At 73.5% G+C, this 115,343-nt stretch carries 82 protein-coding genes, 2 pseudogenes and 1 riboswitch (1 of these 85 running past the window's edge); of the genes and pseudogenes, 55 read left to right on the top strand and 29 right to left on the bottom strand.

The window, feature by feature from the left end; genetic code table 11:
- The 5 genes and pseudogenes from ACH4OA_RS02525 to ACH4OA_RS02505 all read left to right on the top strand — a co-directional run.
- On the top strand, nt 1-772 hold the 3' portion of the coding sequence (locus ACH4OA_RS02525) for a vWA domain-containing protein (protein ID WP_397967261.1). It extends 101 nt beyond the left edge of the window; the window shows 772 of its 873 coding nt (coding positions 102-873); its start codon lies off the left edge, out of view; it ends in the stop codon at nt 770-772.
- A complete protein-coding gene (locus ACH4OA_RS02520) occupies nt 769-1,617 on the top strand; it encodes a hypothetical protein (RefSeq protein ID WP_397967258.1) in 849 nt (282 codons plus the stop codon). Before ACH4OA_RS02525 ends, ACH4OA_RS02520 begins: the two co-directional genes overlap by 4 nt.
- Before the next feature lie 2 nt (nt 1,618-1,619).
- Entirely contained in the window at nt 1,620-3,806 is a 2,187-nt protein-coding gene (locus tag ACH4OA_RS02515; RefSeq protein ID WP_397967257.1) for a hypothetical protein, read from the top strand.
- Between the two features lie 166 nt (nt 3,807-3,972).
- Nucleotides 3,973-4,374, top strand: coding sequence for a hypothetical protein (locus tag ACH4OA_RS02510; RefSeq protein ID WP_397935349.1), 402 nt, complete (start codon nt 3,973-3,975; stop codon nt 4,372-4,374).
- Nucleotides 4,375-4,600: 226 nt separating this feature from the next.
- Nucleotides 4,601-4,867: pseudogene (locus ACH4OA_RS02505) on the top strand (S8 family serine peptidase); the annotation flags it as partial.
- Between the two features lie 169 nt (nt 4,868-5,036).
- On the opposite strand, the gene ACH4OA_RS02500 reads toward ACH4OA_RS02505, so the two are convergent.
- Nucleotides 5,037-5,867, bottom strand: coding sequence for an SDR family NAD(P)-dependent oxidoreductase (locus tag ACH4OA_RS02500; protein ID WP_397967254.1), 831 nt, complete (start codon nt 5,865-5,867; stop codon nt 5,037-5,039).
- A gap of 173 nt (nt 5,868-6,040) precedes the next feature.
- Between ACH4OA_RS02500 and ACH4OA_RS02495 the strand changes: the two genes are divergently transcribed.
- Nucleotides 6,041-6,778: a TetR/AcrR family transcriptional regulator gene (locus tag ACH4OA_RS02495; protein ID WP_397967251.1), complete on the top strand. Its 738-nt coding sequence runs from the start codon at nt 6,041-6,043 to the stop codon at nt 6,776-6,778.
- A gap of 246 nt (nt 6,779-7,024) precedes the next feature.
- On the opposite strand, the gene ACH4OA_RS02490 is transcribed toward ACH4OA_RS02495, so the two are convergent.
- The 3 genes from ACH4OA_RS02490 to ACH4OA_RS02480 form a co-directional block, all read right to left on the bottom strand.
- Nucleotides 7,025-7,909, bottom strand: a complete 885-nt coding sequence (locus ACH4OA_RS02490) for a universal stress protein (protein WP_397967249.1) — start codon at nt 7,907-7,909, stop codon at nt 7,025-7,027.
- Between the two features lie 81 nt (nt 7,910-7,990).
- The gene (locus tag ACH4OA_RS02485) at nt 7,991-9,976 is read right to left on the bottom strand and encodes an APC family permease (protein ID WP_397967378.1); all 1,986 of its coding nucleotides are present in this window, start codon (nt 9,974-9,976) and stop codon (nt 7,991-7,993) included.
- A gap of 152 nt (nt 9,977-10,128) precedes the next feature.
- Nucleotides 10,129-10,956 carry an alpha/beta fold hydrolase gene (locus tag ACH4OA_RS02480; protein WP_397967247.1) on the bottom strand — a complete coding sequence of 276 codons (828 nt, stop codon included), beginning with the start codon at nt 10,954-10,956 and terminating at the stop codon, nt 10,129-10,131.
- Nucleotides 10,957-11,021: 65 nt separating this feature from the next.
- Between ACH4OA_RS02480 and ACH4OA_RS02475 the strand changes: the two genes are divergently transcribed.
- Complete coding sequence (locus ACH4OA_RS02475) at nt 11,022-11,474, top strand: MarR family winged helix-turn-helix transcriptional regulator (RefSeq protein WP_397967245.1); 453 nt, start codon at nt 11,022-11,024, stop codon at nt 11,472-11,474.
- A 324-nt stretch (nt 11,475-11,798) separates the two neighbouring features.
- Nucleotides 11,799-12,350 (top strand): MerR family transcriptional regulator, encoded by a 552-nt coding sequence (locus ACH4OA_RS02470; protein ID WP_397967243.1) that lies wholly within the window; start codon nt 11,799-11,801, stop codon nt 12,348-12,350.
- 130 nt (nt 12,351-12,480) lie between these two features.
- On the opposite strand, the gene ACH4OA_RS02465 is transcribed toward ACH4OA_RS02470, so the two are convergent.
- The 4 genes from ACH4OA_RS02465 to ACH4OA_RS02450 form a co-directional block, all read right to left on the bottom strand.
- Entirely contained in the window at nt 12,481-13,719 is a 1,239-nt protein-coding gene (locus tag ACH4OA_RS02465; protein WP_397967242.1) for an MFS transporter, read from the bottom strand.
- Nucleotides 13,720-13,900: 181 nt separating this feature from the next.
- A complete protein-coding gene (locus tag ACH4OA_RS02460; RefSeq protein ID WP_397967240.1) occupies nt 13,901-15,031 on the bottom strand; it encodes a hypothetical protein in 1,131 nt (376 codons plus the stop codon).
- Nucleotides 15,032-15,290: 259 nt separating this feature from the next.
- Nucleotides 15,291-16,010 carry a cysteine hydrolase family protein gene (locus ACH4OA_RS02455; protein WP_397967239.1) on the bottom strand — a complete coding sequence of 240 codons (720 nt, stop codon included), beginning with the start codon at nt 16,008-16,010 and terminating at the stop codon, nt 15,291-15,293.
- On the bottom strand, nt 16,010-16,600 hold the full coding sequence (locus ACH4OA_RS02450; RefSeq protein ID WP_365875948.1) for a cysteine hydrolase family protein: 591 nt from the start codon (nt 16,598-16,600) through the stop codon (nt 16,010-16,012). The genes ACH4OA_RS02455 and ACH4OA_RS02450 overlap by 1 nt, the downstream gene beginning before the upstream one ends.
- Nucleotides 16,601-16,745: 145 nt before the next feature.
- On the opposite strand from ACH4OA_RS02450, the gene ACH4OA_RS02445 reads away from it, so the two are divergent.
- The 4 genes from ACH4OA_RS02445 (at nt 16,746) to ACH4OA_RS02430 (ending at nt 21,379) form a co-directional block, all read left to right on the top strand.
- Nucleotides 16,746-17,738: a GlxA family transcriptional regulator gene (locus ACH4OA_RS02445; RefSeq protein ID WP_397935330.1), complete on the top strand. Its 993-nt coding sequence runs from the start codon at nt 16,746-16,748 to the stop codon at nt 17,736-17,738.
- Nucleotides 17,739-17,903: 165 nt separating this feature from the next.
- The gene (locus ACH4OA_RS02440) at nt 17,904-18,299 is read left to right on the top strand and encodes a hypothetical protein (protein ID WP_397967238.1); all 396 of its coding nucleotides are present in this window, start codon (nt 17,904-17,906) and stop codon (nt 18,297-18,299) included.
- A 46-nt stretch (nt 18,300-18,345) separates the two neighbouring features.
- Nucleotides 18,346-20,094, top strand: coding sequence for a cation acetate symporter (locus tag ACH4OA_RS02435; protein ID WP_397967236.1), 1,749 nt, complete (start codon nt 18,346-18,348; stop codon nt 20,092-20,094).
- Nucleotides 20,095-20,128: 34 nt separating this feature from the next.
- A complete protein-coding gene (locus tag ACH4OA_RS02430) occupies nt 20,129-21,379 on the top strand; it encodes a sensor histidine kinase (protein ID WP_397967235.1) in 1,251 nt (416 codons plus the stop codon).
- Here the strand turns inward: ACH4OA_RS02430 and ACH4OA_RS02425 are convergent.
- Together ACH4OA_RS02425 and ACH4OA_RS02420 are read right to left on the bottom strand one after the other, a co-directional pair.
- Nucleotides 21,359-22,774: an amino acid permease gene (locus ACH4OA_RS02425; protein ID WP_397967232.1), complete on the bottom strand. Its 1,416-nt coding sequence runs from the start codon at nt 22,772-22,774 to the stop codon at nt 21,359-21,361. The two genes, ACH4OA_RS02430 and ACH4OA_RS02425, sit on opposite strands and share 21 nt — an antisense overlap.
- A gap of 198 nt (nt 22,775-22,972) precedes the next feature.
- Nucleotides 22,973-23,224 (bottom strand): annotated as a pseudogene (locus ACH4OA_RS02420) (GntR family transcriptional regulator); the annotation flags it as partial.
- A 150-nt stretch (nt 23,225-23,374) separates the two neighbouring features.
- Between ACH4OA_RS02420 and ACH4OA_RS02415 the strand changes: the two are divergent.
- From ACH4OA_RS02415 to ACH4OA_RS02365, 11 genes are all read left to right on the top strand, one after another.
- Complete coding sequence (locus ACH4OA_RS02415) at nt 23,375-23,497, top strand: putative leader peptide (protein ID WP_365875973.1); 123 nt, start codon at nt 23,375-23,377, stop codon at nt 23,495-23,497.
- Nucleotides 23,498-23,598: 101 nt separating this feature from the next.
- Complete coding sequence (locus tag ACH4OA_RS02410) at nt 23,599-24,486, top strand: glutathione S-transferase C-terminal domain-containing protein (RefSeq protein WP_397967230.1); 888 nt, start codon at nt 23,599-23,601, stop codon at nt 24,484-24,486.
- A 77-nt stretch (nt 24,487-24,563) separates the two neighbouring features.
- A riboswitch (SAM riboswitch) is annotated at nt 24,564-24,674 on the top strand.
- Nucleotides 24,675-25,024: 350 nt separating this feature from the next.
- The gene (locus tag ACH4OA_RS02405; RefSeq protein WP_397935322.1) at nt 25,025-26,005 is read left to right on the top strand and encodes an amino acid ABC transporter permease; all 981 of its coding nucleotides are present in this window, start codon (nt 25,025-25,027) and stop codon (nt 26,003-26,005) included.
- Nucleotides 26,002-26,802 (top strand): amino acid ABC transporter ATP-binding protein, encoded by an 801-nt coding sequence (locus ACH4OA_RS02400; protein WP_397967229.1) that lies wholly within the window; start codon nt 26,002-26,004, stop codon nt 26,800-26,802. The genes ACH4OA_RS02405 and ACH4OA_RS02400 overlap by 4 nt, the downstream gene beginning before the upstream one ends.
- 144 nt (nt 26,803-26,946) lie before the next feature.
- Nucleotides 26,947-27,966 carry a transporter substrate-binding domain-containing protein gene (locus tag ACH4OA_RS02395; RefSeq protein ID WP_397935320.1) on the top strand — a complete coding sequence of 340 codons (1,020 nt, stop codon included), beginning with the start codon at nt 26,947-26,949 and terminating at the stop codon, nt 27,964-27,966.
- Between the two features lie 118 nt (nt 27,967-28,084).
- Complete coding sequence (locus ACH4OA_RS02390) at nt 28,085-28,207, top strand: putative leader peptide (protein ID WP_365875983.1); 123 nt, start codon at nt 28,085-28,087, stop codon at nt 28,205-28,207.
- A gap of 166 nt (nt 28,208-28,373) precedes the next feature.
- The gene (locus tag ACH4OA_RS02385; RefSeq protein ID WP_397967227.1) at nt 28,374-29,582 is read left to right on the top strand and encodes an LLM class flavin-dependent oxidoreductase; all 1,209 of its coding nucleotides are present in this window, start codon (nt 28,374-28,376) and stop codon (nt 29,580-29,582) included.
- Nucleotides 29,583-29,602: 20 nt separating this feature from the next.
- On the top strand, nt 29,603-30,985 hold the full coding sequence (locus ACH4OA_RS02380) for an NtaA/DmoA family FMN-dependent monooxygenase (protein WP_397967224.1): 1,383 nt from the start codon (nt 29,603-29,605) through the stop codon (nt 30,983-30,985).
- Nucleotides 30,982-32,154: an LLM class flavin-dependent oxidoreductase gene (locus ACH4OA_RS02375; RefSeq protein WP_397967222.1), complete on the top strand. Its 1,173-nt coding sequence runs from the start codon at nt 30,982-30,984 to the stop codon at nt 32,152-32,154. The genes ACH4OA_RS02380 and ACH4OA_RS02375 overlap by 4 nt, the downstream gene beginning before the upstream one ends.
- Before the next feature lie 10 nt (nt 32,155-32,164).
- Nucleotides 32,165-33,328, top strand: a complete 1,164-nt coding sequence (locus tag ACH4OA_RS02370; protein ID WP_397935315.1) for an LLM class flavin-dependent oxidoreductase — start codon at nt 32,165-32,167, stop codon at nt 33,326-33,328.
- A gap of 265 nt (nt 33,329-33,593) precedes the next feature.
- On the top strand, nt 33,594-34,418 hold the full coding sequence (locus ACH4OA_RS02365; RefSeq protein ID WP_365875993.1) for a TauD/TfdA family dioxygenase: 825 nt from the start codon (nt 33,594-33,596) through the stop codon (nt 34,416-34,418).
- A gap of 22 nt (nt 34,419-34,440) precedes the next feature.
- On the opposite strand, the gene ACH4OA_RS02360 is transcribed toward ACH4OA_RS02365, so the two are convergent.
- Nucleotides 34,441-35,910, bottom strand: a complete 1,470-nt coding sequence (locus ACH4OA_RS02360; protein ID WP_397967221.1) for an MFS transporter — start codon at nt 35,908-35,910, stop codon at nt 34,441-34,443.
- Nucleotides 35,911-36,178: 268 nt separating this feature from the next.
- Nucleotides 36,179-37,264: a M12 family metallopeptidase gene (locus tag ACH4OA_RS02355; RefSeq protein WP_365883947.1), complete on the bottom strand. Its 1,086-nt coding sequence runs from the start codon at nt 37,262-37,264 to the stop codon at nt 36,179-36,181.
- A gap of 95 nt (nt 37,265-37,359) precedes the next feature.
- Between ACH4OA_RS02355 and ACH4OA_RS02350 the strand changes: the two genes are divergently transcribed.
- Nucleotides 37,360-39,102 carry a LuxR C-terminal-related transcriptional regulator gene (locus tag ACH4OA_RS02350; protein ID WP_397967217.1) on the top strand — a complete coding sequence of 581 codons (1,743 nt, stop codon included), beginning with the start codon at nt 37,360-37,362 and terminating at the stop codon, nt 39,100-39,102.
- Between the two features lie 142 nt (nt 39,103-39,244).
- On the opposite strand, the gene ACH4OA_RS02345 is transcribed toward ACH4OA_RS02350, so the two are convergent.
- Entirely contained in the window at nt 39,245-41,848 is a 2,604-nt protein-coding gene (locus tag ACH4OA_RS02345; RefSeq protein ID WP_397935307.1) for a CHAT domain-containing protein, read from the bottom strand.
- Nucleotides 41,849-41,933: 85 nt separating this feature from the next.
- Here ACH4OA_RS02345 and ACH4OA_RS02340 point away from each other — a divergent pair, with 85 nt between their 5' ends.
- The 3 genes from ACH4OA_RS02340 to ACH4OA_RS02330 are packed head-to-tail and all read left to right on the top strand — an operon-like array spanning nt 41,934 to nt 44,487.
- Nucleotides 41,934-43,358 carry a S8/S53 family peptidase gene (locus tag ACH4OA_RS02340; protein WP_397935305.1) on the top strand — a complete coding sequence of 475 codons (1,425 nt, stop codon included), beginning with the start codon at nt 41,934-41,936 and terminating at the stop codon, nt 43,356-43,358.
- The gene (locus ACH4OA_RS02335; RefSeq protein WP_365882015.1) at nt 43,355-43,993 is read left to right on the top strand and encodes a sigma-70 family RNA polymerase sigma factor; all 639 of its coding nucleotides are present in this window, start codon (nt 43,355-43,357) and stop codon (nt 43,991-43,993) included. Before ACH4OA_RS02340 ends, ACH4OA_RS02335 begins: the two co-directional genes overlap by 4 nt.
- Entirely contained in the window at nt 43,990-44,487 is a 498-nt protein-coding gene (locus ACH4OA_RS02330; RefSeq protein ID WP_397967215.1) for a hypothetical protein, read from the top strand. The genes ACH4OA_RS02335 and ACH4OA_RS02330 overlap by 4 nt, the downstream gene beginning before the upstream one ends.
- Before the next feature lie 82 nt (nt 44,488-44,569).
- Here the strand turns inward: ACH4OA_RS02330 and ACH4OA_RS02325 are convergent, their stop codons facing one another.
- The 6 genes from ACH4OA_RS02325 to ACH4OA_RS02300 all read right to left on the bottom strand — a co-directional run bounded on the left by ACH4OA_RS02325 (nt 44,570) and on the right by ACH4OA_RS02300 (nt 52,262).
- Nucleotides 44,570-45,364, bottom strand: a complete 795-nt coding sequence (locus tag ACH4OA_RS02325) for an N-formylglutamate amidohydrolase (RefSeq protein ID WP_397967212.1) — start codon at nt 45,362-45,364, stop codon at nt 44,570-44,572.
- 121 nt (nt 45,365-45,485) lie between these two features.
- A complete protein-coding gene (locus tag ACH4OA_RS02320) occupies nt 45,486-47,705 on the bottom strand; it encodes an NADP-dependent isocitrate dehydrogenase (protein WP_397967211.1) in 2,220 nt (739 codons plus the stop codon).
- Between the two features lie 37 nt (nt 47,706-47,742).
- Entirely contained in the window at nt 47,743-48,174 is a 432-nt protein-coding gene (locus ACH4OA_RS02315; RefSeq protein ID WP_397935299.1) for a DUF4186 domain-containing protein, read from the bottom strand.
- Between the two features lie 72 nt (nt 48,175-48,246).
- Nucleotides 48,247-49,347 carry a mechanosensitive ion channel family protein gene (locus tag ACH4OA_RS02310; protein WP_397935297.1) on the bottom strand — a complete coding sequence of 367 codons (1,101 nt, stop codon included), beginning with the start codon at nt 49,345-49,347 and terminating at the stop codon, nt 48,247-48,249.
- A 187-nt stretch (nt 49,348-49,534) separates the two neighbouring features.
- Nucleotides 49,535-51,076 (bottom strand): amino acid permease, encoded by a 1,542-nt coding sequence (locus ACH4OA_RS02305; RefSeq protein ID WP_397935295.1) that lies wholly within the window; start codon nt 51,074-51,076, stop codon nt 49,535-49,537.
- A gap of 199 nt (nt 51,077-51,275) precedes the next feature.
- Nucleotides 51,276-52,262: a hypothetical protein gene (locus tag ACH4OA_RS02300; protein ID WP_365883485.1), complete on the bottom strand. Its 987-nt coding sequence runs from the start codon at nt 52,260-52,262 to the stop codon at nt 51,276-51,278.
- Nucleotides 52,263-52,521: 259 nt separating this feature from the next.
- On the opposite strand from ACH4OA_RS02300, the gene ACH4OA_RS02295 reads away from it, so the two are divergent.
- Genes ACH4OA_RS02295 through ACH4OA_RS02285 form a run of 3 tightly spaced genes read left to right on the top strand, consistent with a single transcriptional unit; the run spans nt 52,522 to nt 56,590 of the window.
- On the top strand, nt 52,522-53,952 hold the full coding sequence (locus ACH4OA_RS02295; RefSeq protein WP_397967208.1) for an FGGY family carbohydrate kinase: 1,431 nt from the start codon (nt 52,522-52,524) through the stop codon (nt 53,950-53,952).
- Nucleotides 53,949-55,349 carry an FAD-dependent oxidoreductase gene (locus tag ACH4OA_RS02290; protein ID WP_397967205.1) on the top strand — a complete coding sequence of 467 codons (1,401 nt, stop codon included), beginning with the start codon at nt 53,949-53,951 and terminating at the stop codon, nt 55,347-55,349. The genes ACH4OA_RS02295 and ACH4OA_RS02290 overlap by 4 nt, the downstream gene beginning before the upstream one ends.
- Nucleotides 55,350-55,363: 14 nt before the next feature.
- Complete coding sequence (locus tag ACH4OA_RS02285; protein ID WP_397967204.1) at nt 55,364-56,590, top strand: NAD(P)/FAD-dependent oxidoreductase; 1,227 nt, start codon at nt 55,364-55,366, stop codon at nt 56,588-56,590.
- A 74-nt stretch (nt 56,591-56,664) separates the two neighbouring features.
- Here ACH4OA_RS02285 and ACH4OA_RS02280 read toward each other — a convergent pair whose 3' ends face one another.
- Nucleotides 56,665-57,429 (bottom strand): crotonase/enoyl-CoA hydratase family protein, encoded by a 765-nt coding sequence (locus ACH4OA_RS02280; RefSeq protein ID WP_397967201.1) that lies wholly within the window; start codon nt 57,427-57,429, stop codon nt 56,665-56,667.
- Between the two features lie 165 nt (nt 57,430-57,594).
- Here ACH4OA_RS02280 and ACH4OA_RS02275 point away from each other — a divergent pair, with 165 nt between their 5' ends.
- From ACH4OA_RS02275 to ACH4OA_RS02225, 11 genes are all read left to right on the top strand, one after another.
- Nucleotides 57,595-59,511 (top strand): ABC transporter ATP-binding protein, encoded by a 1,917-nt coding sequence (locus tag ACH4OA_RS02275; protein ID WP_397967376.1) that lies wholly within the window; start codon nt 57,595-57,597, stop codon nt 59,509-59,511.
- Between the two features lie 108 nt (nt 59,512-59,619).
- On the top strand, nt 59,620-60,159 hold the full coding sequence (locus ACH4OA_RS02270; RefSeq protein ID WP_365881436.1) for a 2Fe-2S iron-sulfur cluster-binding protein: 540 nt from the start codon (nt 59,620-59,622) through the stop codon (nt 60,157-60,159).
- Nucleotides 60,156-61,151: an FAD binding domain-containing protein gene (locus tag ACH4OA_RS02265; protein ID WP_397945624.1), complete on the top strand. Its 996-nt coding sequence runs from the start codon at nt 60,156-60,158 to the stop codon at nt 61,149-61,151. The genes ACH4OA_RS02270 and ACH4OA_RS02265 overlap by 4 nt, the downstream gene beginning before the upstream one ends.
- Nucleotides 61,152-61,171: 20 nt before the next feature.
- Complete coding sequence (locus ACH4OA_RS02260; protein WP_397967199.1) at nt 61,172-63,277, top strand: xanthine dehydrogenase family protein molybdopterin-binding subunit; 2,106 nt, start codon at nt 61,172-61,174, stop codon at nt 63,275-63,277.
- A gap of 1 nt (nt 63,278) precedes the next feature.
- Nucleotides 63,279-65,648 carry a glycoside hydrolase family 65 protein gene (locus ACH4OA_RS02255; RefSeq protein ID WP_397967196.1) on the top strand — a complete coding sequence of 790 codons (2,370 nt, stop codon included), beginning with the start codon at nt 63,279-63,281 and terminating at the stop codon, nt 65,646-65,648.
- A gap of 90 nt (nt 65,649-65,738) precedes the next feature.
- A complete protein-coding gene (locus tag ACH4OA_RS02250) occupies nt 65,739-66,761 on the top strand; it encodes a GNAT family N-acetyltransferase (protein WP_397935287.1) in 1,023 nt (340 codons plus the stop codon).
- The gene (locus ACH4OA_RS02245) at nt 66,758-68,089 is read left to right on the top strand and encodes an ABC transporter substrate-binding protein (protein WP_397935286.1); all 1,332 of its coding nucleotides are present in this window, start codon (nt 66,758-66,760) and stop codon (nt 68,087-68,089) included. The genes ACH4OA_RS02250 and ACH4OA_RS02245 overlap by 4 nt, the downstream gene beginning before the upstream one ends.
- A complete protein-coding gene (locus tag ACH4OA_RS02240) occupies nt 68,083-69,042 on the top strand; it encodes a carbohydrate ABC transporter permease (protein ID WP_397935285.1) in 960 nt (319 codons plus the stop codon). Before ACH4OA_RS02245 ends, ACH4OA_RS02240 begins: the two co-directional genes overlap by 7 nt.
- Nucleotides 69,039-69,908 carry a carbohydrate ABC transporter permease gene (locus ACH4OA_RS02235; protein ID WP_397935284.1) on the top strand — a complete coding sequence of 290 codons (870 nt, stop codon included), beginning with the start codon at nt 69,039-69,041 and terminating at the stop codon, nt 69,906-69,908. The genes ACH4OA_RS02240 and ACH4OA_RS02235 overlap by 4 nt, the downstream gene beginning before the upstream one ends.
- A 133-nt stretch (nt 69,909-70,041) precedes the next feature.
- A complete protein-coding gene (locus ACH4OA_RS02230) occupies nt 70,042-70,848 on the top strand; it encodes a LytR/AlgR family response regulator transcription factor (RefSeq protein ID WP_397935283.1) in 807 nt (268 codons plus the stop codon).
- 45 nt (nt 70,849-70,893) lie between these two features.
- Nucleotides 70,894-71,448 carry an SRPBCC domain-containing protein gene (locus tag ACH4OA_RS02225; protein WP_397935282.1) on the top strand — a complete coding sequence of 185 codons (555 nt, stop codon included), beginning with the start codon at nt 70,894-70,896 and terminating at the stop codon, nt 71,446-71,448.
- 45 nt (nt 71,449-71,493) lie between these two features.
- Here ACH4OA_RS02225 and ACH4OA_RS02220 read toward each other — a convergent pair whose 3' ends face one another.
- The 3 genes from ACH4OA_RS02220 to ACH4OA_RS02210 all read right to left on the bottom strand — a co-directional run bounded on the left by ACH4OA_RS02220 (nt 71,494) and on the right by ACH4OA_RS02210 (nt 74,026).
- Entirely contained in the window at nt 71,494-72,540 is a 1,047-nt protein-coding gene (locus tag ACH4OA_RS02220) for an amidohydrolase family protein (protein WP_397935280.1), read from the bottom strand.
- Between the two features lie 71 nt (nt 72,541-72,611).
- Nucleotides 72,612-73,397: a 2-keto-4-pentenoate hydratase gene (locus ACH4OA_RS02215; RefSeq protein ID WP_397967195.1), complete on the bottom strand. Its 786-nt coding sequence runs from the start codon at nt 73,395-73,397 to the stop codon at nt 72,612-72,614.
- Nucleotides 73,397-74,026, bottom strand: coding sequence for a TetR family transcriptional regulator (locus ACH4OA_RS02210; RefSeq protein ID WP_397935277.1), 630 nt, complete (start codon nt 74,024-74,026; stop codon nt 73,397-73,399). The genes ACH4OA_RS02215 and ACH4OA_RS02210 overlap by 1 nt, the downstream gene beginning before the upstream one ends.
- Before the next feature lie 258 nt (nt 74,027-74,284).
- Here ACH4OA_RS02210 and ACH4OA_RS02205 point away from each other — a divergent pair, with 258 nt between their 5' ends.
- On the top strand, nt 74,285-74,938 hold the full coding sequence (locus tag ACH4OA_RS02205) for an NADPH-dependent F420 reductase (protein WP_397967193.1): 654 nt from the start codon (nt 74,285-74,287) through the stop codon (nt 74,936-74,938).
- A gap of 61 nt (nt 74,939-74,999) precedes the next feature.
- Here the strand turns inward: ACH4OA_RS02205 and ACH4OA_RS02200 are convergent, their stop codons facing one another.
- Both ACH4OA_RS02200 and ACH4OA_RS02195 read right to left on the bottom strand, forming a co-directional pair.
- Nucleotides 75,000-76,151, bottom strand: a complete 1,152-nt coding sequence (locus ACH4OA_RS02200; protein ID WP_397967374.1) for a homoserine O-acetyltransferase — start codon at nt 76,149-76,151, stop codon at nt 75,000-75,002.
- Nucleotides 76,148-77,509 (bottom strand): bifunctional o-acetylhomoserine/o-acetylserine sulfhydrylase, encoded by a 1,362-nt coding sequence (locus ACH4OA_RS02195; RefSeq protein ID WP_397935276.1) that lies wholly within the window; start codon nt 77,507-77,509, stop codon nt 76,148-76,150. The genes ACH4OA_RS02200 and ACH4OA_RS02195 overlap by 4 nt, the downstream gene beginning before the upstream one ends.
- A gap of 629 nt (nt 77,510-78,138) precedes the next feature.
- Here ACH4OA_RS02195 and ACH4OA_RS02190 point away from each other — a divergent pair.
- The 5 genes from ACH4OA_RS02190 (at nt 78,139) to ACH4OA_RS02170 (ending at nt 90,450) form a co-directional block, all read left to right on the top strand.
- Nucleotides 78,139-79,410, top strand: coding sequence for a sulfite oxidase (locus ACH4OA_RS02190; RefSeq protein ID WP_397945616.1), 1,272 nt, complete (start codon nt 78,139-78,141; stop codon nt 79,408-79,410).
- A 1,626-nt stretch (nt 79,411-81,036) separates the two neighbouring features.
- Complete coding sequence (locus ACH4OA_RS02185; RefSeq protein WP_397967191.1) at nt 81,037-86,682, top strand: amino acid adenylation domain-containing protein; 5,646 nt, start codon at nt 81,037-81,039, stop codon at nt 86,680-86,682.
- Nucleotides 86,679-87,890 carry an FAD-dependent monooxygenase gene (locus tag ACH4OA_RS02180; protein ID WP_397935270.1) on the top strand — a complete coding sequence of 404 codons (1,212 nt, stop codon included), beginning with the start codon at nt 86,679-86,681 and terminating at the stop codon, nt 87,888-87,890. Before ACH4OA_RS02185 ends, ACH4OA_RS02180 begins: the two co-directional genes overlap by 4 nt.
- A 35-nt stretch (nt 87,891-87,925) precedes the next feature.
- On the top strand, nt 87,926-89,740 hold the full coding sequence (locus tag ACH4OA_RS02175) for an amino acid adenylation domain-containing protein (RefSeq protein ID WP_397967189.1): 1,815 nt from the start codon (nt 87,926-87,928) through the stop codon (nt 89,738-89,740).
- Nucleotides 89,737-90,450, top strand: a complete 714-nt coding sequence (locus tag ACH4OA_RS02170) for a thioesterase II family protein (RefSeq protein WP_397945612.1) — start codon at nt 89,737-89,739, stop codon at nt 90,448-90,450. Before ACH4OA_RS02175 ends, ACH4OA_RS02170 begins: the two co-directional genes overlap by 4 nt.
- Nucleotides 90,451-90,526: 76 nt before the next feature.
- On the opposite strand, the gene ACH4OA_RS02165 is transcribed toward ACH4OA_RS02170, so the two are convergent.
- Both ACH4OA_RS02165 and ACH4OA_RS02160 read right to left on the bottom strand, forming a co-directional pair.
- A complete protein-coding gene (locus ACH4OA_RS02165) occupies nt 90,527-93,895 on the bottom strand; it encodes a LamG-like jellyroll fold domain-containing protein (RefSeq protein WP_397967186.1) in 3,369 nt (1,122 codons plus the stop codon).
- 161 nt (nt 93,896-94,056) lie between these two features.
- The gene (locus ACH4OA_RS02160) at nt 94,057-96,030 is read right to left on the bottom strand and encodes a tachylectin-related carbohydrate-binding protein (protein WP_397935264.1); all 1,974 of its coding nucleotides are present in this window, start codon (nt 96,028-96,030) and stop codon (nt 94,057-94,059) included.
- 300 nt (nt 96,031-96,330) lie between these two features.
- On the opposite strand from ACH4OA_RS02160, the gene ACH4OA_RS02155 reads away from it, so the two are divergent.
- From ACH4OA_RS02155 to ACH4OA_RS02130, 6 genes are all read left to right on the top strand, one after another.
- Complete coding sequence (locus tag ACH4OA_RS02155; protein ID WP_397967183.1) at nt 96,331-106,011, top strand: polymorphic toxin-type HINT domain-containing protein; 9,681 nt, start codon at nt 96,331-96,333, stop codon at nt 106,009-106,011.
- A gap of 3 nt (nt 106,012-106,014) precedes the next feature.
- Nucleotides 106,015-106,431 carry a hypothetical protein gene (locus tag ACH4OA_RS02150; protein ID WP_397935261.1) on the top strand — a complete coding sequence of 139 codons (417 nt, stop codon included), beginning with the start codon at nt 106,015-106,017 and terminating at the stop codon, nt 106,429-106,431.
- A gap of 357 nt (nt 106,432-106,788) precedes the next feature.
- A complete protein-coding gene (locus ACH4OA_RS02145; RefSeq protein ID WP_397935260.1) occupies nt 106,789-108,189 on the top strand; it encodes a DEAD/DEAH box helicase in 1,401 nt (466 codons plus the stop codon).
- Between the two features lie 70 nt (nt 108,190-108,259).
- On the top strand, nt 108,260-108,502 hold the full coding sequence (locus ACH4OA_RS02140; protein ID WP_397935259.1) for a DUF5302 domain-containing protein: 243 nt from the start codon (nt 108,260-108,262) through the stop codon (nt 108,500-108,502).
- A 174-nt stretch (nt 108,503-108,676) separates the two neighbouring features.
- Complete coding sequence (locus ACH4OA_RS02135) at nt 108,677-109,468, top strand: phytanoyl-CoA dioxygenase family protein (protein WP_397967181.1); 792 nt, start codon at nt 108,677-108,679, stop codon at nt 109,466-109,468.
- A gap of 127 nt (nt 109,469-109,595) precedes the next feature.
- Nucleotides 109,596-110,462: a GyrI-like domain-containing protein gene (locus ACH4OA_RS02130; RefSeq protein ID WP_397967179.1), complete on the top strand. Its 867-nt coding sequence runs from the start codon at nt 109,596-109,598 to the stop codon at nt 110,460-110,462.
- Between the two features lie 37 nt (nt 110,463-110,499).
- Here the strand turns inward: ACH4OA_RS02130 and ACH4OA_RS02125 are convergent, their stop codons facing one another.
- Both ACH4OA_RS02125 and ACH4OA_RS02120 read right to left on the bottom strand, forming a co-directional pair.
- Entirely contained in the window at nt 110,500-111,564 is a 1,065-nt protein-coding gene (locus tag ACH4OA_RS02125; protein WP_397935255.1) for a sodium:calcium antiporter, read from the bottom strand.
- Between the two features lie 128 nt (nt 111,565-111,692).
- Nucleotides 111,693-112,310 carry a TetR/AcrR family transcriptional regulator C-terminal domain-containing protein gene (locus tag ACH4OA_RS02120; protein ID WP_397945605.1) on the bottom strand — a complete coding sequence of 206 codons (618 nt, stop codon included), beginning with the start codon at nt 112,308-112,310 and terminating at the stop codon, nt 111,693-111,695.
- A gap of 66 nt (nt 112,311-112,376) precedes the next feature.
- Here ACH4OA_RS02120 and ACH4OA_RS02115 point away from each other — a divergent pair, with 66 nt between their 5' ends.
- Together ACH4OA_RS02115 and ACH4OA_RS02110 are read left to right on the top strand one after the other, a co-directional pair.
- Nucleotides 112,377-113,636: a beta-ketoacyl-[acyl-carrier-protein] synthase family protein gene (locus ACH4OA_RS02115; RefSeq protein WP_397967176.1), complete on the top strand. Its 1,260-nt coding sequence runs from the start codon at nt 112,377-112,379 to the stop codon at nt 113,634-113,636.
- A 344-nt stretch (nt 113,637-113,980) separates the two neighbouring features.
- Nucleotides 113,981-114,835 (top strand): family 16 glycosylhydrolase, encoded by an 855-nt coding sequence (locus ACH4OA_RS02110; RefSeq protein ID WP_397935249.1) that lies wholly within the window; start codon nt 113,981-113,983, stop codon nt 114,833-114,835.
- The last annotated feature ends 508 nt before the right edge of the window (nt 114,836-115,343 follow it).

Raw genomic sequence — 115,343 nt, 5'->3', positions numbered from 1 at the left:
GACCTCCATGAGCGACCCCATCGGCGGTGAGATCCCTCAGCAGAAGGCGGACGTCGTCGCCGACGCCATCAACCGCCTCCTCACGGAACTCTCGGTCAAGTGCGCGAAGGAGGAAGGGGTACGCGACTACTTCCACGTCGCGGTCATCGGATACGGCGCCACGGTGGGCTCGGCGTTCGCGGGCTCCCTCGCCGGCCGTGACATCGTCCCGCTCAGCGAGGTGGCGGACAGTCCGGCCCGCGTCGACGAACGGACCAAGAAGGTGCCCGACGGCGCCGGCGGCCTGGTGGAGACCGTGGTCAACTTCCCGCTCTGGATGGACCCGGTGGCCCATGGCGGTACCCCGATGAACCGGGCCCTCCAGTACGCCGAGAACCTCGTCGCCGGCTGGACGGAGCGCTACCCTGCCGGTTTCCCGCCCATCGTCATCAACCTGACGGACGGCGAGTCGACCGATGGCGACCCCACCGCGGCCGCCGCGGCCATCACCTCGCACGCCACCGCCGACGGCGCGGCACTGCTGTTCAACCTGCATGTCTCCGCCGCCGGGGGAACGCCCACGGCCTTCCCCGACACCGCCGACGGCCTTCCCGACAGCTACGCCCGCACCCTCTTCTCCATGTCGAGTGCGCTGCCCGGTCACATGCGCTCGTACGCCGCCTCCCAAGGGCAGCGAGTCAGCGAGACGACCCGCGGCTTCGTCTACAACGCCGACATCACCACGGTCGTGCAGTTCCTCGACATCGGCACCCGAGCCACTGAACTGCGGTGACGACTCCGCTCTCCTGCGTGTACGTCACGCACCTCGTAGCCCCGAAGCAGGGGAGCAGCGAGGACGAATGCGAGGACGCCGTCGCCGTGCTTCCCCGTCGCTCGCACGACGACATGCTGCTCGAACCCGTCACCGCGGGCGTCTGCGACGGCGCGACAGAGAGTGCCCTGGCCAAGGACTGGGCCCGGCTGCTGTCCCGCGCGGCGGCCGAAAGCGCTCTGGAGCGACCGGAACTCCTGGCAGGCGGCTCCTCGTTCGAGGAGTTCGCTTCGTCGGTGGTGGCTCAGTGGGATCCCTGGCTGGTGCGGTACACGCAGGCGCGCACCGCGGAAGGGCGGCCGTTGAAGTGGTACGAACACACCAAGCTGGCCGAAGGCGCCTACGCGACGCTGCTCACGGTGCGCGTCGATCCGGCCCCCTGTCTCCAGGACGAAGCAGCCGAACCGGCGTGGCGGTGGCGGGCTGCCGCCCTGGGGGACAGCTGCCTGTTCCACCTGCGCGACGACAGGCTGGTACAGGCGTTCCCGGTAGAGGCCGCCGAGGAGTTCGGCACCACTCCTGACCTCTTCGGCAGCCGCAACCACGACGCGGCACTGCTGGCCTGCCGCACGCGGTTCACCGAAGGCAGGTGCGGGCCCGGCGACCGGCTGCTCCTCATGACCGACGCCCTGGCTGCTTGGTTCCTGTCGGCCCGGGACCAGTACGGCGCGCTGCGCCAACTGCTGGAGTTCACCGCACCGGACGACCTGGACGCCTTCAACGCGTGGCTGAACGGTCTGCGGGGCGGCGGACACCTGCGCAACGACGACGTGGCGGTCGTACGGATCGACTTCGAAGGGCGGTGAACGTGGGCTCGGCCACCGGTCAGCAGAGACAGTTCCCCAGCGGCGGCGAGTACGCGGAGGCGCTGCAGCACACGCACCTGTGCTTCCGGCACCCCGAACTCAAAGGAGCGCAGCCGGAACTGACCAGGCTCGGTCTACCCCGTGCCATCTCCGGAGCCTTCGCCAGCGTGTTCTCGCTGACCTCTCCCACGTCGGGTCAGCGGTACGCGGTCAAATGCTTCACGCGTCACGTTCCGGACCAGGAACGCCGTTACCAGGCCATCAGCTCCCGGCTTGCCCGGCTCGACCCGGCCGGGCTCTCCCAGCCATGGGCTCTCGGCTTCGAGTACCTTCCCGATGCGATCAGCGTCGGCCAGGAGCACTATCCGGTGCTCAAGATGGAGTGGTGCGAGGCCGTCACCCTGTCCTCGTGGCTCGACGACCACCACGCCGACCGGTTCGCCGTCGACCGGCTGGCCGACCGGTTCGAGGCTTTGACACGAGACCTGGCGGAGAACCAGATAGCCCACGGCGACCTCCAACACGGCAACCTGCTCGTCGCGAGTGACGACACCCTGCGCCTGGTCGACTACGACGGCATGTACGTGCCCGCACTGGACGGTCTGGCCGGTACCGAGCGGGGGCACCGCAACTATCAGTCGCCCCTGCGGGGGAATGACGACTTCGGGGCGGACCTGGACCGCTTCTCCGCGTGGGTCATCTTCCTGTCGCTCAAGGCGGTAGCCGCCGACCCCGCGCTCTGGAACCGGCTGCACGAGCCGAAGGGCGAGTTCCTGCTGCTGACCGAGGACGACTTCAAGAGTCCGAACGGGTCCACGGGACTGCAGACGCTGTTGGCCCACCCCGACCGGACGGTGAACGGACTCGCCGACCAGGTGAGGTCGCTGGCCTTTCAGCCGCTGGACGTGCTCCCTCCGCTCCCGGGGGCGCTTCCCGGGCAGCGCACCACCGCGACGGGGGCCCCGCGAACGACGGCTTCCGGCATGGGTTCTTCCGCCACCCCTGCCGCGGGCGGACTGCCCGGCTGGATGGCAGGACACGTGCCCCAGCAGGCACCGGCGTCATCGGCCGGGCGTTCCGGCACCTCGCCGGACAGCTTCCGCGTCCGGACGCCGCTGGACGTGATCACGGCCGTGCTCTGGCCTGTGATGCTGGCCGTGACCGCCTTGATCGTCGTCGCAGGATTCTCGGCACCGCTGATCGGGCCGGGTGTGCCCGTCGTCGCTGCCCTCGCGTTCACCGCGTTCGCCCGGAGCCGACGAGTGGAGCGGGCGCAGTCCCGGGCCGCCGTGACCGAGCTGACGAACGAGCTGGCCCAGATCGAGGACCCGTCCAAGGCAGCCGAGAAGCTGCGCAAGGACCGGGCGAAGTTGGACGCAGCCGAGGCGAAGCGGACCGCCGACCACCCACGAGCCCAGGACAAGCTCACGGCTCAGTACCACGCCGCGTTGAAGGAGGCCGAGAAGCGCAAGGCCCGCAAGCAGCGCGACATCGACCAGAAGATCGACGGCCTCGCGGAGGAACTGCGCAGGGCCCTGGGCAAGGCGCTCGCCGACAAGCAATCCGCGTACGTGCGGGACCAGCTCAGCCGCCGGCTGATCGCCCAGTCCCCGCCGCACGGCATCGGGCCGACGCTTGCCGTTCGTCTCGCGGCAGCGGGCATCCGGACGGCAGCCGACTTCAAGGGCTACCGGTCCGTACAGAACAGGAACTACAACAGCACCGGTGCCGTACTCGTGCTGGACAACGGCAGGGTGGTCGATGTCCACGGCATCGGCGAGGCCAAGGCCATCGCTCTCGACGTCTGGCGAAAACGCCTGGTCGCTTCCGCCGAAGCCCGGCAGCCGACCCAGCTCAGCGTGCCGGAGCGGCAGTCGATCGAGCAGGGCGTCACCCACCGCCGAACCCAGCTCACCGCCCAGCGAAAGGCTGTGGAGGCCGAGACCGACGACCTGCGTGGGAAAGCGCGGAAGCAGTGGGAGGACGGTCGGGAACGACTCAACCAGGAGAACACCCTTGCGAGCGACCGGGCCCGGCAGCAGCGACAGGAGTTCAGCCGGCGCGCGGTCGAACTCCGACTGAACAGCGCGCTCCATGGAACGCTGAGTGACTCCCTCGAGGCTGCCAGGCTCACGCAGCGTCGGCTGTCGTACGCGCGTTACCTGCGCTTCCTTTACCTTGGTCACTGAGGTCCCGTTCCACGTGGTGCCAAATTGCGGCCCTCCGCAGGCTGCGACACCCTGGAAGGTGAGGCTGGCTGGAGCGGGCCCGTGCCGCCCGCGGGTGGCGCCGCCCCCTCTCGTACCGGGCCGTGACCGACCAGTGCGTTCCAGCGTGCCGTGAGGAGGCCGCATCATGTCCACCGTCTCGGTCAGCCCGCTGACATCCAACGTGACCGTGCAGTCTGTCACCGGCACCGATTCCACGGGTCTCGGCAGCTCCTTCAACGTCGGGAGCCTGGCACCGGTGACGGATACGGCGCTCGCCAGTCCCGGTGTGGCGCTCACCGTCGATATCAAGGCCGAGAACACCAAAGGTGAGGCCAACTCGCTGAAGGCCACCGTGACAGACCCTTCCGGGAGCAGCGGTTTCTTCGGGGAGGGCACGATCACGTGGGACGAGGGGGATGACGGCGTCGCCTGGATCGAGTTCACCGGCTTCCCGCTCCAGGACGACCAGGTGACACCGACCGGCGAATGCGAGCTCGCCCTCCAGACCTCCGGCGCGGATGTCTCCGTACGCCTGTTCACCGTGTAACGGTTGACGATGGTCGTTGCCACCTGACCCGACGGACGCGCCGGAAACCGTGCCGCCGTGTCCGTCGCAACCGGAGGGGTTGCCGCATCGAGGTGTCCTCTCCTCGGTGAAGCCCTGCCCCCGTGGGCTGGTGCCCCCGGCGGTCACGGGCAGAACCGGCCGTCGGGTTCGACGAGGCAGCTCACCTGCCAGTCGGTCCACGTACCGTTGGGGTAGCGGACCCGGAACCAGTTACGGTTCCGTAGTGGACGTCTTCGCCCCGGGCTCCTCCATCACGGCCGGCTGGAACACCGGCGACAGCGCGACCAACACGATCTCCGGCACCTCCATGGCGACCCCGCACGTCGCCGGAGCCGCCGCGGTCTACCTGGCCGGCCACCCCTCCGCCACGCCGGCCCAGGTCGCCACGGCCCTGGTGGACGGAGCGACGACGGGCAAGGTCACCGGCGCCGGCTCGGGCTCGCCCAACCGCCTGCTGAAGCTGGTCCCGTGACCGCTTCGCCGACGGTCCGCCCGTCATGAGCGCCGTGCCTCGGAGGCCGTCCCTGCCTCCGAGGCACGGTGCTGCCGTCCTACGGCACACCGTCCCGGGCGGAACGTCACATCGCCGCCGCGCCCAGGGCCCGTCGCTTCAGGTCCGCGCCGGTTTCCCGGACGGGACGTCAGCTCCGTAGCACAAGTCGCTTGGTGAGGGCTTCCAGGCGGCCGGCCGCCACGCGGTCGAAGTCCTGGGTGTCGACCCGGAGCCGCTGCCCTTCGACGAAGGCGCTCAACGGGTCGTCGGGGGGATCGTCCAGGGCGGCGACGATCGGTGGCAGTGCGGCGGAGACGGGTTTCGCGTTCCGCTGCATCGACCGGATGTGTGCGAGTGTCCCGGCGTCGTACACACCGGAGAAGCCGGTCGCGGTGACCCCGGGGTGGATGAGGACGTAGCGGACGCCGGTGGCGACGCCGTACCGCTCGGCGAACGACACGCCCAGCAGGTCGTTGAGCTTTCCGCCCTGGCCGAGGGCGGCGCCCCCGTGGTACCCGTGCCGCAGTTGAAGGTCGTCCCAGCGGACCACGCCGAGACCGGCTCCGGGGCCCGCGATGTTCACCACCACTGGGTGTTCCGCCTTGCGCAAGGACTCCACCAGGCCGTGGCCGAGGAGGTAGCGGCTCAGGTAGAAGAGGGCGAAGTTCTCCTCGTAGCCCTCCGCGGTGACGGTGCGGCGGTACTGGTAGTGCCGGGCGCAGAGGACCAGCGCGTCCACGGACGGCGTCTCGCGGGTGATCTCGTCGACGGCCGCGGAGGTCTGGGCCAGCAGGCTCAGGTCCGCGGTCACGAACCGCGCCCGGTCCGCGGCGCCGTGCCGCGCGGCCCGCTCCAGGAAGGCGCGGCCCTTGGCCGGGTTCCGCCCGATGACGAAGACCTTGTCGCCCCGGGCCAGTTGCCGTTCGGCCAGGGCCTTGCCGATGCCGTCCGTGCCTCCCGCGATGACCAGGATCCTCACGTCGTCTCTCCTCGTGTCGTCGCGGCGGGCCGGGCGGATCGAGGCGTCCGTCCGGTCACGGGCCCCCCTCCGACGGCTGCACTGTAGGGGCCGGTGGACTGTGATTGCAATGGCTGGCCTAGTTCATTGCACTGGCTAGTGCAGTCTCTGGCACGGATGGGTACGATGATCCGGTGACGGGAGCGAGTGCAGCGGGGAAGACGGGCAAGGCGGCGCCGCGGGCGGCGTCCCGCGGACGGATCGACAAGCGGGAGGCGATCCTGCGTGCCGCGTTCACGGTGTTCTCCCACCGCGGCTACGCCCGCGCGTGCATGGAGGAGATCGCGGAGGTGGCGGGGGTGGCGAAGCACACCGTGTACAACCACCTCGGCGACAAGGAGAACGTGTTCCGCAGTGCGCTGGAAACGGCCGCCGACGCCGTGATGGCCGAGAACCTTGCCGTGGTCGAGCTGCTGACCGTCGACGGACACGGACACGGACACGGACACGGACACGGACACGGACACGGACACGGACACGGAGCCGAGGCCGGCGACGAGGAGGTGCAGGCGGTGTTCGAGGACGTGGCACACCGCCTGCTGCTCCAGTGCTGTGACGACCGGTCATGGGCGTTGCGGCGGCTGCTCTACGCGGAGGTGGCCCGGTTCCCCGAGCTGCTGGAGATCGTCTGGGGCCGCGGTGCGAGCCGCCTCCAGCAGTCCCTGGCCGACCGGCTCGCCCGTCTGTCGCTGGCCGGGCGGCTGCGCGCGTGCGATCCCGCGGAGGCCGCGGAGCAGTTCCTCGCACTGCTCACCGGCCCGATGGAGCGACGCTCCCGCCTCGGCACCCAGGCGGTGGCCAAGGAGGAACTGCGCGCCGTCGCGGGCTCGGCTGTGCGCACGTTCCTGCTGGCCTACCGGCCGGCGGCCTGACTCTGCCTGCTGGCCTACCGGCCCGCGGCCTGACCCTCCCTGTGACGCCCCGCAGGGCTCGCGGAGCCTCGTCCGCTCTGCGGGGCGTGCCGGGTCGTCAGGGGCTCTGCCGCAACGCGGCGGCCAGTGCGCGGACGCCGGCGTCGATGTCCCGGGTCGTGTGGCGTGCGGTGACGTTGCCCCGTACGTCAGGAGCCGCGCAGTCGCCCGGCCGGTCCGACGACGAGGCACCCCGGGGCCGCGGAGCTAGTTTCCGGCCTTCGTGGGGGACCTGGGGACGACGCCTACCAGGGCGACGGGGCAGGGCGAGTGGCGCAGTGCGGCGTGGTGGGCGGGTCTGAGTTCGCGGTGGACCATGCCGTGCCGGTGCCGGACTCCCAGGACGAGGAGGTCGGCGTGTTGCGCGGCGTGGGACAGGGCATGGGGTGCGGGGCCGTCGACGACCTGTCTGTGCACGGTGACGCCGCTTTCGAGGACTGCCCGCGCCGGGACCGCCGCGCTGAGGAGCGCGTCGGCTGCCGCCGAGCCGTTATCCGGTGGTTCTTGCCGTGTTTCCTGCCGGCTCCGGGCGTGCACCGCGACCAGGTCGCCGCCACGGGCCTGTGCCTCGCGGAGGGCGAAGGCGACATGGGCGGCGCCGGCGTCGGTTGCCTCCCCGACACCGAGGACGACCCGCCGGTCTCCTGTGGGCCGCTCTGGGGCGGGGCCGCCGACGAGGATGACGGGGCACCACGCGCGTTCCGCCACACGAGGCCCGACGGAACCGAGGGACAGGCGGCGTGCGAGGGCACCGTGGTCACGATGGCCGACGACCAGCGCGAAGGCGCCTTCTCCCGCGTGGACCAGGACGTCGACGGGTTCCCCGGGCAGCACTTCGGCATGGACCCTCACCTCGGGGCGGCGCCGGCGGACCCGGGCTTCGGCGTCGGTGATGATCTCCTCCAGTGCGGCGGCTTCAGCCCGGCCTTCGGGAGAGTCCTCCGCAGGGGTGGCGTCTTCGAAGCGTTCCCATACGGAGGCGTGCACGATGCGAAGGGGCCGGCCGTGCAGAGCGGCCTCGTCGGCGGCCCAGTCCAGCGCCCTCATGCTGGAGGGGGAGCCGTCCACGCCCACAGTCACTGGTTCGTCCACCGGCCACGCTCCCTCTCGTCACCAGTGAAACGACGGTCCGCGGTGCCCGCAAGCCGCGCGGGGCGTCCGGATGGCTCCCGGTCAGCGTGACGGTTCGCCGCGGCGGACGGAGCCCGGGGCACGCGGACCGTGGTGGTCGGCCCCTGCGGAGGAGAGGAGCTGCCAGGGCACGCTGATCACCATGACGCCGGGAATGAAGCGCAGGCGTGCCTTGATCCGCAGCGCGGACTGGTTGTGCAGCAGGTTCTCCCACCAGCGGCCGACGACGTACTCGGGGATGTGGACGCCGACCATGTCGCGGGGACCTTCACGGCTGAGGGAGCGCACATAGTCGACGACTGGCCTGGTGACCTCACGGTAGGGAGAGTCCAGGACCTTGAGGGGGACATCGATGCCGAGTCGCTGCCACTCGTCTTCCAGCGCCCGTGCCTCGTCGTGGTCGACGGCGACGGTGAGCGCCTCCAGCCGGTCGGGGTGGAGAGCGCGGGCATAGGCCAGCGCCCGCAGGGTCGGTTTGTGGACGTTGGAGACCAGCACGATCGCCAGGACACGGGAGGGGGAGGTGAGGTCGGCGTGCGGGTCGGTGCTCGTCAGCTCGGCGGTGGTGCGGTCGTAGTGCCCGCGGATCGCGCGCATCAGCAGCCACAGCACCCCGGCGGCGAGCACGGCCAGCCAGGCGCCTTCGAGGAACTTCGTGAGCAGGACCACCACCAGGACCAGACCCGTGGTCACCGCGCCGGCCGCGTTGACGGCCCTGGCGAGGTGCCGGCGGCGCCGCAGCGCGGGGTCGCTCCCGGTGGACATGGCCCGGTTCCAGTGCCGGACCATGCCGGTCTGCGACAGCGTGAAGGAGGTGAAGACGCCCAGGATGTAGAGGTGGATCAGGGCCGTGACGCTGGCCTCGAACCCCCACAGCAGCAGACCGGCGGTGACGGCCAGCGCCACGATGCCGTTGGAGAAGGCGAGTCTGTCGCCGCGGCTGTGCAACTGGCGGGGCAGGTAGCGGCGCTGCGCCAGGATCGACGAGAGCAGCGGGAAACCGTTGAACGCGGTGTTCGCGGCGAGGACCAGGACGAGCGCGGTGGCGGCCTGGATGAAGTAGAAGCCGGGACTCCTCTCCCCGCCGAAGACCGCGGCGGCGATCTGGGCGATGACCGTGCGCTGCTGGTACGAGGAGCAGTCCTCGCCCAGTCCGGTGAGCCGGCAGGTGTCGTCGGCGATATGGACCTTGGAGACGAGCGCGAGAGCGGTGACACCGACGAACATGGTGACCGCGATGAGGCCCATCGCGGCCAGGGTCGTCGCCGCGTTGTGCGACTTCGGCTTCCGGAAGGCGGGAACCCCGTTGGAAATGGCCTCCACGCCGGTCAACGCGGTGCAGCCGTTGGAGAACGCCCGCAGGACCAGCAGCACCAGCGCCACACCGGCCAGCCGCCAGTCGCCCGCCTCCGGCCGGATGCCGTACGAGGCGCTCTCGGCGACCGGCGCGTCCCCGGCCAGATACCGGAAGAGCCCGGTGACGATCATGATGAGCACACCGCCGACGAACAGGTACGTCGGCGCCGCGAAAGCCCGCCCGGACTCGCGCACCCCCCGCAGATTCACCACCGCGAGCACCACCACGAAACCCAGCGCCATCGGCACCCGCTGTGCGTGCACCTGCGGAACGGCGGAGATGACGTTGTCCACGCCCGAAGCCACCGACACCGCCACCGTCATCACGTAGTCGACCAGCAGGGCGGCCCCCACCACCAGACCGGTGTTCTCACCCAGGTTCGCCGACACGACCTCGTACGAGCCGCCACCGCTCGGGTAGGCGCGCACGACCTGCTGGTACGACAGCACCACCACCGTCATCAGCGCGACGACCGCCGCCGCGATCCACGGCGTGACACGCACATAGGCCAGCCCGCCCAGCGTGAGCACCAGCAAGATCTCCTGCGTCGCGTAGGCAACCGACGACAAGGGGTCCGAGGCGAAGATCGGCAAGGCCAGACGCCTGGGCAGCAACGCCTCGCCCAACTCGCTGCTGCGCAGGGCACGGCCGACCATGAGCCGCTTCGCCATCCCGGAGATCCTGATCACAGGAGCGAAGGTAGAGCGCCGGCCTGCCGATCAGAAGGACCATCGCCCCGACTCGGACTCCGGCATGCACCGGATGGCAGGAGGCCGTCCGGCCACATCCGGCCTTCCACCCGCGGTTTCAGGTCGACGGAGGCTCAGCCCAGGAAAGCCGTCAGCCGGTCGTCCAGTTGCTTCGGCGAGGTGAGCGGCAGGGAGTGGTGGGTGGCTCCGGGGAGTACGGCCACCTCGCCCCGCGCAAGCGCCCGGCGGGCCCGGTCCGCGACCTTGGCGGTGGAGTGGGCGCGGCTGTGTTCCGCGAGCAGGACCAGGACCGGCATGGGGAGGCCGGCCGGCCGAGGCCGGGCGCCGGTGACCAGCTTGCGGCCGGGAACGGTGGTGGCCAGCGCGTAGAGGCGCTGCCAGGTCTCGTCCGGGTGGGTGCCCGCCGTCTCCCAGGCCAGGAAGGCGCGGGCGCGGGCCTCGCTCGGACGGATCAGGGCGGGCAGCGCGCGCAGCAGATAGCCGAGGCGGAACCCGGCGAAGACCTGGGTGGGGTCGACCAGGGCGAGACGGTCCACCCGGCGCGGTGCGTGCAGGGCGTACCTGACGGCCAGCCAGGCGCCGTACGAGTGACCGCACAGGTGGGTGCGGGCGAGCCCGAGGCCGTCCAGCAGCGCGTCCAGCCACGCCGTCAGATCATCGGCGTTCCTCAGCGGTGCGCCCCGGCGTTCGGTGCGGCCGGCGTCGCCCAGCAGATCCACGGCATGCACCCGGTACCGCTCTCCGAGGGCCGGCGCGTTGGCGAACCAGGACAGGCCGGTGGCCGAGCCGCCGGGCAGCAGCACCAGCGGGCTGCCGTCCGCCGGGCCGTACACATGGACCCGGGTGCGGCCGTACGGCGTGCCGACATCGCGCTCCTCGGTGGACTCGGGCCAGCGGGCGCGGAGCTGGTCGTAGGCAAGGTCGAAGGCGGACGGGGACACGGGATTCCTCTCGCCAGGCGATAATCTCGCTGAGCGAGATATTACGCCGAGGCCGAGGAGTGCGCATGGACGAACGGGAACCGGCGATGCGACTGGTCCACTTGCTGCGCGCGGTCACCGTGGAGTTCGACCTGCTCGGTGCCGAGTTCGCCGCGCGCCACGGACTGCATCCCACCGACGTACGCGCGCTGATCCACCTTCTGGACGCGGCACGGGCCGGGACGCGGGCCACGCCCGGGTGGCTCGGCGAGCAGCTCCGGCTGAACTCCGCGGGAACCACCGCCCTGGTGGACCGGCTGGAGCGGCTGGGACTGGTCCGGCGCAGCAGGGACACGGCAGACCGGCGACGCGTCCTGCTGCACGTGGAAGAGAAGGCCACGGAACTCGGGTGGACCTTCTTCGGGCCGGTGATCGGCGAGGTGATGGCGGCCGCGGAAGGCTTTGACGCGGGCGAGCTGGAGACGGTGCGCCGCTTCCTGACCGCGGTACTGGAGTCCACCGGACGGACCCGCCCGTGAGCCGCCGGTTCCACGGGACCTTCCCGCTCACCGACGGGACGCGACTGCCCCGGCCCTCGACGCCTTCTCGCGGAGCTGTGTCTCCGCCACGCACGGCCGGGGGAGACGGGCCGTCCCGACGCGGTGGTGCGGGACGGACATCCGTGTTCATGACCTCGCGCTCCCGGAATACGGATGAGCCGACGGGTGTTCGCGCGTTGCGTGGCACCGCCCCGCCCGTCGCGTCAGGTCGGTGACCGCGGCATGCCAGTGGAGCGACCTGGAGGAGAGAACCGCTATGCCGAGGCTTTTATGCCGGCCGCAGCCGGCCGAACGGAGCGCCTGATGAACACATCGGTGGGCACACTCGATCGACTGACGGAGCCGGGTGCACCCGGCCCGGTGGAGGTGCCGGGACCGCCGGCCTCCCCGTACCGGATGTCCCCCGAACCCGCGGTGGACGAGGAGACGCTGCGTATGGGGGAGATGGCCGAGACGACGGGGGTGAGCGAACGACTGCTGCGCTACTACGAGAGCCGTGGTCTGCTCACCCCGGGACGCACGGCGCGCGGTCACCGCTTCTACACGAGCGCGGACGTCGCCCGGGTGCGGCTGGTCAAGTTCCTGATCGACGGGGGGATGAGCACGAAGGACATCCGCTTCCTGCTGGAGTGCGTCCACGAGGGCGTGGACGTGTCCCGGGTGTGCGAGGAACTCGACACCGTGCTGACGCGTGAGTACGTCCGCATCAGCAAGGAGATCCAGTCCCTCGAACTCACCCGCAGGTACCTCGCCGTCCTGACGGGCCGTCCCCCCGGCGGAGAGCGTCGGCGAGGTGCGGGTCGGAGGGGGCCGGCAGGTGGTGGTGGACGAGGCCTTCGTACGACACCTGCCTGACGGCGTCCACGGTCCATCGGCCCTGCGGACGGCGGGTCAGCGCATGTTTGTACTGCGGGGCGGAGGCGGTCATGGAAGGCAAGGGGTCTGCATCGATCGGTTCGCCGGAATCGGTCGCGGGGATGCGATGTCAGGCGGTCGTGGGAGTGCCCGCGTGGGGTTCGTCCGCCGGGCGCGCGGTCCCGGAGCCGGGAGCCGAGCGCCGGCGGCGCACCAGGACCCAGGCGAGGGCGGCGGCCAGGGCGGCGGGCGGCAGGGCGATGAGCGGCAGGTTCCCGGCCGGCCGGCCGGAGTTCAGCCAGGCCGAGCCGGTCCAGCCAGCCAGCGCGATCCCGATGTTGAAGGCGGAGCTGTTGAGGGCCAGGGCCAGGTTGGGCGACAGCCCCTCGGCGTTGGAGGCCACCCAGGTGTTCAGAGCCGGGAACGTGGCGAAGTAGGCGAGGCCGACCAGGACGGTGACGATCACGGTCGGTACCGCGCTGCCGGACACCAGCAGGAGCACGGCGAGCACGGCGAGGGTGGCGGTGACGGTGCCGGCCATCGCCTGGAGCACCCGGCCGTCGGCGATCCGCCCGCCCAGGGTGTTGCCGACGACGCAGCCGGCGCCGTACGCGAGCATGATCCACACGATCGCACCGGAACCGACCCCGGAGCCCTGGGTCAGGAACGGGGCCACGTACGTCACCACCGTGAGGGCCGCCATGCCGGTCAGCGCGGTGACGCAGATGCCGAGGAGCAGTTCGGGGCGGCCCAGCCCGCGCAGGCCGGCCCGCGGCGCGGGCGCGCCGGCCGGCTCGTCGGCCGGGAAGACGGCGAGGACCACCAGCAGGCTGACCGCGGCCAGCACGGCGACCAGCCCGAACGCCGCCTGCCAGGCCAGGTGCTGGCCGAGGAGGACACCGATCGGAACACCGAGCACGGTGGCCACGGAGAGGCCGAGGGTGATGTTGGCGGCGGCCGACGCCTCCTTGCCGGGCTCGGCCACGCGCATGGCCGCCGTCATGAACACCACCATGATCGTGGTGTGCACCAGGCCGGTGATCACCCGCCCCGCGACCACCGCGGGGAAGGAACCGGCCGCGGCGGCCAGTACGGAGCCCGCGGCGTACAGCGCGATCGATCCGGTCACCAGTTTCCTGGGCCCCACCCGGTCGAAGAAAAGGGTCACGATCGGGCCGGCCACGGTCACCGTTCCGGCGTACGCGGTCACGAGCAAGCCTGCGGATCCCTCGCTCACCCGCAGTCCGCGGGCGATCTCGGGCAGGATGCCCGCGACCACGTTCTCGCTGGTGCCCAGGGCGAACGCACCGATCACGAACCCCACGAACAGGAGCCTTCGGGCCGTCTCACGAGTTCTTGGCTGGGTCATGGGACAGGACGGTATGACCTGACATCGTGGGAGGCGGAAACCCGTACGGAGGTGACCTTGACCACACAGCGTGAGCGGCGTGAACTTTCGGCCACACCCCGGCGGACGCCCCCCCCGGCGCCCCGACCCACAGCGCCCCCCGTCCTCCAGGAGTCGGGGGACAGGGGGCGGCGTCGTGGGATCAGACGCTTGCGGTGTGGCCCGTGATCGGGCAGGTTGCCGCTGCCGCGGCGGTGGTGAAGGCCGCGGTGTTGGCGGTGGCCGCCGTACCGCCGATCTGCTGGAGGATCTCGTCCGACAGCAGGTCCTCCTTGCCCTTGAGGGCGTCGGCGACCTTGAGGTCGGTGTTGAAGACCATCTCCGCGGCGACGTTGTCCTGGACGATCCGGGCCAGGTTGTCCAGGGCCACGGCGATCGGGTCCGACGGAGTCTCCACGGTGGGCAGGTCGATCAGGTGGGTGTTCACCTTCGCCTGGTTCATGGTGCGGCGGATGATGATGGACGCCTGGTTCAGCTCGGCCGTCGTCCAGATCGACAGCACCGTGACGTACAGGTTGCTCCACGCCTCCTCGCCGATCAGCGTGCGCCACCGCTTCATCAGCGCCTCGATGCCGGTGATCTGCGCGGTCGCGGCGAACGTCATGTTGACGCGGATGGACGGGTAGACGGTCGCGGCGAACCGGTTGAACGCCACCATGTCGAAGGAGCCCGCCTTGACGATGGTGTCGATGAACTTGACGGCCTCCGACAGGATCTTGGTGCAGGAGGCGTCGAGGTCGGTGGGGAGGTTCGCGGTCGGCAGCATCGTGAGCGCCGAACTCAGCGTCGTGCGGAAGCTGTTCAGCGGAGTGACCCAGCCCTTGTCGCCCGGTGTCTTGAAGGCGACCATGTCCAGGTCGTGCGGGTCGATGCGGCCGGCGTTGGGGATGTTCGGCACCTGGTCGCTGAGGTAGGCGGCGATCACCGAGTAGATGCCCAGCGGGATGTGCGCGATGGACTTGGCCAGTTCGAAGTACTCCGGAACCGGGTCGACCGTCTCGACCTGCACGCCCTTGTTGATCAGTGTGAAGCGTCCGCCGACGGCGTTGTTCTGGACGACGATCACGGGCGAGAGCTGCTTGATCAGCTCGGCCTTGAGGGACGCGTAGTTGGCGCGCATCCCGGCGTTCACATTGCGTATCGCGTTCCGTGCCGCCTTCTCGTCGGTCGCTGCCGGTGCGGCCGACGCGCTGGTGGCTGTCTGCGTCTGGGTGAGGAAGGTGGCCGCCCCTGCTGCCGAAACGGTACCCAGAAATCCTCTACGTGTTGCCATGCCCCGTCTTTCCGTTGTGATGGATCGGTCCTCTGCGGGGTGGGGGGAGGAATGTGGGGGGGCCTCGGGGTGGGGGGTCAGGCGTGGGGGGAAGATCAAGTGGGGAAAGCGTGGGGGGAAGACCACAAGGGGAACGCGTGGGGGGACGTGTGGGGTAAGTCCGGTACGAGGGTGGGGTGGTGGGCCGGACCGCCGGCGTTCAGGTCGCCGGCGGACCGGCCCGCTCGCGCCGGACCGGGGGAGGTCCGGCGCGAGCCGGTCAGGTCAGCGACTTCTGCGACGGCACCACGACGCCGTAGAGGTCCTGGACCGTGGCGAGAGCGGCTTCGTGGAGCTGCCGCGCGGGAATGCCCTCCGGGTCGCCCTTCAGCGGCAGCGGCCGGGTGGCCGAGGCGTCGGCGACCACGGTCGGCCGGTATCCGTCGAGGAAGGCGCCCTGCGCGGTGAACAGGACACACATGTTGGTCATGAACCCGGCGACGATGACGTTCTTCTTGCCGGTCTTCTCGACCTTCTCGGCCAGATCGGTGCCGTGGAAGGCGTTGGGGACGCTCTTCACCACGACCGGCTCGCCCTTGGCGGGCTTGAGCGCCGGAATGATCTGTCCCGCCTTCGACTTCAGGTCGTAGCCCTTGTCGACGATGTGGATGACCGGGGTGCCCGCCGCGCGCGCCCGCTTCAGCAGCGCTTCGGCGTTGTGCAGCGCGGGTTTCCACCCGTCGAGTTCCATCACACCGCCGGTGTAGGTGTTCTGGTAGTCCACCATGATCAGCGTCGCGTCGGACAGCGTGGCCGGTGTCTCGTCGAGGCCGTTGAGCTGCCTCAGCGTCTTCGTGTCCTTGGCGACGTTCGTCCGGGCGGCGGGTGCCGACGGCGCGTCCTTGGCGGCGGCGGCCTCGGACGTTCCGCCGCACGCGGCGACGGTGGCCGCGAGCAGGGCGGCGGTGCACAGCGCGACGGCTGAACGCAACGGCTTCATCAGGCGAGGTCCTCCTGGGACGCAGCGACGACCCCGTACAGGTCGGCGATGGTGGCGAGGGCGCCGAGGTGCACCTGGCGGGCGTCCAGTTCCGTGCCGGCGACCGGCAGCGAACGGGTGGCGCTGGCGTCGGCCACCACGGTGGGCCGGTTGCCGCGCAGGAAGGCGCCCTGGGCGGTGAACGCCACGCACATGTGGGTCATGAACCCGGCGATGACCAGATCGCCGCGCCCCGCCTCGTCGACGAGGTCGCCGAGGTCGGTGCCGTGGAAGGCGTTCGGCGCCTGCTTGACGACCACGGGCTCGCCGTCGGCCGGCGCGACGCTCGGGTGGATCTGGCCGATCTCGGCGCGGATGTCGTACGGCGTGCCCTCACCGCCGTCGTTGACGACGTGGATGACCTTGGCACCCTCCCGACGGGCGCGCTCCAGCAGCCGGGCGGCGGCGTCCAGCGCGGGCTGCCAGCCGTCCAGCTCCATGACACCGGTCGTGTAGGTGTTCTGGTAGTCGATCATGACCAGGGTCGAGTCGGCCAGCTTCGCGGGCGCGTCGTCGAAGCCGTTGAGCTGTCGGAGTGTCGTTCTGGGCATGGAGTACCACCTGAGGAAAGGGAGTTGGGAGGGGACTGCGCCGGTGCGATGACCTGCACTCATGACGCTATGGCCCGGCGGACGCGTCGGCAATGTCGTCTAGCATGCAGATACCGACATCACCGTCGTACGGTCAGGGGGACCCGTGCACACCGGCGAACGACTCATCGTCATCGTCCTGTTCGAAGGCGTCGACCTGCTCGACGTCACCGGGCCGCCGGAGGTGTTCTCCCTCGCCCGGCGCGAGACCGAGGAGGCGGCGGGCTACGACGTGGCCCTCGCCGCCGAGACCATGGACCCCATCACCACCGCCGCCGGGGTCAGGGTCCTGCCCGACGTCACCTTCGCGGAGCTGACGAGGAGGAGCATCGACACGCTCGTCGTGCCGGGCGCGGTCGAGGTCGACGGCCAGCACCGGGTGCAGGCGCTCGTCGACCCGGCCGTGGTGGAGCGGGTACGCCAACTCGCGCCCCGCACCCGCAGGATCACCTCCGTCTGCGTCGGAGCGCACATCCTCGCCGCCTCCGGGCTCCTGGACGGCAAGCGGGCCACCACGCACTGGTCGACCGCTCAGCAGCTCGCCGCCGACCATCCCGCCGTGGAGGTCGACTCCGACCCGATCTTCATCCGCGAGGGGAACGTCTGGACCGGCGCGGGGATCAGCGCCTGTCTCGACCTGTCACTCGCGCTCATCGCCGACGACCTCGGCGAGGCCGTCGCGCTGCGCGTCGCCCGGCAACTGGTGATGTACCTGAAACGGCCCAGCGGCCAGAGCCAGTTCAGCGTCCCGCTGGAGCAGGTCTCCGCGACCCGGCGCATCGAGGACCTGCGCCACCACATCCTGCGCCACATCGCCGAACCGCTCACCGTCGCACACCTCGCCGCACACGCCCACGTCAGCGACCGGCAGCTCACCCGGATCTTCAAGACCGAGCTGGGCACCACCCCGCACGTCTACATCGAATCCGTCCGTGTCGAACGGGCCCGGCACGAGCTGGAGACCACCGACGCCACCCTCGAACGCATCGCCACCGCCTGCGGGTTCGGCACCGTCGACACCCTCGTCCGGGCCTTCCGCCGCCGGCTCGACACGACCCCGACCGAGTACCGCCGCCGGTTCCGCACCGGCGGCGACTGAGCCGGGGGACACCGGCCACCGCGCGGAACGCGCGACCCCCGTGCCGGACTTACCGTACGGTGCCGTGCGGAGTGCGGGGCGGGCCGTCCGGGAACCTGTCCCTTTCGTCGCCCGGTGCGTACACTCCACTGCGACGTCTGATCTTCGCGGGTCGGAGGACGCGGCATGAGTGCACCGGGGACTCCTCGGCGTGAAGTGGTCACGGGAGTTCCCCGGGCGCCCCGCCCGGCCCACGGACCCGCCCGCCCCGCCCGGACGCACCCGGCCGACCCCGCCGTCGGCTCCCCGGCCCTGCGTTCCCTGATGCGCCGTCAACTCTGGCTGGGGCTTGGAACGTTCGCGCTGCTCCTCGCCCTGCTCGGACCGCTGCCCCTCGCCTTCGCGGCCCTGCCGGACCCGGCGACCCGGCCGGGCAGCGCGGCGGTCGTCTGGGCCGTCCTCGGTGTCGCGGTCTATCCCGTGCTCGTCCTGATCGGCCGGTGGTACGTCGTCCGCGCCGAACGCAACGAACGAGACTCCGTGCGGGACACCGGGGACCCCGCCGGGAGGGCCGGCAGGTGACCGGTGCCCGGCCGCGCGGGCCCGCCCGCGCCCCGGGGGCCGCCGGGTGAACCAGACGTACGGTGTCGTGGCCGTGTCGGCGGCGGTCCTCGCCACGCTGCTGATCGGCTCCGCGGGACTGCGCGTCTCCCGCACCACCTCCGACTTCTACGTCGCCTCCCGCAGCGTGCCGCCGTACCTCAACGCCATGGCCATCGGCGGCGAGTACCTCTCGGCGGCCTCCTTCCTCGGCATCGCCGGACTCGTCGCCGCCCAGGGCGTGGAGATGCTCTGGTTCCCCGTCGGCTACGCGGCCGGCTACCTCGTCCTGCTCGCGTTCGTCGCCGCCCCGCTGCGCCGCTCCGGTGCCTACACGCTGCCCGACTTCGCCGACGCGCGGCTGGAGTCCGGGGCCGCCCGGCGCGTCGCCGGGGTGCTCGTCGTCGGAGTCGGCTGGCTGTACCTGCTGCCGCAGCTCCAGGGCGCGGGCCTGACCCTCGGCCTGGTCACCGGCGCGCCGCACTGGCTCGGCGGGGTGCTCGTCGCCGTCGTCGTCGCCCTGGCCGTGGCCGCCGGCGGCATGCGCGGCATCACCTACGTCCAGGCGTTCCAGTACTGCCTGAAACTGATCGCGCTCCTGGTGCCCGCGGTCTTCCTGGCCGTCGCCTGGCACGGCGACCCGGGACCCGCCGGCGCGGTGGACGAGCCGCCGGCCTTCCGCCGGTCCACCCAGGTCACCGTCGAGAGCACCGTACGCGTCCGGATCGACACACCGCTGCGGGCCACCGCGACCGGTGCCGTCGACGGCAAGGACTACACCGGCGGCCGGCTGGACCTGGATCCCGGTGTGCACGAGATCCGCGCCGGGACGACCCTGCGCTTCCCGCTCGGCGCCCCGGTGCCCGAGCGCGCCGACGACGGCCGGCGCACCGCCTCCAGCTGGGCGGCGCCGCTGTCCGGCGGCCGGGACGAACACCCGCTCTACTCGACGTACGGGCTGATCTGCGCCACCTTCCTCGGCACGATGGGACTGCCGCACGTCCTCGTCCGCTTCTACACCAACCCCGACGGCCGCGCCGCCCGGCGCACCACCGTGATCGTGCTGGCCCTCGTCGGCGGCTTCTACCTGCTGCCGCCCCTCTACGGCCTCCTCGGCCGGCTCTACGCCCCCGACCTGCTGCTCACCGGCACCACCGACGCCGCCGTGCTCGTGCTGCCGCAGCGGCTCGTCGGCGGCACCGGCGGCGACCTCCTCGGCGCGCTGATCGCCGCCGGGGCCTGCGCCGCCTTCCTGTCCACCGCCTCCGGGCTCACCCTGTCCGTCGCCGGTGTGCTCAGCCAGGACGTGCTGCCCTCGCTCGGGGTCGGCCGCTTCCGGCTCGCCACGCTGCTCGCGGTCGCCGTGCCCGGCACGGTGAGCGTGGCCGCCGGGAAGCTGCCCGTCGCCCACGCCGTGGGGCTCGCCTTCGCCGTGGCCGCGTCGTCCTTCTGCCCGCTGCTGGTGCTCGGCATCTGGTGGCGCGGACTGACCGCACCCGGCGCGGTCGCGGGCCTGCTCACCGGCGGCGGCAGCGCCCTGACCGCGGTCGCGCTGACCATCGCCGGGCGGCCGGCCGGCGGCTGGCCGCACGCGCTGCTCGCCTGGCCGGCCGTGTGGTCGGTACCGCTCGGCTTCCTCACCATGATCCTGGTCTCCCTCGCCACCCGGGACCGCATCCCGGCCGGCACCGAGGCGGCCATGGCCCGGCTCCACCTGCCCGAACGCCCGGCCGGACCGGACGCGCCCACCGCCCGCCGAGGAGTGAGGACCCCATGACGACCCGCCCGCCCGTGACCCGTACCGCCCGCCGGTGAACGGCCTCGCCGTCGCCGCCGCCGGAGCGCCCCTGCTGTTCGCCGCCGGCCTCGTCACCGGGCGGCTGCTGGCCCGCCGGTCCGCCCGGGACGGCACGGACCTCGGCACCCCCGCGGCCCGCGCCACCTTCCGCACCCTGCACACCGCCTCCGTGGCCGCGCCCCCGCTGCGCGCCGGACTCACGGCGGACGCGGCCCGCAAGGCGGTGCGCCGGCTGCGGCCGCTGTTCGGCACGGCCGCGCTCGGGCTCACCGTCGACGACCGGCTGCTGGCCTGGGAGGGGCCGGGCCGGCATCACGCGGACACGGCCCTGGACCGGGTCCGCGCGGTGCTGGACACCGGCCGCCCGCACACGTTCACCGTGGACTGCCCGGACCCGGACTGCCCGGTGCGCTGGGGCGCCGTCGCGCCGCTCACCGTGGACCGGCGGGTGCCCGGCGCCCTCGTCGTGCTCGGCGCCGGCGAGCCGGCGTCCGGGGCCCGGGCCACCGAGGAGGTGGCCCGCTGGATCTCCGTACAGCTCGAACTCGCCGACCTCGACCGCACCCGCACCGGACTGATCGAGGCGGAGATCCGGGCGCTGCGGGCCCAGATCTCCCCGCACTTCCTCTACAACTCGCTCGCGGCGATCGCGTCCTTCGTCCGCACCGACCCCGAGCGGGCCCGCGACCTGCTGCTGGAGTTCGCCGACTTCGCCCGCTACTCGTTCCGCCGGCACGGCGAGTTCACCACCCTGGCCGAGGAGCTGCGCTCCATCGAGCAGTTCCTGGAACTGGTCCGCGCCCGGTTCGGGCCGCGCCTGGAGGTGACCTTGCGGATCGCCCCGGAGGTGCTGCCCGTGGCGGTGCCCTTCCTGTGCCTGCAGCCGCTGGTGGAGAACGCGGTCAAGCACGGCCTCGGGGACGGCGGCGAGCGCGGCCGGATCACCCTCACCGCGCGGGACGAGGGCGCGACGGCACGGATCGTCGTGGAGGACGACGGCGTCGGCATGGAACCGGACCGGCTGCGCCGCATCCTCGGCGGCGGCGAGGACGCGGCGGCCGGCATCGGGCTGCGCAACGTGGACGAGCGGCTGCGCCAGGTCTACGGCGACGACCACGGCCTGGTGATCGAGACCGGCGTGGGAGCCGGCATGAAGATCACCCTGCGCGTCCCCAAGTACCGGCCCGGAGTGCGCGACGGGCCCCCGGGACCCGGCACGCCGGACCGGCCGGACGCCGGCCGGTCAGACCGCCCCGCTCGCTGACGGCCGCTGCCGCTGCCGCCGGGCCGCCATCACCGCGTAGACGATGATCCCGACGAACAGGAACAGCACGCCCTGGTACACCGCCGCGTAGCCGGCGCCCGCCATCAGCCAGACGGAGAAGGCGGCGGCCACCGCGGTGACCACGGAGTCCCGCACCAGCCGCCCCCGGTCCACCGCCCCGGGCCGGCCGGACACCAGGTGGAAGATCTGCGCGGCGGTGGCCAGCAGATACGGGACGGTCGCGGTGAACGTGGTGACCAGGACCAGGACCTCGAAGACCCTGCCCGAGCCCGAGAAGTAGTTGTAGACGGTGAGCAGCGAGGCGAGCACGGCCGTCACGCCGACACCGACGGTGGGAACGCCCCGCCGGCGGCGCGCGAAGGCGCTCGGGAACAGGCCGTCGCGGGCCGCCGCGTACGGGGTCTGGGCGCTGAGCAGGGTCCAGCCGTTGAGGCAGCCGGTCATCGACACGAGCGCGGCGAGCGCCACCGCCGTACCGCCCCAGCCGCCCCCGAACATCGCGTTCACGGCGTCCGAGAACGGCGCGGTGGAGGTGAGCAGCCGCTCGTGCGGGACCGTGCCGAACACCGACACCGTGCCCAGCAGGTACACCAGCGCGGCGCCCGCGGTGCCGATGACGGTGGCGCGGCCCACGTTGCGGCGGGCGTCCCGCACCTCGCCCGCGCTGACGGCGGCGGACTCCACACCGAGGTAGGAGAAGAGCAGCAGGGCGGCGGAGGCGGACACCGCGCCGACCGCGCCGTGCCCGCTGGAGTTGAACGGGCCGAGCCGGGAGGGGTCGAAGAAGAACAGCCCGCCGACCGCGACGAGCAGCAGCGGCACGAACTTCAGCACCGTGGAGACGAGCTGGACGGCGCCGACGTAGCGGGTGCCTGCGAAGTTGGCGAGGGCGGGCAGCCACTGGAGGGTCAGCGCGGCCAGGCACGCGCTCCAGCGGTGGCCGTTCACCGGGATCAGCACGTCGAGGTAGCCGACGGCGGCGACGGCGAGCGCGGCGTTCGACACCCAGGTGGTGATCCAGTACGACCAGGCCGCGAGGAAGCCCGCGAAGTCGCCGAACGCCTCCCGGGCGTAGACGTACGGGCCGCCGGTGCGCGGGTCGCGGGCGGCGAGCCGGCCGAAGACCAGGGCGAGCGCGATGGCGCCGACGGTCAGCACGCCGAAGGCGACCAGGCTGACGGTGCCGTACGGTGCGATGGAGGCCGGGAGCAGGAAGATACCGCCGCCGATGATGTTGCCCATGACCAGCGCGGTGGCGACGGGGAGACCGAAGCTGCGGGCGTGCTTGCTGCCGGACCGGGGCTCCGCCGCGGTGGCGGCGGGGGACTCCGTGGGGGCCGGAGCCGGCTGCGGTGCGGTTCCGGGGACGTGCATGGGTGGTGCGCCTCTCATCGAACAGCTGCCCCTGGGTGCCGGGACGCAGCCATGGTCGGGGATGCCCCTATCTGGCGCAAAATCGCCGTTCCTTGTCCCGCGACGCCCCCGAGGCCATGAAAAAACTGAGGTCAGAGGCGCTTTCCGCAGCGAGATGTACGGCGCTGTCCGGGCCGGCGGAGGTCAGCCCCCGGCGCTCTCCCGGGCCGCCGGACGCAGCGCCTCCAGCGAGACCCGGTCGGCGGTGCGGGCCAGGCCCGCCGCGGTCGGCATCTCGATCAGCGCCCGGACGTGCGTGTACTGGTCCAGCTGCCGGTCGGAGACGACGGTGACCTGGAAGCCCTTGTCGGGCACGGTGTCGACCAGCCCTTCCTTGGCCAGGTCGAGCATCGCCTCCCGCACCGGCGTCGCCGAGACCCCGAACCGGGCGGCCAGCGAGGGCGCCGAGTACGGGCCGAGTCTAGGACAGGCCGGCAGTGCCATGTCACATGTTTCTCACTCCTAGAGACCCCGGATTCCCAAGCGCGGACGCCCCCTTGACGCCGCAGGCGGCCCGATCGACACTCCAGGAAGGGAATCCTAGTGAACAGGTAGGGAATCATGACGCGCCTCGCGACGGGCACCGGCCGCACGGACCGGACCCCGCCCCGCGCGCTCCTGCTCACCTCCCGCCGCCACATCGATCTCCAGCGCGTCTGCAGCGCCATCGGCCGCCACCGCTGAACCGGGCCCCGCCCCGCCGGACCCGGTCCGCCCCGCACACCGCCGCCGCACGCGCCCGCGCCGGAGCACTCGTCCGCACACCCATTCACCCGGGGAGACGCATGTCCATCACTCCGCTCGCCGCCGTCCAGCCCGCCCACCGTCCCGCCCCGCTCTTCCGGGGCCGCATCGGCGTCGACGCGCGCAGCGGCCACTACGCCGTGCCGCACCGCTACCGGCTCCACCTGTCGACCGCCTGCCCCGACGGGCTGCGCCTCGCCGTCGGCCACACCCTCCTCGGCCTGGACACCAGCTGTCCGGTCACCTTCCTGCCCGCCGTCCCGGACTGTCCCGGCGGCGGCCACGCGGCGCTGCGCCCGCTGTACGAGGCCAGCGCCCACCACTACACCGGCCCGGCGCTCGGCCCGGTCCTCAGCGACGACTGGTCCGGGCGCATCGTCAGCACCCACACCCCCGACATCCTGCGCGACCTGGACCGGTTCCGGCCGGACGACGACGCCCGCCTGTACCCGGCCGGCCTGGAGTCCGTGCTCGACGCGGTCGAGCGGATGTGCGCCGAGGGCGTCGAGGAGGCCGCGCAGCGCGCCGGCCGGGCCGGCGCCCACCCGGAGGAGCGGGCCGCCGCGCTCGACGTGCTGCTGGACACCCTGGGCCGGCTGGAGCGGCGGCTGCACGGGGAGGAGTACCTGGCCGGCGACCGGCTCACCGCCGCCGACATCGAGCTGTGGGTCGCCCTGCTGCGGCTCGACACCGTCCACCGCTGCCACCTCGACGCCTCCGCCGTGCACCGCGTCGCCGGCCACCGCGCGCTGTGGGCCTACGCCCGCCGGCTCACCGCCCACCCGGCCTTCGGCCGCCATCTCGACCTCGACGGCATCGCCCGCCGCCACCACGGCCACTGCCAGGGCCTGGAGGCCGCCGGGGCCGCCGTCCAGATCCTGGACTGGGCGAGCCACGCCGGACAGCCTTCGCAGGCCCGCCGCAGGTGACAGCGGTCGGCCACCGTCCACAAGGCGGACGGGCGTTGACATTCGAACGGTCAACTGCCTTACTTACGCCTCAGAACGGTCATGAGCGTCAGCGCCAAGCCCTGGCTCGCTGACCGGCAACCCTCGCACCGCGGTGGGGTGCCCCAGGTGACGACCGGACCGGATGACGTTTTCGGTAAGCGCGAGGCCCCGCCGGGCCGGAACAGTGACAGGTGACGCCATGGACGCAGCTCCCAGGACGGCCGTAAGCCGCCCTCAGGGCTGCGTGCCGTCGTACGCCGGCCTGCTCGTCGCCGACCGTGCCGTCGATCTGCTCCGCGTGAACAGCGCACTGTGTACCGCACCGGGCTCTGCCCGCCGCCAGGGCTGAGGACTCCTCCCCACCCTCGCGTCCCCGCCGCGCACCCGCCGCCCGGTGTGCCGTCGTCCGCCCAGCCCCCGGTTCCGCGCCAGCCCCGTGCGCCGCCTCGTGCCCCCGTGCCGTCGTGGCCCACGCCCGCCCGGCCGCGGCCCGGGGTGTCCGACTCCGGAGCCCCTCATGAGTGAACCTCCAGGCGCCGTCTCCCTCGCCGAGGCGCCGATACCCGCCGACATACCGTCAAGAGCACTGAAGGCGCAGCGAGTTCAGCCGCTGCGCCGGCCCGGCCGGTGGATCGTCACCGCCGCCGTGCTCGTGCTCGTCGCGCAGATCCTGCACGGTCTGGTCACGAACCCCTTCTACCAGTGGGACCGCTTCCGCTACTGGTTCCTGCGCCCGACCGTCCTCGACGGACTCCTCGTCACCCTCGAAGCCGCCGCGCTCAGCGCCGTCCTCGGGCTCCTCGGAGGCGTCCTGCTCGCCCTCGCCCGGCTCTCCGGAAGCCCGGTGCTGCGCGCGGTCAGCTGGACGTACACCTGGCTGTTCCGCTCCGTGCCGCTGATCGTGGTGCTGATCTTCCTGTACAACTTCAGCGCCCTGTACAAGACCTTGAGCCTCGGCGTGCCGTTCGGCCCGGCCTTCGTCACCTTCGACGAGTCGCGGCTGGCCACCGACCTGACGATCGCCGTGGTCGGCCTCAGCCTCAACGAGGCGGCGTACGCGGCCGAGGTGGTCCGCGCCGGCGTCCTCTCCGTCGACCAGGGACAGCACGAGGCGGCCGCCGCGCTCGGCCTGCCCCGCGGCTACCGGTTCCGCAGAATCGTCCTCCCGCAGGCCCTCAGGTCCATCACCCCGAACTACGTCAACCAGCTGATCGGCCTGATCAAGGGCACGTCCCTGGTGTTCTACGTGTCCCTGCTCGACCTGTTCGGCACGGTGCAGTCGATGGGCAGCACCTACCCCGGAGACGTGGTGCCGCTGCTGCTGGTCGCCACCGTCTGGTACCTGATCCTGACCAGCGCCGTGTCCGTCGTCCAGTTCTACGTCGAGCGGTACTACGCCCGGGGCGCCACCCGCACCCTGCCGCCGACCCCGCTGCAGAAGGTCCGCGCCCGGCTGACGGACCTGCGGGCCCGGCTGCGCAGGGAGGCCGCCGTATGACCACCGCACACACCCCGGCGAAGACCGTGCCCGCCGCGCCCGCCGCGCTCGAAGTGCACGACGTCCACAAGTGGTACGGCGCCCACCGCGTCCTCGACGGCATCGACCTGACCGTCCGCCCCGGCGAGGTCACGGTGATCCTCGGGCCCTCCGGTTCCGGCAAGTCGACCCTGCTCCGGGTGATCAACCACCTGGAGAAGCCCGAGATCGGGCACGTCAGCGTGGGCGGCGAACTGATCGGCGTGAAGCGGCACGGGAACCGGCTGAAGGAACTCGGCGAGCGCGCCATCCTCGCCCAGCGCGGCCGTATCGGCTTCGTCTTCCAGAACTTCAACCTCTTCCCGCACCTGACCGTCCTGGACAACATCGCCGCCGCGCCCGTCGCCACCGGCGGACTGAGCCGGCCGGCGGCCCGGGAACTCGCCCGCGAACTGCTCGTCCGCGTCGGCCTCGGCGACAAGTGCGACGCCTATCCACGGCAGTTGTCCGGCGGACAGCAGCAGCGGGTCGCCATCGCCCGCGCCCTCGCGCTGCGGCCCGGGATCATCCTCTTCGACGAACCGACCTCGGCGCTCGACCCCGAACTCGTCGGCGAGGTGCTGGCCGTCATCAAGGACCTCGCGAGCGGCGGCACCACCCTCGTCATCGTCACCCACGAGATCGGCTTCGCCCGCGAGGTCGCCGACCGCGTCGTCTTCATCGACGCCGGCCGGATCGTGGAACAGGGCCCGCCCGCCGAGGTGCTGGACAACCCCCGGCACGAACGCACCCGCGACTTCCTCGCCAAGGTCCTCTGACCGCCCGACCGCCTGACCGCCTGACCGCCTGACCGCCTGACCGCCCGACCGCCTGACCGCCTGACCGCCCCGGCGGCCTTCCCGGCTCCTTCCTCCGACCGACCACCCGCGGGCCTCCCGCACCTCACGACGACAAGGACAGCCATGCCCAGCCAGTTCTCCCGACGCAGCCTGATCCGCGGCCTCACCGCGACGACCGCGACCGCCCTGCTCGCCGGCGGACTCGCCGCCTGCGGAGGAGACAGCGACGCCGCCACCACCACCGGTGCCGCCGGCACGGTGACCGTGGGACGGCTGTCCAACGGAGCCGCGAAGGAGACCGCGCTGAAGGTCTCCGAAGTGAAGTCCATCAGCGCCGAGCTGCCCGCCTCCGTCCGCAAGAGCGGCAAGCTGGTCATCGGCGTCGGCGCGCTGCCCTCCGGGTCGGCCCCGCTGGGCTTCGTGGGCAGCGACCAGAAGACCCTCACCGGCGCCGAACCCGACCTCGGCCGGCTGGTCGCCGCGGTGCTCGGACTGGAGCCCGAGGTACGCAACTCCACCTGGGAGAACCTGTTCGTCGGCATCGACAGCGGCAAGGTCGACGCGGCCTTCACCAACGTCACCGTCACCGAGGAGCGCAAGAAGAAGTACGAGTTCGCCTCCTACCGCAAGGACAACCTGGCCTTCGAGGTGCTGAAGAAGAGCACCTGGAACTTCGACGGCGACTACCGCAAGCTGGCCGGCAAGACCGTCACCGTGGGCGCCGGCACCAACCAGGAGAAGATCCTGCTGGAGTGGAAGGCCAGACTGGCCAAGGCGGGCAAGACGCTCACCGTCAAGTACTACCCGGACCAGAACAGCATCAACCTGGCGCTGCGCAGCGGGAAGGTCGACGCCTTCTTCGGCCCCAACCCCGCCGTCGCCTACCGCGCCCGGCTGACCGCGAGTTCACCCGACGCCACCCGCAGCGCGGGCACCTTCTCCGGCGCGGGCGAGACCGTCCAGGGTCTGATCGCCGCCACCGCCAAGAAGGGCAGCGGCCTGGCCAAGCCGCTCGCCGACGCCCTCAACTACCTGATCGACCACGGCCAGTACGCCAAGTGGCTCGCCGCCTACAACCTGTCCGACGAGGCCGTCGGCAAGGCCGAGGTCAACCCGCCCGGGCTGCCGCTGGACAACTCCTGACCGGCCGGCCGCGCACCCCGGGAACATCCGGCGCCGGCCGCGCGTTGAACGTCAAGACGAGATCCGACCGGCGGGCGCCCGCCCGGCCCGCCGCGTCCGACGGAGGGAGGTGACGGCCGTGACCCGACTGCCGGGGCAGGCCCGCCCGCCGCGCGCCGCGCGGCCGTACCGCTCCGTCCGGCTGCACTCCCGGCCGCACATCGATCTCCAGCGCGTGTCCGCCGCGCTCTGTCGCCACTGACGTCCGCCCGGCCCGAGGCCCGGCTTCCCCTGCTCCCGCGCGCCCGCCCCGGCCGGTGCCGTGTGCCGCCCCCGCCGGTGCCGCACGCCCCGGCCCCGGCCGCCCGCGCGCCGCTCCGACCCACCCGGACGCTCCGACTCGTACGGACATCAAGGAAGGCACCGACGTGTCCCCGACCTCCTCCGCACCCCTGCACCTCGCCGTCGCCCTGGACGGCACCGGCTGGCACCCCGCGTCCTGGCGCGAACCGGTCGCCCGCCCCCGTGACCTGTTCACCGCCGGCTACTGGACCGACCTGATCACCGAGGCCGAACGCGGCCTGCTCGACTTCGTCACCCTGGAGGACAGCCTCGGCCAGCAGTCCTCCCTCCTCCTCGACCCCGACGAGCGCACCGACCAGGTCCGCGGCCGGCTCGACGCGGTCCTCATCGCCTCCCGCGTCGCCCCGGTCACCCGGCACATAGGTCTCGTCCCGACCGTGGTGACCACGCACACCGAGCCGTTCCACATCTCCAAGGCGATCGCCACCCTGGACTACGTCAGCAACGGACGCGCGGGCCTGCGCGTCCGGGTCAGCGCCCGCCCCGACGAGGCCGCGCACTTCGGCCGCCGCACCATCCCGCGGGTCGAGTCCTTCGACGGCCCGTCCGCGCAGGACCTGCTCACCGAACTGTTCGAGGAGGCCACCGACTACGTCGAGGTCGTGCGCAGGCTCTGGGACAGCTGGGAGGACGACGCCGAGATCCGGGACGCCGCCACCGGCCGCTTCATCGACCGGGACAAGCTCCACTACATCGACTTCGAAGGCCGCTACTTCAGCGTCAAGGGCCCCTCCATCACTCCGCGCCCGCCGCAGGGCCAGCCGCTGGTCACCTCCCTCGCCCACCAGACCCTCCCGTACCGGCTGGTGGCCAGCCGGGCCGACGTCGGCTACCTCACCCCGCACGACGCCGAGCAGGCCCGCGCGATCGTCTCCGTGGTCCGCGCCGAGCAGGAGGCGGCGGGCCGCGCCGACGAGCCCCTGCACCTCTTCGGGGACCTCGTCGTCCTCCTCGACGACAGCGAGACCGCCGCACGGGCCCGCCTGGACCGCCTGGACACGCTCGCCGGCGAGCCGTACACCAGCGACGCCCGGATCTTCACCGGCACCGCCGCCCAGCTCGCCGACCTGCTGGAGGACCTGGCGGCCGGCGGACTGACCGGATTCCGGCTGCGCCCCGCGGTCGCCGGCCACGACCTGCCCCGGATCACCCGGGACCTGGTGCCCGAACTCCAGCGCCGGAACCGCTTCCGCACCGCCTACGAGGCGACGACCCTGCGCGGCCACCTCGGCCTCGCCCGCCCCGCCAACCGTTACGCCACAGCCGCCGTCTGAGCCGGGAGGACCGCACCGTCATGAGCAAGCCGCTGAAGCAGATCCATCTGGCCGCCCACTTCCCGGGTGTCAACAACACCACCGTGTGGAGCGACCCGGCCGCCGGCAGCCACATCGAGTTCAGCTCCTTCGCGCACTTCGCGCGGACCGCCGAACGCGCCAAGTTCGACTTCCTGTTCCTCGCCGAGGGCCTGCGGCTGCGCGAACAGGGCGGCCGGATCTACGACCTGGACGTGGTCGGCCGCCCCGACACCTTCACCGTGCTCGCCGCGCTGGCCGCCGTCACCGACCGGCTCGGCCTGACCGGCACCATCAACTCCACGTTCAACGAGCCGTACGAGGTGGCCCGTCAGTTCGCCAGCCTCGACCACCTCTCCGACGGCCGGTCCGCGTGGAACGTCGTCACCTCCTGGGACGCCTTCACCGGCGAGAACTTCCGGCGCGGCGGCTTTCTGCCGCAGGAGGAGCGCTACTCCCGCGCCAAGGAGTTCCTCACCACCGCGCACGAACTGTTCGACTCCTGGGGTGAGGACGAGATCCTCGCCGACCAGGGCACCGGCGCCTTCCTGCGGGACGCCAAGGCCGGCGCCTTCGTGCACCAGGGGCAGCACTTCGACATCCACGGCCGGTTCGACGTCCCGCGCTCCCCGCAGGGCCGCCCCGTCATCTTCCAGGCCGGCGACTCCGAGGAGGGCCGCGAGTTCGCCGCCTCCAGCGCGGACGCCATCTTCAGCCGCCACTCCACCCTGGAGGAGGGCCGGGCCTTCTACACGGACGTCAAGTCCCGCCTCGCCGCCTACGGCCGCCGCCCCGACCAGCTCCTCATCCTGCCCGCGGCGTCCTTCGTGCTCGGCGACACCGACGAGGAGGCCGAGGAACTCGCCCACGAGGTGCGCCGGCAGCAGGTCAGCGGCGCCACCGCCATCAAGCACCTGGAATTCGTGTGGAACCGGGACCTGTCGGCGTACGACCCGGAGGGCCCGCTGCCCGACGTCGACCCGGTGGTCGGCGACGAGCACATCTCCCGGGGCCGCGCCCAGGTGCGGATGTACCGCGACCCGGTCGCCATCGCCCGCGAGTGGCGGCAGCTCGCCGAGGCCAACAACTGGTCCATCCGCGACCTGGTCATCAACACCGGCAACCGGCAGTCCTTCATCGGCTCCCCGGCCACCGTCGCCCGGACCATCAACGAGTTCGTCCAGACCGACGCCTCCGACGGCTTCATCCTGGTCCCGCACATCACGCCGGGCGGACTCGACGGCTTCGCCGACACGGTCGTCCCGCTGCTCCAGGAACAGGGCGTCTTCCGCACCGAGTACGAGGGCACGACCCTGCGCGATCACCTGGGCCTCGCCCACCCCGGCACCGGCGCCGGAGCCCCGGCCGAACGGGCCGCGTCGTGAGGTTCCTCGCCATCACCCTGATCGCGCACCGGCCGGACCCGGTCACCGGCCGGTACGCGCCGACCCACGAGCGGTTCCGCGAGGTCCTGGACAACGCGGTGCTGGCGGAGGAGCTGGGCTTCGACGGATTCGGCGTGGGGGAGCGGCACGAACGGCCCTTCCTCTCCTCCGCGCCGACCGTGGTGCTCGGCCACATCGCCGCGCTCACCCGCCGCATCCGGCTCTTCACCGCCGTCACCACCCTCAGCCTGCTCGACCCGGTCCGGGCGTACGAGGACTACGCCACCCTGGACCACCTCTCCGACGGCCGGCTCGACCTGATCATCGGCAAGGGCAACGGCACCGCGCAGCGCGAGCTGTTCCAGGTCACCCCCGAGGACCAGTGGGACCGCAACGCGGAGAGCTACGAGGTGTTCCGGCAGCTGTGGCGGCAGCAGAAGGTGAGCGCCGACACCCGGTTCCGGCCGCCGCTGACGGACGCCGAGGTCTGGCCCCGGCCCTACCAGCGGCCGGTGCGGGTCTGGCACGGCAGCGCCACCAGCAAGGAGTCCGTGGACCTCGCCGCGCGCTACGGCGACCCGCTGTTCTCGGCGAACGTCACCCACCCGGTGGAGCCGTACGCCGAGCTGGCCCGGCACTACCGGGAACGCTGGGAGCACTACGGCCACGACCCGGCGGACATCGCGGTGGGCGCCGGCTCCGCCGGGCTGTACGTGGCCCGCACCTCGCAGGAGGCGCTGCGGGCGTACCGCCCGGTCTTCGAACGGAACCTGGCCTTCCAGCGCACGACGGGCCTGCCCGTGGTCTTCGAGTCGCTGGAGGACTTCGTGGCGCGCAGCTCGGCCCTGATCGGCAGCCCCGAGCAGGTCGTCGACAAGGTGCACCGCTACCACGAGCGGCTCGGACACACCGTGCTGCACGTGAGCGCGGACGCGAACGGACTGCCGCCCGGCCGGCACCACGACTCGCTGGAGCTGTTCCAGTCGGAGGTCGCCCCGGTGCTGCGCCGGAACATCCCGGACCCGCCGTTCCCCTGGGGCCCGGTCAACCCCGAACCCGCGTCCGCACCCGCGATGGACCCGGCCCCCGCGGACCGCCCCGTGCCCGAAAACCGTCCCGTGTCCGGAACCGCCGCCTCCGGAGCCGGTTCCGTGCCCGCCGACCGCTGAGGAGGCGTTCATGCCCTCGGATTCCTCAGGCGCCTCGCCGTCCGCCAGGTCCTCGAACACCCCGCTCGGCGTGCTCGACCTGGTGCCCATCACCTCCGGTTCGGACGCGGCCGAGGCGCTGCGCAACTCCCTCGACCTCGCCCGGCATGCCGAGCGGTTCGGCTACGCCCGCTACTGGTTCGCCGAGCACCACCTCAACCCGGGCGTCGCCGGCACCTCCCCGGCGGTCGTCCTGGCCCTGACCGCCGCCGCGACCAGCACGATCCGGCTGGGCTCGGGCGCGGTCCAGCTCGGCCACCGCACGGCGCTGTCCACGGTCGAGGAGTTCGGCCTGATCGACGCCCTGCACCCCGGCCGGCTGGACCTCGGCCTCGGCCGCTCCCTGGCCGGCCCGCCGGGGCCCCGGACCCCGCTCCCGTCGGCCACCCCGGTGGTGGACGGCCGGGCCCCAGGCGGGCTGCTCATCCCGCCGCCCTTCAGCTTCGAGCACCTGCGCGGCTCGCCCCGCGTCGCCCTGGTGACCAAGCTGCTGCGGCAGCCGCACGCCCAGCCGCAGGAGTACGGCGAACTGATCGACGACATCCTCGCCCTGCTCGCCGGCACCTACCGCTCCCCGGACGGCGTGGAGGCGCACGTCGTGCCGGGAGAGGGCGCCGAGGTCCAGGTGTGGATCCTGGGCAGCAGCGGCGGGGTGAGCGCCGAGACCGCCGGGGCGCGCGGCCTGCGGTTCGCCGCCAACTACCACGTCAGCCCCGGCACGGTCCTGGACGCCGTGGACGGCTACCGGGCCCACTTCACCCCGTCCGCCGACCTGGCCGAGCCGTACGTCAGCGTCTCCGCCGACGTGGTGGTGGCCGAGGACGACGACACCGCCCGGGAACTCGCCGCCGGCTACGGCCCGTGGGTGCGCAGCATCCGCACCGGGGAGGGCGCCCTCCCGTACCCGACGCCGGCCGAGGCCCGCGCGCTGCCGTGGACGGACGAGGACCAGGCGCTGGTCCAGGACCGCCTCGACACCCGGTTCGTCGGTTCACCCGGCCGGGTCGCCGACCACCTGGAACAGCTCCGCGAGGCCACGGGCGCCGACGAACTCCTCGTCACCACCCTCACCCACGACCACAAGGCCCGCGTCCGCTCGTACGAACTGCTGGCACAGGAGTGGCAGCGCAGATGACGGCCCCGGCCCCGGGCGGATGTTCACGCGAGTGCAATGGTGGAGCCTGGCCCGGGGCCGGACCGGCGGACTACCGTGGAGGGGTGACCTCCCCGGCGTTGTCCCGCACACCGCACGCGGCCCCGGCGCACACCGGCGCCGCGCCGTGTCGGCACGCCTGACCTCTCTCCACCGCCCCCGGGCCCGTGCGCGGTTCCGAGCGACCACTCCCGCGCACGTGCCTCCAAGGCGCCCTCGTCCGCACGGCGTTCCCAAGGAGACGGGCATGACCATCGTCACCCATCCCGACACCCACCTCGCCCTCCACCGGGCCGGCCCGCGCATCGGCGCGGAGGTGACCGGCGTCGACCTGACCGGCCCCGTCGACGGCACCACCGCCGACGCGCTGCGCCGGGCCTTCCGCGACCACAAGGTGCTGGTCTTCCGGGACCAGCACCTGACACCCGACCAGCACGTCGAGGCGGTACGGCTGTTCGCCGAACCGTTCGACCACCCCACCGCCCAGCGGCACCCGGACAACCCGCTGGTCTACCCGTACAACGTGCGGCACACCGGCAAGGCCAGCAGCTGGCACATCGGCGGCCTGTGGCGCACCCCGGCCTTCGCCATCGAGTCCCTGACCTACGACGAGGTGCCCGAACTCGGCGGGCACACCCTCTGGGCGGACCTCCAGGCCGCCTACGACGATCTGTCCGAGCCCTTCAAGACGCTGCTGGCCGGCGTCGGCGCGGTCTACGACGGCGATCCGCGCAACTACGCGCAGGGCCGCGGCAACAGCCCCGTCGGCGAGACGACCGTCGAACATCCCGTCGTCCTCGCCCACCCGCTCACCGGGCGCAAGGGACTCTTCCTCAGCTCCTCCGCCCTCCGGCTCACCGGCGTCACCGCGCAGGAGGGCCGCGCCCTGCTCGACCACCTCCTGCGGCACGCCGCCTCGCCGGACTACACGATCCGCTTCGGCTGGCGGCCCGGCGACTTCGTCCTCTGGGACAACCAGGCCACCTGGCACTACGCCGTGGACGACTACGGCGACGGCGCCCGCGTCTACCGCAAGGTCATCGGCGTGGAACCGCTGCGCACCGCCGCCTGAACCGGTTCCGCGGCCGCCCGGCTCACGCCGGCTCGTCCAGAGCTTCCGCGGTCGCGTCCGCCGCCCGCGCGGGCAGCGGACGCGACCGGCCGGACTCTTCGGCCGGGCGGCCCCGGACCAGGGACAGCACCAGCGCGACGGCGAGGAGGGCCGCGCACACCAGCGACGCCTGCGCGTACGCGGCACGCGGCGGACCCGCCGGTGCGGCCGCGCCCCGCAGATAGATCCCGGACACGGCGCTCAGGCACACCGCCGCGGCCACCCGCTGCGCCATCTGCAGGATGCCGCCCGCCACCCCGGCCGCCTCGGCGGGCGCGTACCGCAGCACCCGGGCCTGGTTCGGGGAGACGGTCAGACCCGACGCCGCACCGGAGACCAACTGCACCCCGGCCAGCGCGCACGGCAGCGCGGCGACCGGGACGACGGCCGCGGCGAACGCGCCGCCCAGCAGGGCGAGGACGCCGACGGCCAGACCCGCCGGCACCGCCCGCTCGCCCAGCCGCCGTACGACCCGCCACGCCACCGCCGACACCACGCCCATCGCGACGGCCGACGGCAGCGTCACCGCGGCCGTGGCGAGCGCGGACAGCCCGAGCCCCGACTGCAGGAACAGGGTGAGCACCAGACCGGCGCCGAGCGAGGCGCCGAACTGGGCCATCGCCACCGCCGTGCCCAGCGCGTACGGCGCCGACCGCCACAGCGCCGGATGCACCAGCGGCGTCCGGCCCGTCCGCAGCCGCCGCCGCTGCCCCAGCACCAGCGCACCGGCCGCACCGGCGGCGGCCACCGCCCACCGGGCCGCCGTGGCGGCGTCGCCGGGCGGGCGGATGAACGGCAGCATCAGCGCGAGCGTCAGCGCGGCCACGCAGCAGATGCCCCACGGATCGAGCCCCCGGCCCGCCGCCGACCGCCGGCCCGGCGGCAGCCAGCGGGCCGCCAGCCACAGGGTGAGCAGGCCGCAGGGCGTGCTCAGCAGCAGGCACAGCCGCCAGCCGGTGTCCGGTCCGCACACCGCGACCAGCGCACCGCCCAGCGCCGGGCCCAGGGCCGCCGCGACGCCCCCGGTGACCGCGTACAGACCCAGTGCCCGGGCCCGGTCCAGACCCTGGAAGACGTCCTGGAGGGTGCCGATCACCTGCGAGTTGACGAGCCCGGCCCCCGCGCCCTGCGCCAGCCGCGCCGCCGCCACCGTGCCCGGCGCGGTCCCGGTCGCGGCGAGCAGCCCGCACAGCACGAACACCGAAAGGCCCAGCAGGAACAGCCCCTTGCGGCCGCGCGCGTCACCGAGCCCGCCGCCGGGCACCAGGACCAGACCGAAGGAGAGCGAGTATCCGGCCACGATCCACTGCACGTCGGTGGCGCCCGCCGACAGCGAGTCCCGCAGGGCCGGGACGGCGATGTTGAGCACCGACTGGTCCAGCAGGGTGGTCACTCCGGCGGCCAGGCAGACCGTCAGCGCGCGCCGGGCGGCGCGGGTCTCTCCGGGAAGCATGCGGTCATGCTCACACGGCCGCCACGCCCCGGTCGCCGTACCCCGGGCACCGTTCGCAGGACGGACACACGCGCGTCGCACACGGACACACCGCGTTCGCGCCCGCACCTTCGGCGCTCACCCGGCGTACGCCCGCGCTCGCGCCCGGCTCCCCGGTGCCCGCCCGCGGGAACACCGGTGCGGGCGTGGATGTCACCGCCCCCGTTGGCGACATCCACGCCCTTCCCCCCGGTACGGGGCCGCGGCCCCGTCCGCCGCCCGTGTGCCGTCACCAGCACATGACCGCCGTCTCTCCCGCCCCCCAGCCGGAGTACAGGCGGACCCGGACGGTGTAGCGGCGGCCCTTGACGAGCCGGACCCGGACGGCGGCGTTGTCCGGGGTGCCGCCGTCGTCGTGCCCCGCGAGGAAGCGCGGTTCCCCGTCGCGCTCCTCGAAGACCACCAGCACGGCGTCGGCCTCACCGAAGGTCCCCACGGTGTACTCGCGGGTCTGCGGCGGCGCCACGGTGAAGTCCGCCTGCCCGCCCGGCCCCAGACCGAGCGGCGCCGACCGGAACGGCACCAGCGCCGCGGGCGCCGCCGCACCCGTGGGCGGGTACCAGCGCAGCACGAACTCCTTGTCGGCCGGCGACGGTGAGCCGGGCGGACGCAGCCCCCCGCGGTACTGCTCCGGCTCCAGCACCAGCCCCGGCCCGAACGGCAGCGTCATGACCGACTGCGGATCCCACACCGAGGCCCCCGCCTCGCAGGCGTCCAGCCGGTCCAGCACGTTCGCGTACGTCGTCGACCGGCTCCAGAAGTTCGGCGGCCCGGCCAGCTCGGCGTACACGGCCTCGTCGTCCCAGTGCAGGCCCGCGAACGGACTCTGGTGCTCGTGCACCATGCCGAGCGCGTGCCCGATCTGGTGCAGGACGGTCCCGCGCTCCCCCGGCGCGGTCACGTCCCAGCCCAGATTCAGGGTGCGCTCGGCCCGGCCGGCCGACAGCGCGTCCCGGCCCACCGCCGACCAGGACCCGCCCCCCGCCTGGAACCCGATCCGCAGCTCCGCCTCGTGCCGGTCCGCGACCTCGGCGAAACCGACGCCGACGCCCAGGTCCCGCCACTCGCGGAAGCAGTCCCGCACCACCTCCCGCTGCTCCTCGCCGCCCGCCCACGGCACCCGGCGCAGCTCCCCGGTACCGGGCACCGGGATGACCGAGGCGTCGGTACGGGCGTCCAGGAAGCAGTAGTGCAGCACCGTGCCGTTGACCCACATCCGCCGCCCGGCGAGCAGCGCGCCCAGCCGCTCGGCGGTCAGCCCCGGTGCGAACATCGGGGCCGGCTGCCGTGGAAGCGAGCAGAGGCGTCGGGTCATGCCGCAAGGATGCCGCCCGCCCCCGGCCGGGCGCCTGAGTCGGGGCCTACTCAACCCGCCCTGTATCAGAACTGGGTAGGCGGACTCCAGATGGTGTGAGGACTGATGCACAGGACGCGACGACCAGGACCTACGCGGACACCGGGGCCTTTGAGCCGCCCTGGCCGTTCACCGGCCGGGCGGCCGAACTGGAGGCGGTGCGCGGCGCGCTGGCCGCCGGCCGGCCCGGCATCGTGGTGACCGGCCCGGCGGGCCACGGCAAGACCCGGCTGATCACCGAGGCGGTGGCGGGCGCGGATCACGCCCGGGTGACCGGCACGCCCGAGGCCCGGGGTCTGCCCCTCGCCGCGTTCGCGCACCTGCTCCCGGACACCCTCCCGCCGCACCGCGCGGTCCGGGCGCTGACCGGTGTGCGCGTCCTCGTCGTGGACGACGCCCACCTGCTGGACGAGACCTCCGCCGCCCTGGTGCACCAGCTCGCGGTGCACGGCCGTACCCGTCTGATCGTCGCCGCGGCGGACGGCGGGCCCGCGCCCGGCGCGGTGTCCCGGCTGTGGACGGGGTCGATGCTGCCCCGGCTGGCCCTCGGCCCGCTGCCCCGCGAGGACACCGCGCGGCTCCTGGCCGGCGCCGGACTGGAACCGCTCACCGTGCGCCGGCTGCACCAGGCGTGCCGGGGCGATCTGCGGCTGCTGCGCGACCTGGTCACCGCGCTCGCCGCGGCCGGCCGGCTGACGCCCGTCCCGGGCACCGGCGAGCGGGCCTGGCGGGGCGCGCTGCCGGTCACCCCGGCGGTCCGGGACCGGCTCGCGCCCGCCCTGGAGCGGTCCGGTCCCGGCGAGCGCGACGCCCTGGACCGCCTCGCGTTCGCCGAGCCGCTGCCGCTGCCGGCGGACGAACTGGACCTGGGCGCCCTCGAACGCCTGGAGGCGGACGGCCTGATCGACGTGGACGAGCGGGGCGCGGTCACCCTCGCCCATCCGCTGCACGGAGCCGCGCTGCGCGCCATGGCCGGCCGGCTGCGGGCCCGGCGGCTGGGCCGCCCGCCCTGCGCCGGCGGCCCGGCGCTCACCGCCGAACGGCAGGCGCTGGAAGGGCGGATGGCGCGGTTCGACGTGCGGCCGGTGCCGACGCCGGTGGGGGACTGGCTGGTGGCGCAGGACGGCCCGCTGCCGGCCGGGTACGCCGAGGTCCGCGCCCGGTTCGCGCGCCTGGGCGGCGACCTGCGCGAGGCGGCGGCCTGGGCCCGGGAGGGGTTGCGCCGGTTCCCGGCGGACCCCGGGTGCCGGCGCGAACTCGCCCTGGGCGAGGGGCCGGCGGGCGAGGTCGCCGACCCGGACCCGACGCGGGCGGGCTACGACGCCGTACGCCTCGGCACGCCCGCGCGGGCGGCCGGACGACTGCCGGCCGGCAGCGTGTTCGCACGGCACGCCGAGGCCCTCGCGCGCGGTGACGGGACGGCGCTGGACCGGGCCGCGGAGGCGCTCGCGGAGCGCGGGTTCCTGCTCTACGCGGCGGAGGCGTACGCGCAGGCCGTGCGGGCGCACCGCGATCCACGGGCCGCGCGCCGCTCCCGTACCCGGGCGGTGGCGCTGGCCCGCCGCTGCCCGGGCGCGAGCACGCCCGCGCTGGCCGGGCTGGTGCTGGGCGAACTCACCGCACGGCAACGGCAGATCGTCACCCTGGCCGCGGCCGGGCTCAGCAACCGCGAGATCGCCGAACGGCTCACCCTGTCCGTGCGGACGGTGGGCAATCACCTCTACGGTGCCTACACCCGGCTCGGCACGGGCGACCGGGGCGCGCTGCCCTGGCTGGTGGAGGTACCGGAACCGGCGTGAACGGCCGGGAGACGCGGAGCCGGTGCCGGGGCGGGGAGGGAGGCGGCCCGGGAGGCGCGGAGCCGGTGCCGGGTCGGGGCGGGAGACGGCTTGGGAGGCGCGGGGGACCGCTGTCAGGGCGGCGGTGCGGGAGGCGGGTTTCTCACGCCGCGCCGAACGCCGCGAAGGCCCAGCCCGTCGCCTGGTGGACCGCGTCGCCCGGCAAGGCCGCGCGGGCGTCGCGGAGGGCCTCGGCCAGCGACAGGCCCGCGTCGAGACCCTGGTGCAGGGCCAGCATCAGCGGCACCACCGCCGCGTCGTTGACCGGCGCGCTGCACGCCACCACACCGGCCGTGCCCAGCGGCAGCAACGCCGTGACCAGGCCGAGGAGTTCGTCCGCGCCGACCGAGGCCAGACGGGCGGTCTCGCAACTGGACAGGATGATCCGGTACGGACTGCGCGCCAGGCACTCGAAGTCGTGCACGATCAGCGGCCCGTCGGCCATCCGCAGCGCGGAGAACAGCGGGCTGTCGGCGCGGAACGTGCCGTGCGCGGCCAGGTGCGCCAGACCCGCGCCGTCGAGTTCCCTCAGCACCCGGGGCACCTGCGCGTCGTCGCCCTCCAGGACCGTCGCCGTGCCGTACCGTTCGGCCAGTTCCGGCACCTCCGCGCCGCCCGTCGCCAGACCGGGACCGCGCACCAGCACCGGCCGGCCCCGCGGCGGCGGCGCCGTCTCCCGGGCGCGCAGCCAACTGCCCGCCGACGGTGACACGCTGAGCACCCGCTCGCGCAGCGCGGGCAGCAGCGCCCACGGCACCCGGTGCAGCGCGCCCGGCGGCACGATCACCACCGGGCCCGTACCGAGATGCGGCACCGCGCCGGCCAGCAGGATCTCCTGGAGCCGCCGGCCGGCCGCCTCCACCAGCGGCAGCCGCCCCTCCGCCCCCGGATGCGCCAGCCGCCGCAGCCCGGCCTGCACATGCTCGGCCTCGGCCGCCGCCTCCGCCAGCGAACCGCCGGGAAACCGCCGTACCCTGCCCTGCCCGCACAGCAGGACGTGCACCCGGCCGTCGACCACGACCAGCTCCACCAGCCGCCCCGCACCGAGCCGGTCCAGCAGCCGGTCCACGTCAAAGCGGTGCCCGGCGCCGCCGGCCGCGCCGCCCGTGTGCCGGGTCCGGGAGCGGATGTCCCGCTCCAGGCGCCGCTGCTCCCGCTCCAGCGCCGGCACCGGGCGGCCCTCCATCCGGGCCTCCTCCGCGCGGGCCGCGATCTCCCGGTAGGCGGTCAGGCAGCCGAGCAGCGCCGGATCGCCGGGCGGCCGGGCCGGCGGCGCGGACAGCACGGTCGCCCGCCACCGCTCGCTCCACACCAGCAGCCGCCGCGGACCGCCCTGGGCGAGACTCACCTCCTGCGCCAGCGCGGCCAGTTCGGCGCCCTGCGCGGTGGCGTGGGCGCGCAGCTCCGAGGCGCCCAGCGTCATCCGGTGGTCGTCCAGCACGGCCAGACCCCGCCGGCACGCCTCCAGCACGCCCCGCCGCGACCCGGCCGCCCGCGCCCGCAGCGCCTGCGCCGCCCAGCCGGTCACCCGGGCCGGCGGCGGACCGCCGTGCCGGCTGCGCGCGGCCACCGCCAAGTGCCGTTCCGCGTCCGCCGTCCAGCCCAGAGCCAGCGCGATCCGGCCCGCGAGCAGCGAGGCCTCCGGCGCGGCCGGCGAACCGAACGCGGCCAGCCGGTCGGCCACCGCCGCCGCGTCCGCGACCATCCGGCCCGAGCGGCGCCCGGCCGCCACCCGGGCCTCGATCAGCACCAGCCGGGCGTGCGTCTCCCACCACGTCCGGCGCTGCGCAGCGAACAGCCGTACGGCGACGGCGGCGCGGGCTATGGCGGTGTGCGCGTCCCCCGCCGAGCGGGCCGCCCAGGACGCGGCGAGCAGCAGCTCGGCCTTGCGGGTGGACTGCCCGCCGATCCGGTCCAGTTCCGCGATCGCCGCGTCCGCCTCGGCCAGCGCCTCCGGGGCCAGCCCGGCCGCCCGCAGCACCTCGCAGCGCCGGATCGACAGGTTGTAGGCCGGCGTGCCCAGCTTGGCGTAGCGCTCCTCGGCCTCGTCCAGCAGCCGCAGCGCCGCCGGGATGTCCCCGGACCGGAAGGCGGCCAGGCCCCGGCTCTCCACCGCGTCCGCCTTGTCGTGCTCCTGGCCGGTGGTCTCCCACAGCCGTTCCGCCGCCGTGAAGTCCGCGGCCGCCCGGTCCACCGCGCCGAGCGCCAGGTGCACGGTGGCCCGCAGCGTCAGCGCCCGCGCGGTCCAGATGTCGTCGGCGGCCTGCCGCAGCACGGGCAGCGCCCGCCGTACGTCCTCCAGCGCCTCCGGGTGCCGGCCGAGCACCCACCACACGTAGGCCCGCCGGTACAGCACCCGGGCCCGGGTGTGCCCGCTGCCCCGGGCCACGCCCCGCTCGAACGAGGCGAGCCCCTGCCGGGTGCGCCCCGCGTGCACCAGGGCGACCCCCAGCGTCGCCAGCACGTCGGCCTCCCGGTCGGCCGACTCGGCGCGCGCGGCCAGGTCCCGGGCCCGCCGCAGATGCCGCAGCGCGATCCGCAGATCGCCGAAGTCCCGCTGCCAGATGCCGAGCACCTGATGGGCCACGCTCGCGTGCAGCGGCGGCGGGGCGGCGCGCAGGACGTGTTCCGCCCGCGCCCGGGCCTCGCCCGGATCGGCGAACACCATGGGCAGCAGTTCGAGAACCGGCTCGCTTCCCGCTGTCACGTCTCGCATGGTAGTGGCCTGCTGTATCAGACGGCGGTCCCGCGACTCTCACTGTGGAACACCGTCTTACGGGGGAGGACATCAGGTGGCACCACAGCGCTTCCACGAGCAGTTCCACCACATCCAGCGCTCCTTGCCGGACGTCCCGCTGACCATGGGACCGGACGACTCGGCCGGATTCCTCTACGAGAAGGGGGTCGTCCTCGTCCGGGACGGGGAGGAGGCCCGGTTCGTCGAGGACGCCGTGCGCACCCACTTCACCGAGACCCGGGGCCTCGTCCCGGACCACGTGCGCCGCGTCGGCCCGCAGGCCGGCCGCGGCGGCGTCACCCGCATCCGGGTCGGCGACCCGGCGGAGGGCGAGGACGCCGTACCGCACGCCCTGCGCGCCGTGCGGCAGGCCGAGGCCCGCCGGGGCCGCCGGCTGGCCGGACGCAACCACGTGGTGCACATCGCGGTCAACGCCTGCCCCGGCGACGAGCCGGTGCCCGTCCCGCGCTCCGAGCCCGCCAACCCGGGCGCCGCCGCGGCCCGGCACGACCCGGCGACCGCGGTCGGCGTCCTCGTGATCGACACGGGCCTGGTGCACGACCACCGCCGCTACCCGCTGTTCGCCCACACCACCGGCGACGCCCAGCTCACCGAGACCGACGCCGACGGCGTGCTCCACCAGTACGTCGGCCACGGCACGTTCATCGCCGGGCTCCTCGCGGCCGTCGCGCCCAACACCGACATCACCGTCCGGGGCGCGCTGAACGACGCCGGTGCCGTCCTGGAGTCCGAGTTCGGCGCCCTGCTCTTCGAAGCGGTCGACCGGGACGGCTGGCCGGACATCATCAGCCTCTCCGCCGGCACCCCGAGCGAGGACACCGACGGCCTGATCGGACTGGACGCGTTCATGCGGGAACTGCGCGGCCGGCCCACCCTGCTGGTGGCCGCCGCCGGCAACAACGGCAGCGACACCCCGTTCTGGCCCGCCGCCTACGCCGGGCTGCCCGAGTACGCCGACACCGTGCTGTCGGTCGGCGCACTCCGCTCGGACGGCGCGGGCGGTGCCTGCTTCACCAACCACGGCCCCTGGGTGCGCGCGCACGCCCCCGGCGAGCGCCTCACCAGCGCCCTCACCGGCTTCGCCACGCCCGTGCCGTACGTCTACCAGCACTCCACCTACGACACCTGCCGGTTCGGCGCCGACTACCCCTGCACCTGCCAGTACCCGCGCCACACCGGCGTGCTGAGCGAGGGCCGGGAGAGCACCGGCGGCAAACCGGACCAGGTGATGTTCGAGGGCCTCGCGCAGTGGAGCGGCACCTCGTTCGCCGCGCCGGTGGCCGCGGGGCTCGTCGCCGCGCGGATGACGGCGGACCGGGACCGCGACCCGCGCGCGGCCGCCGCCCGGCTGCTGGCGGCCGCCACGGACCGGGCCGAGGTGCGCGGGGCACACGTCCGGGCGCTCCGCCCGCCCACCTGGCGCCCCGTCCCGCTCGCGACCCCGGCGCTGCCCGCATGAGGTCCGGAACGCTGCCCTCCACGGCGTACGATGACGTGCCGTACACAAGGGGTGGAGCCGTGGACCGAACAGAGGTCGGCGCGTTGGTCCAGTCCGCCGTCGACGGGGACGCCGCGGCCTGGAAGGCGTTGGTGGAGGGGCTGAGCCCGCTGGTGTGGTCGGTGGTGCGCGCGCACCGGCTGTCGGACGCCGACGGACACGAGGTCTTCCAGACCGTGTGGTTCCGCTTCGCCCAGCACCTCGGCCGCATCCGCGAACCCGACAAGGCCGGTTCCTGGCTGGCCAGCACGGCCCGCCACGAGTGCCTGAAGGTGCTCAAGGGCCTGGCCCGGCTGACCCTGACCGACGACCCGCGGGTGCTGGACCGGGCCAGCGAGGAACGGACGCCCGAGGAATCGCTGATCGACTCGGAGGAGGCGGCGGACCGCGCCGAGCGCATCCGCCGGCTATGGCAGGAACTGGACGCGCTCGGCGAGCGCTGCCGGCAGCTGCTGCGCGTGCTGATGACCTCGCCGCCGCCCAGCTACGGGGAGATCTCGGCCGCGCTCGGCATCGCGGTCGGCAGCATCGGCCCGCTGCGCCAGCGCTGTCTGCGCCGGCTGCGGGCCCGGATGGACGCGGGAGGTGCGGTGTGAACGACGACGATCACCTGACGCCCGGCGGGCCGGGCCCGGGTCCGCTCCCGGGCGAGGACGCGTTCGCGGACGCGCTGCTGGAGGAGGAGCTGCGGCAGGCCGCCGCCGTCCTGGACCCGGTGCCGGCCGAGCTGCTCCAGTCGGCCCTGGACGCCTTCGCGTGGCACGGCCTGGACGCGCACCTCGCCGAGCTGACCTTCGACTCGCTGGTGGACGCGCTGCCGGTGCGCGGGGCCATGGCCCCGCCGCGCATGCTGACGTTCCGCGCGGGCGAGCTGACCGTGGACGTGGAGGTCACCGGGGACGGGCTGATCGGCCAGCTGCTGCCGCCGCAGTCCGCGCGGATCGAGGTGCTGGGCGGCCCGCCGCCCGCCCGCCCGGTCAGCACCGACACCCTCGGTCGCTTCACCAGCGACACCCCGCCGACCGGCCCGTTCGCCCTGCGCCTGCGCACCGGCGCGGACGTCATCGTGACGGAGTGGCTGAGAGCCTGACAAACCCGGCCGGGCCCGCGCACTCCGCGGGCCCGGCACGGGACTCGGCCGGCTGTGACGGGTCCGGCGCGGGGGCGGCCGGTTAGCGTATTGCGTCGATCAGTGTCGCCAGGGCCGTGGCGAGGGTGTTCAGGCCGGGGCCGGCCGGGCCGCCCGGTTCGGTCATGTACGTGTCCCGGCGGATCTCCACCATCAGCGCGCCGACCCGGGTGTCCGTGCCGTAGAAGTCGAGTGGTACGTACGTCCCGGCGAACGGGCTGTCCAGGCCGGTCCCGCCGCAGCCGGCGAACGCCTCGCGCGCGGCCTCGGCCAGCCAGGGCGGAGTGTGGAAGGCGTCCGTGCCCAGGCACACCGGCGGGCGCGGCCCGGTGCCGTGCAGCTCGTACGGGAGCGGCTCGGCCGGGTACGAGTGGACGTCGATGATCACCGCGCGCCCGGCCGCGGCCAGCCGGCCGGCCACCGCCTCGGTCATGGCCGCGGCGTAGGGCCGGAAGTAGCGGGCGAGCAGCGGCTCCGGGTCGGTGTCCGCGGGCCGCAGTGCGCCCCGGTGCGTGGTGCGGGTGTACACCGCGCCCATGCCGACGGCCGCCATCTCCTCCCGCTCGTCCGGGAACCGCTCCGGGTCCACCACCAGCCGCGACAGCCGGTTCACGAACCGCCAGGGCCGGACGCCGGCCAGCGCGGCGGCCCGCTCGGCGATCTCGGCGGTGTGCGCGTCCGTGATGTGGTCCAGCTCCCGCTCCAGCTCCGCGTCGTCCAGCACGATCCCGGTGCGCACGTCGTCCGGTATCGCGCGCGCGGAGTGCGGCACGTGCAGCAGCACCGGCGAACCGGCGGCGCCGGACAGGAGGGCGAAGGAGGGGTCGGTCCGGGTCACGGGCTGCTCCAGGGAGGTGGTCGGTCACGGCGTACGTGATCAAGGTGCCACACCCCACTGACAACGGCTCCGCCCCGCCCGGAGAGGACCGGACGGGGCGGGGACGAGGTGGCGGCGGGCGTCAGCTCAGGGACGCCAGGGCCTCGTTCCAGGTGGCCGACGGGCGCATGACCGCGTCCGCCTTGGCCTTGTCGACCTGGTAGTAGCCGCCGATGTCGGCCGGCTTGCCCTGGACGGAGTTCAGCTCCTCCACGATCTTCTGCTCGTTCGCGGCGAGCGTCTCGGCGAACGCCGCGAACGCCTTCGCGAGGTCGGCGTCGTCGGTCTGCCGCGCCAGCTCCTGCGCCCAGTACAGGGACAGGTAGAAGTGGCTGCCGCGGTTGTCGATGCCGCCGACGCGCCGGGTCGGGGACTTGTCCTCGTTGAGGAAGGTCGCCGTGGCGCGGTCCAGGGTGTCGGCGAGGACCTTGGCGCGGCTGTTGCCGGTGGCCGCCGCGTACTGCTCGAAGGACGGCACCAGCGCGAAGAACTCACCGAGGGAGTCCCAGCGCAGGTAGTCCTCCTTGACCAGCTGCTGGACGTGCTTCGGCGCGGAGCCGCCGGCGCCCGTCTCGAAGAGGCCGCCGCCCGCCATCAGCGGGACGACCGACAGCATCTTGGCGCTGGTGCCCAGCTCCAGGATGGGGAAGAGGTCGGTCAGGTAGTCACGCAGGACGTTGCCGGTGACCGAGATGGTGTTCTCGCCGCGGCGGATGCGCTCCACCGACAGCTTGGTGGCCTCCACGGGGGACAGGATCCGGATGTCCAGGCCCTCGGTGTCGTGCTCCGGCAGGTACTGCTTGACCTTGGCGATCAGGTTGGCGTCGTGGGCGCGGTCCTCGTCCAGCCAGAACACGGCCGGGTCGCCGGTGGCGCGGGCGCGGGTGACGGCCAGCTTGACCCAGTCGCGGATCGGGTCGTCCTTGGTCTGGCAGGCGCGGAAGATGTCGCCCCGCGCGACCGGCTGCTCGATCAGCACGTTGCCGGCCTGGTCGACCAGGCGGACCGTGCCCGCGGCCGAAATCTCGAAGGTCTTGTCGTGGGAGCCGTACTCCTCGGCCTTCTGCGCCATCAGGCCGACGTTCGGCACCGAGCCCATGGTGGACGGGTCGTAGGCGCCGTTGGCCCGGCAGTCGTCGATGACGGCCTGGTAGACGCCGGCGTAGGAGGAGTCCGGGATGACGGCGAGGGCGTCGTGCTCCTGGCCGTCGGCGCCCCACATGTGGCCCGAGGTGCGGATCATCGCCGGCATGGAGGCGTCGATGATGACGTCCGAGGGGACGTGCAGGTTGGTGATGCCCTTGTCGGAGTCGACCATGGCGAGGGCCGGGCCCTCGGCGATCTCGGCGTCGAAGGACGCCTTGATCCCGGCGCCCTCGGGCAGGCTGTCGAGGCCCTTGAGGATGCCGCCGAGGCCGTCGTTCGGGGTGAGGCCGGCGGCCTTGAGGGTCTCGCCGTACTTCGCGAACGTCTTCGGGAAGAAGGCGCGCACCACGTGACCGAAGATGATCGGGTCGGAGACCTTCATCATCGTGGCCTTCAGGTGCACGGAGAACAGGACGCCCTCCTCCTTGGCGCGGGCGACCTGCGCGGCGAGGAAGGTGTTCAGCTCGGCGACGCGCAGGACGGAGGCGTCGACGACCTCGCCCGCCCGGACCGGCACGGAGTCCTTCAGGACGGTGGTGGTGCCGTCCTCGCCGGCCAGCTCGATCCTCAGCGCGCCGGCCTCGGGGACGACCACGGACTTCTCGGTGGAGCGGAAGTCGTTCTCGCCCATGGTGGCCACGTTGGTCTTGGACTCGGAGGACCAGGCGCCCATGCGGTGCGGGTGGGTCTTGGCGTAGTTCTTCACCGAGGCCGGGGCGCGGCGGTCGGAGTTGCCCTCGCGCAGCACCGGGTTGACGGCGGAGCCCTTGACCTTGTCGTAGCGGGCGCGGATCTCGCGCTCCTCGTCGGTCTTCGGGTCGTCCGGGTAGTCCGGCAGCGCGTAGCCCTTGCCCTGCAGCTCGGCGACGGCGGCCTTCAGCTGCGGCAGGGACGCCGAGATGTTCGGCAGCTTGATGATGTTGGCCTCGGGGGTCTTGGCCAGCTCGCCCAGCTCGGTCAGCGCGTCCGGGATGCGCTGGTCCTCGTCCAGGTACTCCGGGAAGACGGCGATGATGCGCCCGGCCAGCGAGATGTCACGCGTCTCCACGGGCACACCGGCCTGCGAGGCGTACGCCTGGATCACCGGCAGGAACGAATGCGTCGCCAGGGCCGGGGCCTCGTCTGTGTAGGTGTAGATGATGGTCGAGTCAGTCACCGGGTGCTCCGCTCCACGTCTGCAACATTGCTCGACATCAAGATATCTCGTGATCGGGTCCGGCTCGACAGGGGTCCTGGCCGGAAAACGCGCCGCCGGTCATCTCGCGGGCGATCCAGCGGCAGATCACCTCCACCACGTACAGGTGTTCGGCGCGGGTCAGCTCCCGTCCCTTCGGGATGCCGTGCCGGCGCTCCAGGCAGCCGCGGCAGCAGGTCGCGGTCGCGTGCTGGGCCACGAACACCGGGTGGCCGCGGTACGGCGTCTGCCGGCCGTCCTTGTGCGGCTCGGCCGGCGCCAGCCGCCGGGCGGTCAGGTCGTACGCGTGCCACCGCAGCGTCGCGGGCCCCTTCAGCGCGGCGGTCGCCCGCTCCCGCCCGCGCAGCCGGAACCGGGCCCGGAACGGCTCCCGCGCGAGCGCGTCGAGCCGCTGGTCGAGTGAGCGGGGATCAGGGGACGGGCTGGTCATACCCTCCGAGGATAAGACGAGGGGGCTCCCTGGGGGGTACCAGTGCCGCCCCCGGCCCCGCGCCCCGCCGGACTACTCCGTGCCCGGTTTCCCGGGGAACGTGTCCGCCGGTGTCTGCCCGGTGCGCTGGTGCGGGATGGCCGCCGTGCCCTGCTGGAGGGTCACCGTGCGGGCCGGGGAGGGGATGTGGATACCCTCCTCGCGGTAGCGGCGGTGCAGGCGCTTGATGAACTCGTGCTTGATCCGGTACTGGTCGCTGAACTCGCCCACGCCGAGGATCACCGTGAAGCCGATCCGGGAGTCGCCGAAGGTGTGGAAGCGGATGGCGGGCTCGTGCTCGGGGACGGCGCCGGTGACGTCCGTCATCACCTCCGCGACCACCTCCGCGGTCACCCGCTCCACGTGCTCCAGGTCGGAGTCGTAGCTCACGCCGGCCTGCACCAGCACGGTCAGTTCCTGCTCCGGCCGGGTGTAGTTCGTCATGTTGGCCTTGGCGAGCTGGCCGTTCGGGATGACCACCAGGTTGTTGGAGAGCTGCCGGACGGTCGTCTGACGCCAGTTGATGTCGACGACGTAGCCCTCCTCGCCGCTGCTCAGCCGGATGTAGTCGCCCGGCTGGACGGTCTTGGAGGCGAGGATGTGGATGCCCGCGAAGAGGTTGGCGAGCGTGTCCTGGAGGGCCAGGGCGACGGCCAGACCGCCCACGCCCAGCGCGGTGAGCAGCGGCGCTATGGAGACGCCCAGCGTCTGGAGGATCACCAGGAAGCCGATCGCCAGCACCAGGACGCGGGTGATGTTGACGAAGATCGTCGCCGAGCCCGCCACGCCCGAGCGGGACTGGGTGACCGAGCGGACCAGCCCGGCGATCACCCGGGCCGCCGAGGACGTCACCACGGCGATCACCCAGACCTGGAGGACCTGGTCGATGTGGTGCTGGACGATCCTGGTCAGCGGCAGCACGGCCGCGGCCGCCGCCGCGCCGCCCGCGATCGCCGCCCACGGCACGACCGAGCGCAGCGCGTCCACGATGACGTCGTCACCGCTCCAGCGGGTCCGCTTGGCGTGCTTGGCGAGCCAGCGCAGCAGGGTGCGCGACATGAAGGCGAGCACCAGACCGGCCGCCAGGGCGATACCGGCGAGGACGAGGTCGTCCAGGGTCAGCGTGCGGTTCACCGGTCACCTCCGGGGCGCTCGGCCGCTGCGGGAGGCCGGTTGTGCAGTCTCGTCACGTTGTCACCTGCTCTGTCCGGGATGTGCGACCGCGCCGGCCGGAGGAACTCCGGGAACCGGCGCGCTCGTTCATCCTGCCGTATCCGGCACGCCTGTCCGAACCGGAGGCGGCGCTCGCCGGACGGCCGGCTCAGACGATGCCCTCCGCGAATTCCTCCTGGTCACGGTCGCTGCCGTAGGCCGCGGAGGCGGGCGTGCCGTACGACCGGCGGGCGACGTACCACCAGACGCTGGCGAGGACCAGGACCACGGCGAGGGCGACGGAGGCGTAGTTCATCGTCTCGGCCGTGACCGGCGAGGACTGCGGCAGGCAGAACAGGACGGTCACGCACGCCACCCACACGACCGCGATCCAGCCGACCGGCTTGCTCCACCGGCCGAGCTGCCACGGCCCCGGCCGGAACCGGTCGCCGGCGCGCAGCCGCAGGTAGACGGGGATGGCGTAGGCCGGCGTGATGCCGATGACGTTGATGGCGGTGACCGCGTTGTACGCCGTCGCCGAGTACAGCGACGGCAGCGCCAGGACGCAGGCCACGCCCACGGACAGCCAGACGGCGGCGACCGGGGTCTGGGTGCGCCCGCTCACCTTGCGCCACAGGTGGGAACCGGGCAGCGCCCCGTCCCGGCTGAACGCGAACACCATCCGGCTGGCCGCGGCGACCTCGGCGTTCCCGCAGAACAGCTGGGCGACGATGACGACCAGGAGCAGCGCGCTCGCGCCGTCGGTGCCGAGGCCGTCGAGCATGATCTGGGCGGGCGGCACACCGGTGGCCGTGGTGCGCGTGCCGTCGTAGTCCTGGATGGCGAAGGTGAGACCGGCCAGCAGCACGAAGCCCGCGAGCCAGGACACCCAGATGGCGCGGACGATACCGCGGGAGGCGGCCACCGAGGCGTGGGAGGTCTCCTCCGACAGGTGGGCGGAGGCGTCGTAGCCGGAGAAGGTGTACTGGGCGAGCAGCAGGCCGACCGCCGCCACGTACAGCGGGTTGTCCCAGCCGGTCTCGTTGACGAACTCCGTGAACACGAAGGACGGCGACTGGTGGTGGTCGGGGACGATCGCCAGCGCGCCGACGATCAGCGCGACGCCCGCCAGGTGCCACCACACGCTGACCGAGTTCAGCAGGCTGACCAGGCGCACGCCGAACAGGTTCAGCACCGCGTGCAGCAGCAGGATGGCGCAGAAGATGAGCATGGTCTTGCCGGGTGTGGGCGTGAAGCCCCACTGGAGGTTGGCGAACGCGCCGGCGAACAGGGCGGCGCCGTAGTCGATGCCGGCGATCGCGCCGAGCAGGCCGAGCAGGTTCAGCCAGCCGGTGTACCAGCCCCAGCGCCGGCCGCCCAGCCGGTCGGCCATGTAGTACAGGGCGCCCGAGGTCGGATAGGCGCTGGTGACCTCGGCGAGCGCGAGGCCGACGCACAGCACGAACAGGCCGACGCCCGCCCAGCCCCACAGCATCACGGCCGGGCCGCCGGTGTTCAGGCCGAAGCCGTACAGGGTCATGCAGCCGGACAGGATCGAGATCACGGAGAAGCTGATCGCGAAGTTGCCGAAGCCGCCCATGCGGCGGGCCAGCACCGGTTTGTAGCCGAGTTCGCGCAGGCGCTGCTCCTCGTCCTGCTGGGGCAGCCCGGGGGACGACGGGGCGGACGAGGGGTCGGGGATGGGGGACACGCGGGGACCTCCGGAGATCAACAGTGGCCGAACGGGACGTTCAGCGGTGGTCGAACGGGACGTTCAGAGGTGGTGCGGAGGAGCGTCGAGAGGTGGTGCGGAGGAGCGTTGCGGGGTGTGGTGCGGGGTGACGCGGCGGGGTGGTGCGGCGGGGTGTGCGGGGTGGTGCGGCGGGGGCCGGCCGGGTGCCGGCCGGCGGTCAGGGGCGTGGGCGGTCCGCGGCGGCCCGGCAGCGGTCCCGGGCCTGCGCGAAGACCTCCACCGCGCGGTCCCGGTCCCGGGTGCGGTACATCCAGGGCGGCGGCGTGAAGTACGGGCCGATCGCGTCGAACACCCGGGCCGCCTCCGGGAACTGGAGCGACCCCCACAGCGCGTGCGCCAGGTGGTTCAGGTCCGGCAGCGCGCGCTCGGCGGGCGGCGCCGGCTCGAACCAGGAGTGCAGCGCCCGCCGCGCCTCCCGGGCCGCCTCCTCCGCCACCCAGTGCAGGTCGAGCGCCGCGTCCTGCCCGCTGTCCCGGCGGTAGCGCTCGACCCGGACGTACAGCGGCAGCACGTGCAGCGCCGAGCCGGACGGGGCCTGGCCGGCGGCCCACTGCGCGAACCCGGCGGCCTCCGCGAGCCGTCCCGAACCGCCGCGCGCGTACAGGAACTGGAGCATCCGGTGGTGCGCCTCGCGGTTGAACGGGTCGCGCCGGCCGGCCTCGGCCAGCAGTCCCCACGGGCCCGGCGGCAGCATCGGTTCCGGCGGGGCGGTCCGGTGCTCCTCCCAGCGCTGCTCCGGATCGAGCTGGGCCAGCGCCAGCAGGCACACCCAGGGCACCGGGTCGCGCGGGGCGACCGTGGTGGCCGACTGGGCGGTGTCCCACGCCTCGATCCACAGCTCGTGGGTACGGCGGTGCCGCTCGCGCCGGGCCCGCAGCGCCCGCTCCACACCGACCCGGGCCTGCATCACCGCCGCGTGCACGCTGTCCGGTTCCTCGGTGAGCCAGGCCCGCACCACGTCGGTGCCGGCCGCGGCCGTCGCCAGGATCTGGGTGCGCTGGGTCCACTGCCACCACTGCCCGGTTTCCGCGAGCAGGGTGCGCATGGCCATCCAGCGGCCGGTGCGCAGGTCCTGGAGGGCGGCGCGCAGCGCGTGGTCGGGACCGGCGGGGTCGTAGGAGAGGCGGGTGCCGTCTCTGGCCATCAGCCGCCGGCCCCCCGCCGCCGGGGCACGGGCGAGGTGGCGGGGTGATGTGGCAACAGCCCTCCCCTGGGCGGTGTCGGAGCGATCTCGGGTGGTCGGCGGTCACTATAGAGGCGGACGTTGCGGCGTACCATCGTTGCCAAGTGAACCATCCCGCCACGCCAGTTGACGCGCGCGCTTCCAGGGGCGCCTTGACGCCGGGCCCGGTACGGCGGCAGGCTGGCGCGGTGATCTTCAGGTCCGAGGCGCGGGACGCGCGATGACGGGGCCGGTGCTCGCCGTCGACCAGGGCACTTCGGGCACCAAGGCGCTCGTCGTCTGCCCCGGGCGCGGCGTCCTCGGCACCGGCTTCGCCCCGGTCCGCCCCCGCCATCTGCCCGGCGGCCTGGTCGAGGTGGACCCGGCCGAGCTGTACGACTCGGTGGTCGACGCCGGCCGGCGCGCGCTCGCCGAGGCCGGCGAGGACGTCGTCGCGCTCGGCCTCGCCAACCAGGGCGAGACCGTCCTCGCCTGGGACCCGGCCACCGGCCGCCCGCTCACCGACGCCCTGGTCTGGCAGGACCGGCGGGCCGCCACCGTCTGCGCGGACCTCGCCGGCCACGCCGAGGAGCTGCGGCACCTCACCGGCCTGCCCCTCGATCCGTACTTCGCGGCGCCCAAGATGGCCTGGATCCGCCGCCACCTCACCCGCGAGGGCGTCGTCACCACCTCCGACGCCTGGCTGGTCCACCGCCTCACCGGCGTCTACGCCACCGACGCCGCCACCGCGGGCCGCACCCAGCTCCTCGACCTGGACCGCGCCGCGTGGTCCCCGCGCGCCCTCGAGCTGTACGGCCTGGCCGGCGAACGCCTGCCGGAGATCACGGACAACGCCCAGCCGGTGGGCACCACCACGGCGTTCGGGCCCGAAATCCCGCTCACCGGGCTGATCGTGGACCAGCAGGCCGCCCTCCTCGCCCAGCGGATCACCGGGCCCGGCGCCGTCAAGTGCACTTACGGCACCGGCGCGTTCCTGCTCGCGCACACCGGCGACACGCCCCGGCGCGGCGATTCCGGCCTGGTCAGCTGCGTGGCCTGGCGGCTCGGCGGGCACACCGGCTACTGCCTGGACGGCCAGGTCTACACGGCCGCCTCCGCCGTCCACTGGCTCACCGGCCTCGGGGTCCTCTCCTCCGCCGCCGACCTCGACCCCGTGGGCGGCGCCGTCCCGGACAGCGGCGGCGTCACCTTCGTCCCCGCCCTCGCCGGACTGGCCGCGCCCTGGTGGCGCGGTGACCTGCGCGGCTCGCTGACCGGCCTGGGCCTGGACACCACGGCCGGACACCTGGTGCGCGCCCTGTGCGAGGGCATCGCCGCCCAGGTCGCCGAACTCGCCGAGGCCGCCGCAGCCGACCTGGGCGCACCGCTGGACACGCTCCGCGTCGACGGCGGCCTCACCCGCTCCGCGCTCCTTTTGCAGACCCAGGCCGACCTGCTGCAACGCCCGGTGGAGGTGTCCGCGCTGCCCGACGCCACCGCGCTCGGCGCCGCCGCGCTCGCCCGGCTCGGCGCGGAGCCCGGACTGAGCGTCGAGGACGTCCTGCCCGACTGGAAACCCGCCGCCGTGTACGAGCCGCGCATGCCGGCCGGCCAGGCCGCCGAACGCCGGGCCGGCTTCCGCGCCGCCGTCGCGGCCCTCCTCCGCCCGTGACCGTCACCGCGGCCGGGCCGCTGCCGCGCACGGTGTACGACGTGGCGATCGTCGGCGCCGGCGTCGTCGGCTGCGCCATCGCCCGCGAACTCGCCCGCCACCCCCGGCTGCGCGTCGCCCTGGTCGAGGCCCAGGACGACGTCGGCCAGGGCACCTCCAAGGCCAACACCGCGATCCTGCACACCGGTTTCGACGCCTCGCCGGGCACCCTGGAAGCCCTGCTGGTCCGCGAGGGACACGCCCGGCTCGGCGCCTACGCCGCCGCAAGCGGCATCCCCGTCGAACGCGTCGGCGCCCTGCTCGTCGCCTGGGACGAGGAACAGCTCGCCGCGCTGCCCCGCCTGGCCGCCAAGGCCGGGCACAACGGCTGCCACGACACCGCCCTGCTGGGCCGCGCGGAGCTGTACGCCCGCGAGCCGCAGCTCGGCCCCGGCGCGCTCGGCGCCCTGCACGTGCCCGGCGAGAGCGTCATCTGCCCCTGGACCACCACCCTGGCCTACGCCACCCAGGCGGTCCGGGCCGGCACCGACCTGCATCTGAACGCGGCCGTGGAGAAGGCGACCCGGGCGGACGGACACCTGCTGACCACCAGCCGGGGCACCCTGCGCGCCCGCCACCTGGTCAACGCGGCCGGACTGCACGCCGACACCCTGGACCGCGCGCTCGGCCACGAGGACTTCACCGTCACCCCGCGCCGCGGCCAGCTCCTGGTCTACGACAAGCCGGCCCGCTCGCTGGTCCGGCACATCCTGCTGCCCGTGCCGACCGCCCTCGGCAAGGGCGTCCTGGTCGCGCCCACCGTCTACGGCAACGTCCTGCTCGGCCCCACCGCCGAGGACCTGCGCGACAAACGCGCCACCGAGTCCACCGCCGAGGCGCTGGCCGGGCTGCGCGACCAGGGCCGGCGCATCCTGCCCGCCCTGGTGGAGGAGGAGGTCACCGCCGTCTACGCCGGGCTGCGCGCGGCCACCGGCCGGGAGGACTACCGCATCACCGCCCACCCCGCGCAGGCCTACGTCACCGTCGGCGGCATCCGCTCCACCGGACTGACCGCCTCCATGGCCATCGCCGCCCACGTCACCGCCCTGCTCGCCGACGCCGGCCTCGACCCCGGCCCGGTGCGCGAACCCGAACCGGTGACCATGCCCAACCTCGGCGAGGCCTTCCCCCGCCCCTACCAGCGGGCCGACCTGATCGCCGCCGACCCCGCCTACGGCACCCTCGTCTGCCACTGCGAGCGCGTCTCCCGCGGCGAGATCCGCGACGCCCTCGCCGGCACGGTCCCGCCGCGCAGCCTGGAGGGCCTGCGCCGCCGCACCCGCGCCCGGGCCGGCCGCTGCCAGGGCTTCTACTGCGGAGCCGCGGTACGGGAGCTGTTCGAGCGGGGCCGGTCGTGACGGGGGAGCGGGCCGTGCCGCGCCGGGTCGACGTCCTCGTGGTCGGCGCCGGCCCCGCCGGCCTCGCCGCCGCCGCGCGGCTGGCCGCCGCCGGGGCCGGGCGCGTGGAGGTGCTGGAGCGCGAGACGCAGCCCGGCGGCGTGCCCCGGCACTGCGCCCACGGCGGCTTCGGCACCTGGACCCGGCCGCTCACCGGCCCCGGCTACGCCCGGCTGCTCACCCGGGCCGCCGAGCGGGCCGGCGCCACGCTCCGCACCGGGGTGACGGCCCTGGACTGGGCGGCGGACGCACCCGTGCTCACCGCCGTCGGCCCCGGCGGGCCGGAGACGATCGAGGCCCGGGCGGTCGTCCTGGCCACCGGCGCCCGCGAACGCCCGCGCACCGCCCGCCTGGTGCCCGGCACCCGCCCCGCCGGCGTCTACACCACCGGCGAACTCCAGCAGGCCGTCCACCTGTTCGGGCAGCACATCGGCACCCGCGCGGTCGTGGCCGGCGCCGAGGGCGTCTCCTACGCGGCGGCCGCCACCGTCCGCGCGGCCGGCGCCGAGGTCGTCGCCCTGGTCACCGAGCACCCGCGCGCCCAGGCCGGCCGCGCGCGGGTCCAGAGGGCCCGGCTGGGCCATGGCATCCCGCTGCTCACCGGCACCACGGTCACCGAACTCCTCGGCCGCGGACGGCTGTCCGGCGTCCGCGTCCGCCACCGGGACGGCCGCACGGCCGTACTGCCCTGCGACACCGTGGTGTTCACCGGTGACTTCCTCCCCGAGCACGAACTCGCCCGGCGCGGCGGCATCCTCCTCGACCCCGGCACCCGCGGCCCCGCCGTCGGCGGCTCCGCGCACACCTCGCGGCCCGGCGTCTTCGCCGCCGGCAACCTGCTGCACGCCGTGGAGGAGGCCGGCACCGCGGCCCGCGAGGGCGCCCGGGCCGGCCGCGCCGTGCTGGACTTCCTGGCCGGCGCGCCCTGGCCGGACCCCGGCGTGCCCGTCACCGTGGCGGCGCCGCTGCGCTGGATCGCCCCGAACCGCGTCCAGGCCGCCGCCCGGCCCGACCGCCACGTGCTGCGCACCGGCACCCCGTTGCCCCGCCCGGTCCTGTACGTCCGCCAGGACGGCCGCCTGCTGCACCGGGAGCGGCTCGGCCCCGCCACCGCCCTGCCCGGACGCACCCTGACCCTCGGCACCCGCTGGCACGGCCGCGTCGACCCCGGCGGCGGCGAGATCCGGGTCGCCACCGAGTGACCACCGGCCGGGCGCGGCTCAGGGACCGGTGAACGAGCCGTGCCGCCACCGAGTGACCACCGGCCGGGCGCGGGTCAGAAACCGGTGAACGAGCCGTGCCGCCCGGCCCCGGCCGCGAACCGCGCGGCGCCCTCGGCGCCCTGGGCCAGCACGCCCCCGCCGTAGCGCAGTTCGCGGCGCAGCGCCGACTCCTCGTCCAGCCCCTCCTGGTCCAGGACGGACGCCCGGTCGGCGCGCAGGCACGCCTGCGGGAACCGGGCGACGGCCGCCGCCAGGGCCTCGGCCTCGGCGCGCGCCCGCCCGGTGGGCACCACCCGGCTGACCAGCCCCATGTCCAGGGCCTCGCGGGCCGGGACCGGGCGGCCGGTGAGGATCAGGTCCAGCGCCCGGCCGGTGCCGATCAGCCGGGGCAGCCGTACCGTGCCGCCGTCGATCAGGGGCACGCCCCAGCGGCGGCAGAACACACCGAACACCGCGTCCTCCTCCGCGACGCGCAGATCGCACCACAGGGCCAGTTCCAGACCGCCCGCGACCGCGTGCCCGGCCACCGCGGCGATCACCGGCTTGGACAGCCGCATCCGCGTCGGACCCATCGGCCCGTCCCCGTCCGCCGCCACCCGGTTGCCGCGCTCCGTGCCGATCGCCTTCAGGTCCGCGCCCGCGCAGAACGTGCCGCCCTCGCCCCACAGCACCGCCACCCGGGCACCGTCATCGGCCTCGAACTCCCGGAAGGCGGCGGCCAGTTCGACGGCCGTCGGACCGTCCACCGCGTTGCGGGCGGCCGGCCGGGACAGGACGACCGTGGTGACGTACTCCTCGCGTTCCACGCGGACCGGCACGATGGGTGCTCCCTCCCGTACGGCGACTCGACGACCCCACTGTCCCGCAGACGACCGCCCGCCGCACCAGTGCCTCCGGAGCCGTCCGGCCGTCCGCGGCGCGGGTGAAATGCCGCGGACCTTGACCTCAACGATGCTTGAGGTCCTAGGTTCGACAGCATGAGCATGGAAACCACGGCCTGGACCCAGCTGCACAGCGTGATGACGGCGCAGTCCGAGCGCCGTCCGTTCGCCCGCGCCACGCTGCGCCGCATCGCCGCCTTCGCCCGCCCGCACCGCGCCGGCATCGTCCGGTTCGTCCTGATCGGGGTGGTGACCGCGCTGCTCGCGGTCGCGACCCCCGTCCTCGCCGGACGCGTCGTCGACGCGATCGTGGCGGGGCGCCCCTCCGGCACCGTGGTCCGGCTGGCCCTGCTCATCGCGCTGGTGGCGCTCGCCGAGGCGGCCCTCGGCATCCTCGGCCGGCGGCTCTCGGCGACGCTCGGGGAGGGACTCATCCTCGACCTCAGAACGGCTGTGTTCGATCATGTGCAGCGCATGCCGGTCGCGTTCTTCACACGTACCCGTACGGGCGCGCTGGTCAGCCGTCTCAACAACGACGTGATCGGCGCCCAGCGGGCCTTCGCCAACACCCTGTCCGGCGTCGTCAGCAACCTGGTCACGCTGCTGCTCACCCTCGCCGTCATGCTCACCCTGTCCTGGCAGATCACCCTGCTCGCGCTGGTCCTGCTCCCGGTGTTCGTGCTGCCCGCCCGCCGCATGGGCAGCCGGATGGCCCGTATGCAGCGCGAGGCGGCGGAGCTGAACGCGGCCATGGGCACCCGGATGACCGAGCGGTTCTCCGCGCCCGGCGCCACCCTGGTCAAACTGTTCGGACGCCCCGAGGAGGAGTCGGCCCAGTTCGCGGCCCGCGCCGCCCGGGTCCGCGACATCGGCGTGCGCACCGCCACCGCCCAGTCCGTCTTCATCACCTCCCTCACCCTCGTCTCCGCCCTCGCCCTGGCCCTCGTCTACGGCCTCGGCGGCTGGTTCGCGCTGCGCGGCACCCTGGAGCCCGGCGCGGTCGTCTCCCTCGCCCTGCTGCTGACCCGGCTGTACGCCCCGCTGACCGCGCTCGCCGGCGCCCGGGTGGAGGTGATGAGCGCGCTCGTCAGCTTCGAGCGGGTCTTCGAGGTGCTCGACCTCGAGCCGCTCGTCCAGGAGAAGCCGGACGCCCGCGAGGTGCCCGAGGGACCGGTCGCCGTCGAGTTCGACAGCGTCCGCTTCGCCTACCCGTCCGCCGACCAGGTCTCCCTCGCCTCCCTGGAGGAGGTCGCCGCGCTCGACACCCGCGGCGGCACCGAGGTGCTGCACGGCGTCTCCTTCCGCGCCGAACCCGGCCAGACCATCGCCCTCGTCGGCTCCTCCGGCGCCGGCAAGTCCACCATCGCCCAGCTCCTGCCCCGCCTGTACGACGTGGACGCGGGCGCGGTCCGGATCGGCGGCGTCGACGTCCGCGACCTGACCGCCTCCTCCGTGCGGGCCACTCTCGGCATGGTCACCCAGGACGGCCACCTCTTCCACGACACCGTCCGCGCCAACCTGCTGCTGGCCCGCCCCGACGCGGACGACGACGCGCTGTGGGACGCCCTCGGCCGGGCCCGCCTCGCCGACGTCGTACGGTCCCTGCCCGACGGCCTGGACACGGTCGTCGGCGAGCGCGGCTACCGGCTGTCCGGCGGCGAACGCCAGCGCATGACCATCGCCCGGCTGCTGCTGGCCCGGCAGCGGGTGGTCATCCTGGACGAGGCCACCGCCCACCTGGACAACACCTCCGAGGCGGCCGTCCAGGAGGCGCTCACCGAGGCGCTGGAGGGCCGTACCGCCCTGGTCATCGCCCACCGGCTGTCCACCGTCCGCGCCGCCGACCAGATCCTGGTCGTGGAGTCCGGCCGGATCGTGGAACGCGGCACCCACGACGAACTGCTGGCCGCCCGGGGCCGGTACGCCGAGCTGCACCGCAGCCGGTTCACCCGGCCGGCCGAGGCGTCCCCGGCACCGGCGGAGGCGGACCCGCAGGTGCCGGCGGCCGGCCACCGCTGACCGGGGTGCCCGGCGGTGCACCGGATGGCCGCGCACAGGTGTGAGCCGGGGGTGAGCTGGATACGCGGTGGGGACGGCAGTCCGTCCTTCCGGAAGGTCATCCCGGCCATGACCAGCGCATCCCAGCCCGGCCACGACTCGGAGGTCACCCTCCGGGTCAACGGCAAACCCCACACCCTGCGCGTCGACCACCGGCGCGTCCTGCTGGACCTGCTGCGTGAGGACCTGGACCTCACCGGCTCCAAGAAGGGCTGCGACCACGGCCAGTGCGGTGCCTGCACCGTGCTGGTCGACGGCCGCCGCCTCAACAGCTGTCTGCTGCTCGCGGTCGCCCTGGACGGCAGCGAGGTCACCACCGTCGAGGGCCTGGGCGGCGACGGCGAGGAACCGCACCCGCTGCAACGGGCCTTCCTGGACCGCGACGCCTTCCAGTGCGGCTACTGCACGCCCGGCCAGCTCTGCTCCGCCCTCGGCATGCTCGCCGAGGCCGCCGCAGGCCACCCCTCCCACGTCACCGGCCCGGCCGCCCCCGCCGGCCGGCCCGTCCCGCTGGACCGGGCCGAGATCCGCGAGCGGATGAGCGGCAACCTGTGCCGCTGCGGCGCCTACCCGCGCATCGTCGAGGCGATCGAGGACGTGATCGAGTGAACGGCTTCGGATACCTGCGGCCCAAAAGCGTCCAGGAGGCCGTCGAGGCGTACGCCGCCCACCCCGGCGCCCGCTATCTGGCCGGCGGCACCAACCTCGTCGACCTGCTGAAACTCGGCGTGGAGCGGCCCACCGTCCTGGTCGACGTCGGCCGGCTGCCGCTGGACGCCGTCACCGAGCTGCCCGACGGCTCCCTGCGGATCGGCGCCACCGTCCGCAACAGCGACCTCGCCGCCGACCCGCGCGTCCGCGTGCGCTGGCCGGCCCTGTCCCAGGCCCTCCTCGCCGGCGCCTCCGGCCAGCTGCGCAACGCCGCCACCACCGGCGGCAACCTGCTCCAGCGCACCCGCTGCCCCTACTTCCAGGACCTGGACAAACCCTGCAACAAACGGGAGCCGGGCAGCGGCTGCGGCGCCCGGGACGGCGTCCACCGCGACCACGCCGTCCTCGGCCACTCCGCCCACTGCATCGCCACCCACCCTTCCGACATGGCCGTCGCCCTCGCCGCCCTGGACGCCGAGGTCGAGCTGTACGGCACCGAGGGCACCCGGCGCCTGCCGGTCGCCGACTTCTACCGGCTGCCCGGCGAGCACCCCGAACGCGACACCTGGATCCGCCCCGGCGAACTGATCACCGGCGTGCTGCTGCCGGCCGCCACCGCCGGTGTCCCGTCCGCCTACCGCAAGGCCCGCGACCGGGCGTCGTACGCCTTCGCCCTCGCCTCCGTCGCCATCGCCCTGCGGGTCGTGGACGGCGTGGTCGAGCAGGCGCGCGTGGCCTTCGGCGGGCTCGCCCACCGGCCCTGGCGGGCCCGGCACACCGAGCTGGCCCTGCTGGGCGCCCCCGCCACGCCCGCCGCCTTCGAAGGAGCCGTCGCGCTGGAACTCGCCCACGCCGAGCCGCTGCGCGACAACGCCTTCAAGGTCTCCCTCGCCCGCAACCTCGCCCTGGACGTCCTGAGCCGTCTCGCCCCGGCCCCGGCGGCGGCCTGAGCCGACACAGGAGGACCCTTATGACCGGCACGACGGGCACTGCCCTGGGCGCTCCCGCCGAGCGCCGCGAAGGACGCCAGAAGGTCACCGGCACCGCCCGCTACGCCGCCGAGCACCACCTGCCCGGCCGCGCCCACGCCTGGCCCGTGCCCGCAGCGATCGCCCACGGCCGGGTCACCGGCGTCGACACCTCCGCCGCCCTCGCCCTGCCCGGCGTCCTCGCCGTCCTCACCCCCGGCGCCGCGGCCGGGCTCGGCGAACCCGAGGACGGCACGCTCGGCGTACTGCGCGGCCCCCACGTGCCGCACCGCGGCTGGTACGTGGCCCTCGCCGTCGCCGAGACCCTGGAGACCGCCCGCGCCGCCGCCCGGGCCGTCCGGGTCGAGTACGCCGGCGCACCCCACGACACCCGTCTCGCCGAGGATCACCCGGACGCTTACACGCCCGAGGAGGTGACCAGCGGGCCGGGCCGGCTGGAGCACGGCGACCCCGAGGCCGCCTTCGCCGCCGCCGAGGTCCGCGTCGACGTCACCTACCGGACACCGCCGCTGCACAACCACCCCATGGAGCCGCACGCCAGCACCGCCCACTGGGACGGTGACCGGCTCACCGTGTACACCTCCAGCCAGGGCGGCACCGCCGTGCGGTCCGTGCTCGCCGGACTGTTCCGGCTGCCCGAGGAGGACGTCACCGTCGTCGCCGAGCACGTCGGCGGCGGCTTCGGCTCCAAGGGCACCCCGCGCCCCGACGTCGTCCTCGCCGCGCTGGCCGCCCGGCACACCGGCCGTCCCGTCACCGTGACCTGTCCCCGCCGCCACCTGCCCGCCACGGTCGGCCACCGCGCGCCCACCGTGCAGCGGATGCGGCTCGGCGCCGGCCCGGACGGCCGGCTCACCGCCCTGCTGCACGAGGTCACCGCGCACACCTCGCGGGTACGGGAGTTCGTGGAACAGGCCGGGGCGGTCTCCCGCGTCATGTACGCCACGCCCGCCCTGCTCAGCACCCACCGGGTGGTCCCGCTCGACGTGCCCAGCCCGTCCTGGATGCGCGCGCCCGGCGAGGCACCCGGCATGTACGCCCTGGAGTCCGCCGTGGACGAACTCGCCCACGCGCTCGGCACCGACCCAATCGACCTGCGCGTGCGCAACGAACCCGAGCGCGAGCCCGGCAGCGGCAAACCCTTCAGCAGCCGGCACGTCGTGGAGTGCCTGCGCGAGGGCGCCCGCCGCTTCGGCTGGGCCGGCCGCGACCCGCGCCCCGGCGTCCGCCGCGACGGCCCGTGGCTGCTCGGCACCGGCGTCGCCGCCGCGACCTACCCCAGCCAGGCGTCCCCGTCCACGGCCGCCGCCCGCGCCCTGCCCGACGGCACCTTCACCATCAAGATCAACGCCACCGACATCGGCACCGGCGCCCGTACCGTCCTCGCCCAGGTCGCCGCCGACGCCCTCGGCGTGCCCCTGGACCGGGTGCGCACCGAGGTCGGCCACACCGGCCTGCCCCCGGCCCCGCTGGCCGGCGGCTCCATGGGCACCGCCTCCTGGGGCTGGGCCGTCCACGCGGCCTGCGCCGACCTGGCGGCCCGGCTGGCCGCCCACCCCGGACCGCTGCCCGCCGGCGGGATCGAGGCCCGCGCGGACACCACCGGCGAGGCCGACGCCGACAGCCCCTACGCCCGGCACGCGTTCGGCGCCCACTTCGCCGAGGTCGCCGTCGACACCGTCACCGGCGAGATCCGGGTGCGCCGGCTGCTCGGCGTGTTCGCCGCCGGCCGCATCCTCAACGCCCGCACCGCGCGCTCCCAGTTCACCGGCGCCATCGTCATGGGCCTCGGCATGGCCCTGACCGAACACAGCACCGTGGACCCGGCGTTCGGCGACTTCCCGGAGTCCGACCTCGCCTCCTACCACGTGCCCGTGCACGCCGACGTCCCCGACATCGAGGCCGACTGGATCGAGGAGGACGACCCCCACCTCAACCCCATGGGCAGCAAGGGCATCGGCGAGATCGGCATCGTCGGCACCGCCGCCGCACTCGGCAACGCCGTCCACCACGCCACCGGCATCCGCTTCCGCGAACTGCCCCTCACCCCCGACCGGATCCTCGCCGGCCTGCTGTCCGAGGCATGACGTGACCGGACCCGCCTGGGAGTACGACGGCTACCGGCCCGCCGAGGAACGCCTGCGCGAATCCCTGTGCACCCTCGGCAACGGCTACTTCGCCACCCGCGGCGCGCTGCCCGAGTGCACCGCCGACGCCGTCCACTACCCCGGCACCTACGCGGCCGGCTGCTACAACCGGCTCACCTCCGAGGTCGCCGGACGCCGGGTCGAGAACGAGGACATGGTCAACCTGCCCAACTGGCTGCCCCTGCGCTTCCGGCCGGCCGGCGGCACCTGGCTCACCCCGGACACCACCACCGTCACCGAGCACCACCAGGTCCTCCACCTCGACCCCGGCCTGCTGGAGCGCCGCACCCGCTACCCGCTCGGCACCGACGCCGGCCTGCTCGTCCGGCAACTGCGGCTGGTCCACCTCGCCGACCCGCACCTGGCCGCGCTGCGCACCGAGTTCACCGCCGACGGCCGCGCCCTGGACCTGGAGGTGGAGGCCGCGCTCGACGGCGGCGTCACCAACTCCGGGGTCGCCCGCTACCGGCAGCTGGACGGCCGCCACCTCACCCGCGTCGGCGTCGGCACCGCCGGGCCCGGCACCGTCTGGCTGCGCTGCCGCACCCGGACCTCCGACATCGGCTTCGGCCTGGCCGCCCGGCTGACCGCCGAGGCACCCGTCACCCAGGCCGGCGAACCACCGCGCGCCGTACAGCGGCTGCGGCTGCGGCTGCCGCCCGGCCGGACCGTCACCGTGGACAAGACCGTCGCCCTGCACACCTCCCGCGACCCGGCGATCAGCGACCCGCTGTGCGCGGCCGTCGAGCGGGCCCGCGCCGCGCCCGCCTTCGAGGAACTGCTCGACGGCCACCGCACGGCCTGGCAGCAGCTGTGGCGGCGCACCGCGCTCGACGTGCCCGGCGAGGCCGGCAGCATCCTGCGCCTGCACCTGTTCCACGTGCTCCAGACCCTCTCGCCGCACACCGCCGACCTGGACGCCGGCGTGCCCGCCCGCGGACTGCACGGCGAGGCCTACCGCGGCCATGTCTTCTGGGACGAACTCTTCGTCCTGCCCTACCTCGACCTGCACCTGCCCGAGGTCTCCCGGGCCCTGCTCCGCTACCGCCACCGCCGGCTGGACGCCGCCTGCCACGCCGCCGCCGCCCTCGGCCGGCGCGGCGCGCTCTACCCCTGGCAGAGCGGCAGCGACGGTCACGAGGAGACCCAGCAACTGCACCTCAACCCGCGCTCCGGCCGCTGGCTGCCGGACCACTCCCGGCTCCAGCACCACGTCGGCTCGGCGGTGGCGTACAACGTCTGGCAGTACTGCGAGGCGACCGGCGACACCGACTTCCGGCACGGCGAGGGCGCCGAGATGCTCCTCCAGATCGCCCGCTTCTGGGCCGACTCGGCGACCTGGGACGACCGCCTGCGCCGGTACCGGATCCGCGGCGTGGTCGGCCCCGACGAATACCACGACGCCTATCCGGGCGCCCTGAGGCCGGGCCTGGACGACAACGCGTACACCAACGTCACCGCCGCCTGGGTGCTCACCCGCGCTCTGGAACTGCTGGCCGCCCTGCCCGAGCCGCGCCGGCGCGAGTTCACCGAGTACTCCGGTCTCGCCGAGGACGAACCCGCCCGCTGGGAGGAGGTCTCCCGCGGCCTGCACATCCCCTTCCACGACGGGGTGATCAGCCAGTTCGACGGCTACGGCGACCTCGCCGAACTCGACTGGGACGCCTACCGCAAGCGGTACGACGACATCCGGCGCCTGGACCGCATCCTGGAGGCCGAGGGCGACACCGTCAACCGCTACAAGGCGTCCAAGCAGGCCGACGTCCTGATGCTCGGCTACCTCTTCTCGCCCGTCGAACTGCGCACCCTGTTCCAGCGGCTGGGCCACCCGCTGGACGAGCGCACCTGGTCCGCGACCGTCGACCACTACGTGCACCGCACCAGCCACGGCTCCACCCTCAGCGGACTCGTCCACGGCTGGATCCTGACCCGCGCCCGCCGCGCCGCCGCCTGGGGCTTCGTCCAGGAGGCGCTGCGCGGCGACATCGCCGACCTCCAGGGCGGCACCACCGGCGAGGGCATCCACCTCGGCGCGATGGCCGGCACCCTCGACCTCGTCCAGCGCGGACTGACCGGCCTGGAGACCCGCGGCGGCGGCCTGTGCCTGGACCCGGTCCCGCTGCCCGAGCTGTCCTCCTACGGCTTCTCGATCCGCTACCACGGCCACTGGGGCGTCCGGCTGCGGCTGCGCAGCGGCCTGCTGGAGATCGCCGTACCGGACTCCGGCCAGTCACCCATCGACGTCCGGCTGCGCGGCCGGACGGTGCCCGTCGCCCCGGGCGAGACGGCCCGGCTGGTGCTGCCGGACTGAGGTCCGGGCGCGTCCGGCTCGACATTCCCGGACGGACCAGTAGATTTCCAGCCACCGTTTCGAGAGGTCACCGGCAGACGGGGGCAGAGGATGAGCCAGCACGACCGGCCCGGGGCAGGGCACCTTCCGCCGGCGACCGGACCCACGACCCGCTCCCGGACCGCTATCCGCGGCTTCCGCACGGGCGACGGACCACGGCTGGTGGAGGCGTGGCGGCGCAGCGCCCCCGCCGACCCGCTCAGCTCCGGCCGCTTCCGCACCCTGGTGCTGCTCGACCCCAACTTCGACCCGGACGGGCTGCGGGTCGCCGTGGCCGGCGACCGGGTCCTCGGCGCGGCCTACGCGGTGCGCCGGCTCGTCCCGCTGGCCGGCACCGACCTGGAACCGGACCAGGGCTGGATCCCGTTCTTCTTCGTCGACCCCGCCGCCCGCGGGCACGGCCTGGGCCGCCGGCTGCTGACCGAGGCCCTCGACTGGCTGCACGGCCACGGCCGCACCCGCGTCGACTTCTCCTCGTACACCCCGCACTACGTCCTGCCCGGCCTGGACGCCGAGACCTACCCGCACGCCGCGCGGCTGCTGGAGGCGCTGGGCTTCCGGACGCGGTACGAGGCGGCGGCGATGGACCGCGGCCTGGTCGGCTACCGCCTCCCGGACGAGGTCGCCCACCGCCACGCGGAACTCACCGCGCGCGGCTACCGGTTCACCACCCCGGCCGACGACGAACTGGCGGAACTGGCCGCCTTCGCCGGACGCCACTTCGACCCGGACTGGGCGCGCGCCATCCGCGCCTGTCCGGCCGCCGGCACCCCGCTCGACCGGATCGTCCTCGCCCGGCACCCCTCCGGCCGCCTGGCCGGCTGGGCGATGCACGGCGCCTACGAGGCGGTGGACGAGCGGTTCGGCCCGTTCGGCGTGCTGGAGGAGATGCGCGGCACCGGGCTCGGCACGGTCCTGCTCCACCTCACCCTGGAGCGGATGCGGGCGCACGGCGCGCACTGCGCCTGGTTCCTGTGGACCGGCGAACGGTCCCCGGCGGGCCGTCTGTACCGCGCGGCCGGCTTCCGCACCACCCGGGTGTTCCGCATCTTGCGCCGGGAGACCGCCCCGTGACGCCGGCCCCCCGCACCGGCCGGCCGAGCCGCCGGCACCTCGCGCTCGCGCTGCCCGCGGCGCTGCTCGCCGCCGGCTGCGCCGGACCGCACCGGGGCACCGGACGCCCCGGCGACCCGATCGTCCTCACCCTGCTCTCCCACTACGCGAGCGGCACGCTCCGACAGGCCCTCCAGGGCCCCGTCGACGAGTGGAACGCCACCCACGACCGGGTCAAGGTACGGACGACGGCCGTCGAGTTCGGCGACCTGCTGACCACGCTCATGGTCCGGCAGGCCGCCGGCCAGGGCGCCGACATCCTCCACCCGTACTGCCTGTGGAACGGCCAGCTCGTCCGGGCCGGCGTCCTCAGGCCCGCGCCGCCCGAGCACGCCGAGGAGATCCGGCGCGGCTACGGCCCGGCCGCGGTCGGCGCCGCCTCGGTGGACGGCACGGTCTACGGCTATCCCACGGAGGCACAGACGTACGCCCTCTACTACAGCAAGCGGCTGCTGCGCGAGGCCGGCGCCGACGGCCCGCCGCGCACCTGGCGGGAGCTGGAGGAGACCGCCTACCGCGCCACCCGGCGCGACCGGTACGGCAACCCGCTGGTCCAGGGCTTCGGCCTGTCCGCCTACGACGACGCCACCACCGTCGGCCAGACGCTCGCCCTGCTGCACGCCGCCGGCGGCCGGTTCGTCGCCGCGGACGGCCGGAGCACCGCCATCGACTCGCCGGCCGGCCGCGCCGTGCTCACCCTGGAGCACCGCCTCGTCGCCCGCGGCGCCAGCGCCCCCGCCGTCAACGTCTACCGGGCGTTCCCGGCCGGCCGGGTCGCCATGGTGATCGGCGCCGGCTGGTGGACCGCGAGCCTGCGGGAGCTGATGGGCGCCGGCTACCGGGACGTCGGCATCGCACCCGTCCCCGTGCCCGAGCCGGGCCGCCGGCCCGCCACCCTCGCCACCGGCTTCATGCTCGGCGTCAACACGGCCAGCCCGCACCCGCGTGAGGCCTGGGAGTTCCTGCGCTGGCTCAACACCGGCAGGGTGACCGCGCGCCGGGGTGCCACGGCGACCCGGATGAGCGCCCTCCAGGTCTCCGTCGGCTCCCTGACCGGCCGCGCCGACGACATGCGCGCCCTCCTCGGCACCGGCGGCGACCCGAACCTGCGCCCGTTCCTGGACGCGCTGGCGTACGCGGTGCCGGAACCGAACGTGCCGGGCGCGCAGCAGGCCAAGTCCCTGCTGCGCAAGAACATCGAGGCGCTGTGGACCGGCCGGCGGTCGGTCGACGAGGCGCTGCGCACGACCCGCCGCCAGGCCGACCGGGAGGTGGCACGCCCATGGTGAACGTCCTGGCGCCGGAGACGACCGGCCGGGCGCCCGGCCCGCGGCCCGCCGCGCCCGCCGTCCGCCGCCGCGGCCGGGCCCGGCGCCGCCAGACGGCCGTCGCGTACCTCTTCCTGGCCCCGGCGCTGCTGTTCTTCGCCGTCTTCCTGGTCCTGCCGCTCGGCTTCGCGCTGCTGCTGTCGACGTCCCACTGGACCGGGTTCGACCTCGGCGGCATCGAACCGGCCGGACTGGACAACTTCGGCCGGCTCTTCGCCGCCGGATCCGCCTTCCTGACCCCGGTCCTCACCAACACGCTGCTGTACGCGCTGGGCACCGTGGCCCTCGCCCTCACCGGCTCCGTGCTCGTCGCCGCCTGCATCGACAGGCTGCGGTTCCAGGGGCTGTGGCGCACGCTGTACTTCCTGCCGATCGTCACCACCGTCGTCGCCGTCGGCAACGTCTGGAAGTACATGTACGAGCCGGGCGGCCTCGCCAACGGCGTCCTCAACGCCCTCGGGCTCGCCTCGGTGGCGTTCCTCCAGGACCCGGACACCGCGCTGCCCTCGGTCGTGGTCGTCCAGGCCTGGGCCTCGCTCGGTTCGGCGGTCCTCGTCCTGACCGCCGGCCTGAAGTCGATCCCCGCCTCCTACCACGAGGCCGCCGCGCTGGACGGCGCCGGACCCGCCACCGTCTTCCGGCGGATCACGCTGCCGCTGCTGCGGCCGTCCCTGCTGTTCGTGTGCGTCACCCAGTTCCTCACCGGCCTGCAGTCGTTCGCGCTGATCACCGTGATGACCCAGGGCGGGCCGGGCGACGCGACGAACGTGGCCGCGCTGGAGATGTACCGGCAGGCCTTCGCCTACGGCGACTGGGGCACGGCGAGCGCCGCCGCGTTCGTGCTGTTCGCCGTGGTCCTGCTGGTCACGCTGGCCCAGTTGTGGTTTTTCCGGCGCACCGGGGAGGACGGGTGAACCGCCGCCGCTTCCCCTGGCTGTCGTACGCGGTCGTCGTCACCGGCGCCGTGCTCACCGTGGTGCCGTTCGCCGACATGGTGATGACGTCCTTCAAGGGCGCGGGTGAGGCGGGCACCCTGCCGTACCGGTTCCTGCCGCAGGCGTTCGACCTGTCCAACTACCGCGCCGCCATGGCCCAGCTGAACCTGCCGGTGCTCTTCCGCAACAGTGCCGTCGCCACCGCCGTGATCACCGCGTCGGTGCTGCTGACCTCGTCGCTGGCCGGCTACGCGCTGGCCAAACTCCGCTTTCCCGGGCGGCACTTCCTCTTCCGGTTCGTCCTGTCCACGATGATGTTCCCGCCGTTCCTCTTCCTCGTCCCGCACTTCCTGATCCTGGTGCACTGGCCGCTGGCCGGCGGCAACGACCTGCTCGGGCGCGGCGGCGCGGGCCTGACCACCGGCGTGGTGGCGCTCACCGTGCCGTTCCTCGTCAACGGCTTCGGCATCTTCCTGACCCGCCAGTTCCTGCTCTCCGTCCCGGACGAGGTGCTGGAGGCCGCGCGCGTCGACGGGGCCGGCGAGTTCACGCTGTGGTGGCGGATCGTGGTCCCGCAGACCAGGCCCGTGCTGGTGACCCTGGGACTGCTGACCTTCGTCGACGCCTGGAACGAGTACATCTGGGCGCTGCTCGTCTCCACCGCCAACCCGGACGTGATGACGCTGCCGGTCGGCATCCAGCTCCTCCAGGACCATGTCGACCCGGCCCGTACGATGCCCGTCGTCATGGCCGGCCTGGTGCTGAGCGTCCTGCCGGTCCTGGTCCTCTTCCTGCTGCTCCAGAAGCACTACGTCCGCGGTGTCATGCTCAGCGGCCTCAAGTAGCGGCCGCGGCCCGGAGGGCGGCGGAGACGGCCGAACATCACGGCCGGGACACACCGCCGTCCGCGATCTCGACGGCGGCGGCCGGCCGGGACCACCATGGGGGAGCGGCCGAGGACGGAAGGAGCCGCCGGACATGCGGGTGACCGACCAGCCCTTGCGCGTCCTGGCCGTGGACGACGAGCGGCCCGCGCTCGACGAACTGCTGTACCTGCTGGACCAGGACCCGCGGGTCGGCACCGCCGTGCCCGCCGTGGAGTCCGCCGAGGCGCTGCGCCGGCTGAGCGGGGCGGACGGCGGCCCGGAGAGCGCGGACGGTTTCGACGTCGTCTTCCTCGACATCGGCATGCCCGGTCTCTCCGGTCTCGAACTGGCCCGGCTGCTGGGCGGGCTCGCCGCGCCCCCGCTGATCGTCTTCGTCACCGCCTACGAGGACTTCGCCGTGCGCGCCTTCGACCTCAAGGCGGTCGACTACCTGCTCAAGCCGCTGCGCGAGGAACGCTTCGCCGAGGCCGTACGGCGCGTCGCCGAACTGGTCCGGGCCGGCCAGGGTCCCCGCCCGGCGGCGCTCGCGCCGCCCGGGCCCGCCGCGCCCGCCGCCGGCGACCAGGTGCCCGTGGAACTGGGCGGGGTGACCCGGTTCGTGCCGCTGGCCGACATCACCCATGTCGAGGCACAGGGCGACTACGCGCGGCTGCACACCGGCGGGGGCAGCCATCTGGTGCGCATCCCGCTGTCCACCCTGGAGGAGCAGTGGCGCCCGCACGGCTTCGTGCGGATCCACCGCAGCCGGCTGGTCGCCCTCGGCCGGATCGAGGAACTCCGGGTGGAGGGCGGCAATCTGACCGTCCGCGTCGGCGACCGGGTGCTCGCCGTGAGCCGCCGCAACGCCCGTGACCTGCGGGATCTGCTGACCGGCCGGGCGGCGGCCCGGGACCGCTGACCGGGACCGCCCGGCACGCGGCCGGGCGCGTGTTACGTTCGGCGCATGGACGCCAGTGACCTGACCCAGGCCGGGCCGGACGGCTCCCCGCCCGCCGGCCCGGATTCCCCCGTACGGCACGGCTCGTTCAGCGTCTCCGTCGACTTCACGGTGACCCGGGCGGAGGTCTTCGGCGGCTTCGCCGACCCGGACCTGCGCAGCCGCTGGTTCCGGCTGCCCGGCGCGTCCGCCACCGCCGAACACGCACTGGACTTCCGGGTCGGCGGCGGCGAGAGCGCCCGCAACGTCTTCGTCTCCGAGGACACCGAGGAGCGGCTCGCCTACCGCTCCCGCTTCCTGGACATCGTCCCGGACACCCGGATCGTCCTCGCCTACTCCGCGGAGGTCGGCGGCGTCCGCCGCTGGATCTCCCTGGTCACCGTCGAACTGACCGACGAGGGAGCCGGCTGCCGGCTGACCTGGACCGAGCAGTACACCTGGCTCGTGCCCACCGGGGACGGCGGCGACGACATCGCCCATCTGCGCGGTGGCACCCGCCTGCTGCTCAACGGCCTGACCACGGTGGTCGATCCCGGCCGTTACCACGGTCTGCGGCGCTGACCGGTCGGCCCCCGGGCCTCCCCGCGGACCGGCCGGTATAGCCCGTCAGTCGGCGCCGGGCTGCATGAGGCTGAACAGCAGCCGCGCGGCGGCCCGTTGGGCCGAGTGCCGCAGGCGCGAGCCGAGCGGACGGCCCGGGGCCGCGGGGCGCGCGGCGGCCAGCCGGGGGAAGAGCGCTTCGGCGTTGGTGCGGTTGACCGCGGTCAGCGTGCCCGGGTCCAGCTGGGTGTCCAGGCCGGTGGCGAAGTACTTTCCGGCGCCGGCGGGCGCGAACGGCCAGTCGCTGCCGAACAGGACGTGCCCGGGCCGGGCGAAGGCCAGCAGGGTGGGCAGGGCCGCCGGGCTGGAGGAGAGCGCGGTGTCGAAGTAGAAGGCCCGGAAGTCGTCCAGCACGTCCAGGACGCTGCGCCCGGTGTCGTGCGCGATGGTGACGGCCAAGCGGTGGGAGGCGTACGGGACGAAACCGCCGGCGTGGCTCAGGATGAACCGGATGTTCGGGTACGCGCGCACGATGCCGCTGCGCACCAGCAGATAGGCGGCGCGGGTGGTGTCGAGCAGGAAGTCGGCCGCGAACGGCGGGACGTCCTTCACGGCGGGCGCCGGCAGTTCGGACGGATGGACCAGCACGACGGCGCCCCGCTCGTCCAGACACCGCCACAGCGCGTCCTGGCCGGGCGCGCCGAGATAGACGCCCTGGGTGTTGGCGAGCAGGACGACCCCGTCGGCGCCCAGCGAGGTCAGGGCCCGCCCGGCCTCCCGCGCGGCGGCGGCGGTGTCCGGCATGGGCAGGGTGGCGAACCAGCCGAAGCGGCCGGGGTGGTCGGCGGCCAGGCCGGCGGAGAAGTCGTTGAGCCGCCTCGCCAGACCGGCGGCCTCGGCCGGGTCGGTGAGGAAGCCGGTGGCGGGCGTCGAGACGGAGACGATCGCCGCGTCCGTGCCCAACTGGTCCATCGCCTCCAGCGCTGCCTCGGGGCTCCAGTCGGGCAGGGCGCGGCCACCCGCCTCGGCGATGCCCGTCTGTGCGAGAAGACCGCGGTAGAAGGGCGGTACGACGTGCTGGTGGACGTCGATGCGGCGTAGTGCGGTGGGCATGCGCTGACCTGCTGGCTCTCTCTCGGGGATGGATGCGGGGTGATGAGACGGCGGCGGTGGCCGGGTGGCGCTCAGCCGAACGTCACCGACACCGGACCGAGGCGGCTCAGGCGTGCCTCGACGGTCTGTCCGGCGCCGACGCGGGGCGCGGTGGTCATGGCGCCGGACAGGACCAGCTGACCGGCTTCCAGGGCGGTGCCGTGACCGGCGAGGGCGTCGGCCAGCCAGGCGACCGCGGCGGCCGGGTGGCCGAGGACGTCCGCGCCGCTGCCGGAGGCGACCCGCTCGCCGTCCACGAGGAGGTCGGCCGTGACGGCGGCGAGGTCGGGAGCCCGCTCCAGCGGTGTCCACGGACCGCACACCAGTCCGCCGGTGCCGGCGTTGTCGGCGACGGTGTCGACCAGGGTGATCCGCCAGTCGCGGATCCGGCTGTCGACGATCTCCAGTGCCGGGGCCACCGCCTCGGTCGCGGCCAGGACGTCGGCGACGCCGACACCGGGGCCGCGCAGCGGCCGGGCGAGCCGGAAGCAGATCTCCGGTGCGACGCGGGGCGCGCAGTACCGCCCGGCACGGACCGTGGCACCGTCGCGGTGGACCATGTCGTGCAGCAGATGGCCGAAGTCGGGCTCGACGCCGAGGAGCCGTCGTATCACGGCGGACGTCAGGCCGACCTTGTGCCCGACGACGGTGGCGCCCTCGGCCAGCCGCAGGGCGATGGTGTCGCGCTGCACGGCGTAGGCGTCGGTCAGGTCCAGGCCGGGCAGGACGGCCGACAGCGGCTCCACCGGGGCCGCGTGCCGCTCCGCCTCGCGTAACATCCGTGCCGCCTCGGTGCGTTCTCGATCGGTCAGCATCATCACTCGCTCCTCGCCGCCAGCCGTTCCGCCTCCGCGTACACCAGCCGTGCGTGCAGTTCGAACAGGGCGACCAGATCCACGTCGTCGCCGTTGATCTCCCGCTGGACGAACAGGCCGTCGGCCCCGGCGACGGCGTAGGCGGTGAGCAGGTGCACCGCGTCATCGGCCAGGTCCGGCAGCAGGAACCGGACCACCTCGCCGATCTTCTGCCGCGCGATGTCCCTGACTTCGAGGAACACGGTGCGGCCCCGGGGCTCGACGGGCCGCCGCTCCAGGGCGAGCATCAGGCCGAGGCGCAGGAAGTCGGGTGCGTCCACCAGTGACTTCGCCACGTTCGCCGCCATGGCGACGACCCGGTCCATGGGTGTGCCCGCCGACTCGTCCGGCAGCTCGACGGCCGCGAGCCAGGTCTCGAAGCTGCGCTCGATGACCGCGGCGATCAGGTCGTCCTTGTCCTTGAAGTGCCAGTAGATCGAGCTGGCCGGCAGCCCGCACTTGGCGCTGACGGCCGCGATCGACGTCCCCTCGTACCCACGCTCGCCCGCGATCTCCACCGCCGCGTCCAGGATCCGCTGCCGCGACTCCACGCCGTTCGCGCGTTTTTTCCGCGCATTCTGCGGCCTGGTCATGAAGATGCCCCCTGTCGCGCCGCCTTCGCCGGTCCGTGGTGCCCACCTTACCGTAGCGGCTGCTCCAATTGGAACGACTGCTACAGCAACTCACCCGTAACAACGGCTCGGTGGTCCGCTCCTTGACCCGGCGGCCGCACCCCGCACGCTGCTCAAGTCCGTGTTCGGCGGCAGTAAGTTCGGTTCCAGGGCACTGGCGCGGGTCGGGTACGGTTTGTCCAGCCGGCCGGCGCAGATCCTCCGGAAGAAAGCGAGCCGATGAGAATTGCCCTGCTGGGGACGGGTGCCGTGTGCCACGTCCTCGCTCCCGCCTTCCTCGACCTGGGACACGACGTGGTCGTGGGAACCCGCTCGCCCCGCGCCACCCTGGACACCAACCAGGCGTACGCCCGGCTGGCCGAGCGTCATCCGGCCCTGGAACTGCGCGCGTTCGCGGACGCGGTGCCGGGCGCCGATCTGGTGGTGAACGCGATCGACGGCCCCTCCTGCGTCGCGGCGCTCACCCCGCTCGCCCCGGCCCTGGCCGGCCGCGTCCTCATGGACGTGTCCAGCCCGCTCGACTGGTCCGACCCGGACGCCGTCCTCGACCCGGTCAACACCGACAGCCTCGGCGAGCAGCTTCAGCGCGCGCTGCCCGCGGCCCGGGTGGTCAAGACCTTCAACACCCTGGTGGCTCAGGCCATGGCGGCGCCCGCGGCGATCGGGGACGGCGACCACACGGTCTTCGTCAGCGGTGACGACGCAGCGGCCAAGGCCGTGGTGACCGGGCTGCTGGAGTCGCTGGGCTGGAAGGACGTCCTCGACCTCGGCGGCATCCGGACCGCCCGCGCCACCGAGATGATGCTGCGCATGTGGATCGACACCTGGGCGGCCCTGGGCACCGACATGTTCGGCTTCAAGATCGTCCGCTGATCCGACGGCGGGCCGGCGCGGCTAGCCGAGCAGTTCCCGCACGAGCGCGGCGATCCCGCGGCTACCCGAGAAGTTCCCGCACGAGCGCGGCGACCTGCTCCTGTTCGACGAGGAAGCCGTCGTGACCGCACGGGGACGCGATCACCCGCAGCCGGTCCGCCGCGGGGATGCCGGCCGCCAGCTCGGCCTGCTGGCGCAGCGGATAGAGGCGGTCGGAGTCCACGCCGGCGACGAGTGTCCTGGCCGTCACCCGGCTCAGGGCGGCCCGGGTACCGCCCCGGCCCCGGCCGACGTCGTGACTGTTCATGGCCTCGGTCAGGGTGACGTAGCTGCCCGCGTCGAAGCGGCGCACCAGCTTGGCGGCGTGGTGGTCGAGGTAGGACGCGACCTGGTACCGGCCGCCCTGCCAGGGCTCCTCCGCGCCCTGCGGCGCCCGCCCGAAACGCGCCTGCAACTCCGGTTCGCTGCGATAGGTGACATGGGCGAGGCGGCGGGCCAGGCCGAGTCCCGCGTGCGGGCCGAGCCCGGGGCCGGCGTCGTGGTAGTCGCCGCCGCGCCAGTGCGGGTCGCCGCGGATGGCGTGCAACTGGAGGTCCGCCCAGGCGATCTGCTCCGCGCTCGCCGCGGCGGCCGTGGCGAGCACCAGGAGCGCCCGTGTCCGCTCCGGATACGACACGGCCCACTCCAGCGCCCGCATGCCGCCCATCGACCCGCCGGCGACCAGCGCCCAGCGGTCGATGCCCAGCGCGTCGGCCAGGCCGGCCTCGGCGGCCACCTGGTCGCGCGGGGTCAGGAAGGGGAAGCGGCCGCCCCAGCGGCGGCCGCCCGGCGCCCGGGACGACGGCCCGGTGCTGCCCTGGCAGCCGCCGAGCACGTTCGGCGCCACCACGAACCAGCGGTCGGTGTCGAGCGCGCGCCCGGCGCCGATCAGCCCGTCCCACCAGCCCGGGGCGGGGTGGCCGGGCCCGGCGGCACCGGCGGCGTGGCTGTCACCGGTCAGGGCGTGCAGCACGAGCACCGCGTTGGACCGGTCCGGGGCGAGCCGGCCCCAGGTCTCGAACGCCAGGCGTACGCCCGGGAGTTCGCCGCCCGCCTCCAGGGCGAGCGGCCCGTCGCGCACGTACCACTGGCGGCGCCCGGGCGGGTCCCCCTCCCGCCAGGCCCCGGAGGCCGGCGGGAGGGGGACCGTGGGCGCGGTCGGTACGGCGGTCAGGACGCGCCCTTCGCCGCGCGGAAGCCCGCTTCCAGGTCGGCCTTCAGATCGGCGAGGTTCTCGATCCCGACCGACAGGCGCACCAGGCCGGGGGCGGCGCCGGTGGCCGCCAGCCGCGTCTCGTCGAGCTGGCTGTGGGTGGTGGACGCCGGGTGGATGATGAGGCTGCGCACGTCACCGATGTTGGCGAGATGGCTGAACAGCTCGACCGCGTCCACGAACCGCTTGCCGGCCTCGACCCCGTCCCGCAGTTCGAAGGAGACCACGGCACCGGCGCCCCGGGGGAGGTACTTGCGCCCCGCCTCGTACCACCTGCTGGACTTCAGCCCCGGGTAGTGCACGACGGCGACCTCGTCGCGCTGCTCCAGCCACTCGGCGAGGGCCTGGGCGTTCGAGGAGTGCCGTTCGAGGCGCAGGCTGAGCGTCTCCACGCCTTGCAGGAGCAGGAAGGCGGAGTGCGGGGAGAGCGACGGACCGAGGTCGCGGAGCAGCTGCACCCGCAGCTTGACGGCGAAGGCGCCCGGGCCGAGCGCGGGCCAGTACCGCAGCCCGTGGTAGCTGGGGTCGGGCTCGGTGAAGTCGGGGAACCGCTCGGCGTGCGCCCCGAAGTCGAAGGTGCCGCCGTCCACGACCACGCCCGCGATGGCGGTGCCGTGGCCGCCCAGGAACTTGGTCGCCGAGTGGACGACGACGTCCGCGCCGTGCTCGATGGGCCGCAGCAGATAGGGCGTCGGGACGGTGTTGTCCACGATCAGCGGCACCCCGGCCGCGTGCGCAACGTCGGCGACCGCCCGCACGTCGAGGACGTTTCCGCGCGGGTTGCCCAGCGTCTCCGCGAAGAACGCCTTGGTGTTCGGCCGGACCGCCGCCCGCCACGCCTCGACGTCGTCCGGGTCGTCCACGAACGACACCTCGATGCCCAGCTTCGGCAGGGTGTGCCGGAGCAGGTTGTACGTGCCGCCGTACAGCGACGTACTGGAGACGATGTGGTCGCCGGCACCGGCCAGGGTCAGGATGGCCAGGGTCTCGGCCGCCTGCCCGGAGGAGAGCGCCACGGCCGCGACCCCGCCCTCCAGGTCCGCGATCCGCTGCTCGAAGACGTCCTGGGTCGGGTTGTGGATACGGGTGTAGATGTTGCCGGGCTCGGCCAGCGCGAACAGGTCGGCGGCGTGCTGCGTGTCCCGGAACACGAACGACGTCGTCTGGTAGATGGGCGTCGCCCGGGCGCCGGTCGTCGGGTCCGGTGTGGCGCCCGCGTGGATCTGCCGGGTCTCGAAGGACCAGGCGGAGGTGTCGGGGCCGGCGGGCCCGTCCTCGGGGGTGTGGCCGGCGGTGACGGAGTCGACGGGCTGGCTCATGGGGTAACTCCCTTGTGCGCAAAGCGAAGACGCGTGCGGTGAGGCACGCGGAGGGGCGAAGGTGCCGCAGGGCTGCGAGCCGGGCCCGGAACAGGGCGGCGTTCAGCGTGGTGCGGTGGAGAGGAGACCGGCCGGAAGCCGGCGGCGCGACATCAGTTCGCGGCGGGACAACCCGTGGCGGTGACACGCACGTAGTCGACGTGGCGGCGGGTCACGAGCACGGTCATGGAGCCAGATAACCACATGGACGCGGCGCCGCACCAGCACGGCGTGACCTTTCCCTTACCCGGACGCGCGGACGGCCCCCGGACCGCAGCAGCCCCTGACGGAGCCCGCTTCCCTTCACCCGGACGCGCGGACGGCTCCGGGCCGCGCGCCGCGCTCACCTTGCGAACCTCCGTACGTCACCGATCCGTTGACACCCGCGCCGGTCGCATGCTTGCATCCCGCCATGTGTGCGCCGGAGCCCCTGACGCGGTGCCGCCCTGGGGACCTGGTCCGGGTGGCCGCGGCGCCGTGTCGGCCGCCCGGCTGACCGGCTTTCCCCCGGCCCCTTCCTTCGACGACCCCGTCACACGAGTGCCGTGACCGCCTCCTTCCCTTTCCCTCCTTTATGACGAGGACCTGCCATGCGTGCTGTCGGCTCCGTCACCCCTCACGAAACGGCCTACGACCGCCGCAGACTGCGCCAGTGGCTCGCCGGCCAGGCCAGAGCGGAAGGAGTCACGCGCCGCCGGCTGCTCACCCTGCTCGCCGCGACCGCGGGCGGCACCGCGCTGCCCGCGGCGGCCCCGGCCCACGCCGCCGGCCCGTCGATCCTCAAGCCGTTGCCGCCCGAGTGGTTCATCCCGCGCGGCACCAACGCCGAGACCCGCTGGGAGGCCCTGAGCGGCACCGGGCACCACACCCCCAACGAGCTGTTCTTCGTCCGCAACCACACGGCGACCCCCGTCCTGGACGCCGCCGCCTGGCGGCTGCGCCTGTGGGGTGACGGACTGCGCGGCGCCCCCGGCGAGGACAGGCCGGTCGAGTTCGGTTACGACGATCTGCGCGCCCTGCCCGCCGTCACCCGCACCGCGTTCGTCGAGTGCGCCGGGAACGGCCGCAGTTACTACACGACCCAGCAGGGCGAGACGGTCAACGGCACCCCGTGGACGCTCGGCGCCGTGGGCGTGGCCCGCTGGCGCGGGGTGCGCCTGGCCGACGTGCTGCGCAGGGCCGGGCTGTCCTCCCACGCCGTGGACGTCCAGCCGCGCGGCCTGGACGCCGAGTACGTCAGCGGCGGCGAGAACCTGGGCCGGGTGCGCCGTCCGCTGCCGCTGGGCAAGGCGCTGGAGGACGTCCTGCTCGCCTACGAGATGAACGGCGAGCCGCTGCCGTACGACCACGGGTATCCGGTGCGGGTGCTGGTGCCCTCCTGGGTGGGGATCTCGTCCGTCAAGTGGGTCGGCGACATCGAGGTGTCCGCGCACCCGCTCTTCTCGCCCTGGAACACCACCTTCTACCGGCTGTTCGGCTCCGCCTACCCGAAGGAGGGCACCGCGCCGCTCACCAGGCAGACCGTCAAGAGCGCCTTCGAGCTGGCGAGCGGCGCCACGTTCCCGGCGGGACGGCGGCAGGTGCTGCGCGGCCGGTCCTGGTCCGGCGCGGGAGGCGTCGCGCGGGTCGAGGTCAGCACCGACGGAGGGACGACCTGGCGGCCGGCCCGGCTGCACGACCGGCCGCGCGCGGGCACCTGGACGCGCTGGTCCCTTCCCTGGACGCCCGCCGCCCCCGGGCCCGCCCAGCTGCTGGCCCGCGCCACCGACACGGCCGGCCGCACCCAGCCGGACACGGCGGTGCCCAACACGGAGGGCTATCTGTTCGGCGCGGTGGTACGCCATCCGGTGACCGTGCTCTGACCTCACGGCGGCCCGGCGCCGCGCGAGGGGGACCGCCGGCGGGCACGGCGCGGCGGCCAGCCGGCGTCGGCGCCCTCTCGGTGCGGAGGCGGAAGACCGCGACGGCCGGGGCCGGCGGCCGGTGGCCGTGGCCGGCGTGCGCGGACGACAGCGGGCGGACGAGCCGGGCCGCCGGCGCGTTCGGCCGCGACCGCGCGGGCCCGCCCGGCGGAGGCGAGGCGCGGCAGAGCGTCCGGCCGGTCCGGGAGCCGGGTGGCACGCGGCGCCTCGACGGCGGCCGGGCCGGGTCCCGCGTCGGTGCTTCTGTTTCCAGCAGGCGGACTGCGCACGGATGTCCCCGCTCGGCTCGGCTGGTCCATGGTCGACGTGCAGGTGGGAACGGCTCCCCGACAGGCGCGGCAGAGAGCCGGCTGCGCTGATCTCCCCGCCGGCGGTGCGGTCCTCGCCCCTGCGACCCGCACCCGGACCGACGACCGGGCTCCGATGGCGATCCGGGCGCCGCTCGGCGGTGCCGCCGACGGCCATCGGTGCGACGACTCCGTGGCGCCTTCGCCCGCGTCCCTCGCGGACGCGTACAGACCGCAACAGCTTCCCCAGGGCGCCCTCCCGTGTCAACGGCCCGGCGGACCGACGGACTTGCCCTGAGGTGCGTCGCCTTTGCCCCGCTTCGCGGCAACCAATGCCGTCCCGGGGCGGCCGGACGCCCGCGTACTCCGGTGCCGGCAGCCGGTAGACCAATGCGCGGGCCGGCGGAGTGCCGAGGCGCGGCCGTGCCCGGAGACGCCCCCGTGCGCCGCACCAGGGTGGCGCAATGAGTGACCCGAAATCGCCTCCTCCCGGCCGTGGTCCGCCGTCCCGGCGATCCGCGGCGCCACACCCGGCCGGCGCCGAATCCCAGGTGGTGGCGGTGGTGTCCGCACGGCAGCCGCGACCCGGCGGGGGAGGGGTCCGCCGGTCCGGAGCGGCCCGCCCTCCCTGGCCGGATCGCCGCGTCGGGGGCGCGGCGAAGGGGGAGTTCGCGTCATCGTGCCGCTGCGGCCCGCACGTCTCACACAGTGGCAGCGACGGCCGCCGCGCGGCCGGGCCGTGCTCCCGCCCGGTGCCCCGGCGCCCGGGCCGCGCCGGACCTGACCAAATCGCGCGTCGCCACCGGCCGGGACCATGGGCGGGCCCGCTCCCGCCAACCGCGCGATGACCAGCCACGGAAGGGACCTCCCGCCCGGCGCCGGAACCTGCCGCGGTCATACGCCTCGTTGACACCTCAGCCGGCTCGTGGGGACGATGGAAGCCCAGACGCCCCGCCGGGTGACTCACGTAGCTCCCGGGCCGCCAGACTCACGAGACCCCGCGACGGCGGGCAAGGCACAGGGCAACGGCAGCCGCACGCCCCGGGCGACCCGGCGGCTGTCAGCCGGCCGGACCGTCGAGCGGTGCCCGCTCGCCGGGTTCCGCTCGGGAGCCGCCGGCAGCGTCCCCCTTCCCGCCGGGCAGCGCCGGCTCCACCGTGCCGTACCCGCCCTTCGACCTCTGCACCGAAGCCGGCGCCCCGTCCCGCGCGGACACCCGCCGCGGACCGGCTTTTGTTCGTCCTGCCCGGAGAACACGTAAAGGAAGACGAAGAGAGCCATGACTGCCATGCCCACCTTCGCACTGACCTCCTACCAGAAGGACATCTGGGTCTCCGAATCCCTGGCGCCCGCGGCCCCGCAGCTCACCTGCACCCTGCACGAACGCCTCACCGGGCCGGTCGACATCGGCAGGCTGGCGGCGAGCGTCCGCCGCGCCCTGGAGCGTAACGACACCTTCCGCTTACGCTTCGACGAGACCGACGGCCGCCCCTGCCAGTGGACCGGAGCCGCGAGCGCCGAAGTCGACGTGGTGGACCTCCGGCACACCCCCGACCCGCCGGCCGCCCGCGCGTCCTGGCTGGCCGAGGCCGCCCGCACCCGGTTCACCACCAGGAGGGGCAGGCTCTACCAGACCGCGCTGCTGCGGGAGAGCGACCACGAGGTCCATCTCTACCTCAGGGCACACCACCTGATCATGGACGGCTGGGGCCTGCGGCAGTTCACCGCCCAGGTGCTCACCGACTACGCCGGCCGGCCCGACGCCCTGCCCGGACCCGCCCCCTACGCGGACTTCGTGGCCGACGACCTGCGCTACCGGGCCTCCGCGGAGCACGCGCGCGACACGGCGGCCGTCCGCCGGCTCCTCTCCGGCGTCCGGCCCGCGCTGTTCGCCCGGCGCGGCGAGGGCGCGCGACAGGGCGTGGGGCGCACCTCCTTCGTCGTCGACGCCGGTCTCGTGACCCGGCTCCGCGCGCAGGGCGGCTCGCCCTTCCCCTATCTGACCGCCGCCTTCGCGAGCTGGCTGACCGGACTGCACGGGACCGCGGAGGTGGTGCTGGGCGTCCCGTTGCTGAACCGCCGGACCGCCGCGGAACGCGCCACACCCGGGATGTTCACCAGCCTGCTGCCGCTCCCGGTGCGCGCCGACGGCACCCGGCCCCTGCGTGAACTGGCGTCCGAGGTCCGCGAGTCGGTGCGCACCCTGCAAGACCACGGCCGGGTCTGTCTCGGCGACGTCCTGCCGGACAGCACGGCCGCCGGGCCGGACGCCCGCCGGCTCTTCGACGTCACCCTGTCCTACCTGAACTTCCCCGAACCGCCGACCGCCCCCGGCATCAGCCGGCAGGGCTCGATGGCGGCCATGCTGCGCGACCAGGACGCGCTGTCGGTCGTGGTCCAGGCACCCGAGGGATCTCCCGCCCTGTACGTCGACCTCGAGTACGACCGCGACGTGTTCGACCGGTCGCTGCCGGCCGAGACCATCGGCGAGCAGGTGCTCGCACTGCTCCGGCAGGGCCTGGACGCACCGGACAGCCCGGTCGCGGCCCTCGACCGCGCGGCCGGCGCACCGGCCGCCGCGGTGACGCCGCGGCCCCCGGTGGCGGAGCCGGCGGCACCGGAGGAACCCGCGCGCCACGTCGCCCCGCGCACCGCCATGGAACGGGCCCTGGCGGCCGTCTGGGCGGAGGTCCTGGGCAAGCCGTCCGTGGGCGTCCACGACAACTACTTCGTCCTCGGCGGGGACTCGCTCACCATGCTCCGGCTGCGCGCCGTGTGCCTCCAGCGCGGCATCGAGTTCAGCCTCACCGATCTGATGCAGGCACCGACCGTCGCCCGGCTCGCCTCGCGGGCGGTGGCACGGGACGACAAGGCCACCACCACCGCGGTCGCGCCGTTCGAGCTGGTCTCGGCCGTCGACCGGGCCCGCCTGACCGCCGCGGTGGACGCCTTCCCGGTCAGCCGCGTCCAGCTCGGACTGCTCTACCACAGCCGCGAGCAGGAGAACTCCGCCGCCTACCACGACGTCTTCCAGTACACCTTGGACCTGCCCTGGAAAGAGGACGCCTTCCGGCAGGCGTTCGACCGGCTGGTGCGGCGCCATCCCGTGCTGCGCTCCTCGTTCGGCCTCGCCGGCTACTCCCAGCCCCTGCAGATCGTGCACCCCGAGGCGCCCGGCGGCCTGGCCGTCACCGATCTGCGCGCCGCGCCGGCGGACGAGATCGAGGCCACGGTCCGCGCACACGTCGACCAGCGGCGCACCCACCGGTACGTCTTCGAGGAAGCACCGCTGTACCTCTTCCACGTCCACGTGTGCCCGGACAGCCTGGAGATCGTCTTCAGCTTCCACCACGCCATCCTGGACGGCGGCAGTGTGGCCACGCTGCTGAGCGAGCTGCTCCGCGACTACGCGCACGGCATCGGCCTCGGCGTGAGCGCCGTCCAGGAGGCCCTGCTCCCGTCGCCGGCCAACTACGTCCGGGACGAGCTGCGCGCCCTCGCGTCCGAGGAGGCCGGCGCCTACTGGCGCACCCTGCTGGACGGCGCCGCCCTGCCCCAGCTCGACGGCCTGCGCCCCTTCGCCCCACGGGACACGCCCGCGCGGGCGGACTCGCTGCACGTGCCGCTGTCCCGGCAGGACGCGGCGGCGGTCCGCGCGCTCGCCACCGAGCGGCAGGTCCCGGTGAAGTCGCTGCTGTTCGCCGCCTACTGCCTGGCCCTGCAAGCGCAGTTCGGCGCCCAGGACTACGTCACCGGCCTGGTCACGCACGGACGCCCCGACCTGCCCGGCGCCGAGCGGATGGTCGGACTGTTCCTCAACAGCATGCCCGTCCGGGTGGACACCACGGGCATGACCTGGCTGGAGGTGGCCGGCGCCCTGTACGCGCAGGAGCAGCGCAGCCACCCGCACCGCCGGTACCCGCTCAGCGCCGTCCAGGCCGGCCAGCCCTCCGGCTTCTCCGTCGAATCCTGCTTCAACTACGTGCACTTCCACGTCCTCGGCTCGATCCTGCGCACTCCCGGGGTGCGCATGCCGGCCTTCCGGACGTGGGAGGAGACGAACTTCAAGCTCCTGGTCAACGCGATCGTCGATCCGCTGGAAGAGAGCATCGCCCTGCGCGTCGACTACGACGGGCGCGCGCTCACCCGCGACCAGGCCGAACTGTTCGCCCGCCTCTACCGCGCCGTCGTCACCCGCATGACCGAACGCCCCGGGGAACAGGCGGACTTCGGCTTCCTCAGCCCCGGCCTCCCCGAAGCCGCGCCCCAGCCGCCCGCGCACCCCGATGTGGTGCGGCTCTTCGCGGACCAGGCGGCGCGCACCCCTGACGCGCAGGCGCTCGGGTTCGGCGACGTGCGGTGGACCTACCGGGAACTCGACAGCGCCGCCGAGCGGGTGGCGGCCCACCTGTGGGCGTCCGGCACCCGGCCCGGCGACCGGGTGGCCATCGCCGTCGACCGCTCGCCGGAGCTGGTGGCCCTGGTGCTCGGCATCGCCAGGGCGGGCGCCGCGAGCGTGCCCCTCGACACCGGCTACCCGGTCGAACGCCTGCGGACCATGCTGCGGCACGCCCGCCCCACGAGGGTGGTGGCCGGCCCGCACCACGCCCACCTCGTCGAGGCGCAGGAGGACCTCCTGCCCCTCGACACCGTGCTGAGCGAGCCTCCCGGGGACGGACCCCGCCCCGCGCCCGCCATCGCACCCGAGGACACGGCGTACCTGCTGTTCACCTCCGGGTCCACCGGGGTGCCGAAGGCCGTCGCGATGCCCCACCGGTCCCTGGCCGGACTGGTGGCCTGGCAGAACGCCGCGCCCAGCGCGGCCCCGGGCGCAGCCACGCTCCAGTTCGCCCCGCTGAGCTTCGACGTCTCCTTCCAGGAGATCTTCTCGACCCTGTGTTCCGGCGGAACGCTGGTCCTCGTCCGGGAGGACCAGCGCAAGGACCCCGCCGCGCTGCTGCGGCTGATCGACAGCGCGCGCGTGGAGCGGGTCTTCCTGCCGTACGTGGCCCTCCAGCAGCTCGCGGAGGCGTCGGGGACCCTCGGGCTGGTGCCCCGCCGGCTGCGGGTCCTCGTCTCCTCGGGCGAGCAACTGCGGCTGACCGACGAGATCCGCCGGCTCTGCGCGGCCCTGCCCGACGCCCTGCTGGAGAACCAGTACGGCCCCACGGAGTCCCACGTGGTCTCCCGTTTCCCCCTCACCGGCGACTTCGGCGCCGCCCCGGCCCTGCCGCCCATCGGGCACCCGGTCGACGGGGCCGAGCTGCACCTGCTGGACGAGCGGCTGCGCCCGGTCCCGGACGGGATCAAGGGCGAGCTGTATCTCGGCGGAACCTGCCTGGCCGACGGCTACTTCGGCCAGCCCGGACTGACCGCGGAACGCTTCCGGCCGCACCCCGGCGACCCCGGCCGGACGCTGTATCGCACCGGCGACTTCGGCGTCCGGCTGCCGGACGGCGCGATCGCCTACCTGGGGCGGGCGGACGCCCAGGTCAAGGTCCGCGGGTTCCGCGTGGAACCCGCCGAGGTCGAGGTGGCCGTCCTGCGCGCCGCGCGGGGCACCGGCCTGCGGGATGCCGCGGTGGTGGCGCGCACACGGCAGGACGACGACGCCTTCCTGGCCGCGTTCCTCGTCGGCGACGCCGGCCGGACCGATGTCGAGGAGATCCGCAAGAGCCTGCGGCGGACGCTGCCCGAGCACCTGGTCCCCACCCATTTCACCTGGCTGGACGCGCTGCCGCTGACCCCGAGCGGCAAGCGGGACGACGCGGCACTGCGCCGGCTGCCCCTGGCCCGGCACGGCACGCGGACCGCGGTGACGCCCCCGCGCGACGCGTACGAGCGGGTGCTCGTCACCACCGTCGCCGAACTGCTGCAGCTCCCCACCGTCTCCGTGGACGACGACCTGTTCGACCTCGGCGCCACCTCGCTCACCGTGATGCGCCTGGTCATGCTGGTCAAACAGCGGTTCGGCGTCGAGATCCCGATGTCGGGCCTGATCGCCGCGCCCACCGTCGCCGACCTGGCCGGGCTGCTGCGTTCGGACCGCGCGGTCGCCACCTTCGACCCGCTGGTCCCCTTCCGGACCGAGGGCACGCGCCCGCCGATGTTCTTCGTGCACCCCGCCGGCGGCAACGTGCTGTGCTTCGTGCAGCTCGCCAAACACCTGCCGCCCGACCAGCCGTTCTACGGACTCCAGGCGGCCGGCACCGAGGCCGGCACCGAACCGCTCACCTCCGTCGCCGCGCTCGCCGAGAACTACCTGGCGGCGATCCGGCGGGTGCAGCCGCACGGCCCCTACACGCTGGGCGGCTGGTCGTTCGGCGGGTTCGTCGCCCTGGAGATGGCCGAACGGCTCCGCCGGGCGGGCGAGGAGACGGCGGACGTGTTCCTGCTCGACACCGTCGCGCTGGAGCCCGGCGAACGCACCGGCCTGACCGACGACGCCCTGCTCGGCTGGTTCTTCTGGGAGTTGCTCTTCCTCAAGCTGGGCAGCGACTCCCCGGAGGCCCTCGTCCCGCGCCACCTGCCGGACCTGGAGCAGAAGTTCGCGTTCATCGCGCAGCGGGCCGTCGAGATGGGCGTCCTCCCGCCGGACAGCTCGGCCTCCGTGGTCCGCAGGCTGTTCAAGGTCTACGAGGCCAACTGGCAGGCCGCCATCGACTACGCCGGCCACACCTTCGACGTGGACTTCACCCTGCTGCGGGCCACCCAGCCGCTGCCCGCGGTCCTGCGGGAGATGCACACGGTCGCGCGCACGCTGCACGAGGACGCGCACAACGGCTGGGACGGCTGCACCCGCGGCAGGCTCACCGTCGTCGACATCCCCGGTGACCATCTGCGGATCATCGAAGAACCCTACGTACAGGTGGTCGCCTCGGAGCTGACGAGGCTCACCGACGCCACGGCGAAGGACCGCTCATGACGGAACACACCGGCACCAACAGGGCCACCCCGGGCGCGCGGGGCAGGAGGCGCGCGCGCAAGGCCGTGATCGTCGGAGGGGGCATCGGCGGACTGACCACGGCGATCGCCCTGCGCCGCGTCGGCATCGAGGCGGAGGTGTACGAGAGGGCGGCCGAGTTCCGCGCCGCGGGCTCCGCGCTGTCGGTCATGAGCAACGCGGTCACCGCGCTCGACACCCTCGGCATCGACCTCCATCTCGACAAGTACGGCCAGCGCATCCGGCGGTTCCAGATCAGGAGCGGCCGCGGCACCCTCATCCGGACGCTGCCGTTCGAGGAGGCGTGCCGCAAGGCCGGGGCACCGAGCTACTGCGTCAGCCGGGCCGGGCTGCACCAGGCTCTGCTGTCGGCCGCCGACTGCCCCATCGAGATGGGGGCCGGCGCCGTCGCGTTCGAACAGCACGACGACGGTGTGGGCGTACGGTTCGAGGACGGCAGGACCGCCGAGGGCGACGTGCTCATCGGCGCGGACGGTTTCCGCTCCGCCGTGCGGGGGCAGCTCGCCGGACTCGACGACGTCCGCGACGGCGGCTACCTGTGCTGGCTGGGCATCGTCGACTTCCACCACCCGCGGTTCGTCACCGGGTACGTGGGCCACTACTGGGGCGACGGCCAGCGCTTCGGCCTCATCGACATCGGCGGCGGCCGGGCCTACTGGTGGGGCACCAAGGCCATGACGCTCACGGACTCCGCCGCGTGGAAGGGCGGCAAGGACGACGTGGCGCGCTTCTACGCCGGCTGGGCCGAGGAGGTGCGGGAGGTGATCGCGCTCACCCCCGACGCCGACATCATCACCGTACCGGCGCAGGACCGGCCGTTCCTGGAGCGCTGGGGCACCGGGCGGGTGACGCTGCTCGGCGACGCCGCCCATCCCATGCTGACCAGCCTGGGGCAGGGCGCCGCCATGGCGATGGAGGACGCCGTCGTCCTGGCGCAGAGCCTGGCCACCGCCGAGGACCCGGCCCGGGGACTGCGCACCTACGAGGACCGGCGGCGCGAACGCAACCGCGAGCTGGTCCTGGCCTCCCGCACGGCCAGCAACGCCCAGCACAGCGAGAACTTCCTGCGCCGGCTGAAGCGGGACACCTACTACCGCACCGTGCCCCGGCGGGTCCTGGTCGAGCGGGACGCGGCGGTCCTCAGCTATCCCGCGCCCCCGGTGCCGTGACGCCCGCCCGCCCCACCGAACCCAGGGAGGGTCCCATGTCCCTTCGCCCGCTGAGCGGCGCGCTCTCCCGCGCCGCCGGGGAGGAACCGCGCTTCCCCCCGGACGCCGCCCTCCACGCACTGTTCGCCCGCCAGGTGCGCAGCGGCCCGCACCGCCCCGCGGTGACCTGCGGCGACCGCACGCTCAGCTACGCGGACCTGGACGACCGCTCCACCGCGCTGGCGGGTGCCCTGACGCAGCGGGGCGTCCGCCCAGGGGACCGCGTCGGCGTGCGCGTGGAGCGCGGCATCGGCCTCGTCGTCGCGCTGCTCGGCGTGCTGAAGGCCGGGGCCGCGTACGTGCCGCTGGACCCCGGCTACCCCGCGGAGCGCCTGGAGTTCATCGCCGGGGACGCCGGACTGGGCGCCGCCGTCAGTGACGATCCGCTGCCCGGGCTCGTCTGCCTGCCGGTGGCCTCGGCCCCGGACCCGCCGTCCCCGGACCTGCCCCCGGCGGACCCCGGCGCGGTGGCCTACGTCATCCACACCTCCGGGTCGACCGGCCGGCCCAAGGGCGTCCTCGTCCCGCACCGCAACGTCGTGGCGCTGCTCGCGGCGACCGCCGACACGTTCGGGTTCGGCCCCGACGACGTATGGACGCTGTTCCACTCCTTCGCCTTCGACTTCTCGGTGTGGGAGATGTGGGGCTGCCTGCTGACCGGCGGCCGGCTCGTCGTCGTCCCCCACTGGGCCAGCCGTGACCCGCGCGCCTTCCACGCCCTGCTGGCCGCCGAACAGGTCACCGTACTCAACCAGACCCCGTCCGCGTTCTCCCAGCTCGTCACCTCCCCGGCGTTCGGCACCGAGGACCTGGCGGTACGGCTCCTCGTCTTCGGCGGTGAACCGCTCGACACCCGGACCCTGTCCGGGTGGTTCGCCCGGTATCCGGAGTGCCGGGTGGAGAACATGTACGGCATCACCGAGACGACCGTGCACTGCACCCGGCGCACGCTCACCCCCGCGGACGCCCGGGACGGCACCCGCTCGGTGGGCCGCCCGCTGGACGGATGGGACGTGTACGTCCTGGACGAACAGGGCGACCCGACGGCGCCCGGGACACCGGGGGAGATCTACGTCGGCGGGCGCGGCCTGGCCCTGGGCTATCTGAACCGCCCCGAGCTGACCCGCGAGCGCTTCGTCCCCGACCGGGTCACCGGCACCCCCGGCCGGCTGCTCTACCGCACCGGTGACAGCGGGCGGCTGCGCGCCGACGGCGAACTGGAACATCTCGGCAGACTGGACGACCAGGTCAAGATCCGCGGACACCGGGTCGAGCTGGGCGAGATCCGCAGCGTGCTCACCGAGGACCCGGAGGTCCGGGCGGCGGCCGTCGTGGCCCGCGGGACGGCGCACGGCGCGGACGCGCGCATCGACGCCTATGTGGTGACCGGACAGCCGGACGGCATCGCGGAGATCAGACGGCGGCTGGCCCGGCGGCTGCCCGGCCACCTGCTGCCCGCGACCCTCACCGCCATCGACGAGATACCGCTCACCCCCAACAACAAGATCGACACCGACCGCCTCCCGCCCCCGCGCACCACGGCCCGCGCCACGGCCGCACCGCCCCGCACCATGGACGACCCGGTCGCCACGGCGCTGGCCGGAATCTGGGAGCGGCTCCTCGGCGTACCCGTCACCGGCCCGGACGACAACTTCTTCGAGGCGGGCGGCACGTCGGTCCTCGTCCCACGGCTGCGGGAGGAGCTGCGCGCGGCGGGCTTCCCCGACATCCCGCTGCGCGACCTCTATCTCCACGCGTCGCTGACCGCCATGGCGCGGTTGGTGCGTCAACGTCAGGAAGGCGCGGTATGACGCTCGGCAACCTGCTCTGCTTCCCCTACGCCGGCGCGGGCGCGGGCCTGTTCCGCACCTGGCCGCAACGCCACCCGTTCCGCCACACCCGCGTGGTCCCGGTGCAGTTGCCCGGCCGCGAGGAACGGTTCGCCGAACCGCCCTGCGAGTCGATGGCCGACCTCGTCGAGGCGTGCCTGCCGCTCGCCCTGGAGACGGCCGCCGGCGGTCCCACCGCCCTGTTCGGCCACAGCTTCGGCGCCCTCGTCGCCTACGAGGTCGCCCAGCGGCTGACAGCCGAGGGTGTACGGATCGAGCGCCTCGTCGTCAGCGGCGCGGCGGCTCCGTGGCTGCCCCGGCCGCGCATCGGCGTCGCGGAGCTGGACGACGACGCGCTGGTCTCGCGCGTGCGCGCACTGGTCGGCTACGACCATCCGGCGCTGCACGACCCGGAGCTGCGGCAGTTGCTGCTGCCGTCCCTGCGCGCGGACCTCGGCATCACCGAGAGGTACGCACCCGCCGCCACCGCGGTGCTCCCGGCACCGGTCACCGCGCTGCTCGGCACCGAGGACGAGCTGGTGTCCTCCGACGAGGCCGCGCTGTGGTCGAAGGCCGGCGCGCCGGGCAGCGGACTGCGTCACCTGCCCGGCGGCCACATGTACTTCGCCACCGACCCCGGGCCGCTCGCGGCCACACTCGACGGCCTGCTGGCCCCGGACGCGGACGGCTGACGGCGTCCCCGGCCGGCCGGCGCCCGGGGGAACCCGCGCCCCGCCGGCCGGGAACGTCCGGCGCGGCCCGGCCGGTTCACATCCGGGCGTACGGCTGGGGCGACAGCGTCTCGAACGGGAGCCGGACGGTGGTGGCCGTTCCGGTGTCCGCGTTGGACGTGCGCAGCGCGGTCAGCTCCTGTGCCGTCAGCGCGCGCCGCACGAGGCGGAACTCGTCCAGCGACCCCTTGAACCGGTCGTAGCCGTCCGGGCTGGCCCCCAGATGGAGACCGAGCACGGCGAAGCCGTCGTCGTACGTCACCGAGCCGGCCGGAGCCGCGGCCTCGCCGGGTGTGCCACCGTCCACGGACAGGGTCAGCCTGCCGCCCGCCCGCTGGAGCACCACGTGGTGCCAGGCGCCGTCGCCGAAGGCGAACGCGGCGCTCGGGTCGGGTGCGTAGACGGTGGTGGTGGCCGTGTCCGTCTGGAGCAGGGCGGCTAGCCGGTCCTGGCCCGGCTGGGCCCGCAGCCACACCTGCCGCTCGGCGCCGCCGGTGCCGTACGCCCAGAACAGGACCTGGTTGCCGCCAGTCTGTCCGGCCGTGTAGCGCATCCAGGTCGCCACGGTGAAGTCCCGGGAGCCCAGCGCCTCGTCCGTGCCGTACGGCAGCTCGACGGAGTCGTCCGTGCCGTCCAGGGCCAGCCCGGCGCCGAACCTGCCGCCGCCCGCCGAGGCCACGGGCCGCGCCCCGCCCCGGACGAAGGCGTGGTCGCAGTGCACGGAGGCGTCCGGGGTCGCCGGGCCCGCGGCCGGCCGCATCACCGGGTGGGCCTCGGTGTGGCCGTTCTCCATGGACCACGACACGGCGGGCCGGTCGGCCGGGTAGCCGCCCGTGGAACCGACGGCGGAGCGCGCGATCCTCGTCAGCTCGTCCGTGGTGAACGCCCGCTTGTAGAGCCGGACTTCGTCCAGGGAACCGGTGAACGGCACGAGGTCGCCCGGCTTGGAGCCGACCCGCAGCCCCTCCGGCGTCGCCGTCGAGGTGAGAGCACCGGACAGCCCGGTCGCCTCGGCCGCCGCGGTGCCGTCCACGCTCAGCCGCAGCGTGCCACCGCTGCGGCTGACCGCGAGCAGGTGCCAGGAGCCGTCGCCGAAGGCGGCCGACGGGCCGGGATCGGTCAGCGCCACCTGGGTCGCGCCCGCGGGCGTCTCGGCCCAGGCCAGCAGCCGCCCCTGGGACGGCTGGGCACGCACCCACAGCGAGGGCTCGCCGGAGACGGAGCCGTAGGCCCACAGCAGCGCCGCGTTCGCGTCGGACTCGGTCAGGCTGTGCCGGAACCACAGGGTGTAGGTGAAGTCGCCCGAGCCGACGTCGAGGGCCGGCAGATAGGGGACCTCGACGCCGGGCCGGGACGCCGAGACCGAGATCGCGCCTTTGCCGACCCGGCCGGTCACCTCGCCGGGCAGCCCGCCGAGCAGGGTGCCGTCGGCGCAGTGCCCGGAGACGTCGTCCTCGATCGCGACCGAGGTCAGCGCCGGCACGTCGGCCGTGTCGACCACCTCGAACGGCAGCCGCACCCCGAGCGAACCCTCCGCGGAGGACGCCGAGTTCGCCGTGCGCAACTCGGCGAGCTGGGGGTCCGTCAGCGCGGCGCGGTACACCCGGAACTCGTCCAGGCCCCCGGCGAAGGGATCACCGGCCGTCGAGTCGGGCTTGGCGCCGAGCCGGATGCCGTCGACGCCCTCGGCGCGGCCGGCGCCGACCGACCCGGCCACCCCGGTGGCCTGCGCCGAGGCCGCGCCGTCCACCGTGAGCGTGATCCGTCCGCCGTCGCGCACCAGCGTCAGATGGTGCCAGGCGCCGTCACCGAAGGCGGGCGACGGACCGGGAGCGGTCAGCGCGACGGAGGCGGTGCCCGCGGTGCCCTGCACCCAGGCGTACAGCCGGTTCTGGCCGGGCTGGGCGCGCACCCACACCTGCGGTTTCGCCGCGCCGTACCCGTAGGCCCACAGCAGTACCCGTTGCTGGGTCTCGCCGGGCTGCGCCCTGTAGGCGAAGAACACCGAGTAGGTGAAGTCGCCGTCGCCCGGGTCGATTCCCGGCGCGTACGGCACGTCCGCGTACTCACCGGCGCCGTCCAGCGCCAGCCCCTGCTGCCAGCGGCCGGCGCCGAGGCCCGAACCGCCCGCGAGATAGGCGTCGTTGGCGTCCGCGGTGGCATCGGGGGTGGTGCGGCCCGCGGCCCGGGACTCCTGCGGGTGGACCGCGCCGGTGAAGGTGCCCGGCACGCCGGCCGCCGCCGGGATGAAGCGGTTGAAGTAGACGCTGGCCGCGGAGAAGGTGTCGCCGCCCTCGTAGACGAGGCCGATCTCGCCGTCGGTCAGCTCGGCCAGGTCCGAGTAGCCGGCCCGTCTGGCGTTGATCTGCGCCGCGTCGTGCCAGGTGGTGCCGCGGTCCGTGGAGTAGCGCAGACGCATGTTCTGCCGGTCCGTGGGGTGCGAGGGCGCCGACAGTACGAGGGTGTCACCCGGTGTGGCCCGGTAGGTCTGCTCCAGCGCCAGGACCGACGCCTGGGCCTCGGGCGTGGTCAGCGAGGGCACGACCTGCTGCGCCGGCACGGTCGTACCGGCGTCGGAGCTGACGGCGTGCGTACGGTGCCCGGACGGCGTGCCGGTGTTGTTGCGGGCGCCTATGTAGACCTGGCCGTTGTCGAGTTCGGCGACGGTGGGCTCGCCCGGTGCGATGCCGGGCGCGGTGGAGTCGGCCGTGGTGCTCGCGGACCACTTCTCGCCGCCGTCGTCGCTGTAGAGCACACCGACGAACTGCGGGGTGCCGGAGCGCGGGAGGGACTCGTACGCCCCGACCACCAGCCGGCCCGCCTTGTCGCCGTGCTTGAGCTGGATGCCGTGCGAGGGTCCGGTGCCGAACCAGCCGTCCCGCGCGTCGGTCAGGCGCGGCAGCGGCTTGGGCGCGCCGAAGGTCAGCCCGTCGTCCGTGCTGCGCTGGACCCAGGGCAGCCGGGTGCCGCCCGGCTCGGCCGGCTCGGAGGTGGAGAGCAGCTGGACGTCGCCGGTGCGCAGGTCGGCGACGGGAGCGGGGTTACCGCGCGTGTACGGCGCCTCCGGGTCGGTGTCGCTGCCGCTCAGCGCCACCCGGACGGGCCCCCAGGTACGGCCGCCGTTGGTGGAGCGGCGGACCACGAGGTCGATGGCGCCCCGGTCGGCACAGGAGGGCGAGCGCCGGGCCTCCGCGAAGACGAGCAGCGTGCCCGCCTTCGTACGGACGATCGTGGGTATGCGGAAACAGCCGTATCCGGCGGTCCCGGAGCGGAAGAGGATCTGTTCGGACCCGATCAGGCCGTCGGCCGACGGCTGGGTGCCGCCGGCGGCGGCGGGCGGGGCGAGGGCTCCGATCAGCAGGAGCAGGGACAGGGCGACGAGGGCGCGTACGCGGACCCGGGACACGGCGGGGCGGACCTTTCTGGTGCGGTGCGGACCTGACCGGAGGCACACCGCCGCCCGGCCCGTCCCGTCCCCGGGCCGGCGGGACGCGAGGACGTGGGGCGGAGCGGGCGGCGGTACGACAGGCGACGGCGTCGGGCCGTCACGGAGCCTCTACGGTGTGATCACTTGGCCGGCGGCGCGGGCAGCTCGCCGCTCTTGAAGGCCGGCGCGTCGGCGGCGGCGCGCATCGCGCCGAGCGAGGTGGTCCGCTGCACCTGGTACAGGCGGGTCTGGTTGTCGGCGGTGCGGAAGGTGAACGCCCAGGTGGGGCCGGTGGGGTTGGTGTAGGTGAAGGCGGTCGGCTCGGTGGCCGCGGCGTCGCCCTCGTACGTCTCCTGCTTCCAGGTGCGCCACTGGGCGCTGCCCTGGACGGTCTCACCGGTGCTGTGGACGAGGTTGTCGGTGCCGCGGACGACGACCTCGGTGAGGCCGGTCAGCGGGGAGATCACGGCACTGGGGGAGCCCTGCGCGGTGATGCCGGCGACGGTGTCCCAGGCCCCGTAGGCGCCGCCCTCGGCGGCCTGGCCGGCGGTGACCACGTTGCCGCCGGTGTCGGTGGCGAAGACGCGGATGCGGTAGCCGGGGTAGACGACGACGGACGGGCTGCCCGTGATCGCCGGGCCGCCGAGGGAGGTCCACGCGGAGAGGGTGCCGTCCTCCTTGAACGTGGCGGTGCTCAGCGAGCCGGAGCCGTTCTTGGCGAAGAGCTGGACGCCGTCGCGTACGGTGACGGCGCTGAGGGGACCGGTCAGGCCGGTGCCGGAGAGCCGCATCCAGCCCATGAAGTCGACGTTGGCGCGCTGCTGGATGCGGTACCAGGGCGTGCCGCCCGCGTCGAGGGCGAACTCGGCCAGCAGCCCGCCGGGCGTCTTGCCGGTGACGGGGTGCTGGGCCATGGCACCGCCCAGGTCGGTCCAGTCGCTCCAGTCCGCGGCGCCCTTGGCGCTCTGGTTGCGCTGCCAGACCCGGCCGGAGGTGTTGTGGGCGGTGACCACGACCCGGCCGTCGGTGTGGGCGGCGAGCGAGGGCGTGCCGGCGAAGGCCTCCTGGCCGGAAATCACCGTCCACTGGGCGCCGTTGATGTCGGCAGGGTCGGTGCGGCCGTGCACCAGGTGGCCCACGTTGTCGGTGTAGGCGAACTCCAGCTTGCCGTCGGGCGCCTGCATGACGGTGTTCGGGGTGTACCACTCCAGCGGCACCGGCGTCGCCGCGGGCGTGTGGCTGTTGAGGATCCGGCAGGCGTCCGGGGCACCCGAGACGTTGGAGTAGTCGGCCCAGCCGGCCGCGCCGACGGTCGTCTTGTAGACCGGGAAGTCGCGGATGTTCTCGTCGAACCGGTAGTAGTGGGCCTGACCGGCGGCGTTGACGCCGAGCAGGGTGTCCCCGCCGATCGACGTGATGCCCTTGGTGTACTGGTTCCAGTCCGCGAGGCTCTCCACGACATGGCGCTCGATCCAGCGCTGGCTGGAGAAGTCGTAGCGGGAGCGGTAGAGCTTGCCGTCGGTGGCCGAGCGCCCGTAGAGCACCCCGGTGTCCGCGGCGACGATCAGGTTGTAGCGGTCCCAGCCCTGGTCGAGGATCTTGCCGCTGCCGGGGACCCAGGTGCCGTCCTCGGTGTCGTACTTGTACGCGCGCAGCGCACCGGCGTTGTCGAGCACCCAGATCCAGCCACCGCGGTCGACGGTGACCTGATTGCGGTCCTCGGCCTTGGTCAGCCAGCCGAAGCTGTCGCTGATCTTCTTGTGGTGGACGTCCCAGGTCCCGGTGGAGCTGACCCGGTGGCTGAGGTAGAGCCCGTCGGCCTTGATGCCGTAGAACTGCGCCGACGGACCGGCCAGCATCCGGCCGTAGCCGGTCCAGCCCGTGTCGATCTGCTTCGGGTCGCTCAGGTTGCCGCCCGAGAGCGGGGTCGGCATGTCGTAGCGGAGCAGCTTGCCCGCGGAGTCGAGCCCGTAGGTGGGGCCGGTGGCGGTGCAGGACGCGGATTCGGCGGCGTGCGCGGTGCCGGGCACGGCCACCAGGAGAGGCATGGTCGCGGCGACCACGGTGGCGAGGGCCGTCAGGCGCGCTCTTCGGAGCGCTGAGTCGGGAGTCATGGCGACGGACATTAGGCAGCCTTCGGTGAACGGTGCGGTGGCGAAAAGATGAACGTCGTTATTTTGGATCTTGCGATTCCATGAACGCGGGGATTCCCCACGGGAGTCCGGGAGTTTCCGGCGCCTTGTGCAAGTGCCTTCTGAGATGGCCGTATTCGTCCGCGCGGCGGTGATCACGGAAAGATCACGCCCAGATGAATGGTCCGGGTGACGGGTCGACAAAGCGGCCGGCGAACAGTCAGGCTCCCCTCACTTCTTTGAATTTCCCGTGGGGGGACTGTGCCGGTGTATCGGATACGCGTGCGCAAATTCCTGCCGGCCAGGATGCCGCGCACTCGGTGGGGCAGGGCCGTCGCGCTCGCCGTGGCGGCGGTCATCGCCATGGGGGCGCTCGCCGTCGCCGACGGCGGCATCCTGTTCTTCCCGGCGGACCCGGCCGCGGCGAGGGGCCCCGCCCAGCGCTGGGGCAGCGCCGAGGGGCTCGGTCACGCCGTGGACGGCAGGCGCAACGACGACGCGCCGCGCTCCCTGCGGGCCAAGTACCCGCTGAAGACCCCGTCCGCCGTCCGGCCCGCGGTGCGCGAGAACAAGGTCCGGGTGAGCACCGCGCCGCCCGCGAAGGCCGAGGGCTTCGACCGCGCGACGAGCAGGGAGATCGTCTCCCGGCGGGACGCCCACAGCCGGACCTACGCCAACGACGACGGCACCCGCACCACCGAGTTCTCCACCAGCCCGCTCAACTACCGCGAGCGCGACGGGAAGTGGCGCGGCATCGACAGCTCCCTCGTCGAGCGCGGCGGCGGCTGGGCCAACACCGCCGACTCGGTGGCCGTCCGCTTCGCCGGCCGGGCCGACGACGGCGTCCTCGCCTCGGTCACGCTGCCGTCCGGCGAGTCCTTCGGGTACGGGCTGAGCGGCGCCGCACCGGTGCCGGGCAGCGCGGACGGCGTCCGCGTCAGCTACCCGCGGGTGCTGCCCGGGACCGACCTCTGGCTGGACTCGCGGGCCGGCGGGGCCAAGGAGACCCTCGTCCTGAAGTCCGCCGCCGCGCCGAACACCTTCGTCTTCCCGCTGCATCTTGAGGGCCTCACCGCCAAGGCGGATGGAGAATCGATTCTGCTGGCGGACGGCAAGGGCCGCACCCGCGCCGTCATCCCGGCCGGCGTCATGGAGGACGCCGCCCGGTCCGTGTCGCACGCCGTGTCGTACACGCTCGTCCGGCAGCCGGACGGCGGCCAGGCGCTGAAGGTGACCGCCGACCGGGAGTGGCTCGCCGACCCGGCCCGCGCCTTCCCCGTCCGCGTCGACCCCTCCGTCGACACCACGTCCGCGTCCACCGCCATGACGGTCCGCAGCGGCGGCTCCGTCACCGACCCCAAGGAACTCCAGGCCGGCAAGGGCCCGGACGGCCCCACCGCCGCCTACCTCGGCTTCCCCGGACTCGACGAGGAGCTGCGGTACCACCAGATCTTCGGCGTGCAGCTCCAGGCCGTGAACTTCGAGGCGCCCTCCTGCAAGCCGCGCTCGGTCTCCGTCCACCCGGTGACCGAGTCCTGGACCGCCGGCACCGGCACCGCCTATCCCGGCCCCGCGGTCGGCGGCGCCCTCGCGTCGAAGTCCTTCGCCTACGGCTACATCGGCCTCGGCCAGTCCAAGTCCGCCTGCCCCACCGCCGGAGAGCTGTTCGACCTCGGCAAGGGCGGCCGCGACCTGGTGCAGCGCTGGGTCGACGGCACCCAGGCCAACAACGGCCTGTCCCTGCGGGCCTCGGCCACCGACCCGCTCGCCTTCAAGAAGTTCACCGGCCCCGGCACCGCCAACCCGCCCAAGCTGTACGTCACGCACTCCCCGTACAACGCCTCGTACAGCTTCCCCAAGCCCGTCCCCGACCCGCCGGTGCTCCAGAACCAGGCCGGCCAGGTCAAGGTCGCCGTCACCAACAAGGGCGCCGAGACCTGGACGCCCGCCACCTACTACCTCGCCTACCGCGCCTACGACAAGAAGGGCAAGCTGGTCACGCAGCAGCGCGCGGGCAGCCTCACCGGCAACGTGGCCCACGGCGCCAGGGCGACGGTCGACGCCACCATCAAGGCGCTCCCGCCGGGCGTCTACCTGCTCGACTTCACGATGGTGCGCCAGGGCGGCAAGGTCTTCACGGACGAGCAGGTGCCACCGGGCCGGCTGACCCTCCAGGTCTTCGACATCGCGCCGGTGGTCAAGGAGCAGTTCCCGCCCAACGGCTACCAGGCCCAGACGCTCACCCCGCAGCTGTGGGCGGCCGGCGTTGACATCGACGCGCCGCCAGGGTCCGCGCTCCAGTACAAGTTCGAGATCTGCGAGGCGGACAAGGACGGCAAGCCCGCCGCCTGCACGACCTCCGCCTACCAGACCGGCTCGGCCTACCCGGTGCCCGCCGGCCGGCTGAAGTGGGGCAAGACCTACCTGTGGCGCGGCTTCGTCAAGGACGCCTCCAACGAGGTCCCGACCCAGCAGGTGGCCCTGGTCGCCACCGTCCCGCAGCCCGAGATCACCTCGCGGCTCTCCGGGGCGCAGGGCAAGGAGTTCGACCCGAACGTCGGCAACTTCACCGCCAGCGCCACCGACGCCTCCCTCGCCGGCGTCGGCCCCGACCTGACGCTCATCCGCACCTACAACAGCCTCGACCCGCGGCGCGACCTCGCCTTCGGCGCCGGCTGGACGACCCGCTTCGACATGCGGCTCACCCCGGACGACGACGGCAGCGGCAACGTCGTCATCCGCTACCCCGACGGCCAGGACGTCCGCTTCGGCAAGAACGCCGACGGGACCTTCGCCCCGCCGCCCGGCCGCTTCGCCAAGCTGACCTTCGACTCCACGGCCGGCACCTACCGGCTCCAGGACAAGTCCGGCACGACGTACGACTTCAGCACCAGCGGCCTGCTCGCCAAGATCACCGACGCGTACTCCAACACCGTCACCTACACCTACACCGCCGGCAAGCTGACGACCGCGACGAACAACCGCACCTCCCGCTCGCTGACCTTCACCTGGACCGGCGCGCACATCACCCGGGTCCAGACGACCCCCGTCGACGGCGCCCCGCTGACCTGGAACTACAGCTACACCGGCGACCTGCTGGACAAGGTCTGCGACCCGCTGAGCGGCTGCACCCAGTACGCCTACGGCACCGGCAGCCACTACGCCACCACCGTGCTCGACTCCCGCCCCGAGTCCTACTGGCGCCTGGGCGAGGAGGAGGGCACCGCGGCGAACAGCGCCAACGAGGTCAACCTCGGCAAGGACCGCGGCACCTACCAGAACGTCACCCTGAAGGCCGCCGGCGCGCTCACCGGCGACCCCGGCACCGCCGCCTCCTTCAACGGCACCACCTCACGCGTCGACCTGCCCGCGGGCACGCTGAAGAAGAGCCGCGACGCAGCGGTGGAGGTGTGGTTCAAGACGATCGCCGGCGGCGTCGGCGGTCCGCTCGTCGGCTACCAGGACAAGGCCTGGGGCACCACGCCCGGCACCGGCGTCCCGATGCTGTACGTCGGCACCGACGGAAAGCTGCGCGGCCAGTTCTGGACCGGCACGGCCGGCCCCCTCACCGACATCACCAAGAACGTCAACGACGGCCAGTGGCACCACGCGGTGCTGTCGCTGTCCGGCTCGGCCCAGAGCCTCTACCTGGACGGCAAGCTGTCCGGGACCAGCACGGGCAAGCAGCCGCTGCAGACCACCCTCACCTACAACCAGATCGGCGCCGCCCAGGCCACCACCCCCGCGTCCTGGCCGGGCTGGGGCTCCACCGCCGCCAGGTCCTTCGCCGGCACCATCGACGACGTCGCCGTCTACCACCACCCGCTGGGCACGGCGGCCGTCTTTGCCCACTACCGCGAGGGCGGCCGCACCGCCGACGTGCTGACGAAGACGACGCTGCCGAGCGGCCGCACCGCCTCCGAGGTCCAGTACGACACCGGCCGCGACCGCGTCCAGGAGTACACCGACCGCAACGGCGGCACCTGGAAGGTCGGCACGCCCGCGGTCTTCGGCAACGACAAGGACCTGCGCCGCACCGTCGAGGTGCGCGACCCGATGGACGCCCCGTACTTCTACGAGTACGACGGACTGTCCTCGCGGCTGCTGCGCTACGGCGAGCCGATGGCGCTCGGCGCCCGCGAGTCCGGCACCGGGACCCCGTCCCCGTCGCCGTCCGACCCCGGTCAGGTCTGCACCCGGCCCGACCCGGGCGACCCGGCCTTCTGCACCACCCCGCCCGGCGGGAGCGGCGACGGACCCGACTTCATCCGCTACCCCGTCGACGGCGTCGCCATCCGCTCCTTCACCTACGACGACAACGGCTTCCAGACCGGGATCACCAGCGAGAACGGCGACAAGGTCACCCTCGGCTACGACGGCCGCGGCAACGTCACCAGCCGGACCACCTGCCGGGCGGCCGGCGACTGCCAGACCTCGTACACCACCTACCCGACGCCGGCCGGCGACTTCGATCTGCGCGCCGACCAGCCCTCCGAGACCCGCGACGGCCGTTCGACGGGCCCCACCGACAACCGCTACCTCACCGCGTACACGTACAACACCAGCGGCGCGCTGCTCACCCAGACGGCGCCCGACGGCGGCACGGCCCGCAACACGTACACGACCGGCGCCGAGCCCGCCGTCGGCGGCGGCAACACGCCCACCGGTCTGCCGCTCACCACCGCCGACCCGCGCGGAAAGATCACCCGCTACCAGTACTACAAGAACGGCGACCTGGCCTGGGTGACCGAACCGTCCGGCAGCGTCACCAAGTACACCTACGACGCGCTGGGCCGCAAACTCACCGAGACCGTCGTCACGGACGCCCAGCCAGCCGGCACGACCTCCACGTTCACCTACGACAAGCTCTCCCGGGTCCGCACCCTGACCGATCCGGCGGTGACCAACTCCGTCACCTCCGGCAGGCACCAGCAGCGGACCACCACGGACTACGACGCCGACGGCAACGTGGTGCGCACCGAGATCAGCGACCTGCTGGGCGGCGACGCCACCCGGGTGATGACCTTCGCCCTCGACGACCACGGCCGCCCGGAATCGGTCACCGACGCCGAGGGCAACGAGACCTCGTACACCTACGACGTCTTCGGCAACAAGACGTCGATGGTGGACGCGGGCGGCAACCACTTCGACTACGTCTACACCGCGCGCAACATGATGGCCGAGACCCGGCTGCGCGACTGGGACGACGACGGGGGCGACGACGCCTACACGGTCCTCCAGTCGTACGCCTACGACATGGGCGGCCGGCTGGTGCGGCACACGGACTCGATGGGCCGCTCGCTGGTGTACCAGTACTACGGCGACGACCTGGTCAAGTCGATCACCCTCAAGGACTTCCACAACCCCGACGGCACCCGGCGGGACGTCGTCGTGGAGTCCGACACCTACGACGGCGCCGGCAACGTCCTGACCGAGACGACCGCCAACGGCCAACTGGTCACCGCCTACACCTACGACCTGGTCGGCCGGGTGAAGTCCGAGGTCACGGACCCCGACGGGCTCGCGCGCCGCACGACGTACACCTACGACCTCGCCGGCAACGTGCTGACGACGGCCTCCAGCGGCGCCCCGTCCAACGTCCCCTGGCCGGTGAGCGTCAGCGGCGACTCCGTCCGCTACGAGTACGACGACGCGGGCAACGTCCTGCACGAGACGGTCGAGAACGGCACCGACTCGCGGACCACCGACTACACCTACGACGACCGCGGGCTCACCACCTCCCAGACCGACCCGGCGGGCCACACGACCGAGTACGGCTACGACGAACTCGGCCGGCCCGTCTCCGTCACCGCGCCCCCCGTCCTGACCGAGTCCGGCGGCAGCGCGCCCGCCACCTCCCGGCCCACCACCTTCACCGGCTACGACACCTTCGGCGCGGTCACCGAGTCCGCCGACGCCCTCGGCAACGTCAACCGCACCGCCTACGACCGGCTGGGCCGCCCGGTCACCGAGACCGCGCCCGCCTACACCGCGCCGGGCTCCACCGACACCGTCGCCCCGACCGTCACCCACACCTACGACGCCCTCGGCAACGTCACCGAGAGCACCGACCCGCTCGGCCGCGTGACCAGGTACCAGTACGACCGCCAGAACCGGCTCACCGTGAAGGACGTCCCCGTCGGCACGGGCGACGAGCGGGGCCAGTGGACGTACACCTACACCCGTACCGGGGAGATCCTGTCGGTCACGGACCCGAACGGCGCCCGCGCCGAGACGACCTACGACGACCTGGACCGCCCGGTCACCAGCACCGCGATCGAACGCAAGCCCCGGCCCGGCGCCTTCACCACCCGCAGCGAGTACGACGACGCGGGCAACGTGGTGCGGCAGACCTCGCCGAGCGGCGCCGAAAGCCGGTTCACCTACGACAGCCTCGGCCAGCCGACCCGGCTGCAGGAGCCCAGCGGCGTCGTCACCCAGCTCGGCTACGACGCCGAGGGCCGCGAGGTGCGCCGCACGGACGGCATGGGCCGCACCTCCGCGAAGATCTACGACCAGCTCGGCCGGCTCGTCCAGGACCAGGACCTGGACCCGGCGAACAACCAGCTCCGCAAGGTCGGCTACACCTATGACAAGGCGGGCAACCTGGTCGCCTCGACCAACCCGCTGAACCGCACGACGACGTACACCTACGACGCCCTCAACCGGCTGACCGGCCAGAGCGAACCGGTCTCCGACACCAAGTCCCTCACCACGTCCTTCGGCTACGACGCCCTCGGCAACCGCACCCGCTACACCGACGGCCGCGGCAACTCCACGCTCTACACGTTCAATTCGCTCGGCCTCGCCGAGTCCGTGATCGAGCCCGCGACCGCCCGCGACCCGGCACCGCAGGCCCGCACCTGGACCACCGCGTACGACGCCGCCGGCGAACCCGTCAAGGTCACCGCCCCGGGCGGCGTGGTCCGCGAGCGCGCGTACGACAAGGCGGGAGAACTGGTCCGCGAGACCGGCACGGGCGCCGCCGCGGCCACCGCCGAGAAGGCGTTCCAGTACGACGCGGCGGGCCGCCTGACCAGGGCCTCCTCCCCGAAGGGCGACAACACCTACGAGTACGACGACCGGGGCGCCCTGCTGAAGGCGACCGGCCCGCTCGGTGACGCCACGTACCAGTACGACGACGACGGCCTGCTCACCAGCCGCACCGACGCCGCCGGCACCGCCGTGTTCGGCTACGCCAAGCAGCAACTGGCCTCGGCGACCGACCCGCTCACCGGTGTCCGGCAGAGCTACACCTACGACGGCGCGGGCGCGGTCAAGAAGGTCGACTACGGCGCGGGCCAGTCCCGCAGCTTCACCTACGACGACCTGGGCCGCCTCGACACCGACACCCTGAAGAACAGCGCCGGCCGGACCATGGCGTCGACCGACTACGGCTATGACGACGACGACCGGCTGACCTCCAAGACCACGGCCGGCACCGCCAAGGCCGGCGCCCACACCTACGGCTACGACCAGGCCGGCCGCCTCACCTCCTGGACGGCCGACGGCACCACCACGGAGTACGCCTGGGACGACAGCGGCAACCGGGTCAGGAACGGCGACAAGACCGCCACCTTCGACGAGCGCAACCGGCTGCTGTCCGACGGCGACTACACCTACGCCTACACCGCGCGCGGCACCCTCGCGTCGCGCACCAGCTCCGGACTGAAGGAGGACTTCACCTTCGACGCCTTCGACCGGCTGGTGAAGGCGGGCGAGTCCGGCACGGAGTACACCTACGACGCGCTGGACCGGGTCGCGTCCCGCAACGGCGCGGACTTCTCCTACGCCGGCTTCGCACCCGACCCGGTCAAGGACCAGACCTCCACCTACGGCCGCGGCGCGGCGGACGAACTGCTCGCGGTCGCCGAGGGCGGCGGCACCGCCCGGCTGACGCTGGAGGACAAGCACGGCGACGTCGTCGGCAGCATGTCCGCCACGGACGGCGCGGCACCGGCCCTGGCCGAGTCCACGGCCTTCGACCCCTTCGGCCGGGTGCTCGGCACGGACGGTGTGACCGGCAACGCCGGCTACCAGGGCGGCTGGACCGACCCGGACACCGACCAGGTCGACATGCAGTCCCGCTGGTACGACCCGGGGACCGGCACCTTCGACTCCCGGGACTCCTACCTCTACAGCTCCGGCGCCTCCATCCTGGCCAACCGCTACACCTACGGCGCCGGCGCCCCGCTGGACTACACCGACCCGGACGGCCACTGGCCGAGCTGCGGCTGGTGCAGCAAGGCCGCGAGCTGGACGGGCAAGAAGATCCGCCAGGGCGCGAGCTGGACCGGCAAGAAGATCCGGCAGGGCGCGCACTGGGTCTCCAAGACCGCCCAGTCCGTCTGGCACGGGGTGCAGTGGGCGTGGAACAACCCCGGAGCGGCGTTCAAGCTGGCGCTGAGCTATGTCGGCAAGGCCGCCAACTGGGTGTACCGCAAGTCGGGCCTGAAGACGGCCGTCGACGCCACCGTGAACGCGGTCAGATGGGTCGGCCAGAAGACGGGCGTGACCGAGTGGGCCCGCGAGAAGGCCAGACAGGCCGCCCGGGCGGCCTACCAGGCCAAGGTCTACCTCACGAAGAAGGCCAGACAGGCGGCCTCCTACGCGGCCCGGCACAACCCGGTCCCGGCGATCCTCGCCGCCACCAAGCCGCTGATCGCCGTCGGCAAGGCGATCGTCACGGCCGACCCGAACCTGCCGGCGATCATCGTCGGCGCGGCCGTCCAGGTGGTCGCCGACGCCGCCAAGGCCGCGGACGCCATCCGCGACGAGGTCGTCAAGCAGGTCGGCAGCGTCGTGGAGACCGTCTCCGACGCGGTCGACTGGGGCGAGGTCTGGGACGACGTCAAGACGGTCGGCAACGTCATCGGCGACGTCACCGGCTTCAACGACATCAAGGACTGCGTCACCACGGGCGACATGGAGTCCTGCGCCTGGGCGGCGGCGACCGTGGGCGGCATCGTCCTCGGCGGCGCCGGCGCGGCGGCGGTCCGGGCGGCGAAGGCCGGCCGGATGACCGCGAAGGCGGCGAAGTACGCGGACCAGATCGCGAAGGCGGCCGAGAAGGGCAAGAAGGTCCTCGACGAGGCCGAGGCGGTGGGGGAGTGCGTCTCGACCGCCCGAGACGTGGCCTCCCTCGCCAGCGGCAACAGCTTCGTCCCCGGCACCGAGGTCGCGATGGCCGACGGCAGCCGCAAACCGATCGAGAAGGTGCGGGAGGGCGACGAGGTCCTCGCCACCGACCCGACGACCGGGAGAACGTCCAAGGAGAAGGTCACCGACACCATCGAGGGCCGGGGCGCGAAGAACCTCGTCCGGGTCACGATCGACACGGACGGCGCCCGCGGCCACGCCACGGACACCCTCACGGCGACCGAGGGCCACCCCTTCTGGGTCCCGGACCTGAAGAAGTGGCTGAAGGCCGGAGAACTCCGCCCCGGCGAATGGCTCCGCACCGGCTCGGGCACCCAGGTCAAGATCGAAGCGGTCAGCGCCTGGACCCAACAGGCGGCGGTCTACAACCTGACGGTCGACAGAGCCCACACGTACTATGTGCTCGCGGGGGCCACGCCGGTCCTCGTCCACAACTGCGGGGACGTGTATCGCAGCGACACCCGGGATCCCAGCGTTATCTTCGGTGGAGGATTCGCGCCCAAGGGAAACAATATGAATCTGGAAGAGCACGTAGCGGGTGTCTCCGGGGTCTATACCCCCGACTCTGGATTCGTGTCGACGACCACCTCGAAGTCTCACGCGTTGAGCCGGAAGGGCCACACTTACGTGATCGACTCCAGAGGTGTGTCTGGCGGGATCGACGTGAACAAGACGATCCCCGGAAACGTTCACGCAGACGAGGCGGAGATAGCTGTTCCGCGCACCATTGATTCGTGTCACATACGTGGGTGTTGGCATGAAACAACAGGAGAGTGGACTCCGAATCCGAACTATCGGGAGTGAGGCATGGAATCGCTTGAACTGCTGGCTGTAGGGCGAGGATCCTCAGCCGTTCCGGTCTCGTTCGAGATCCTGGATGGCGAAGGAGCGGGCCTGAGAATGAAGTTCTCAGGTCGGGACTGGCAGTCCTTCACCGGGTCGAATCTGTTCAAGTGTCTCCTGAGTGCTCGAACCGACTTGGAGAAGGAAGATCTCCTGCTCTGCTGCCAAGGGGCGCGACCGGACGTCTTTCCCTCCGGAATGCAACAGCAGATGGATGATGGCCGCTTCGCCGCAGTCCTCTCCCGGTCTGCCGAAGAGAAGGAGACCGTCGACATCTTCGCTGCGGCTGAACCATCGCAGGTGGCTTCTGTGGAAGCCCAGCGAGTAGCCGTATATCAGTTCTTCAACCTGCCGATTTCTGCTGCAGGCGGAGAGGCGTAGAAGAACCTGGGTCGGCGTGTGACGGCAACAATTCGGTGCCCCCCCCACTACTTCGTGGGGGGGGGCACCGACGCTCGTAGATCGGCGAGTACTCGGCGATGGAACTGGTCTCCGCGGCCTGCACCGTGCGGTACTGCGCCGAACCCCACATGCCCGAGTTCCCAGACGACCTCGCACACCTGCTGTCCCGGCTGCCACGCTGAGCGACCGCACGGGAACGGCGTGACGTGCCTGTGCTATCGTCATGCGTTTGCGTGGTCGTCGCGGTGGGCGATTCCGTCCGTTCGGTTCCGCTCGTGCGGGGACCGTCCGGTCCTGCCGGGCCTTCCTCGATACGTCCCCTGCGGAAGGCTTTTCATGAACCACCCCGACGACTCCGGCACCGCACCCGGCGGTCCCGCCACGACCGCACCGGCCGCCTCCTTCGCCGGCCTGGACCTGCCGGCGGAGGTGCTGCGGACCCTGGACGGACTCGGGGTGCGCGACCCCTTCCCGATCCAGGCCGCCACACTGCCCGACGCCCTGAGGGGCCGCGACGTCCTGGGCCGCGGCCGCACCGGATCGGGCAAGACGCTCGCCTTCGGCCTGCCGCTGCTGACGCGTACGGCCGGGCGGCGCGCCGAGCCGAAGCAGCCCCTCGCCCTGATCCTCGTACCCACCCGGGAGCTGGCCCAGCAGGTCACGCAGGCGCTCGCACCGTACGCCGAGGCGTTGCGGCTGCGCACGGCCACGGTCGTCGGCGGCATGTCCATCGGCCGGCAGGTCGCCGAGCTGCGCGAGGGAGCCGAGGTGGTCGTCGCCACCCCCGGACGCCTGCACGACCTGATCGAGCGCAACGCCTGCCGTCTGGGACGCGTACGGATCACCGTGCTGGACGAGGCCGACCAGATGTGCGACCTGGGCTTCCTGCCGCAGGTCTCCGAGATCCTCGACCAGGTGCGCCCCGACGGCCAGCGCATGCTGTTCTCGGCCACGCTCGACCGCGACGTCGACCAGCTCGTCCGCCGCTACCTCCACGACCCCGTCGTCCACTCGGTCGACCCGTCCGCGGGCGCGGTCACGACGATGGAGCACCACGTCCTGGTCGTCCACGGCCCCGACCGCTACGCCGTCACCACGGAGATCGCCGCCCGCGACGGCCGCGCCCTGCTGTTCCTCGACACCAAGCACGCCGTCGACCAGCTCACCCGGCATCTGCGGGCCAGCGGAGTGCACGCCGGGGCCCTGCACAGCGGCAAGTCCCAGCCGCAGCGCACCCGGACCCTCGCCCAGTTCAAGAACGGCCAGATCACCGTCCTGGTGGCGACCAACGTCGCCGCCCGCGGCCTGCACGTCGACGACCTCGACCTCGTGGTCAACGTCGACCCGCCCACCGACCCCAAGGACTACGTGCACCGGGCCGGCCGCACCGCCCGCGCCGGCGAGTCCGGCAGCGTGGTCACGCTCGTGCTGACGGGCCAGCGCCGCGAGACCAGCCGGATGCTGACCGAGGCCGGGATCGAGCCGACCGTCACCAAGGTGCGCTCGGGCGAGGCCGAACTGAGCCGGATCACCGGCGCCAAGGCCCCCTCCGGCACCCCGCTCGACAGCGGCCCCGCCGTACCCCGGCCCAAGAACACCAACGCCCCGTTCCGCGGCCTCGGCACCAGCAAGGACGCCTCCCGCGGCGCCGGCGGCAAGTCCCGCAAGGCCGGCGAGGCCCGCAAGCTGGCCGAGGCCCGCAAGGCCGCCCTCGTGCGCCGCAACCGAGCGGGTTGATAACGCCGGTGCCCCCACCGCGCCCGGCATGACAAGCTGTGCCTGCCCACCCCGAACCCAGGAGGTCCCCATGACCGCAGAGCCCGCCACCACGGAAGGTTCGGAGCCGACCGCCCCCGAGACGTCCCCTGTGACGCCGGACGACGACGGCACCTACGACCTCAAGCGCAAGTTCCGCGAAGCCCTGGCGCGCAAGCGCGGTGCGCAGGCGGACGCCGCCGACGTCGCCGCCAACCCGGACGCGTCGAAGGTGCGCGCGGCGCACGGCCCGGCCTCGAGCCAGCGGTCGTTCCGGCGCAAGAGCGGCGGCTGAGCGGACCGGCCCCGCGGCCGGCCCGCTCCACCGGCACCCGAAGCCGGCCACATCCCCCGAAGCTGCCCCGACCGAGCCTCTCGCGGGACAGCGGACGCCGTACGCGCGATACCCGACAAAGCCGGTGCGGAGGAAGTCGGGTGAGCGCGGCCGGTGCCGCCGCACGATGGGGGCATGGACGACACGACCTTGGTATCCCGTTTCCTCCGTGACGGCTTCGTGAAGCTGGAGGGCGCCGTCGCGCCGCGCGTGGCCGCGGACTGCGCGCGGCTGCTGTGGCGGGAGACGGGCTGCGACCCGGACGACCCGTCGACCTGGACGCAGCCCGTGCACTGGGTGGCGGGCATGGCCCAGGGACCGTTCGCCGCCGCACCCAACTCCCCGCTCCTGCACCACGCGTACGACCTGCTGGTCGGCGCGGGACGCTGGGAACCGCGTTACTCGCTGGGCACGTTCCCGCTGCGCTTCCCGCACCCGGAGGAGCCGGACGACGCGGGCTGGCACATCGAGGGCAGTTACCTGCCGGAGGGCGAGAGCTGGTACTTCACCAATCTGCGCTCCCGGGGCCGGGCGCTGCTGATGCTGTTCCTGTTCAGCGAGGTCGGCGAGGAGGACGCCCCGACCCGGATCCGGGTCGGTTCGCACCTCGACGTGCCGAAGGTGCTGGAGAAGTACGGGGAGGACGGGGCGAGCGGGCTGACCCTCGCCCCCGAACTGACGGCGGCGTCCGGTCACCGGCCGCTCGCCCTCGCCACCGGGTCCCCGGGCGATGTCTTCCTGTGCCATCCGTTCCTGGTGCACGCCGCGCAACCGCACCACGGGGCGCGGCCGCGCTTCATGGCCCAGCCGCCGCTGCTGCCGGCCGCGCCGTACGCGCTGGAGCGGGCCGACGGCGCGTACGCGCCCGTGGAGACCGCGATCCGCCGGGGCCTGGGCCGGGACACCCCCGGCCACGGCGCCGGGTAGACATGCGACACGGCTGCCGTCGGCACGCTGGCCGTGCGGGGGTCATACCGCCGGCACGGCGGCCGTGCGCGAAGAGAGCGCCGTCAGCACCGTGGCCGTGCGGGGAGAGAGAAGGAGGAGGTCGGGCATGCCCGAGCGGCTGAACCGGGCCATGGAGCACATCGAGCGCCGGCTCGGCCAGGACCTCGATGTCGCCGAGCTGGCGCGCGTCGCGGGCACCTCGGAGTACCACCTGCGCCGGATGTTCTCCGCGCTCGCGGGCATCCCGCTGTCGGAGTACATCCGGCGCCGCCGGCTCACCCTCGCCGGTGCCGACGTGCTCGCGGGCCGCGAGACGCTGCTGGACATCGCGGTGCGCTACGGCTACGGCTCCGGCGAGGCGTTCGCGCGGGCGTTCCGTGCCATGCACGGCATCGCACCGGGCGAGGCCCGCCGCACCGGCGCCGCGCTCAGCTCCCAGTCCCGGATGTCCTTCCGCCTCACCGTCGAGGGGAGCAGCAGCATGCGGTACCGCGTCGTGGACAGGGCGGCCTTCACCGTCGTCGGGTTCCGGACCCGCGTACCGCTGGTGCACACCGGACCCAACCAGGCGATCATGGACTTCGTCCGGGGGACCGACCCACGGGCGCTGGAGCGCCTGGAGAAGCTGTCGGACCAGGAGCCGCACGGCGTCGTCGCGGTCTGCGACGGCATGGACCCCAGCCGCGCCGAGGGCACCGAACTCGACTACCACCACGGCGTGATCACCTCCGCGGCGCCACCGGAGGGCACGACCACGCTGGCCGTCCCGGCCGGCACCTGGGCGGTCTTCACCACCTCCGGGCCGGTGCCCCGGGCGATCCAGGAGCTGTGGCGGGAGGTGTTCACCGAGTGGTTCCCGTCGAACCCGTACCGCACCCGCACCGGTCCCGAGATCCTGCGCACCCGCCTGTCGCCGGACCGGACCGAGGCCGACGCCGAACTGTGGCTCCCGGTGGAGCCGGAGCACGGCTGACGGCGCCACCGGCCAGGGGTGAGGGGACCTGCTCCGCTCAGGTGGCGATGGTGGCCAGGCCGGCGATGCCGACGAGGTAGATGACCACCGCGGCGATGCTGTCGACGCCCATGCGCGCGTACTGGCGGCGCGGGCGGAAGATCAGCCCCGCCATGTAGACCACGGTCAGCAGGATCCCGAGCGCGGTGAGGTAGATGTCGGTGTCGTGCGCGGCCGGCAGGACCGGTCGGCCGGAGATGACGGTGGCGAGCAGGAACAGCACGGGCAGGAAGGCGTTGCCGCCGAAGATGTCGCTGATGGCGAGCTGGTAGTCGCCCAGCCTGGTGGAGGTCAGACCGGTGCTGACCTCGGGCAGGGAGGTGGCCGCCGCCAGCACGGTCGCGCCGAACAGCACCCCGCTCAGACCCTGCCGGGCGAAGAACTCCTCGCCGCTGCGCTCGATCACGACACCGGCCACGAGCGTGGCCAGCGCGGCCACGCCGAACACCAGCGCGGCGCGCGCGGTGCTCACGCCCTTGTCGCTGGCGGCCTTCTCCTTCTTGCCCTTGGAGTGGCCGCGCGGCTCGGGCTGGCCGTCCGGGGCGTCACCGCCCTCCCGCCACGGCAGACCCCGGCCGGCCCGGTCCAGCAGGATCAGACCGACCACCCACAGGATGGCGATCGCCACCGAGGCGGGGGCCAGGCGGGCGGCGTGCAGGCCGGGGGAGAGCTGCGTGCCCATCACCACCACCGCCAGGACGACCACCACCATGGCCCCCTCCAGGACCAGTTGCAGACTGGCCGCCAGGCGGGTCAGCGGAGCCCGCGGCCGGACCCCGGCCGCGTCCAGGACCGCCAGCACGACCGTCTGGATGGCGATACCGCCCAGAATGTTGCCGACCGCGACATCCAGCCGGCCCGCCATCGCCGCGCTCGCGGTGATCGCGATCTCGGGCAGGTTCGTCGCGACCGCCAGCAGGATCAGACCGCCCAGCGCACTGCCCAGATGAAGCCGTTCGGCGAGCACATCGGTGGTGTCCGACAGCTTGACACCCGCGAACCAGATGACGGCCGCACTGGCCACGAACAACGCCAGCAACACCGGCGAACCCAAAGATCCCATGCCGCAGCACGTACCCGCCGATCCGGAGCGGAACCAACGGCACACCGGCGTCGCACGTGGAAGCCCCCCCGGCCCGCCGAGCCCTGGCCCCGCCTTGACGGCGGCGCGGCGCGGCGGCAAGGAACGGCCTAGCCGGGTTCGGGTGCGTCCTCGATGGTCAGCGCTCCGGCGAGGTCGAGGTCACCGTTGGTGCCGTGTGCCCCGGCACGGACGAGCAGCACCGCGCCGAGCGCGGTGCTCCAGAATGTCCTGGCCTCCACGTCGAGCGGCCGACGGGCCCTCCAGCCGCGGGTGTCGATGAGCCGGCTCACGAAGCGCTCGGACTGCCGGAACAGCAACTGGAGGTGCTGGTCGACCACGGGGGCGAGTTCGGGTTTGGAGATCCCGGCGGCGAGTGCTCGCGCGACCGAGGGGAGCGAGGGGATGGCGAGTACGGCGCGGGCGATGTTGCGCCGGAAGGCCGCCGCATCGGGGGCTTGGCGACCGATGCGCTCGATCCGCCGGGTGTCGTGCAGCAAGCCGAGGAAGGCGGCGTGTACGAGCAGCGAATCCTTGGAGCCGAAGTAGTAGGTGACCTGATTGGGGAAGACGCCTGCCGCGTTCGCGATCTCCGCGACACTCACTTCCGCGCCGGGCCGCTCCTTGCAGAGCCGGGCAGTGACCTCGATCAGCCGGCGTCTCGTCGCGCGACCACGGTCGAGCGCCGGAGTCGGCGTCGCGCGGGCTTCGGTTCGCTTCTTCTCCACCCCTGGATTGTATGTGATACAACAAGCCCTGCCAGTTTGTATGGCATACAAGAAAGGTCGAAGCGCATGCAACACGCTGAAGTCGTCGTGACCGGGCTCGGTGCGATCACCCCACTCGGTGGAGACGTGGTGTCCACCTGGAACGCCCTGCTCGCCGGCGAGTCCGGCATCCGCGGCGTCCCGCGCGGCCACGCGGACGCCGGCCTTCCCGACACCGTCGCGGGGACGATGGCGATCGACCCCGCCCAGTTGCTGCCGCCGGTGCAGGCCAGGAGGCTCGACCGCTCGCAGCAGGCGGCCCTCGGCGCGGCGGCCGAAGCCTGGGCCGATGCCGGGGCCCCGCAGGTGGAACCGGACCGGCTCGCATCGGCGATCGGCACGGGCATCGGTGGTGTGGGCACGCTGTTGGAGCAAGACGACGTACTGGAGAAGGCCGGTACGCGGCGCGTCTCACCGCGTACGGTCCCGATGCTCATGCCGAACGCGGCGGCGGCGCTGATCAGTATCGAGTACGGCGCACGGGCTGGTGTCCACACGCCCGTCTCGGCGTGCTCTTCCGGTGCCGAGGCGATCGCCCTGGGGGCCAGGCTCATCCGTGCCGGCGAGGCGGACGTGGTCATCGCGGGCGGGACCGAGGCCGCGATCACCCCGATCACCGTCGCCGGATTCGCCCAGGCGCAGGCACTGTCACGGCACACCGGCGAACCCGCGTCCGCGTCCCGGCCGTTCGCCGCGGACCGCGGCGGATTCGTCCTCAGCGAAGGCGCGGCCGTCGTGGTGCTCGAAAGCGCCGAGCACGCCGGTGCCCGGGGCGCGCGCGTCCACGCGGTGCTCGCCGGCGCCGGTATCGCCGCCGACGCTCACCACATCACGGCGCCCGCTCCCGACGGCTCCGGTCAGATCTCGGCCATGCGGAAGGCCCTCGCGCAAGCCGGCTTGGCTCCCGGGCAGATCGGCCACATCAACGCACACGCCACCGGAACTCCGGTCGGTGACGTCGCCGAGGCACACGCGATCGGGGAGGTCTTCGGCCGCGCCACCGTGACAGCCCCCAAGGCGGCTCTCGGTCATCTCTTCGGCGCGGCCGGCGCGATCGAAGCCCTCATCGCCGTCCTCAGCGTGGAGCACGGCGTCATCCCGCCGACCCGCAACCTCGCCACGGCCGGCGTCGGTCCCGGCATCGACCTCGATGTCGTCACCGAGCGACGAGAGGTCCCCCAGGAGGCTGTGCTCAGCAACTCCTTCGGCTTCGGTGGACAGAACGTCTCACTCATCGTCACCGGCGCACGGCACCACGCGTCCCGTACGGCACATCAAGATGCCTGATCCCGTCGCTGTTCGTCCAGTAATGGGTCATCTGTACCGTGGCGACCTTGAGGACCGGGCTCGGATCGCCGGAGTCGAAGGTGGTTCCCCCCAGCCGGAGGCGGCCAGGCGGGCGCCGATCGGCGGGTAGGTGCCGGGTTCGCTCAGTAGGGGCACGGCGAGGCTGACGGGGGCGGACAACTTCAGGACCGCCGCGTCCACTTCGAAGTGGGTCGGGTTGTGGCCGACGCTTTGTAAGGTTCGTGTCCTGTGGACAGGTCGCGGTTCGTCCGGGTCCGGTCACCTCGCGCGGAGGGACACGACCGTGCTCGCCGTTTTCCGCCCCTTTTCCCAGGAGCAACGCCATGAACCGACGTACCCGCCTGGCACTCGTGCTGGCACTGGGCGGACTGCTGGGCGGATGCGCCTCTCCTGGCGGCACGAGCCCCTCCCCGCCCGGGGAACGGCCCTTTTGGCGGGCCGAGTTCGGCGGAGCGGCGGCCGCACGCCCGTCGGAGGAATCCTGGAACACGGAGATCGGTAACCGGGACGCCGAGGGCTGGGGCAACAACGAACTGCAGTACTACACGGACGAGGTGGCCAACTCCGCCCTCGACGGCGCGGGTCACCTCCTCATCTCGGCGCGGCCGGCCCCCGAGGCATCACGCCTGCCGTGCTACACGCGGCAGTTCTGCACCTGGACGTCGGCCCGGCTCACCACCGAGGGAAAGGTCGCACTCACCCGCGGACGCGTGGAGATACGCGCGAAGATGCCCACCGGCACGGGACTGCTGCCGGCGATCTGGATGCTGGGCGACAACGGAGTCGAGTGGCCCGGACAGGGAGAGATCGACATCTGCGAGGTGGTCGGCGGAGAACCGCGAACGGTGTACGGCACCGCCCACGGGCCGTCCTACTTCAACGAGAACGGGATCGGCGGCTCCACCACCCTCCCCGCCGACGCGTCGCGGGCCTTCCACGTCTACGCCGTCGACAAGCGACCGCGGCGCATCACCTGGTCCGTCGACGGGAAGCCGTACTTCACCTTGACCCCGTCGCAACTGCCCAAGCCACGTGACTGGGTCTTCGAACAGGACATGCACCTCCTGCTCAACGTCGCCGTCGGAGGCGACTGGCCCGGCCCTCCCGACGCCTCGACACCATCTCCCGCGACGATGTCGGTCGACTACGTGCGCTTCTACGGCGAGGGCCACGCGTGACGGTCCAGTACCGGCGGGAGCTTCCGTAGCATCAACGTCGACTTCGCCGTCCCCGGGAACTTCAGCACCTACACGTACACCGTCAGGGTCGGCACCCGCCTGGCCACCGCTTCGACAAGGGCGCCGACGACGAGGACGGTGTCACCTGCGGCATCGACGATCTGACCTACGTGGCGGGCCGGAAGTACGCCCTCACCGCCAGGAAGACGACCACCGCGTCCGGGCCGGTGGCCACGAAAGTGCCGGGCGAGGACATCTACACCTGCGCCCATGTATCGGACTACACGGTCACCACCCGGCCCCCGGGAGCTACACCGTCCGCTCGCATCTCGCGCGCCACTGACCTGACGGGCGGCCGTTTCTCCCCGGCGTCGGTGACCGTCGGGGGGGGGGTGGGGGGGGGGGGGGGCCCCCCCAACCCCCCCCCCGGGGGGCGGGGGGGGGGGGCGGCCCCGCGGGGGGGGGGCGGGGCGGGGGGGGGGGGGGGGCGCCGGGGGGGGGGGCCACC

Origin of the sequence: Streptomyces sp. NPDC017095 (assembly GCF_044332325.1) — a bacterium.
In the GTDB taxonomy this organism is placed as follows: Bacteria; Actinomycetota; Actinomycetes; order Streptomycetales; family Streptomycetaceae; genus Streptomyces.
This window is presented reverse-complemented; position numbering and strand designations above follow the sequence as displayed.

Bases quoted from the DNA above. Each gene is read 5' to 3' on its own strand.
- ACH4OA_RS02510 (WP_397935349.1), top strand. From the start codon at position 3,973: ATGTCCACCGTCTCGGTCAGCCCGCTGACATCCAACGTGACCGTGCAG.
- ACH4OA_RS02485 (WP_397967378.1), bottom strand. From the start codon at position 9,976: ATGGCGAAGCGGCTCATGGTCGGCCGTGCCCTGCGCAGCAGCGAGTTG.
- ACH4OA_RS02475 (WP_397967245.1), top strand. From the start codon at position 11,022: ATGGACGAACGGGAACCGGCGATGCGACTGGTCCACTTGCTGCGCGCG.
- ACH4OA_RS02470 (WP_397967243.1), top strand. From the start codon at position 11,799: ATGAACACATCGGTGGGCACACTCGATCGACTGACGGAGCCGGGTGCA.
- ACH4OA_RS02465 (WP_397967242.1), bottom strand. From the start codon at position 13,719: ATGACCCAGCCAAGAACTCGTGAGACGGCCCGAAGGCTCCTGTTCGTG.
- ACH4OA_RS02460 (WP_397967240.1), bottom strand. From the start codon at position 15,031: ATGGCAACACGTAGAGGATTTCTGGGTACCGTTTCGGCAGCAGGGGCG.
- ACH4OA_RS02455 (WP_397967239.1), bottom strand. From the start codon at position 16,010: ATGAAGCCGTTGCGTTCAGCCGTCGCGCTGTGCACCGCCGCCCTGCTC.
- ACH4OA_RS02450 (WP_365875948.1), bottom strand. From the start codon at position 16,600: ATGCCCAGAACGACACTCCGACAGCTCAACGGCTTCGACGACGCGCCC.
- ACH4OA_RS02440 (WP_397967238.1), top strand. From the start codon at position 17,904: ATGAGTGCACCGGGGACTCCTCGGCGTGAAGTGGTCACGGGAGTTCCC.
- ACH4OA_RS02425 (WP_397967232.1), bottom strand. From the start codon at position 22,774: ATGCACGTCCCCGGAACCGCACCGCAGCCGGCTCCGGCCCCCACGGAG.
- ACH4OA_RS02415 (WP_365875973.1), top strand. From the start codon at position 23,375: ATGACGCGCCTCGCGACGGGCACCGGCCGCACGGACCGGACCCCGCCC.
- ACH4OA_RS02410 (WP_397967230.1), top strand. From the start codon at position 23,599: ATGTCCATCACTCCGCTCGCCGCCGTCCAGCCCGCCCACCGTCCCGCC.
- ACH4OA_RS02405 (WP_397935322.1), top strand. From the start codon at position 25,025: ATGAGTGAACCTCCAGGCGCCGTCTCCCTCGCCGAGGCGCCGATACCC.
- ACH4OA_RS02400 (WP_397967229.1), top strand. From the start codon at position 26,002: ATGACCACCGCACACACCCCGGCGAAGACCGTGCCCGCCGCGCCCGCC.
- ACH4OA_RS02395 (WP_397935320.1), top strand. From the start codon at position 26,947: ATGCCCAGCCAGTTCTCCCGACGCAGCCTGATCCGCGGCCTCACCGCG.
- ACH4OA_RS02380 (WP_397967224.1), top strand. From the start codon at position 29,603: ATGAGCAAGCCGCTGAAGCAGATCCATCTGGCCGCCCACTTCCCGGGT.
- ACH4OA_RS02370 (WP_397935315.1), top strand. From the start codon at position 32,165: ATGCCCTCGGATTCCTCAGGCGCCTCGCCGTCCGCCAGGTCCTCGAAC.
- ACH4OA_RS02365 (WP_365875993.1), top strand. From the start codon at position 33,594: ATGACCATCGTCACCCATCCCGACACCCACCTCGCCCTCCACCGGGCC.
- ACH4OA_RS02360 (WP_397967221.1), bottom strand. From the start codon at position 35,910: ATGCTTCCCGGAGAGACCCGCGCCGCCCGGCGCGCGCTGACGGTCTGC.
- ACH4OA_RS02355 (WP_365883947.1), bottom strand. From the start codon at position 37,264: ATGACCCGACGCCTCTGCTCGCTTCCACGGCAGCCGGCCCCGATGTTC.
- ACH4OA_RS02335 (WP_365882015.1), top strand. From the start codon at position 43,355: ATGAGGTCCGGAACGCTGCCCTCCACGGCGTACGATGACGTGCCGTAC.
- ACH4OA_RS02315 (WP_397935299.1), bottom strand. From the start codon at position 48,174: ATGACCAGCCCGTCCCCTGATCCCCGCTCACTCGACCAGCGGCTCGAC.
- ACH4OA_RS02300 (WP_365883485.1), bottom strand. From the start codon at position 52,262: ATGGCCAGAGACGGCACCCGCCTCTCCTACGACCCCGCCGGTCCCGAC.
- ACH4OA_RS02295 (WP_397967208.1), top strand. From the start codon at position 52,522: ATGACGGGGCCGGTGCTCGCCGTCGACCAGGGCACTTCGGGCACCAAG.
- ACH4OA_RS02275 (WP_397967376.1), top strand. From the start codon at position 57,595: ATGGAAACCACGGCCTGGACCCAGCTGCACAGCGTGATGACGGCGCAG.
- ACH4OA_RS02270 (WP_365881436.1), top strand. From the start codon at position 59,620: ATGACCAGCGCATCCCAGCCCGGCCACGACTCGGAGGTCACCCTCCGG.
- ACH4OA_RS02260 (WP_397967199.1), top strand. From the start codon at position 61,172: ATGACCGGCACGACGGGCACTGCCCTGGGCGCTCCCGCCGAGCGCCGC.
- ACH4OA_RS02250 (WP_397935287.1), top strand. From the start codon at position 65,739: ATGAGCCAGCACGACCGGCCCGGGGCAGGGCACCTTCCGCCGGCGACC.
- ACH4OA_RS02240 (WP_397935285.1), top strand. From the start codon at position 68,083: ATGGTGAACGTCCTGGCGCCGGAGACGACCGGCCGGGCGCCCGGCCCG.
- ACH4OA_RS02230 (WP_397935283.1), top strand. From the start codon at position 70,042: ATGCGGGTGACCGACCAGCCCTTGCGCGTCCTGGCCGTGGACGACGAG.
- ACH4OA_RS02225 (WP_397935282.1), top strand. From the start codon at position 70,894: ATGGACGCCAGTGACCTGACCCAGGCCGGGCCGGACGGCTCCCCGCCC.
- ACH4OA_RS02220 (WP_397935280.1), bottom strand. From the start codon at position 72,540: ATGCCCACCGCACTACGCCGCATCGACGTCCACCAGCACGTCGTACCG.
- ACH4OA_RS02215 (WP_397967195.1), bottom strand. From the start codon at position 73,397: ATGATGCTGACCGATCGAGAACGCACCGAGGCGGCACGGATGTTACGC.
- ACH4OA_RS02210 (WP_397935277.1), bottom strand. From the start codon at position 74,026: ATGACCAGGCCGCAGAATGCGCGGAAAAAACGCGCGAACGGCGTGGAG.
- ACH4OA_RS02205 (WP_397967193.1), top strand. From the start codon at position 74,285: ATGAGAATTGCCCTGCTGGGGACGGGTGCCGTGTGCCACGTCCTCGCT.
- ACH4OA_RS02195 (WP_397935276.1), bottom strand. From the start codon at position 77,509: ATGAGCCAGCCCGTCGACTCCGTCACCGCCGGCCACACCCCCGAGGAC.
- ACH4OA_RS02190 (WP_397945616.1), top strand. From the start codon at position 78,139: ATGCGTGCTGTCGGCTCCGTCACCCCTCACGAAACGGCCTACGACCGC.
- ACH4OA_RS02185 (WP_397967191.1), top strand. From the start codon at position 81,037: ATGACTGCCATGCCCACCTTCGCACTGACCTCCTACCAGAAGGACATC.
- ACH4OA_RS02180 (WP_397935270.1), top strand. From the start codon at position 86,679: ATGACGGAACACACCGGCACCAACAGGGCCACCCCGGGCGCGCGGGGC.
- ACH4OA_RS02175 (WP_397967189.1), top strand. From the start codon at position 87,926: ATGTCCCTTCGCCCGCTGAGCGGCGCGCTCTCCCGCGCCGCCGGGGAG.
- ACH4OA_RS02170 (WP_397945612.1), top strand. From the start codon at position 89,737: ATGACGCTCGGCAACCTGCTCTGCTTCCCCTACGCCGGCGCGGGCGCG.
- ACH4OA_RS02160 (WP_397935264.1), bottom strand. From the start codon at position 96,030: ATGACTCCCGACTCAGCGCTCCGAAGAGCGCGCCTGACGGCCCTCGCC.
- ACH4OA_RS02150 (WP_397935261.1), top strand. From the start codon at position 106,015: ATGGAATCGCTTGAACTGCTGGCTGTAGGGCGAGGATCCTCAGCCGTT.
- ACH4OA_RS02145 (WP_397935260.1), top strand. From the start codon at position 106,789: ATGAACCACCCCGACGACTCCGGCACCGCACCCGGCGGTCCCGCCACG.
- ACH4OA_RS02140 (WP_397935259.1), top strand. From the start codon at position 108,260: ATGACCGCAGAGCCCGCCACCACGGAAGGTTCGGAGCCGACCGCCCCC.
- ACH4OA_RS02135 (WP_397967181.1), top strand. From the start codon at position 108,677: ATGGACGACACGACCTTGGTATCCCGTTTCCTCCGTGACGGCTTCGTG.
- ACH4OA_RS02130 (WP_397967179.1), top strand. From the start codon at position 109,596: ATGCCCGAGCGGCTGAACCGGGCCATGGAGCACATCGAGCGCCGGCTC.
- ACH4OA_RS02125 (WP_397935255.1), bottom strand. From the start codon at position 111,564: ATGGGATCTTTGGGTTCGCCGGTGTTGCTGGCGTTGTTCGTGGCCAGT.
- ACH4OA_RS02115 (WP_397967176.1), top strand. From the start codon at position 112,377: ATGCAACACGCTGAAGTCGTCGTGACCGGGCTCGGTGCGATCACCCCA.
- ACH4OA_RS02110 (WP_397935249.1), top strand. From the start codon at position 113,981: ATGAACCGACGTACCCGCCTGGCACTCGTGCTGGCACTGGGCGGACTG.